This is a genomic window from Ornithinimicrobium cryptoxanthini (assembly GCF_023923205.1).
Lineage (GTDB): Bacteria > Actinomycetota > Actinomycetes > Actinomycetales > Dermatophilaceae > Ornithinicoccus > Ornithinicoccus cryptoxanthini.
In genome coordinates, this window is the sequence record NZ_CP099490.1 from 2,807,651 (window position 1) to 2,922,993 (window position 115,343).

A 115,343-nucleotide genomic window follows, 5' to 3' on the forward strand; every position below is an offset into this window, starting at 1 on the left:
GATCAGCGGCGTGCCGCCCTCGCGCAGCGTCACCACGGTGCCGGTGATCGATGCAGGGAGGCGATCGGCATACTCGGCGATGACGCCGCGCCACTGGTGTGCCATGGGAGACCCTTTCGAGGTATGCCGCGGGGCCCGGTCGGTGGGCACCCGCACGTGAGACTACTAAGCCTGAGCAGGTGCCGGTGAACCGTGGCCCTGCGGTTGTGAGGGGGCCCGCTTCGGGGAAGGGTGGGCAGGGACATCCCCAACCAACCCCGGAGGCTTTCATGTGGCGCTCACTCATCCGCATCGCACCGTTGGCGATGGCCGGCTTCCAGTGGTGGAAGCGCCGCCAGGCCAAGCAGAACCGCCAGCAGTCCGCGCGACCCCCGCAGGTGCCTGAGGACCGGCTGCCCTGACCGCTGCGGCTGGACCGACTCCGGCTGGTTCGGCACCCACCCCAGCAAAGCAACGGCGCCCACCCCCTCAGCGGGGCGGGCGCCGCTGCGTTGGCAGGCTCACTCAGGGTGACTGATCACTCGCGGGGCACATCTCCGCTCCACGCACCAGTCTCAGTGCCTCGCGACTCGATGAACTCCTTGAATCGCTTGGCATCCCCCTTGACGCGCCGGTCGTCCACGCCCAGGGCCGCGCCAGCGCTCTCCAGCACGCCCTGCGGATCCCAGTCCATCTGGATGGTGACGCGCGTCGAACTATCGTCGAGCTTGTGGAAGGTCACCACGCCGGCCTGCTGCAGGTCGCCACCCACAGTTGTCCAGGCGATCCGCTCCTCCGGGTGCTGCTCGCTGATCTCCGTGTCGAACTCCCGTGTCGCCCCCGCCACCTCCACCTTCCAGTGGTTGCGGGTGTCGCTGACCTGCGTCACGGATTCGACACCCTCCATGAACTGCGGGAATGTCTCGAACTGTGTCCACTGGTCATATGCCACGCGGATCGGGACGTCGACGTCCACGGTCTCGGTGATCTGGCTCATGACAAACCTCCTGTTGGGGATGCGTTCCCCTCTAGGCAACACCGGCTCCGGCGACCGTGCCAGCCGAGGCCGCACCCGCTGTCCGTCCCAGGTCAGTCGGGCAGCTGGTAGGCGGTCGGCGGCGCGTCCTCGAGGCTGAGGTCGGCTGCACGGCCCTCGCCGGGCACCGCAGCCCGGAAGCCGTCCGGGGAGGCCGCCCGCCGCGCGATCTCGCCGCGCAGTCCGGCCAGGACGAGGTCGCCCAGTGTGTCCCCGTCACGAGCCGCGACGTCCATGGCCTGACAGGCGAGGGCGTCGGGGATGTCGATGGTGGTCTTCACCCCCTCACGGTAGCGTCTGGGTGTTCTCCGGCCCAGGTCGCGCGAGCAGGCGCACCAGGTCGCCGGCCAGCTCCCGGAAAGCACGGCCCCGGTGACTGATCGCGTGCTTCTCCTCGGGCGCGTGCTCGGCCAGGGTGCGCCCGTCGGGCATCACCAGCAGCGGGTCATAACCGAAGCCGCCACTGCCGCGCGGCTCGTGCGCCAGGGTGCCGCGCACGCTGCCCTCGCGCACTACCGTCTCCAGTCCAGGGACCGACAGCGCTGCGGCACAGACGAAACCGGCCCCTCGGTGCTCGTCCGGCACGTCACCGAGCTGGGCCATGAGCAGGGCGTTGTTGGCCCGGTCCTTGCCGTCACCGTTCACGCCGGACCAGCGGGCGGAGAAGACGCCCGGGCTCCCGCCCAGCACGTCGACGGCGAGACCGGAGTCGTCGGCGAGCGCGGGCAACCCCGTGGCGGCGCTCACCGCCTCGGCCTTGAGCGTGGCATTGGCGGCGAAGGTCACCCCGGACTCGACGACATCCTCCACATCAGGGAAGTCCGTCACGCTCACCAGGGTGCGGCCGGTCTGCTCCAGCACGTCCGCGAGGATCGTGCGCAGCTCCTGGACCTTGTGCGCGTTGCGCGTCGCCAGGACGATCCGTCGCTCGCTCGTCACATCAGCAGCGGGTGGCCCAGGCGTGCTGTCTGCGGCCCCTGCCCCACTCACCACGTCGGCGGCCCCTGGTCGATGTCTGCGCCGACCTCGCGCGGGTCAGCCCCGCCGATGTCGTCACCGCCGAAGGCCGCGGACTGTCGTGCGGTCAGCTCGGTGCACCCCTCGGCGGCCAGGTCGAGCATCGCGTCCAGCAGCTCCTTGTCAAACGGCACGCCCTCGGCCGTGCCCTGCACCTCGATGAACCGCCCGTCGCCGGTCATCACGACGTTCATGTCGGTGTCGGCGGTGGAGTCCTCCACATAGTCCAGGTCGAGCACCGGCTCACCGTTGACGACGCCGACGCTGACGGCGGCGACCTCCCCTGTGATCGGCTCTGCACCTTCCTTGATCAACCCCAGCGAGCGCCCCTTCTCGACCGCGTCGACGAGCGCGACATAGGCACCTGTGATCGCCGCGGTGCGGGTGCCCCCGTCGGCCTGGAGCACGTCGCAGTCCAGGTGGATGGTGTTCTCCCCCAGCGCGGACAGGTCGATGACCGCCCGCAGGCTTCGTCCGATCAGGCGGGAGATCTCGTGGGTGCGCCCGCCGATCCGCCCCTTGACCGACTCGCGGTCGCTGCGCGTGTGCGTGGCGCGCGGCAGCATCGCATACTCCGCTGTCGCCCAACCCAGTCCGCTCCCCTTGCGCCAGCGCGGCACGCCTGCGGTGAACGAGGCCACGCACAGCACTCGCGTCCTGCCGAACTCGATGAGCACACTGCCCTCGGCGTGGTCCAGCCACCCGCGCGTGATCCGCACCTCGCGGAGCTCGTCGCTCTGGCGTCCATCGTGGCGGGGTCCACCCGCTGCGTTCGTCATGGCACCCAGCGTAGAGGTCTGGGCCTGCACCGGACCGGGCGGGAAGCAGGACGTTACCCGCGGGTTACCCCTAGCCGACCCGCACTGGCCGCTGCTACGGTCGCCTGATCGGAGGGAGGCCAGGCAGGGACAGGGATCCAGCCCCGAGTCTCACTCCACAACTCTCAGCACAGCCCGCATCATGACGCGGCGGTCACGCCCGTCAAGGACAGAGGACCTGATGTCCCCGTCGGATCGCGCGCCCACGGCAGGGGGGCGCAGCCAGACCCCGATGACCCTCGCGCGCGCACAGCGTCTCGCCGGCGTGACGCTGGACAACGCCGACCTGACCCAGCTGATCACACTCGTCCAGACCGCGCCGTGGATCGCCAAGGTCGGTCCGGCCAAGAAGCTCAAGCCCGGTGAGCTCACCCGCGGCCTGATGCACATCCCGCAGGGCGAGGCCCAGACGGCGCTGCGCGGCGTGGTCCGGCTCGTCGCCGACCTGCCCCGCGACAGCACGCCCGTCGTCGTCTGGCAGGACCGCGGCAGCGAGCTCGAGATCGACACCGCTGCCACCAGCCTGAGCTGCCGGGTCGGGGTCGTGACCGTCGGCGTCGCCGTGAGCTGTGACCAGTTGTCCGAGCAGGCGGTGATCGAGGTCCCCCTCGGCGTCGGCACGGCCGAACGTCCGACGGGCCTGGTCATGTCTGCCCTGACCCACCTCGCCGGGCCGTCCGTCGTCGTCGACCGGTGGGCCGACGCCATCACCGCCTTTGCCTGGGAGTGCGTCGTCGAGACGGCCCGCCGGCTCTGTGAGCTGGCCGGCGCGGACGCCGGCGGACGTCCACTGACCCCCGGTGCCATCGGTGCGGAAAGCAAGGCCCTGATCATCCAGCCGATGTCACCACACAGGGCCCGGTGACCTGAATGACGGTCGCCGAGTCGGATCTCGAGTCCTTCGCCCAGCTCACCCGGGCGCTCGGCATCACCACCAGCAGCGGCGGCGCAAACGCGGAGTGGTTCCAGGACCCCGTGGGCGGCACCACTGAGAACCCCACCGGCCTCAAGACGATCCTGGCCAACGACGACCAGCGCGAGGCGCTCGTCCAGTTCGTTGACGAGGTCCTTGGTCCGCCGGAGGCCGACCAACGGGAGGAGACCACCTGGCTGCCGCTCTTCCGCAACCCCGACCCCGAGCTGACCATCTATGCCGTGCTCACCCCGGTCACCGGCGCAGTCCAGGTCGGCATCGGTGTCGCCCACTCCAGCGGGGACCTCAGCCCCCGCGTCACCACGCGACTCCACGCCCCGCTCTTCCGCGTGCCCCGAGACACCGCGACCCTGCCGAGCGACAGCGCCACGAGTCTGCCCAGCTGGCTGCTGCTCGGCCGCGAGGCAGGACGGGTGGCCATCGAGGTCGACGCCACCTTCACCGACGACGCGCCCACCCCCGGCGAGGCATTCCTGCGCGGCCTGCGCGCGGGCATCGAGGTGCCCACCGACGGCGTGAGCGACGTCGGGTTCACCCTCACCCTGCGGGACCTGCAGATCCCCGGAACCACCGCACCCTCCAGCCCGACCCTTGACCTCGACAGCCTCGACGACCTGGGCGAGGACGTCTTCACCTTCGCCGTCGGCCTGCTCCGCAGCCAGCTCGCCGCGCTGGACACCAACGATGCCGGTCTGCGGATCGCCGCCGCCCTCAGTGGGCTGCTCGGGCTGCGGGACATCCCCAACGTGCCAGCTTTCCCTCTCGCTGACCTGCCACAGCGTGGGGTCGCCGCGATCACCGACTGGATCTCCGGGATCCTGGCCGACAACGACGCGCTCGACGCCTGGCTCGGCCAGCTAGCCCTCCTCACCGGCGGCAGCGCACGCCCCGCCGACGACGCCGTCGCGTTCTCGATCGGCGACGCCGACCTGCTGCTCGGGATGCGAGTCACCCCTGGGGCGGACGGTCACCTGGTCCTCATCCCGTGGCTCCGACTCGACCTCGAGGCCTCACCCGGAGCCGTCGTCGCCGTCAGCGCCGACCTGTTCCGGGCCGAGACCGCGACCGGCGCCGTCGTCGCGCTGCCCGCCCTCGACCTCTCTGCGGTGTTCGGCGCGGAGGCTCCAGCCCCCAAGCTCCTCGCCACCGGACCCGTGCGCATCCGTTCCGTGCGGGTGGGCGTGGGCATCGACGAGCAGCGCCACCCGACGCCTCGGCTCACCCTGCACGACGTCGACCTCGCGGCCGGCACCTCCAACGCCACCCACCACGACGTCCTCGACCTCTCCTCCCCCGATGCCGCGCTCGCCGCCGTCGACGACGTGGTGGCCGACCTGCTCACCAACCTCCTCGACGACCTCGGTCCGGCCGGGGCACTGCTTGCCACCGCGCTCGGCACCGACCCGCCCACCGGGGTCGACCCGGTCTCGGTCCCCGCCCTGCTCGCCGACCCGCTCACCGCGATGGCCGCCTACTGGCGCGAGGTGCTGGCCGCCCCGGCGGCTGCCAGGGAGCTGCTCTCGGACCTCGCTCACCTACTCCTCGGCACCCCGACCAGCATTACCGGTGACGGGACGGCCGAGGACCCGTGGCTGCTGCCCCTGCACCCGAGCGTGGCCGTGGCGCTCGCCGTGAGGTATGTCGAGAACGTCCTGACCGTGTCCGTCTCGGCACGGCCCACCCACACCCTGACCGACACCGCGCTGGGTGACGTCGCGGTCTCCGCCTCCGTGGTCACGGACCTGCTGCGGGTCGATCTCGACACCGGGTCAGCCGCGTTCGTCACCGGGTTCAGCGGCGGCGTGCAGGTCGCGCCCGTCGGTCCCGACCCGCTCCATCTCCCTCTGATGGTCGCCGACCTCGATGTCGCAGCCGTCGGGCTGGAGGTCACGTGGACCCCAGCGGCCGGGCTGCTCCTCACCCCGAGCGGCGACGTCTCACTCACCTGGTCAGACGTTGCGGGGCCGACCACGCTGCCGCTGCCGATGCCCGTCCGCGCACCGGACGGCACCCTGACGCTCACCAGCGACTGGGACGGTGTCGAGCTGGCGCTGGGGCGGCTGCTCCTGGCCCCCGAGCTCAGCGCGATCCACCCGTTCGTGCACCTCCTCGGGTGGGCGGGCACCGGTCCCCGCCTCACGATCAGCGCCCTGCTCGACGACCCAGTCGCCGCCCTGGAGGACTGGGCGGCCGACCTGGCGCTGGAGTGCACGCACCTGCACACCACCCTGAGCGCGATCGCCACCCTGTTCTCCGCCGGGCAGGCGTCTGTCCCCTTCGGCCTGGGCCGCCGCGGTGCGCCCTATCGGGCTCCGGTCGGCGGGCACCCCTCGCTGCCCGGGCTCGCGGTCTGGACCGAGCCGCCGTGCCCGCGCCCGAGCGAGTGGGGTGGCACCAGCGGCTTCGAGCCCGGCCCCGACCCGAGCGGCGCCGGCTTCGTCGCCGCGCTCGAGACCGTGGCCCGGGACCTGCCCGAGCTCGCCGACCTGCTGACCGCCCGACCCTCCCTGGACAGCGGCCTTGACGCGCTCATCACCCGGTCCAGCGGGACCGACGGTCTGGTCGCCGCCGGCTCTGGGCTGCCCGATGGGGTCACCTCTGCCGTGCTGGCCGGCTATGGCCACGCGGAAGCGCGCGCGGCGAGCGTCCTCGACCTGCTGCCCTGGACCGGCATGGGACCGGCTCCGGCAGACCGCGTGCACCTCACGACAGACCTCGGCTGGTGGCAGGGGCACCCGGAGTCCCAGCGGATCGACGCCACCGGCGGCACCGTGCCAGCGCTGCCCACCGTCGCGTCCGGCCCGTGGTTCGTCCTCGTCCCGGCCGTGACGGCCTCTGGCCCTGGCACAGATGGCATTGCGGCACAAGCAGACCGGATCGCCGAGGTGCTCCGCGAACGCACCGGTGCGGTCACCCTCGTGGCCCACGGTGGCCCGGGGGCAGCCGCCCTGCGCGCGGCTGCACGGCCGGCGCTCACCGCCGTCGTCGGCGCCGTCGCCACGGTCGGGAGTCCGTGGACCGCGGTCCCGACGGCAACCTTTGTCGGGCACGGCGGCAACGCTCTCACCTTCCTCAACGCCCTCGCCGGCAGCGATCTGCCCGAGCTCCCCGACGACCAGCTCGCCCACTTCAGCGGTCCACTCCAGCGATCGTTCGGGCTGCTGCGTCGGCTACGGCAGGAGCGCCTCGTGGCCGACCTGCCCAACGCCGCGGCCGAGGTCATCCGGCCTGGTCTCACGGTCCATGCCATCACCGGCTCGCTCACCACGTCCGATGTCGTGGAGCAGCTCGGTGCCCTGATGGCGCAGGCCGTGGACGAGCGGATCGGGTCCAGCACGGCACCCGAACCGGTCGAGCAGCTGCACGCCGGCCTCGGCCTGCCTGCTGTCGACGTCGCCGTCGGTCCGATCAGTCTCGGCGTGCGCGCCGACCTCTCCCTGCTGTCGGTCCAGCGCGCGGACCCACGGGTGCGCTCAGAGCGCGTCCTCACCACCGCGATCCGTCTCGCGGTCACCGACGGGTGGCTCCTGGGTGGGCCGGGGGCGACCCAGCGAGACCTCGAGGTGCGCTGGGTGGAGATCGCCCTGCGCGACCCACTCGACGGCTCCGAGCCGACCTGTGAGCTCGTCCTGCACGAGGCGCACGCCTACACCGCCTCCCGCGAGCGCTGGGTGGTGCGCGCCGACGGCCTCGACCCCGAGGCGACGCTGGCGCTGCCCGAGGTCAAGCTCATCCTCAGCGCCGTCGCCACCCGGATCCACGCCGAGGCACCCTCCCTCTCGGCGCTGCTCACCGACTACGGCCTCTTCCGCGAGGGCGGACTCGACCCGACGGGGCTGGACCGCCTGCTCTTCGACACGAGGGCGTTCCTGAGCACGCCGCTGCAGCTCGACCCCGCCACTGTCGTCGGCCACCTGTGCACGGTGCTCGGCACACCAGTGGGGCCGACCCCGACCACCCTGCGCCTCGGCTCCGCCGACGCGAGCGTCGACATCGACCTGGCGACAGGCACGGTCAGCGCCGCGGCGACCGTCGAGGTCCCCGGGGCGGCGGCGGTCACGGCCAGCGTCACGGTGCCGGCACGCGAGCTGACCGGTGGGAGCGGCCTCGGCGGTGCGACGAACGGCACCGGCACGAGCGCCCAGCTCAGCATTGGTTCGCTCGAGCCACACGACGGCGTGCGGCTCGACGCCGAGCTGGGACCGGCCGGTCCCTCAGTCACCCTCACGATCCCCGGGGCGTCCGGACCACGGACCGTGCCCGTCTATCCCACGCTCATCGTCGCCGACGTCACTGAGGCGCTCCTCGCCTTCAGCCCCGCCGTCTTCTGCCAGGCCCTGCTCAACGGGCTGCGCGGCGCACTGTCGCGAGCCAGGGCCGCCGTCCTGGACGAGGTCCTGACCCAGCTGGGCCTGCTCGACCCCGTGCTGGACCGGCTCGGCGTGCCGGTCGCGGTGCTCATCGACCCCATCGGCTATCTGCGCCGGCGTCCTGACCCGCTCGGGACGGCCCTGAGCATCCTGGAGGCGCTCGCAGACCTCGTCGTCCCGGGTCGCACCGGGTCCGGCTGGCCGATCACCGACGAGGTCAGGCTCTCCTATGCGCTGGTGGCCGGCCGCCTCGAGCTGCTCGTCGAGGTGGACCTGGACACCACGGTCGACACCGCCGCGGTCGACCTCACCCTGGCCGGCGGCCTGCGCATCGACACGTCGGGCAAGGTCCACGCGCTCGCCACCGCATCCGGCAGCGTCGATGGCTATGGTCTCGCGCTGCGGGTCGGGACGTCCACGACAGCCCCCGTCGCCCTGGACCTGACCCGCCCGGGTCCGGCCAGCGCACTAGCCATCTATCCCGTCGGGCCGGGCCTGGGTGGGGGCCTCGAGATCGCCGGCGCAGCAGCCCAGGCCGCGGTTGTCGTCGCCCTCAACGAGCTCATCGCCCGCCGCGGGACCGGGGACTCGAGCATCCAGCAGGTCGGCACCGTGGCCGACCACCTGGCCCTCGGTCTGGGTCTGGTCGCCGACCCGGCCGGCACAGACCATGCCCTCGCCCCGGCGCAGGTCTCGGCCTTCGCGGCCGACCCGGGAGCACGCCTGCTCGCGCGGCTACCCGACCTCACGGCGCACCTGCTCGCGAGCATCGCGACCGCCCTCGGCTCAGACGAGATCACCGCGACGCCGGTCGGGACGGCGACCCGCATCGCCTACGGGACCACGGCCTACCTCGAGCTCGACGGGCCGACGCGACAGGTCCGCCTCGGTGCCACGGTTGACCTCGACGGGGCCGGCGTCCTGGAGATCACGCAGATCTGCATCGGCGCCGCCGGGGTCAGCGTCGAGATCAGCGTCGGGCCGGTCACCGTGGATCTCGGGTCCGTGCTGCTCTTCCCCCTCGTGACCATCCGCGCAGGGGTGGGCAGCGGCAGCTTCGATCGCATGGTCGGGGTGGGTCTGGCGACCAGCGCGACAGGCACCGAGAGCGTCGAGGTCCGCTGGGTCCTCGACGCCACCCCGCCTCAGATCGTGGCGGTGTCCTCTGGCGCACCGATCACCGACCCGGCCACGATCGCCACCCGCGCGCTCGGACTGGCCGTCAACATCGCGTCCGGCGTGCTCGCCGAGCAGCTCGCGTCGGTGCTCACCACCGAGGTGACCGCCAGGCTCCAGGACGTCGTGTTCACCGGCGGGTCGGCCGCCATCGATCCCGGTCTCGTCGAGGCGCTCATCCACCCCGAAACGCTTTTGGACCGGCTCTACACGCTGGTGTGGAACTGCGCAACTGTCGGGACCCCGGTCTCGGTCAAGATCGAGGACACGCTCGAGATCGGCCTGACGGCCGTCGCGACCACCGATGACCGACAGCACCTCGGCCTGCGACTCAGCCTGCCCGACGGCGAGGAGCTCACCCTCGTCGAGGGGTCCCTCACCGTCGCGCTGGAGTGCAACTCGCGCTGGATCGTGCCGGAGGTGCAGCCGGGACTGTCGATCCTCCTCCTCGAGGGAACCGCCACCTCGCTCCAGCTGGTGCCCGGCGTCATCGTCGGCGGTCTCGGCGTGCGCTTCACCGCGAGCGGACAGCCGTTGCTGGACCTCGGCTCGGTCTCCCTCGACGGCATCGCGGTGCGGGTCTATGGCGAGGCGAGCGCCGCCGGCGTCGGCGGAGGCGCCCAGCTCGTCCTCGAAGGGCTGTCCGTCGCGCCCGGTGGCGGTGGCGGGACCAACCCGGTGGCCAACGGCATCATGAACGACGTCGGTGCCGCGAGCGAGAGCGCCCGACCCACCTTCTCGCCCTCCCTCGCGGTCCAGAAGCCACCGGGTCAGGACCTCGCCATCTCGCTGCGGGCCGGGGACCCGCCCGGGCCGTGGTGGGTCGTGATCGAGCGTCAGCTCGGTCCGTTGTATGTCGACCGCATCGGTTTCGACTCGGTCGAGAACAACGGCCAGGTCACCAAGATCAGCCTGCTCTTCACCGGCCAGCTCGACCTCTTCGGGCTCACCGCGGCAGTCGACGAGCTGGCTCTGTCCTGGGAGGGCGGCGACGTGCTCGCCATCTCGAGCTGGTCCGTCGACCTGATGGGGCTGGCCGTCAGTGCCGACATGGCCGGCGTCAGTCTCTCTGGCGGCCTGCTCAAGATCAAACAGGGCTCAAGCACGTCCTACGTGGGCATGCTGGTCGGCCGCTTCGCGGCATACGGCCTGTCGGTCTTTGGTGGCTTCACCCACGATGGCGAGCACGCCTCGTTCTTCGTCTTCGGCGGTGTCAACGGCCCTATCGGCGGACCACCGGCGTTCTTCCTCACCGGCATCGCCGGCGGCCTCGGCATCAACCGCGGCCTGCGGGTGCCGGACGACCTCTCCCAGTTCGGCAGCTATCCGTTCATCGCCGCTCTCAACCCCGCCGCGCCGCAGCGTGAACCGATGGAGGCGCTGCACGAGCTGAGCCACTACTTCCCGCACCAGGTGGGCAACTTCTGGTTCGCCGGCGGGATCTCGTTCACCTCCTTCGCCCTGATCGACGGCATCGCCGTGGTGGCGGTCTCCTTCGGCAGCAGCGGGCTCGACATCAACCTCTTCGGTCTCGCGCGGATGGCCCTGCCCCGGCCGGGTGCCGCCCTGGTGTCGATCGAGCTGGCGATCGTGGTCCGCTTCTCGCTGAGCGACGGCGTGTTCATGATCCGTGCCCAGCTCACGGACAACTCGTGGCTGCTCTATCCCGAGATCCGCCTCACCGGTGGCTTCGCCTTCGCGATCTGGTGGAAAGGGCCACTGGCCGGGCAGTTCGTGCTCACGATGGGCGGCTACCACCCGACCTTCCACGTCGAGGGCTATCCCGACGTGCCCCGCCTCGGGCTGGTCTGGCGGATCAGCGACTCCCTCGTCATCAAGGGCGAGTCCTACTTCGCGCTCACCTCCGAGGCGCTGATGGCAGGTCAGTCCGTCGAGGCCAGCCTTGACCTCGGCTGGGTCTGGGCCAAGGTCACCTTCAGCGCCGACGGCATCGTCTACTTCGACCCGTTCTCCTTCGATGTGAAGGTCCGGGCCAGCATCTCCGCAGGCATCCACATCGACCTCTGGCTCACCACGCTCAGCCTGAGCATCACGATCAGTGCCGAGATCCACGTCTGGGGGCCGGACTTCGCGGGCAAGGTCACCTTCGAGATCGGGCCGGCGACGGTGCCGATCCGGTTTGGCAGCAACCGCCGAGTCGAGCCCGAGACCCTCGCCTGGGTGCCTTTCGTCGAAAAATACCTCGAGCGCGGCAGTGGCAACACAGCCCGGGCACTGAGCGCAATCACGGGCCGCGGCACGCTGCCCACGTCGACCAAGGGTGAGACCGGGGCGCCGAGCGCCGACGGTTCGGCCACGCTGCCCTACCGCGTGTTTGCCGAGTTCGAGATCACCTTCACGTCCTCCATCCCAGCCACGGCACTGACCATCGGCACTGCTTCCCCGCTGCCGGTCGCCCCCACCCTCGCCGGGTCGACGACGTCCTTGGGCCTGGCACCCATGGGGCTACGAGATCTCACCCCGACCCTCAGAATCCGCCTTGAGCGCAAGACGGGAAGCGGTGGCTGGACCGCCCACGACAGCAAGCTCGGCCCCCTCGCAGCCGGTCTCAACGGCAACGGGCCGGCATCGTATGCGACCGAGTCGTTCCCGCTCGGAGTGTTCGGGGCCCCGCATGCCTCCGCGTCAAACACCAGGCTGCCGAACCACGAGGTCGTCGTCGCCGCCCACCAGGTGACCCTCGTCGCCGGCATCATCGCGTCGACCCCTGGTCCGCCGATGGACTACTACAAGGTCGAGTGCAAGCAACGACCGCTGCCCCTGCAGGCAACCCGCACCTCCCGCGCGTCGATGGTCAACCTCGGCCGGACGCTGGAGGCCCCCCTGCCGGTCAACGCCAGCGAGGCGCTCACCCAAGCCCAGACCATTCTCTTTGAGCACGGGCACGAGCAGCACAGCGCGGTGGCTAGGGCATCCTTCGCCGCGGACCGGTCCGCGCCGCCGATGTTTGGCACTCTCACCGACGGGCTCGTCGCCGACAACGGTGCCGACGGCGAGCGATCCAGGCTCCCTGTCGCCGCGACCCCGAAGCGCAAGCCGCGCCGGCCGATCGTCGTGGGCCTCCTCGAGTCCGGCGACCTGGCCGTCCGTCGCCCGGCCGGCACGACGGTCGCGGACGGTCGGCTCAAGCGTCGTCCGGCACCGAGCACCGTCTCGGTGCAGAGCCGACTGTCCACGCGGCTCCCGATCGCGCTCACCCGGTCCAGCCCCTCGGTGACCAGGGCTGGGGCAACCCTGGCTGCGACGACCTTTGTGCCACGCACCACCGCGGCGTCCACCGGACACGTCAGCACCGGGAGCCGCCTCGCGGCGCCCGACCTGCAGGGTCTCGTCACGGGCCTGGGGCCCGGCGCCGGCCTCGTGCCGCGGGCCGAACGGGCCCGACGGCTCAGCCGCGCCGCCTCCTCGCGCAACGCCGAGCTGGCCCAGTCCATCGCCGGTGGCGACGTCATCATCCTCGAGTCGCTCGACGCACGCTATGACGGCGACCCCGACCGGCGCCCCCACCTCACCATCGCCGGGACGGCACGCGTCCTGGCCCTGACCGGACGCTCGATCGTTACCGATGTCGAGGTCGACGCGCGGCGCGCGGACCAGTCCGTCCCCGTGCCATCTGGGGCGACGCTGATCGCCGTCCACGCCGGTGGCGACATCGACCCCGAGCTCGGCTTCGCTGGCTGGCACGACGGGTCGCGGATCGCGCGCGTCGGCGGCCGCGTCGGGCTGGCCGCGGGCTGTGCCCTCAGCGTCGACGGCCTCGCGGCGCAGGAGGGTCAGGGGGCCGCCTGGCAGCCGGCCCACACGCTGACCGGCGGTGCGCGAGAGGTCCTCACCCGGTTCACCCGCCCCGTGCGCACGGTGGCGATCGCACTGACCCGTTCCGGCGGGAGCAGCCCGGACGACACGGTGCCGGCCGACGTGCCGCCAGAGACAGACCTGAGGCTGTCCGGCGCGACGGTCGCCGGCGACGACGGCGTCGACCGGCCACCGATCCTCGTCGCCCTCGGCGGGGTCAGTGTCCTGGTCTATCCCGTGGTGCCGGACGAGCAGACGTCCGGCGTCGGTGTGACGGTGACCAACGGACCTGCCTGGTCACTCGTCGGCGTCGTTGGCGCGGACGACACCCCCGAAGACCTCGCGGCACAGATCGCCGAGGCCGGCCTCCCAGGCGTGATCTCCCGGGTCATCGCAGTCGAGGGCCAGGTCGCCGTGGGCTGGCTGGATGCGAGGAGGACGCCATGACGCTTCCCGAGGGCCACTTCCGCCTGTACCCGTCGATGAGGCCACACCTGACGGCCGGCTCCTACCGGTTCCGCACGAGCCAGACCATGGAGGCCAAGGAGGTCGGTGGCGCCACCCGAGACAGCGGCCAGCTGCCGGTGGACGACCTCAGGACCTACGTCGAGGTGACCTCGCCGCGCTACCAGCTCCCGCCGGACCAGATCCTGTCGACCTTTCCACCGGCCGGGTCGCAGGGCGCCTTCGGCTCACGCCTGCCGCAGATCGTCATCAAACGACGCACCCTGCCCTGGGAGAGGGACGTCGCGCCGGGCACCTCAGCCAAGACTCCGTGGCTGGCGCTCGTCGTCATCGCCGAAGGTGAGGCGACACTGGAGCTCAACAAGTCGGTAGCCGAGTGTGTGACACCCGGCATCACGCTGCCGGGTGCGGCCGACGTCTCCACCGGCAACTACCTCGCCGTCCGACGCTCCGTCATCAACTCCGTCCTGCCCACGCGCAAGGACGTGCCCCTCCTCGCCCACGTGCGCGAGGTCGACATCAGTGACACCGAGCTGATGATGGGGGACGATGACGGGGTCGTCGCGGTCGTCGTGGCCAACCGGCTCCCCCTCGCCGCCCGTGGCACAGACGGGCGCAAGGCACCCGTGAAGTACCTCGCCGCGCTGATCAGCCTGGAGGGTCAGCTCGACTCGCTCCTGCCAGAGGCACCACCCCCGGATTCATGGACCTCCGACCTGATCACCGTGCTGCAGGTCGCGCACGCACCAGCGGTGATGGACCAGGTGATCATGCACGGAGGCGTCAACCCGGCCGGCCCGATCGACGTCGTCGGCGGGCTCACCGGGCTGTCCCTGGCGCTCGACCCCGGCGGTCAGGTCCAACCCCGCGCGGTGGCTCACGCCCAGTCCTATGAACAGGCGATCCTGGCCCCCGATGCCACGACCACGGCCTACTCCGGCAGCGGCGGGTGGCCCACCGACCACATCCTCGACTCCGCCACCGTGTCCCAGGTCATGGCCACGGACTTCGCCCACCACGACGTGGGCGCTCTGATCGACCCGATGTTCCGCTACCCCGTCCTCGCCCACTGGAGCTTCACGTCGGTGGGTGACACCACCTTCGAGTCCCTCATGACCAACCTCGACTCGGGCCTGGTCGGCACGCCCTCCACGGGACCCGCGCCCGAGGGACGCCAACCGCTGACGGTCGTCGAGACCGGTCACGTCGAGCTCCCGCACCGCACCCGGCACGGCGACCTGACCACGTCCTGGTATCGCGGCCCGCTCAGCCCGCACCCCACCGACACCACGGCACCACGCCTCCCGCTGGCCCACGCGTCCGACCAACTGCGCATCGTCGTGCCCGACGGTCGCGAGGATCTCTCTCTGGCGACCGCCTTCGAGATCGGGCGGCTCATGGCGCTGGCCCATCCATCGTTCGTCGACGCGCTGCTGCGGTGGCGCCAACACCGCTTTCAGCTGGCCCGCGGACGCTCGGTGCTGCAGGCGACGGTCGACCTGGGTCTCGACCTCGACCTCCTCGCCACCCTGCGGGATCTGCCCCACGAGCTCGGCCTGTTCATCACCAGGCCGATCGTCGCCGACCCGATGGAGATCATCGGTCCGCCCCTCGATCTGCAGCCCGCCGGCACCGACATGCGGGTCCTCGAGGAGCTGTCGCTGACCGCGACGCTGCCCGAGGCACTCGCGACCGGACTCGCGGTCGACGCGGACCTCAGCCTGAGCCCCGGGGTGGTGCTCGAGGTCGTCAAGGGGCAGGACGTCTGGCAGGTGAGCGACCTCGGCACCCGCGTGACCAACGGACTCATCTCCGAGGCTCTGCACGGCGTCCTGGACGCCTCGGTCACCAAGTTCGCGGCGAGCACCCTCGGAGCCGAGGTCGTGCACGACTGGATCGGGGGCGGGGTCGCCTGGGGCGGCTTCGACCTCGACCTCATCGACACGCAGCTGCTCGACCTCGGCGAAGTGATGGTGGGCCGGGTCGGGCGCGGCGGTCGCGTGATCGGCCCGCAGGACATCCGGCCGCGCGACGCACTCGATGACCTCACCGACACCAGAACCTCCGACACCGACCTCACCGACGCAGGGCCCTCTGGCACCGACCTCAGGCGCTCACCCACCCGATCGGGAGACGAGTCATGATCAAGGCCCAGGTCTTCTATGCGCAGATGCCATTGCAGTATGCCGGCACAGCCGCGGCCGCCACCATCGTCGACCAGGACGACGCGGAGAGCTCCGTCCCGGCCGACGTGCGCAGCTGGCTCGGCCGGCTCCGCCTCCTCGAGGGGGTCCCCTTCGCCAACCTCATCGCCGACGCCGAGCTGCTCCCACCGGAGTCGATCCGCTGGTTCTATCTCGACCGCCGGTGGACCGACGCGCTGGTCCAGGGTGCGCTGAGCGTCGGCACGGTCAACTCCGACGACCGGGTCCAGCTCACCAACGCCTACCCGGCCATCCGGGAGGAGCTCGACACCGAGGAGCGCAACGCCCGGCGCCGAGCAGGTTCGGAGCGCTTCGGTGGCCAAGTGGACGCCATCAGCGGGTTCGTGATGCGCTCACAGGTCATCGCGGGCTATCCGGGCATGCACGTGCGTGCCTTTGCGATGGAGCCGGACGGGGCCGTCGACGCGCAGTTCACCGAGGACGAGCCCGAGCGGATGCGGCTGCTGCGTCTGGAGCGTCTGGCCCCGGCCGTGCTGTTCTGTCTCTTTGACGGGATCCCGTCGGTCGTGCACATGGAGGAGCCGCGCCAGGGCGTGCAGTTCGGGTTCGACGCCTCCGGGCCCCCTGGGCAGATCAGCGCCTCCCTGCCACCACGTTCGGCGGAGTCGGGTGACGATCTCGAGGGGGTGCACCCGGTCGAGGTGCCGTTCCGGTCCGGAGACCGGACCAGCGGTGTCGTCGACATCCAGCGGCTGGAGGACCGCCTGCGCGGTCCAGCCACGGGCGGCAACGAGATGGACAGCGCGGAGTATGCCCTCCAGCTGGTGCGCTACCCCTTCCGGCAGGTGTGGGGCGAGACCCGACGCACCCCGATCGCCTCGGTCTTCACCCCGGTGGTGCCCTACGAGGTGCTGGCCCAGCACTTCCTCACCTTCGGGGGGCAGTAGCGATGGCCAGGTACGTCAGCAGCGAGATCCTCTCGGTCACGGCCTACTCCAAGCGGTGGGCCTACCTGGCCACGACAGGCACCGACCTGCCCACCCTGGCGACCTGGGACAAGGAGCTGAACCGCGAGCGACGGGTGCTCGTGCCCGTCGATGTGCAGGCCTTCGTGGCTACCGCGGACGGTGAACAGGTCACACCCGTGGGCGGGGTCCTGAAGGACCCGGAGCCGTTTGCCGACCTGACCTCCCTGAGCGCCGGGGTCCACCTGCACTGGGCGCTGCCGGACAGTCTGCTCAGCGGGCGCGCCGCTGAAGACTCGACGCTGCCCGACTTCCCCCGCCTGCCCGACCGCTGGGTCGTGGTCCGGACCCTCTCGCGGCAGGGTGAGTCGACGGTCCACCAGCGTGGCTGGGTGATCGACGCGGCAACCGCGGGGGTCGCTCCGCTCGAGTCGTATGCCGGGGGCACAGTCGCCAGCACCGGCACCGTGGTCGGTGGGGGCACCACGGGCACAGGCCCAACCAGCGAGCCTGAGGTCCTCGACCCGCTCGACGCCGCCGCGCGCCGGTCACTGCTCTGGACGGGGACGTATGCCGGAGCGCAGGGCCGCTTCACCTTCCACGATGACCTCGGGGACCTGGCCGCCGTCCGCGAGGCGGGCACCCTGCTCTCGTCCAGGGCCTGCTATCTGGTCGCAGGGTGGTATGCCGCCGACGACGTGGACCCGCTCAACGGCATCGGCTGGCAGCACACGCTGGAGGAGGTCACTTCGGGCCTCGGCTGGATTGTGACCCGGGACGGCCCCGACAGTGACGAGGAGGGCGTTGACCCGGCCACCCGGCGCGCCGAGTCCCGGGCCGGGCAGAAAGCCCCCACCGAGGGGACGATTGAGACGGTCACCTCCACCGGCGTGCAGGTGCTCCACCACGAAGGTCTTGCGCCCTCCGGCCTGGTGCAGGTGGGGCGCGTCGCCAAGACCGTCTTCGGGCGCCGCGCGCCGTCCTATCGCACCCTGCTGCACGGGGCGGTCCTGGGGGTGCCCGTCGACGGCACGGTCTCGGGTCGCGACCACCGCCCAGCAAGCTCGTCCGTCACCGGAGCCATCGGCCTCGACCTGGATGACGTCGCCGCAGCCCTGGCCGCCGAAGGGCTCTCGTCGTCGACCTCGTCACGGAGTGCGGCCGAGCATCTGATGGCCGCCTTCACCTCGGGTCTGCTGGCCCGCATCGGCTCACCCGACGGCCTGTTCGACCTCGACGAGCACGAGCACACCGAGACCTTCGGTTCCGTGCCCGGACCACCACTGCCCGGCCTGAAACCTGACCGGCTGCGCGCTGAGGACGCCCTGCCGACAAACCCGCTCACCGTGGGCCGCAAGGGACGAGGCGCCCGCCAGGTGGCGAAGTCACCCAGGATCGCCTTCACGGGCGGGGTAAGGGGGCTGCGGGGCAAGGAGCAGCGCGACGAGGAGCGGCGGGACCAGGAGCAGCGGGAGCGGAAGCCGCAGCCCCCACCCTCCAAGGGGTCGGTGATCAACAGGGGTGCCAGCGAGGACCCGGCCTCGCGGGAGGTCATCAAGGCGGCGCCGCGCATCTTCCGTCCGGCGGCTCCCCTGCTCGGGCTGCGCGGCGTGCGACCCGGCGGTCGGCACCACCACGACGGCTCGCACGACGCCAGCGAACGACTGGTCTGCCGCCGTCCTGGTGACATCGTCACCGCCCTCACCGGCATCGTCGAGGGTCAACATGTGCTGCCCACCCTCGGTAGCGGCGCGGTGCCGAACGAGGTCCTGCCGCTCGCCCGGGAGATGGTGCTGCTCAACGGTTATGACGCCACCTGGCTCGCCTCGGTCGGCGACCAGCGGGTGGCCGCCGAGAAGGCGGTCAAGGTCCGTCTTGCGGGCGAGCTGCTGCGGCTCTATGGCACCGACGCGACCTATGACGGGACGGGCGTCTCAGCCCTGACGAAGGCCGCGACTGGCACTCGGCCCCGGGCGAGCGGCTCGCCGGTCTGGGAGTCGCACCAGGCGCGCAGGGACCCGGTCCGTGCCCAGCTCGCCTCCGCCCTGAGCGCCCACTCACTGCTCGATGGCATGGCGCCGTCGCCGGTGGCGCTGACCACCTGGGCCCAGCCGTGGTGTCCGCTGTTCGTCGAGTGGGAGGTCCTGCTCGAGGGACGCGACGACCTGGACGGCTGGCAGCTGGGCCCGACGGACCTGGAGCCCGCCCCGGCACCGCAGGGCGCAGCCCCGCAGAGCGCCACGGTCACCCGCGTCCTGCGGGGCCGCGCCCCCCTCAACACCGGCGTCGGCAAGAAGCTGGCAGAGTCGATTGGCGACTGGCTCAAGGATGAGGAGAAGCGGGATGAGCAGCCCGGCGCCTCGCAGCTGAGCGACCCCGACGAGAAGGCGCTCGCGGAGCTTGCCACGATGCTCGGCCCGCTCGGGGTGGCCAGCGCCTCGCTCGACGGGGTGCGCGAGCAGCTGCTCGGCATCGCCTATCGCGGCTTCGTCGTCCGCCAGAAGTCCGCGCCGGACGAGGACGGCCTCCCGGAGGCGTCGGAGCGGGCAGTCCCCCTGTTCGGCGGCACCCTCACCGTCACCGACCTGCGCCTGGTCGACACCTTCGGGCGGGTGCTGCCGGTCGACGTCACGGATCTGGCGACGACCTCGGCCCTGGAGGTGCCGGGTGCGGGCTCGAGCATCCAGGTCACCCCCCGGCTCCAGCACGGGGCACGGTGGCTGTTCCGGCTCGTGGACCCAGCACACCCGATCACCGCGGACCCGGTCACGGCCACCGAGGCCTGGGTCGACCAGGTGCGCCCAGACCTGAGCGTGAACCCGATCAGCGGGTTCCTGCTCCCCGACCACATCGACGAGGCGTGCGAGGTCTTCGACCGGGACGGGCACCCGCTGGGACAGATCGGCCACGACGGGGTCACCAACGCCGTCCTCTGGGAGCCAGCCCCGGGCAGGCCGGTCCCGCCGAGCGCCGGACCGCTGGACCCCTCCACCCCGGCCCACGCCCAGCTGGCCGGCCGCCTCGCCGCCGGGCTGGTGCAGGCTGACATCGAGGCCCGCACCGAGGCAGGGTCGACCGAGCGTGAGCACACGGCGCTGTCGGCCTTCCTCGGCGTGATCGACTCCACGCTGTGGAGCGTCGACACCTATGCCGCGCTCGGCTCCCCGACGATCGCCGGCCTGGTCGGTCGCCCCCTCGCGATCGTGCGTGCGACGCTGCGGCTCGATGCTCCCAGCGACCTCGGTGAGGTGAAGGTCACCGCCCCCGGCGGACCCGGTGAGCGCCGCGCCGCCTTCGAGGCCCTGCGCCGGCACCGCTTCCCGGTGCGGCTGGGCGAGCTAGGACGCTCCGACGACGCGACGATCGGGTTCTTCGTCGATGACGACTACTCGCGCTTCCACGTGGTCGACAAGGTCGTCGCCCAGGTGGCCCGCGAGAGCCGCCGACACCGAGGCCACCTCGGCCTGCTCGGGGCAACGGTCACCCCCGAGGTCTCCCCGATCGAGCATCCCTACATCCACCCGGAGGACACCCTGCTCGTCGCGATCGGGCAGGTGGTGCGCCTGACGATCGTGATGGTGCCGGGTGGGCGGGTGCACCTCACCTCGGGCATCCTGCCCCGCAAGGCGCTCGGTCTCGCCGACGAGTGGGTCACGCCCGGACTGAGCCGGCTCAGCCCCTCGATGCGGGTGGGGCCACTCCTCGTGGACCCGGCCGAGATCAAGCTCCCTCTCGTCGCCAGCCTCGGACCCGACCAGGTCTTCACGCGCCGGACGGGACCACTGACCTGGCGTGACGACCCCATCGTCGCGGCGACCGCGGCGGCCTACCTGCCGCGACTGCCGCACGAGGCGCAGGAGGGCTGGATCCGCGTCACCCCTGAGCCCACCGAGGAGTGAGGACATGCCGCGACCACCTGCCCCCACACCCGCGACTGAGCGGGCTGCCGCCCGGGTCGTGAAGCGAGGACGCTCCCGGGACCGCACGGCATACAACGCCGTCCGGGAGGGCGGTGTCGCCCCGCTGGCGCTGCACGCCGCCCTCGAGCACCACCTCGACGAGCGACCGGCTCGTGGTCCGGCTGCCCGGGCGGAGGCAGGCAGCAACACCGGCCGGTGGGTGCCGATCGGGCCGTCGGTCATCCGCCGCGGCCAGGCGGTGGACCGGCCGCACGTCGTGGGACGCATCCGCGACCTCGCGGTGTCCGAGGACGGCGAGCGGGCCTATGCCGCGAGCGCCAAGGGCGGGCTGTGGCACACCGACGACGCCGGGGCGACCTGGGCTCCGATCGGGACCTGGGCCGGGGGCAACCGGCGGGCCGGGGGCAACACCTCCGTCTTCGTGTGCGGGTCCCTGCTCGTCGACTTCGGCCCGTCGCGGATCAATGACTTCGTCATGGTGGGCACCGGTGAGCTGTCGCCCGGCAGCACCAGCAGCGGGGCGGGACGCGTCGGCGGTGTCGGCGTCCTCACCGCACTGGGACCGGCGTTCTTCGACGACAGCGACAACCCGTGGGAGCCGGACACTGGCATCGACCTGCTCGAGGGGGAAGGCATCTTCCGTCTGGCGCGTCGCCCCGGCCGCACTTCTGGGACCGTTGCCCCGGCGACCCGCGACGAGGTGCTCGCAGCGACGAGCGACGGGCTGTTCCTCGGGGTCCGGCGCACGCTCCCGGCGGCCGTGGCAAACCCACCGTTCCCCGCGCTCGAGGAGCGCGACGGCTTCGAATGGTCACGGGTCGCCGGAATCGCGGCCGGCACCCAGGTCACCGACGTGGTGTGGATCGAGACGGCCGGAGGAACGCGCATCATCGTGCTCGTCGACGGCCAGGGCCTCGAGCTCTCCGACGACGACGGGGCGTCTTTCACACCGGTGCCGACCATGCACCGCCCCGGGGTGCCGGTCGAGGGTCGGTGCTCGATCAGCATCGCCGAGGACAACAGGGCCTATGTGCTCTACGGACACGTCGCGCGCCCGGCCGTGCGGCGCATCCCGGACCTGACCGCCGCCGTCCCGACCGCCACCCGACTCACCCGCGTGCCGAGGGTCTGGGACTCTGCCGCGGCGCGGGACTATGACCAGGCCATCGCCGCGGAGGCCTTTGACGGCACGGACCGGATCTATCTCGGCGGCAACACGGTGCAGCCGCGGCCCAGCGCGCAGTGGTCGGCGTCCTTGTGGGCGATGGATGTCGTGGACGGCGCTCTCCGGCCTCGGCCCGGGGTCTCCGACCGCGGCGCACCACCGGCTGCGGGTGCCGACCGGGCTGGGCTGGTGGGCAACAACGTCCATGCTGACGTCCACGCCATCGCCCTGCCGGGCCCCGCGTCCACCCCGCGGCCCGTGTGGGTTGCCTGCGACGGCGGGGTCTATGTCTCGACGGAGAACGGCCGGGTCAACTCGTTCGCGGCGGTCAACAGCGGCCTGTCGGTGAGCGAGACCGGCTTCCTGGACCACCACCCGGTCGCCTCGCACTTCGTGGCGACCGGCCTGCAGGACAACGGCACCGCCGTGCGCACGGGGGACACCGTGTGGGAGGTCATCCACGTCGGCGACGGCGGCGGCCTCGCTTTTGCCCCTACCGCACCGGATGTCCTTGCCGCGCAATACATCTATGGCTACTGGCGGAGCACGCACGTGAGCTTCCGAGACCCGCTCACCAACACGCAGCACAGGCCGAGCGAAGCGATCACCAACCACCCCGAAAACAGCCATACGCGCGCGGAGTTCTATGCCAACTGCGCGGTCGTGCGCCGTCCCGGGGCGGCTCCGGCCCCGGACACCAGCCGGCTCGCGCTCGGCACCGACCGGGTCTATGTCGCCGACAACATCGCCTCCGGCAGTCCCACCCAGTGGGTCATCCTGCCCGTGGTGCCCGCCACCGAGCCGGCCGGGACGACAAGGGTGGCGCGCAACCCCCACGCGGCGTCCAACAAGCCGCCCGCCACGTTCGGGACCGTGCCCGGCGGGGCGTTCGGCCGCGTCGTCTCACTGGCCTGGATCGCCCCCGACGAGCTCGTCGTCATCTATGCGCACGGCATCCTGCGCCAGACCGAGGTCAGCGCGGGACGGTGGAGCACCGAGTGGCTGCTGGACCCGGGCTCTCCCCCGGCCAGCCTGCCGGTGGGGGTCGACCTCACCGAGATCGCCGCAGTCCCAGGATCCAGGGACTTCTATGTCACCACCACCGGAGACCTCAACGCAGCCACCCCGGACACCGCCTACTTCTTCAACGCCACCACGGGGACCTTCCACGCGACAGGCCTGCGCACCGAGCTGGGGTCGGCGCCGCTGGGACCCCTGGACCCGGCCTACAGCGTGGCCGTCGACCCAGGTGCCACCGCCACGGTCTATGTCGGGACCGCCACGGGCGTATGGCGTGGGACCAGCACCGACGCGGCCGGCGGTCACGACTGGGACCACTTCGCCAACGGACTGCCGGAGGCGACCGTCCAGGACCTCTCGATCTGGACCGACCCCGCAGGTGGCGCAGGTCCGCGGCTCCTGCGTGCCGCCATACAGTCAAGGGGGGTGTGGGAGACCGACCTGGCGGCGGACACGCCAGTCGTGACCTATGTGCGCTGCCACAGCTTCGACGACCGTCGTGGGCCGCTGCCCGCCCAGGACCCGAGGGCCAGCGCGACGGCACTGTCCCCGGCCAGCAGTCCCGACATCGGCGTCCGCCCCGCGTGGCCGGTCCCAGCGGCTCCGCCCTTCCCACAGGTGCGGGTCGGTTCACCTAACAGGGCGCTGACGGAGGCCAATGCCGGCGTCTTCAACACCTGGACCTTCCAGACGGCGTTCCGATGGTGGTATCCCAGTGTGCGCGCCGACGGGCAGTGGACCGACGCCTTCCGCGACCTCATCCAGCGTGACCGGCAGGCCCGTGGGATGTCAGGCGGGCGCACGATCACCAGGGCGCTGTGGGAGGCCGTGGTCGGGAACACCCGGTTGAGGCTGGACAACCATCGCCTCGTGCGCTCCACCGACGCGGCCGACGACCTCGCGGTCTTCCGACCGCCGTGGCAGACCGCGCTCAGCCCAGACCTGCTGGCGACCGAGGTCGACATCATGGAGTGCATCGTCCCCACGACGGCGTTCGCAGGTCTGTGGAGCGTCCCGGCCCAGCCCAGCGTGGTGGAGGTGCTGCTCCACCACCGGGCCTCCGAGCCGACGACGGACCGCACGAGCTATGCGGGGCTGCTGTGGAAGGAGGTGACCGCTGCGAGCAACCCGCTGACCGAGCCCGCACAGGACTTCGTCGACTGGTGGGACGAGGCATCGGAGCTCTTCGGCGACACCACTGCTGCACCGCCCGGCTGGACGGTGGTGCGCACCTCTCCCCCGGCCTCGCGCAACGTCCTCGACATCGGACTCGACGCCCGGCTCCCGCGAGCCATGCCGATCCCGCTCGACCTGACCCCGCTGGCAGGCAAGCTGATCGTGCTCGCAGCCTTCTCCTCCTCGCTCGCGGACAACGGGCTGCAGCCTGCCCCTGGTGGCGCGGCCACCCTCACCGACCTCGTGCGCTCGTGGCCGCACGTCGCGGTCCGGCTGGTGCAGGTCGTCTGAGGGGGTCAGGCGCGGAAGGTGACCACCTCGGGCTCGATGTGGCGCCGGCTTGAGCCACCCTGGAGGCTGAAGCCGGAGGCGATCCAGCTCGTGGAGCGCCGGATGTGTCGCCGCACGGTGAGGTAGTCACCCCAGGACTGGTCCGGCGGGCTGTGCGTCGAGGCGGCCACCGGGGTTGTCCGCCACTGGGCCGCCGTCTCGTCCCACGTGCCGACCGTGAAGGTCGGGAAGGCGGTCGGCCCGCCAAAGACGGCCGCGAGCCCGACGGCACCACGCCGGTGCGGCGCGGAGGCCGGATAGGCCCAGGCGCCCTGCTCGCTCCACAGGTCTGGCTCGTGGACCAGCTCGAGCGACTCCTCGTCGAGCACCACGCCCCGGATGAACGGGTGCGGCCGCCCGGCGGCTCGTCCCGCCGCCCAGAGGAACCCGAGCTGACCGCCCGCGCGCCAGGCACCGGTGATGCGGTCATCCTGGCGGAGCAGCCAGTTGGTCCCGTCCGGACAGGCCGAGGTGTAGTCCCGGTCGTTCCAGGCGGTCACCGGCACGTCCCAGCTGGTCACGTCGTCGTCCGCGTCGTCCCAGCGGTGCAGTCGCAGCTGACGGCGGTGCGCGACGGTCCCGGCGAACCACATCGTGGACTCCGCACCGGCCGTGAAGCGCAGCGAACCCACGCTCGTCGTCGACCAGTGCCGCCGGTCGACGGGCTGGGCGCGGGAGAGCTGCGCCAGCGGATAGCGGACCACGACGGCCCGCGTCCACCTGTTGCCGGCAAAGAGGTTGAGGCTGACCCACAGGTGGTCGTCGCTCACCGCGAGGTCGGGATAGTCGAACCACTGCCCGGACCAGGACGACGACAGGTCCGTCGGTCGCAGATCCCACCACTGCCACGGGCCGAGACCGCCGGTGCGGCTCACGGCTAGTCGCACGATGTTTTCCCCGCTGGAGTTCTCGGAGTACTGCAGCAGCCAGATCCACAGTCGGACCTTCGGCACATAGAGCACCAGCTGGTCGCAGCAGAACCCGGCGCCGGTGGCGGGGAAGAGCGTGAACGGGTCGAGGTGCTGCCAGGTGCGGCCAGCGTCCGGGCTCCACGAGGCATACCAGTTGCCGGTGACCAGGATCGCCCTGGTCGAGTGCGCGACGCTGGGCTCGTTGATCGTGGAGGTGCGGGTGCCGGTCGCCAGGTCGTTCAGCCGGAGGGACTCGGTGATGGAGACCATGTCGACACCGCTCAGCCGTGGTCGCGTGAGTCGGGGTCGGCAGGTCCAGGTTCCGTGGGGGGCGGCGCCGTCTCTGCCGGAGCATCGGGATCGGGTGGGGGCGAACCCGGTCTCGGCCCAGTCCGTTTGCGCCGAGTGCTCTTGCGCGCGTCCCGCTCGTCGAGCTCCTCCTGCGTGGGGATGTCCGACGCGTCGGGGACGGTGAGCACGGTGTCGCCCGGCAGCCGCACTGCGTCGGCGCTGTCCCCGATGCCGACGGGCAGTGCCATGCCGCTCAGGTCCTCGACGTCGAGGTGATCTTCGGGGATGACATGGACGACCTCGGCCGGCGGGGGCGCGTCGGGCCGCCGCTCCGTGTCGTCGGGAGCCTCGTCAGCAGCTCGCCGTCGGACGCGTGGCTCGGGAACCGCGGCTCCGGACGGTTCACTAGTGCCGCTGCGAGACCGGCTCCGGCGACCCTTGGGTCTGGATCGTGCTGCCATGTGACTGCCTTCCTGAGGAGTGAGATGAGGTCTAGGTGAAAGCGAGGCGCACGACATACCCACTGAGGACGCCCCAGAACAGCACGGTGTAGCCGCGCTCCCCCAGCCGGCTGTTGATCCGGCGGCCGAGCCAGGTCGAACCCGCCATCACCGGGATGGCGAACAGTGCAAGGCGGAACTGGTCACCGGCCAGCAGGCCGCCGTTGGCATAGACACCGACCTTGGTCGCGTCGCCGAAGAGTGAGACGAGCGACGCGGCACCGACGAGGTGCATGCGATCGAGCCGCAGGGCGCGCAGCGCGATCCCCTTCAGCGGCCCTGACGAGCCGGAGAACCCGGACGTCAGACCCGAGCCGAGGGCCGGGACGACCGCCCCGATCTTGAGGATGCGGTGGTGCCCACGCAGCTCGATGAGGAAGGTGAGCACGATGACGGCGATGACCGCGCCCGCCACCACGCTCTCGGGCGCGTGGACCAGGGCCCGGGCACCGATGAAGGACCCGACCACCGTCGCCACCACCACCCCGAGCACCGCCACCCAGGGCACCGTGCGCCGATAGGCGATGACCTTGGCGACGTTGTTGCCCGCGAGCATGAGCGCAGCCAGGGCAACCCCTTCCTTGGTCCCCAGGAGCAGGGCATAGGCGGGCACCAGGACCAGCGAGCCGCCGAGTCCGGCCGATGCCGAGACGACGAAGGCAAGGACGGTGGCCACGAGGGTGAGCGTCAGCACGACCGGATCCAAGATTCCTCCCAGGGCTCACTCTTCCGCTGCCGGGGGGTCGCGTCAATGGCTGTCGGCCGATGATGGTCACCAGGCGAGCAGTTCGAGATACTGACCAGTGACCTGCACCTGGAGGGAGCCGAGCATGCCGAAGCCACGCCAGATCATCCTGGACTGCGACCCGGGTCACGACGACGCCGTGGCCATGATGCTCGCGCTGGGCAACCCGACGATCGAGTTGCTCGGCATCACCACGGTCGGCGGCAACCAGACGCTGGAGAAGGTCACCCGCAACGCGCAGAGCGTGCTGGTGATGTGCGGCCGAGACGACGTGCCGGTCCATCCCGGCTCGGGTCGACCACTGGTCCGCCGGATCGAGGTTGCGGATGACATCCACGGCGAGTCCGGCCTGGACGGTGTCGACCTGCCCACCCCGACCCGGCCCGCTGAGGACAGTCACGCGGTGGCATTCATCATCGACACCGTCCTGGCCGCGCCGACCGGCACGATCACGCTGGTGGCGACCGGTCCGCTGACCAACCTGGCCCTGGCAGCACGGCTGGAGCCGCGCATCGTCGAGCGGGTCCGCGAGGTCGTGGTCATGGGCGGCGGCTATCACGTGGGCAACTGGACCCCGGTCGCGGAGTTCAACATCTGGGTCGACCCTGAGGCCGCCGCCATCGTCTTCGTCGAGACGTGGCCGCTGACCATGGTTGGTCTGGACGTGACGCACCAGGCGCTGGCGACCGCCGAGGTCGAGGAGCAGGTGCGCGCGACCGACTCGCCGCTGGGTGAGTTCTTCATCGGGCTGATGGCGTTCTTCCGCACGACCTATCGGGAGCACCAGGGCTTCACCGATCCGCCGGTGCACGATGCCTGCACCATCGCCTATCTCATCGACCCGGCGATCGTGCAGACGAGGAAGGTGCCCCTGACGGTGGAGCTGCGCGGTGAGCACACAGTCGGTATGACGGTCGCAGACTTCCGCAGCCCCGCCGCCGCGGACTGTCGTCACCAGGTCGCGACACACTTGGATCACGCCGGCTTCTGGGGGATGGTCGTTGAGGCGATCACGACCCTGAGTGCAGAGACGACTCATGCTCGCGAGCCGAAGAGCCACATCGAGACCATCTCGGCCGCGCACCTCAAGGGAGACTGATGAGTCCCCGGTTGCTGGTCATCGGGTCGAGCAATGTCGACCTGTTCGCGACGGTGCCGCGTCACCCCTTCCCCGGCGAGACCCTGCTGGGCACCGGTGGCGCACGCGCCGCCGGTGGCAAGGGGGCGAACCAGGCACTGGCCGCGGCGCTGCAGGGCGCGAACGTGCAGTTCGTCGGTGCCGTCGGTGACGACGCTGACGCGGAGCTGGCGCTGGCGGGGATGCGAGCGGCCGGAGTCGATCTCGACCGCGTCGTCACCGTGTCGGGGGCTCCGACCGGACTGGCGATCATCACCGTCTCGCAGGATGGGGAGAACACCATCGTGGTCATCCCCGGCGCCAACGCCCAGGTCAGCGCTGAGCAGGCCGTCGGCGCCGTCGAGCGCATGGGCTCGGATGACATCCTGCTCATGCAGGGCGAGCTCCCCCCGAAGTCGACCGAGGCCGCGGTCCGCGCAGCCGGCGCTGCTGGTCTGCGCGTGGTGCTCAACGTGGCGCCCTGGTTGGCACTGGAGCACGACGTGCTGACGGCGGCTGATCCACTGGTGCTCAACGAGCACGAGGCGCAGTTGGCGGTGGCCGAGTTCGGGCTGGCGCCCGAGGACGGCGGTCCAATGGCGATGGCTCGCGCCCTGCGGATGGCCGGGGCACCGTCAGTGGTCATCACTCTCGGCGCGGAGGGAGCAGTGGTCGCCAGCGCCGAACCCGCCTCCCAGGTGTCCGGCTCTCGCGCCCCGGTGTCCGGCTCTCGCGTCACCCGGCTGCCCAGCCCTCGTGTCACCGCGGTCGACAGCACCGGCGCGGGGGACGCCTTCACCGGCGCGCTGGCCGCGCGGCTGCTCGAGGGCGACGACCTGCAGGATGCCGCCGCCCACGCGGTCCGAGTCGGCGCCTATGCCGTGCAGCGCCGTGGTGCGCAGCCCTCCTATCCGCGCGCTGGTCAGGAACTACCCGGCACCTTCGCCTAGGCCCCCGCGACACGGTCGCCGTCCCTGCCACCGCGGCCACGACACCGTCGTCCCGGCCGCCCGCGGCGAGGCTGGTAGGCAATGATCTGCTGCCGCCGGTGGGTCGTGTGCGCTCAGCCGCCTGCGCTATCATCGCTAAATGGCGATGACAGCGAGCAACTCGGGTGGAACGGAAAGAGGCTTTGAGGGTGGGGGCCTCGACGTCGCTGCGGCTCTCTTCCACGGTCTGTCGGACCCGTCGCGGTTGGCGATCCTGCAGCACCTGACGTTGGGCGAGCACAAGGTGCGGGACCTGACGGAGCACCTGGGGCTGGCGCAGTCCACGGTGAGTGCGCACCTCGCGTGCCTGCGGGACTGCGGCCTGGTGGTCTCGCGCCCGGAAGGTCGTGCCTCGATGTTCTCGCTGACCAGCGCCCCGGGGCTGCTCAGCGTGCTGGACGCGGCGGAGCGGTTGCTCGCAACGTCGGGGTACGCAGTGGCGTTGTGCCCGAACTATGGCGTGGGGACCGAGGGGAACCCGGCCCCGGAGGAGCTGCGCACGCACGCCGGGCAGGAGCCGGTGGCGTGAGCGGGTCGGAGAAGCCGCAGCGGGAGGTGGCGATGGACGCGTGCGGGTGCGAGATCCCTGCTGGTCCACCGGCTCGAGCAGGAGAGGTCGAGGAGCCGGCGACGGAGTTGTGGCAGGTGCGGGAGGTCCAGCTGGGTCTTCTCTCGGGTGCGCTGCTGCTGGCCGGATTCCTGGCGGGGCTCGCCGGATGGGACACCGTCGGTCTCGTGCTCGCCGCGGCGGCTCTGCTCGTGGGTGGCTCGACGTTCGTGCCGGGCGCGCTGCGCCGCCTGGCGCGGGGCAAGCTGGGTGTGGGCCTGCTGATGACGATCGGCGCGGTCGGGGCGACCCTGTTGGGACAGGTGGAGGAGGCCGCCGCGCTGGCGTTCCTGTTCTCCCTGAGCGAGGGCCTGGAGGAGTACTCCCTGGCCCGCACGCGGCATGGCCTACGCGCCCTGCTGGACCTGGTGCCCCAAGAGGCGACCGTGCTCCGCGGCGGCCGGGAGCTCGTGGTCGACCCCGCACAGCTGGTGCTGGGCGACGTCATGGTCGTCCGGCCGGGAGAGCGGCTGGCCACCGACGGGACCGTGCGGGCCGGCCGCAGCGCTCTGGACACCTCGGCCATCACCGGTGAGTCCATGCCGGTGGAGACCGGGCCCGGCCAGGACGTCTTCGCCGGGTCGATCAACGGCACCGGGGCGCTGGAGGTAGAGGTCACCTCCACCGCGCAGGACAACTCCCTCGCCCGGATCGTGCACGTGGTGGAGGCCGAGCAGTCCCGCCGCGGCGCCACCCAGCGGCTGGCCGACCGAATCGCCGGCCCCCTGGTGCCAGGCATCCTGATCGCCGCAGCGCTGACCGTTCTTCTCGGCGCGCTGCTGGGTGACCCGTCGGTGTGGGTGCACCGGGCCCTGGTGATGGTGGTCGCGGCCTCCCCGTGCGCGCTGGCGATCTCGGTGCCGGTCACCACGGTCGCCTCGATCGGGGCCGCCAGCCGCCGCGGGATCCTGGTCAAGGGTGGCGCCGCGATGGAGGCCCTCGGCAAGGTGCGCACCGTCGCCCTGGACAAGACCGGCACCCTGACCCGCAACCAGCCGGTCGTGATCGACGTCGCTCCCGCCGCCGGCACCGACCGGGAACAGGTTCTGGCCTGGGCGGCCGCGCTCGAGGCGCGCAGCGAGCACCCTCTCGCGACGGCCATCCTGGCCGCCAGCGGTGCGGTGCCTGCCGCGCAGGACGTCGAGGCCGTCATCGGGGCCGGACTGGTCGGGACCGTGGACGGTGCCCGGGTCCGGCTGGGCAAACCCGACTGGGTCGACCCCGCTGCCCTCTCCGAGGATGTGGCGGCGATGCAGCAGGCGGGCGCGACCGCGGTCGTCGTCGAGGTGGACGGCCACGTCGTCGGTGCGATAGGTGTGCGGGACGAGCTGCGGCCCGAGGCGGTCGAGGTCATCGCCGGCTTCCGTGACCGCGGCTACACCGTGGCCATGCTCACCGGCGACAACCACGCCACCGCCGCGGCGCTGGCCGCCGAGGCCGGGATCGAGCAGGTGCACGCCGGCCTGCGCCCCGAGGACAAGTCCACGGTCGTCACCGGGCTGCGTGGCCACGGCGCGACCGCGATGGTCGGCGACGGCGTCAACGACGCGCCCGCACTGGCGACAGCCGACGTCGGCGTCGCGATGGGTGCCATGGGCACCGACGTGGCGATCGAGACCGCCGACGTGGCCCTGATGGGCGATGACCTCCGGCTGCTGCCGTTCGCATTCGACCACGCCCGCCGCACCCGGGCGATCATGCTGCAGAACGTCGCGCTGTCCCTGGTCCTGATCGCAGTCCTGATCCCGCTGGCACTGCTCGGCATCCTCGGCCTGGCAGCCGTGGTCCTGATCCACGAGGTGGCCGAGGTCCTCGTCATCGCCAACGGCGTCCGCGCCGGACGCGCCAAGAACCTGCCCACCCTGGCAGCATCGCCGACAGATCCCGCCCGTCTGGAAGGAGCGAGAGCATGAGCGCAGGTCACGACCACGGCGCCGCCAGCAGCCACCGGGGCCGGCTGGCCGTCGCCTTCGCGATCACCGCGACCATCCTGGTCGCAGAGATCATCGGAGCCGTGTGGACCGGCTCCCTCGCGCTCCTGGTCGACGCGGGACACATGCTCACCGACGCCGCCGGTCTGCTCATGGCCCTGGTCGCCGCGTCACTGGCACTGCGCCCACCCACCCCCGCCCGGACCTGGGGGTTCCGCCGTGCCGAGGTCCTCGCCGCCGGCGCCCAGGCCACCGTGCTCCTCGGGGTCGGGATCTACGCCCTCGTCGAGGGCATCCGGCGGCTCTACGAGCCGCACGAGGTCAGCTCAACCGGGCTGCTCCTCTTCGGCATCGTCGGCCTGGCCGGCAACATCGCCGCGATGCTGGTCCTCAGCAGCGGGAGGACCGCGAACCTGAACATGCGCGCCGCGTTCCTGGAGGTCGTCAACGACGCCCTCGGGTCGGTGGCCGTCATCGTCAGCGCCATCGTCATCGCCACCACCGGGTGGGTCCGCGTCGACGCCCTCGCCGGCATGCTCATCGCCGCCCTGATCGTGCCCCGCGCAATCACGATTCTGCGCGAGGCCGGGCAGATCCTGCTCGAGTCCACGCCCAAGGGTCTGGATCTGGGCGAGGTCCGCGCCCATCTCCTCGCCGTCCCGCACGTCCAGGACGTGCACGACCTGCACGCCTCCACCATCGCCACCGGCCTGCCCGTGCTGACCGCCCACGTCGTCCTCGACGACGAATGCGTCTCCGACGGCCACGCCGCGGAGATGCTCGCCCAGATCCAGGACTGCGTCGCCGCCCACTTCACCGTCAGCGTCGAGCACTCCACCATCCAGCTCGAACCTCCCGGTCACGCACAGCGCGAGCACGCCGCTCATGCATAGGCAGCCCCCTGCTCGGTGGACACGAGCCCCTATAGGCATCGGCTGGCGAGGGCGTCACTCGAACGAAGCGAGTCGGTGAGCGGGGTGGAATGGCTTGCCCTCGCACTTTTCGCTCTCTACGCCCTGGTCGGGTTCGGCATCCGGACCGCGGTGCAGATCCGCCGAACAGGCGATAGTGGGTTTCGGGGCCTCAGCGGGTCACTCGGAAGCGCCGAGTGGTGGACCGGGCTGCTCTTCGCCACGGCCCTCGTCGCTAGCGTTGTCGCACCGATCGCCAGCCTGCTCGGACTGTCGACCATCTCAGCGCTTGAGCACGGCTGGGTCCACACAGCTGGCGCGGCCCTCGCGACCCTGGGCATCGTCGGCACATTCATCACCCAGCTGGACATGGGCGACAACTGGCGTGTCGGTGTCGATGAGGACGAGCGCACCGAGCTCGTCATCAGCGGTTCGTTCGCCATGGTCCGCAACCCGATCTTCACCGCGATGCTCGTGACCGGAGCCGGAATCGCCCTTGTGGTTCCCAACGGCATCGCACTTGGCAGTTGGGTTCTCCTTCTGCTGGCGGTCCAACTCCAGGTTCGGGTCGTAGAGGAGCCATATCTGCGCCGCCACCACGACGAGTCGTATCAGCGCTACGTGGCGAGAGTCGGTCGCTTCCTCCCCGGCGTCGGGACGTTGAGATAGCCGGAGTTTTCCATAGCTCAAGGTGGGCTGGGTGCCTCATAGCCGCGCTCCGAGTAGTCGAGGGTGGCGCCGGGCAAGATGTTGGCTGCGGCGTCGCTGACGATCAGCCAGGCACCGTCTCGCCGCGCCTGGCACGAGAGGCGGTGGCAGGCTGGGGCGGACGTCAGGAGGCGCAGGCATGACCGGCACCCCAGCCACTCGTGCGCTCCGAACCACGGGGACCAACACGGTCAGCGTCACGCTAGGACGCGTGGGCGGTGGACTACTCGCCGCGCTGTTCGGGCTGGTCGGTCGCGCCCGGGGCACCCGGGCCCTGCACCCGGTCGGCGTGTGCGGTGCGGGCGCTCTGCACGTGGTCCCCGGACCCCCGAGCGGTGTCGCGCTCCTCGACTCTCCCGGTCCGCACGACTGCCGAGTGCGCTGGTCGCGGGCCGCCGGACGGCGGCACGGCCGCGACGTGGAGGGGATGGCCGTGCGCGTGACGGGTGCGGCCGCCGGCGATGTGCTGTTCGCCTCCACCGGCACCGGCGTGGTCACCCGCCACATGCTGACTGCTCGTGCCCCGCACCGGCACGGTTCGCTCACTACGCTGCTACCGCTGTCCACCGCCCGGGGCAGCCTCCTGCTGCGCCTGGATCCGGTGCCTGCCGAGGGGGACCCGCCCACGGCATACCGGCTGCTCATCGCCGCTCCGGGCCTCCCCTGGCACGAACGCGGCACGCTGGAGATCAGGTGGGCAAGCCATGACTGCACCCGCCGTCATGACCCTGTGGGGCAACCCCTGGAGGGCACCTGGACGCCGCCGATCTGGAGCAGACTTCGTGACCCGTCCTACGCCGCTGCCCAACAGGTCCCGGCCGCCCGACACAAGCCCGCGGGCGCGCTCCCGGAAGTGACCTGACGACGTCGGCTCGGGATGGCCACAACTCTCAGTCCGCGTGCCCCTGTGCGAGATAGGCCAGGCGGCTCAGCGTCTCGACGTTGCGGGCCTTGATGGGCAGATCGACGACGGGCCGAGGCAGCAGCGCGAACGGGCCGCTCGACGGCGTCTCGGTCATGGTGACCGTGCAGCCGCCGGCAACTGCCTCCACGTCCAGGGTGACGGTCGCCTCGCCCACGGGCCACAGGCGGGCCTGTAGGACAGCCCGCCTCGGGGGATCCCACTCAAGCAGGCTCGTCGAGTCGTCGAGGAGAGCGGGCCAGACCCCCACCGAGTGATGGATCTTGGCACCCACACCTGGCCACTCGTCGTCCACCGCGCGCATGCGGGAAGCACCAACAACCCACACCGGGAAGAGCCAACCGTTCGCGAGCACGTCAAAGACGGACTCCGGGGAGGCGGCGATGTCGATCCTGTTGACTGCCATGGTTGCTCCTTATCGGGTTGCACGGTTGAGCAGAGGTCGTGTTCGCCCGTGCCAGCGTGACGACCGCAGCCAGACCGCGTGGTCCAGCCTCCACGACGACTTCACCGCTCGGCCACGGTGTTGAGTATCGCATCGGGACAGCGCCACTGTCGGGGTGAAAGCGATGGTCGTCGAGGCCGGCTGAGAAGCCCGCAGTGGTCCACCAGCGACATGAGCGCTCCCCCACCGCTGCCCTAGGCTGCAAGGCAGTCCGCTCATCCCCTGGAGGCCCCGTGGCCAGCGCCCGTCCTGTTCTCGTGCTCGTCAACGACTCCTCCGGCTCGGCCGAGCAGGAGCGCGTCGAGGAGGTGTGCCGTGCGCTGGCGAGACACAGCGCGTCGGCGACCGAGGTCCGGGCTTCCGCCTCGGACCAGGAGTATGCCGCGGTCGTCGCCTCCGCAGAAGGCCGAGACGTCGTGGTCGTGGGCGGCGACGGCTCCGTGCACCGGCTCTTGCAGGAGCTGACGAACCAGCAGCTGCTGGACCGCGTCGGCGCCGTCGGTCTGGTGCCGATGGGCACTGGCAACGATCTGGCCCGCGACGCGGGCGTGCCGCTGGACTGGCGGGAGGCCGTCGATGTGGCGGTCTCCGGGAGACCTGCCCGGCGCAGCCTGCTCGTCGACGAGGGCGGCGACGTGGTCGTCAACGTCGTCCACTGCGGGGTCGCTGCCGAGGCGACGGCCCACGCCGCCGAGGTCAAGGGGCTGCTCGGCAGGACGGCATACCTCTGGGGTGCCGTGCGCACGGGACTGACCATGAAGGGGTGGCACTTGCGCGTCGTCGTCGACGGTCGCACCGTCGTGGACGGCTCGGACAAGGTGCTGATGGTCAGCGCCGCGCTCGGGTCGTCGGTGGGCGGCGGCACGCTGATCGCGCCGCAGGCGCGGGACGACGACGGGCTGGTGGACGTCCTCGTGGCGTGCGGCACCTCACCCTGGACGAGGGTCGGGTTCGCGCGCGACCTCCGGCACGCCCGGCACGTCGAGCGGGACGACGTCATCGCCGCTCGTGGACGACAGGTGCTCGTGGAGGCGTCCAGCGCGCGTGACAACTTCCGGGTCAACGCAGACGGCGACGTCTCGGACGACCGTTCGAGTGAGCGGCGGTGGGAGCTGCTCGAAGGCGTCTGGCGGCTGCGCGTCCCACGCTGACCTCGGCAATGCCTACGTGATGAGCAGGTTGTGGGGTGACCAGAGACGCTGCCCTCAGCGCAGGGAGCCGGGCATCGCCGACCGGACGATCTCACGCATCGGCACCGTCGCCTCCAGCTGCGAGAGCACTGCCAGCCCGCCCAACCAGACCCGCTGGATCAAGACATACTGCGGCGGCAGGTTGAGCGTCAGCCCCACGCGGAAGCCCTCGGTCCGAGGATCCTGCAGGTCGGCGAACATCTCCCGCATCCAGTCGCGACTGAAGGTGAACTCCTCTGCCTGCAGCGGCCCCAGGAACCGGTCGACGAACGCGCGGACCGCCTCGGCGTCCACCGCCACCGAACCGCGCACGAAACCCTCGTCGCGCAGCACCTCGACCAGCTCCTCGGCGTCGCCGTGGGCGGCAGCACCGAGCACCCGGCTCAGCCCGTCGGGCAAGCCGTCCGGGAGCCGGTTGACTGCGCCGTAGTCGAGCACCCCGAGGCGGCCGTCGGCCAGCAGCAGGAAGTTGCCCGGGTGCGGGTCGGCGTGCAGCAGGCCGGCCCGCTGCGGGGCCTCTAACAGCAGACGCAGGTATGCCGCGGCGGCCCGGTCGCGGTCGGCCTGCGGCGCGCGGTCGATCAGGGTGGACAGCGGCACGCCGTCAAGCCACTCGGAGACCAGCACGCGCTGGCCTGACCTGACCACACCGGGGACGGCGTAGGTGGGGTCGTTGGCATAGAACTGACCAAACTGTTCCTGCGCGTCGGCCTCTAACCGGTAGTCGACCTCCTCGCGGAGGCGTCGGCGCAGCTCGGCCAGGATCGGCGCCAGGTCCAGACCGGGGACCAGCCCAGCGCTGACCCGGGCAAACCTGCTCAGGGCGGTGAGGTCGGCCATCAGCGCCTTCTCGGCCCCGGGGTACTGCACCTTGACCGCCACCGGGCGACCATCGCGCCATACGGCCCGGTGCACCTGGCCGATGGAGGCCGCGGCCGCGGCCGACTCGTCGAAAGAGGCAAACAGCGAGCGCCAGTCCTCGCCGAGCTCCTCCCCCAGCACCCGCCCGACCGCGTCACCGGACATCGCGGGCGCAGCGGACTGCAGGCGGGTCAGGCTCTCGCGGTAGGGCATGACTTGGTCTGGTGGCAGCGCCGACTCCATCAGGGAGAGGAACTGACCCACCTTCATCGCCCCGCCCTTGAGGCCGCCGAGCACCTCGAACAGCTGACGGGCGGAGTCGGCCTGGCGCTGGGCGAGCACGTCCTCAGCGGACTGACCCGACAGTCGACGGCCCACGCCACGGACAGCGCGGGCCGCGACACCCAGGGGGAGGGTCGAGAGCCGGGCGGCGCGGGCAAGACCGGCTTGGGGCGGCTCAGTCATGGCGCCGTCCTCTCACTCGCTCTGGATCCTGGGTGTCTCCGTCACGATAACCACTGATGGGTCGGACACTCACACCCGGCGCGCTGCCGCGCTCCCGCGTCGCGTGGTGCAACACTGGTCTGCTAAGGACAACGATGGGCGACGACCCCACAAGACGGGCAGAGTGCGCAGTGGACGAAGCAGGGGAGCCGCGAGAGGCGCGGCGAGCAGACGAGCGCGGGGGCCTGGCTGGACTCGCTCTCCCGGGCTTCCTCCTGGCCTCGTTGCTGCTGATGGAGCTTGTCCTGCGGGCCAAGACCGACCTGCCGTTCTTTGGCATCGGGGTGCTCTATGCCGCCCTCTTCGCCGGCGCCGCAGCGCTCCTGGCGCACCTGGTCGCCGGCTTCGTCACCGGCGTGACCCGCGACGTCGTGATCGCGGGGTTCTTGGCGGGCAGCGCCGCGCTGTTCATCACCCAGTTCATCTACTACGACATCTTCAAGACTTTCTACACCGTCTTCTCCGCTCGGCGCGCCGGCCAGGCCGCCGAGTTCGGTGGCAACGTGCTCGGCAAGGCCGTCGACCACGCCGGGTGGCTGCTCCTCCTGGCGGCACCGCTGGTGATCTTCCTGGTGATCAGGACCAGCCGACGCGAGCGGCCGGCCACGTGGCGGCAGCGGGCTGTCCCGGCCGGACTGATGATCGTCCTCGTCGTGGGAGCGCTAGCCGGGATCAGTCTCGGCGACCGCGGGCAGAACAGCGCCTATGACATGTACTACCGCGACTACCACCCCGTCGCATCGGTCGACCAGCTCGGCCTCCTCACGAGCATGCGACTGGACCTGCAGCGCACCATGTTTGGGTTTGAACGGGAGCTGGCACCGCCCCCCGTGGTGGCGCCCCAACCTGACCCACCCGACCACAGCGAGGGACCGTCGACGCAGTCCCCCGACTCCACGGGCCACCCGGACGGCCCCCGCCAGACTGACTCCCCTGACGCCCCGCCCGCGCCCGTCGAGCAGAACGTCATGGACATCGACTTCGAGCAACTCATGGCCTCCGCGGACAGCGACAAGCTCAGGAACACGCACCAGTACTTCGGATCCCGCGAACCGACCGACCAGAACGACCACACCGGCCGCTTCGAGGACTACAACCTCATCTTCATCACCGCCGAGGCCTACTCCCACTACGCCGTGGACCCGGCTCTGACTCCCACGCTCCACAAGATGACGCACGAGGGCTTGCACTTCACCGACTTCTACAACCCGGTCTGGGGTGTCAGCACCTCGGACGGGGAGTATGCCGCCACGACCGGCCTCATCCCCAAGAGCGGCGTCTGGAGCATGGCTGAGTCTGGGAGCAACTCCATGCCGCTGGCCATGGGCAACCAGCTCAGGCGGCTCAGTTATGCGACCTTCGCCTATCACAACCACACCTACGACTACTACTCCCGCGACATCTCCCACCCCAACCTGGGCTACGACTACAAGGGCGTCGGCAACGGCCTGGAGGTGGCACGCACCTGGCCCGAGTCGGACGTCGAGATGATCGACGTGACGATGCCCGAGGTCCTTCAGGACGAGCCGTTCCACGCCTACTACATGACCGTCAGCGGGCACCTCGAGTACAACTTCGGCGGCAACTTCATCGCCGCCAAGAACCGAGACCTGGTCGCGGACCTGCCGTACTCGGAGGCAGGGAAGGCCTACCTGGCCACGCAGATCGAGCTGGACCGGGCCATGGAGCTCCTGCTGGAGCGGCTGGAGGAGGCCGGGGTTGCGGACCGGACCCTCATCGTCCTGAGCGCCGACCACTACCCCTATGGCCTGAGCGAGGACGAGATCGACGACCTGGCCGGGCATGAGGTGGAGAGCAACTTCGAGCTCCACAAGAGCAGCCTGATCATCTATGCCAACGGCATGGAGCCCGAGACGATCGACGAGCCGGTCTCGAGCATGGACATCATCCCGACCATCTCCAACCTGATGGGGCTGGAGTTCGACTCCCGCCTGCTCATGGGCCGGGACGTCTTCTCTGGCAGCGATCCGCTGGTGATCTTCAACAACCGCAGCTTCATCACCGACCAGGGGCGCTACAACGCACTCACCCGAGAGTTCGCGCCCGAGCCGGGAGCGACGCCGCCCGACGACTACCGCCAGGCGATCTCGGACGAGATCGACCGCCGGTTCTACTACTCGACCGTGATCCTCGACGAGGACTACTACGACCTCGTCCTTGACCGATAGCTCCTTCACTCCCGCCCAGTCTGACAATCCCGTTGCTTCCGCGGCGGCCGGGCCCGACCATGGGAGACGTGAGTGACACCGTCTATCCGCTGCAGACCCCCCGACTCGTGCTGCGCATGCTGCGCCAGGACGACATCGGCATCCTCACGGCATACCGCAACGACCCGCAGGTCGCGGCGCTGCAGGACTGGGACCTGCCCTATCCGCGCGAGCGGGCCGAGCGGTTGGTCGCGGCCCACGCCGACCGCGACGACATCGCCGTCGGCACCGGCACCCAGCTCGCCATCGACCTGGACGGCCAGCTGATCGGCGACATCTTTGTCGGCGTGGACGAGCACTGTGGCCTAGCGGAGATCGGCTACACGCTCACCCGCGACAACCAGGGCAAGGGGTATGCCGTGGAGGCGGTGAGCGCTGTCGTCGACGACCTCATCGACCGGCTGGGGGTGCACCGCCTGGTGGCCGAACTGTCTCCGGACAACGACGCCTCTGCGCGACTGCTCGAACGCCTCGGCATGTCGTTCGAGTACTTCGCCGCGAAGTCCTTCTGGTGGCGTGGTGCCTGGGACGACAACACCTACTACTCCATGACCGCCGAGCAGCGGCGGGCCTGGCGCGTGCGCCCCCGGAGTGCGCCGGAGCAGGTCCGCCTCGTCGAGCTCACCCACGCCAACGTCTGGGACTATCGCAGGCTGCGCACGCACCGCACCCAGGAGCGGTTCGTCGCCACCATGGACCAGTCCTTCACCGACGCGTTGTTCCCCGAACCCGAGCAGGGTCACCCCGTGGTGCCGGCGCTGCGGGGCATCGAGGCCGACGGGGAGCCCGCCGGCTTCCTGATGTGGGCCGACGCTGTCAACGAGGGCACCCCCGACCCCTATCTCTGGCGCTTCCTGATCGACCGGCAGCACCAGGGGCGTGGCATCGGCGGGCGTGCCCTCGAGCTCTGGGCGGACGACCTGCGGGCGGCCGGGCACACCGCGATCGAGACCAGCTGGGTGCAGGGCCACGGTGGGCCCAAACCGTTCTATCTGCGGGCCGGCTTCGTGCTCACCGGTGAGATGGACGATGGAGAAGCCGTCGCACGCCTGAGTCTCTGAGCGTCGGCTGGCGAGGTCCACGGGACGGTTCGGACGGGCCCGCCCACCGCAGGTCTAGTCCGACCACTCAAGATAGAGCTGCGTCTGCGTCGTGGCCGAGACCTCCTTGCCGTCGCCGCGCGTGGTCATCACCTGGACCACGACTGAGGTCCGGCCCACGTGCAGTGGGCGTCCCTCAGCGATCACGGTGTCCCCGATCCGAGCAGCACGGAAGAAGTTGGTCTTGGCCTCGAGCGTGACGTTGGTCGTGCCCGGAGGACAGTTCGCAAACGCGATCGTCCCGGCACAGTGGTCGACCAGCGACATCAGGGCCCCGCCGTGCAGCACACCGTTGCGGTTGGCGAACTGCGGGGAGACCGTCATGCGATAGACCGCGCGGGACGGCTCCGCGACGATCTCCTCGATCCCGAGCAGCTGGGAGAAGGCAGTCGGTGGGTGCACGTCACTGGCAGGGTCCATGAGCGCTGACACTAGTCCGTCAGCGCGCCACTGCCGGCGCCGGTCGCTTCGTGCTCGTCAGGGCAGCCCTGAGGTAGGGCTCAGCCCCACGCCAGGTAGGCCGCGAGCAGCAGCACCAGCCCACCACCCACCAGCAGCGCCACGGCGAGCAGGAGTCCCGCTCGGTCCTCGGGCGGCGGGGACTGCGGCGTCACGGCGGCTGATGCGGGCTGCGCGGCCGCCTCCGGCCCATCCGGACCCCACCCGGTCGGCAGCTCCGGCACCTGGTCGAAGATCTCGATTTCGCCCACCACGTCAGCGGGATCACCGCCCACCAGCCCGGTCAACGCTAGCCCCTGCCGTGCCCGCGCCGCAGTCGGCGTGCGCCGGGCCGGGTCGAACTCTCCCAGCCCTCGGATCACCTCGGCCAGCCCCTCGGGCACGGCCACGCCAGCCAGCGCGTCCAGGGGCCGGGAGAGGGAAGGGCGCGTCCCGGTGACCATCTCCACGGCGACCATGCCCGCGGCATACAGATCGGCACGGGGGTCGGGCTCCCAGCCGGGCTGGTGACACTCGGGGGCGAGATAGCCCCGGGTGCCCAGCGTCACCGGCCCATGGGTCAGCCGTGGCTCATCCACCGCGGTCGCGACGCCGAAGTCGCTCAGCCGCAGGTGCGGCCTCGCCGCGCCGGTGGCGTCCAGCAGCAGGTTCGCCGGCTTGACGTCCCGGTGGACCACGCCCTGCCCGTGGATCTGATCGAGGGCCTCCAACAACTGGTCCAGCAGCGTCGCGGCCAGTCGAGGAGGCAGCGGTCCGAAGTCGCCGATGAGGGTCGCCATCGAGCCACCGCGCACGATCGGCATCGTGAACAGCACCTTGGCGTCCTCCCCCGCCCACCCCAGCGGGGTCAGCACGTGGGGGTGCTCGATGCGCACGGTCTGCTCCCGGATGAAGCGCAGCAGGGACGCCGCATCAACCTGCCGCAGCACCTTGGCCGCCAGGTAGCGCTGCCCGCGCGGGTCCCAGACGCGCCACACGACACCGGCCCCACCCTCGCCGAGGGGGTCGACCAGCTCATAGCGTCCGGCGAAGATGTCACCCACGACAGACCACCCTAGTGACCTCGCGGACTCACTCGATCCACGCCATAGCAGAAGGACGGGTGCCAGCACAATGGGTAGAACTACCCATTGTGACCTGAGGCACACACGAGTGGGATACATAGCACACGCGCCTGCAATTCAACCGTGACGTCTTGAGCAGCAGGCAAGGCTACTGGGGGCGCGCGCCGTGAAGGATTCGTACACAGACATGGGGTTGGGAACATGATCGTTTTCGCAGGAACTCTAGCGATCGCTCTTATCGCATTCATCGCATGGGGGGTGCGCAGACGCCAGTGGCGCAAACCCGTGGCCGTCCTTGGCGGGGCGGCGCTCGCAATCTCCCTGGTGCCGGCCAGCGCCGCCACCTTTGTGAGCGCGGAGGACTCGAACTTCGCACCGATGGCCACCGACGAGGACCCGGCCTTCCGGCTGATCCCCTCCGACCTGGAGTTCATCCTCAAGCAGATCGAGATCTCCGAGGCACACGCCTACGCCATGGAGACTAACGATCAGACCTACTCGCTGCTCTGCACCGACAACCAGGACACCTCCAACAAGTGCGTGCGCTCTCCGATGCTCCCCCACGGCCTGCGCACGGTCGACGGCTCCTTCAACAACCTCGAGTTCGACACGGCCACCGGCAAGTCCAACGAGCTCATGCCCCGACTGCTGCCGATCCGCTGGCGCGAAGGTGAGACGGCACCCCCGGGCGCACCGACAGCCGGTGACACCTCGATGTGCGAGGACCCCGCAGGCACCTGTTACGAGCAGTACGACGGCCTTGTCTACGATTCCCAGCCGCGGGTCATCAGCAACCTGATCGTGGACAACACCACCAACAACCCGACGGTCGCCGAGGCGGCCGCCAACAACCCCGACTCCGTGATCGACCCGGTGACCGGGGAGCTCTACCTGCCGAACATGACGGCCGACGAGGCGCTCTCGCCGCCGGTCAACATGTGGTTCGTCTTCTTCGGGCAGTTCTTTGACCACGGCCTCGACCTGGTCGACAAGAGCCCGACCGACTCCATCATCGTGCCCCTGAGCCCGGACGACCCGCTCTTCAATCCGGCGACGCCCCACCTCAACTTCATGGCGATGAGCCGCGCCACGAACCAGCCCGGCCTGGACGGAGTTCTCGGCACGGCCGACGACGTCCGTCAGCACCAGAACCGCACGACGCCGTGGGTGGACCAGAACCAGACCTACACCTCGCACCCGGCACACCAGGTCTTCATCCGCGAATACATCTCGACCCCGAGCGGGCCGAAGGCAACTGGCCGCCTGCTCAACGGCCCCAACGGTGGCCTCGCCACCTGGGACGCTGTGCAGGAGCAGGCGCTGACCGTCCTGGGCATCAACCTCGTCGACGAGAGCGTCCTCAACGTCCCGCAGGTCTACGTGGACCTCTACGGCCAGTTCATCCCGGGACCGGACCGCGGCTTCCCCCAGCTCATTACGCCCGGTGGCTCGGTTGAGGCCGGCACCGGCGAGGGCCAGGTCCTGCTCTCGACTGACGCGATCCCACTCAGCCAGTCGTTCCTGGACGACATTGCCCACGGTGCGACGCCGGCTGACCCGATCGATGACCCCTCGTGCACAGAGGCGGAATGCCCGCAGATTCCCGGCTATGACAACGTCCTGCTGGGCGAGCACTTCATCACCGGTGATGGTCGTGGCAACGAGAACATCGGCCTGTCCACCGTCCACCACGTCTTCCACGCCGAGCACAACCGGCTCGTGGACCACATCACCTCCATTCTCGACGCGAACCCGGACCTGAAGGCCGCGTTCGAGAGCAGCGGCGAGGCTGACGACTGGACCTACAACGAGCGCATCTTCCAGGCGGCCCGCTTCACCAACGAGATGCAGTATCAGCACCTCGTCTTCGAGGAGTTCGCCCGCACGGTCCAGCCGGCGATCGACGTCGTGGTCTTCAACGAGAACGCCTACGACAGCACCATCGACGCCTCCATCAAGGCAGAGTTCGCGCACGTGGTCTATCGGTTCGGTCACTCGATGTTGACCGAGGACATCAGGCGGGAAGGGTTCGGGTCCGAGTCGGCCCTCTTGCTCGACGGCTTCCTCAACCCGCGGGCCTATCACTGCGCAGTCCCACTCGTGCCTGGTCCGACCGAGGCAGATCCGCAGGTGTGCCCCTCCGGCAGCGTGCTGGACCCAGAGCAGGCCGCGGGCGCGATCGTGAACGGCACGACCAACCAGGTCGCGAACCAGGTCGACGAGCTGGTCACCAGCACGCTCCGCAACAACCTGCTGGGGCTCCCGCTCGACCTGCCGACGATCAACATCATGCGCGGGCGCGACGCCGGCGTCCCCGGGTTGCAGCAGGCCCGCCGCACCTTCTACGAGGACACCGGCAGCGCAAACCTGGAGCCCTACTCCAGCTGGCGGGACTTCGGGTTGTCGCTGAAGAACGGCGAGAACTTCGGGCGCGGTCCCAGCACCACCTCGCTGGTCAACTTCGTCGCTGCCTACGGTCAGCACCCGACCGTGCTGGACGCAACCACTCTTAACGGCAAGCGTGCTGCGGCCGAGGCACTGGTCAACGGCATCTCGACGGTCCAGATCGTTGAGCGCATCGCTGGTGCCAACCGTTTTGCCACCGCGGCAGCGATCAGTGCTGACAGCTTCACCACTGCCAACACGGTCTATGTGGCTAGCGGAGCCAACTACCCCGACGCCCTGGCCGGCGGTCCTGCGGCTGCCGTCGAGGGTGGCCCGGTCCTGCTGCTCGGGCAGAACTCCATCCCGCTACCGACCCTGCAGGAGATCGTGCGCCTGCAGCCGCAGCGCATCGTCGTGCTGGGCGGCACGACGGCGATCAGTGAGCAGGTCTTCAACTCCCTGGAGACCTACGCACCGACCGTCGAGCGTCGCGCCGGAGCCAACCGCTACGAGACGGCGGCCCTGGTCACGCAGAACGCTTTCACCAGTGCCAACCGCGTCTACATCGCCAGTGGCGCCAACTACGCTGACGCACTCGGTGGCGCGGCGGCTGCCGCAGCCAACGGTTCGCCGCTGTTGCTGGTGTACCCGAACTCCGTGCCGACGGAGACCTCGGCCGAGCTTGCCCGACTCAGCCCGAGCGAGATCGTCGTGCTGGGTGGCGAGTCGGCGATCAGCCCGGCTGTGGTGACAGCGCTCGAGACGGTGGCCCCCGTCACCCGTCTCGGAGGCATCAACCGCTATCAGACCAGCGAGCTGGTCAGCCAGCACTTTGCCACCCCTGGCGGCACGGTGTATATCGCCACCGGCGCCAGCTACCCGGATGCCCTCGCGGCCTCGTCACCGGCGGGCCTGAGCAACGCTCCGATCCTGCTGGTGCCGCCCACCGGGCTCACCGCGAGCCTGGAGGCAGAGCTGCTGCGCCTGGCGCCTAACCGCATCGTGGTGCTCGGTGGGGTGTCAACCATCCCCGACAGCACCATGGTCGACATCCAGGCACTGTTCCCGGCAGCAGAAGGTCCCGCCGACCGCGAGGCTTTCATGAACAGCACAGGGACGACCTGGGGCAACGCAGCAGGAGGCATCAGCACCACCGGCCTGGAGGACGTCGACTTCTGGGTCGGCGGTCTGGCCGAGTCGCTGGATCCGTTTGGCGGCATGCTCGGCAGCACGTTCAACCACGTGTTCGAGCAGCAGCTGGAGGACCTCCAGTTCGGTGACCGGTTCTACTACCTGTTCCGCAACCAGGGCAACCAGCTCTTCTCCGCCCTGGAAGCGAACTCGTTCTCGAACCTCATCCAGCGCAACACGGATGCCTCGCTGCTCCCAGCAGACATCTTTATCTCGCACTCCCCCTACCTCGACCTGGAGAACCTGCCTGACCCGCTCCCGGAGGGTCTCAGCCTGACGCCCAACGGCACCTACCGCTGGGACGGCGACGAGCACATCGAGATCCATGGCAACCGGACTCTTGGCGATCGCATCCGCGGTGGTCAGGGTGACGACTCACTGTGGGGTTACGGCGGCGACGACATCATCGAGGGAGGCTCTGGCAACGACACCATCCAGGGCGGTCCTGGCAGGGACATCCTCACCGACTCCTTCGGTGATGACAACATCAAGGGCGGTGACGGCAACGACGCGATCGACGGCGGGCCGGGCATCGACCTCCTGCTCGGCCAGGCCGGGTCGGACTTCGTCACCAAGACGTCCGACAACTCTGGCGCGGCCACCGCTTTCCTCGGGACCGGCAACGACTTCTTCCTCGGAGGCACCGGTCGGGACAACCCGCTCGGCAACGAGGGAGACGACTGGCTGGAGGGCGGCTCGCACGCCGACCTGCTGATGGGTGACAACGCACAGCAGTTCCAGGACGACGTGGACGGTGGAGACGATGTCCTCATCGGTGGACCCGGTTCCGACGACCATGACGCCGAGGGCGGAGATGACATCATGGTCGCGTCCTCCGGCGGCACCGACAGATACCACGGAATGTTCGGCTTCGACTACGTCACCTACTACGGGACGAGCGGCGGTGTCGATGCGGACCTGAACTTCAACCTGTTGCAGCCGCCAGACGTCACCGCGATCCGCGACCGCTTCACGCACGTGGAGGCCCTGTCCGGCGGCTCTGGCGACGACGTCATCCGTGGACTGGGTGTGGCACCCGACGACCTGGCTGCCGACGAGGTCAACATGGCGACCCGTGAGGGCTTCGCCAAGATCGACGGCTTGACCGAGCTGCTCAACCCCGGTCACGAGCAGGACTACACGCTGCGCTTCCTGGCGGACAACCCGCTGCGTCAGGACAACGACGGCGTCTCGACCCTGCTGTTCGGCGGCCCCGGCAGCGACGTCATGGAGGGTCGCTTCGGCGACGACTTCATCGATGGCGACGCCATGCTGCGGGTGCAGCTTGAGCACAACGGCACCCGCTACGACAGCCTGTCCCAACTCAAGGCTGGTGTGTTCGCTGGGAACATCGACCCCGGTGATATCTCGATCGTTCGCGAGATCGTGATTGTCCCGGACGATGAGGGCGTCCTCGACACGGCCGTCTACGCCGACCCCTTCCTCAACGCGGAGGGTGTGGCGAACTACGAGATCAACCAGCTGCCAGACGGCTACTGGGAGATCGTGCACGTCGGTGGCCCCGAGTTCGAGGAGTCCGAGGGTGCAGACATCTTGCGCAACATCGAGATGCTGCAGTTCGGCGACGGCGGGTGCTTCGAGCTCTCGGCCGCACTGACGCCGTGCGCGTCGATGGGCACCATCGCCTTCACCGGCACCATCGACCCGCCGACCGAGAACGAGCAGATCACTGCGACGGTCACCTTTGAGGACGCCGAAGGCAACCCCACGGTCACCAGCCCGCAGAGCATCCGCTTCAGCTGGCAGGCCGGCGAGGTCGGCGAGGCCTGGGACCCGTCCCCCACCGAGGGTGGACCGATCACCCGCGTTGCTGGTACCAACACCTGGCAGCAGTCCTTCACGCCGGGTGACGGTGACGCAGGAGCCATCCTGAGGGTCGTGGTGACCTTCCTGGATGACAACGGCCAGCTGCGGCAGGTGGTCTCTGGCGTGGTCGGCGGACCGGACAACCTGGCGGTCGTCAACATCAACGACGACCCAGAGGGTCTGACCCTGTCGACGATGACCCCCCGGGTTGGGCAGTCGGTCCTGCCCAGTGGGTTCATCGACCCTGACGGGCTTGAGGAGGCGGTGGACGCCGGGATGACCTACGAGTGGCAGACCTCGTCCACGGCCGACTTCAGCGACGACGTGCGGACCGTGGCCACCAAGGAGGTGCCTACCACCAACCAGATTGGCTACACGGTCGAGGCCTCGGAGGTGAATCGCCACCTTAGGGTCGTGGTCTTCTACACGGACGACCAGGGCACGGAAGAGGTGTATCCGTCAGACGCAACCTCACCGATCGTGCCGGCAGAAACCGGATGACGGCTAGATCCTGACCACAACGTCGGCCCCGGCACACTGCCGGGGCCGACGTTGTCTGTCCCTGGCACCCCGCCGCGTGCCAGGATGAGTCATGTCCAGCACAGCCACGACGGCCTACCGAGCAGCTCGTGACCAGCTCCTCTCCCTCCAGGGTGACCCCGACCGAGCGCGAGAGGAGTTCTCTTATCCCGACGTGGGCCCGGTGTGGAACTGGGCCGTGGACTGGTTCGACGCGTTCGCCCGCGGCAACGACCGGCCCGGGCTGATCGTCGTCGAGGAGGACGGCAGCGAGCAGACCCTGACCTTCGACCAGATCGCCCAGCGCTCCGACCAGGTGGCGGCGTTCCTGACGGCGCAGGGCGTCACCCGCGGCGACAGCGTCATCGTCATGCTCGGCAACCAGGTCGAGCTGTGGGACACGATGCTCGGCATCATGAAGGTCGGCGCCGTGATCATGCCGACCACGACCGCCGTCGGACCGGCCGACCTGCGTGACCGCATCGAGCGCGGCCAGGCCGCAGCGGTCGTGGCCAACGCCGCCGACACCGCCAAGTTCGCGGACGTCCCCGGCGACTACCTCAGGGTGAGCGTCCGGGAGGCGGACGGGTGGACCGACCTGCACTCGGCATACGGCCTCGAGGTGGGCGTCCTTGAGCACCCCGGCACGGGTCCGGACGACCGACTCCTGCTCTATTTCACCTCCGGCACCACCAGCCGCCCCAAGCTGGTCGAGCACACGCAGGCGTCCTATCCGATCGGGCACCTGTCGACGATGGCCTGGCTCGGGGTCCGTCCCGGGGATGTGCACCTCAACATCTCCTCGCCGGGCTGGGCCAAGCACGCGTGGTCCTGCTTCTTTGCGCCGTGGATCGCCGAGGCGACGATTCTGGTCTACAACTACGCGAGGTTCGATGCCGGCGCCCTGCTCAAGGTGCTGCGGTCCTATCGCGTCACCACGTTCTGTGCGCCACCCACCGTGTGGCGCATGCTGATCAACGCCGACCTGTCCGGCGGGCCGGGGGCGGTGCGGGAGGTGATCGGGGCCGGCGAGCCGCTCAACCCCGAGGTCATCTCGCAGGTGCAGCGGCAGTGGGGGCTGACCCTGCGCGACGGCTACGGACAGACCGAGACGACCGCCCAGGTCGGCAACATGCCGGGCGAGGCGGTCAAGCTCGGCTCGATGGGCAAGCCGCTGCCGGGTATGCCGTGCGTCCTGCTCGACGTCGAGACCGGGACCCTGGTCGAGGGTGCCGGTGAGGGCGAGCTGTGCCTGGACCTGTCCGCCAGCCCGGTCGCGCTGATGACCGGCTATCAGGGTGACGACGCACGCAACGCCGAGGCGATGGCCGACGGCTTCTATCACACGGGTGACGTCGCCTCGCGTGACGCGCACGGCACGATCACCTATGTCGGGCGCACGGATGATGTCTTCAAGGCCAGCGACTACAAGATCAGTCCCTTCGAGCTGGAGTCGGTGCTGATCGAGCACGAGGCGGTTGCGGAGGCGGCCGTCGTCCCGGCACCCGATGAGGTGCGCCTGGCGGTCCCCAAGGCCTACATTGCCCTCTCCCCCGGGCACGAGCCCACCCGGGAGACCGCGTTCTCGATCTTCAAGCACTGTCGCGCGCAGCTCGCCCCCTGGCAGCGGGTGCGCCGCATCGAGTTCTATGAGCTGCCCAAGACGATCAGCGGCAAGATCCGCCGCGTCGAGCTGCGCACCCGCGAGCAGGAGCTGGCCACCGAGGCCTCGACGCCCGGGACGACCGGGCACGTCGGTCAGGAGTTCCGCGACTCCGACTTCCCCGAGCTGCGGCAGGGCTGACCTGCGGCGGGACTGAGCTGGTGGCGCCTAGCGCGCGTGCGAGTGGTATTCCTCGTTCGGGATGAAGCCCAGCGCCGTGGAGACGCGGTTGGTCATGTTGAACATGCCGATGACCTGCCCGACCTCCATGATCTGGTGGTCGTCCATGCCGACATCACGAAGCGGCTCCAGGTCCTCACGGGTGACCTCGTCCGGCGCCCGGGTGAGGAGCTCGGCATACTCAGCGATGGCCGCCTCCCTCGGTGCGAGGTCCGCCTGACGCCAGTTCACCGACACCAGGTCTGCGGTGACCGGGTCTCCGGTGAACTGCCGCAGCGCTGCTCCGTGGGAGATCGCGCAGTAGGTGCACCGGTTGAGGCCGCTGACCACGACGGCGATCAGCTCGCGCTCGGCGTTGGTCAGGTGCCCCTCCTTGTTGACCAGGAGGTTGAAGTAGTTCCACCAGGCCAGGAACTGGTCGCCGTTGACGGCCTGCGCGCGGAAGACGTTGGGCACGAAGCCGAACGCCTGCTCCGACTTGTCCCACAGGCGCGTCACGCCCTCGGGCACGTCGTCACGCTCGGGCACGCGCAGGTAGGAGATCTCGGGGGTCTGCTCAGTCATGACCGCACGCTATCGGGTTGTCACCGTCCCGTGCGGGCAGCTTCAGGTCCGCTCACCGAGGCAGGCGACCCCGGCATCGCGGCACGCCGCCATCAGACGCCGGTCGCGTGTCCACAGCCGTGCGCCACTGACGAGCGCGACGGCCCCCAACAGGTGCCCATCCACCGCGCTGAGGCCTCGTCCCCAAAGCCGTCGGCCGCTCACCAGCGTCAGCAGTTCAGCATGACCCAGCACAGGGAACTGATGGAGGCTCTCCAGGAGGGCCAGGACCACATCGCGCTGCGCGATCGACCCCAGCGCCAGCTCCTCCACCACCGCCGGATGGCAGCCCACGGCATCCTGGTCGAGAAGTCTGACGAGGTCGGGCTGGGACGTGTGCAGGTGGTCGATCCAGATCGAGGTGTCGACCAGGATCACGCAGTCCCCTCGCGCCGTCGGGGTGCGGCTGTCGCCGACGGGTCCGAACCACCCAGTGCAGCGAGCCTCTTGGCGGACTCCACCCGGATCAGTGTCCTCAGGCCATCACGCAGCAGTGCCGCCCGTTCGCTCACACCTGTCAGCTCGCTCGCCCGGGCGAACAGCTCGTCGTCGATATTGACTGTCGTTCTCATCGAGGCCTCCTCAGAGCATCAGTATTAGCATCATATGATGTCTAGGCGAGGCTGTCATGCGCGCTAGAGTCTGGGACCCGGCTCAACTCCCCTCGACCGTGACGTCCACCGTGTGCCAGCCGCTCGCGCCGTCCGGGGCGGGGTTGGCCAGCTCGTCGGTCTGCACCTCCCCAGTGCCGTCCGTGGCCCGCACGCTCACGGCATACTCCCCCGGCTCGGCCTGCCACGTGAGCATCCACTGGCGCCAGGAGTCAATCGTCGGCTCAGCAGCGAGCTGCGCCTCCTGCCAGTCGCCGTCGCCGATGCGGACCTCGACCTTGTCAATGCCCCGGTGCTGCGCCCACGCGACGCCGGCGATGACGACCTCACCGGCGTTGACGGACTCGCCGCGGGGCACGTCGATGCGTGAGGCGGTCTTGATCGGTCCGAGCGCCGACCAGCCGCGCGGGGTCCAGTAGCCCTCATCCTGGTCGAAGCGCGTCACCTTGAGCTCGGTGACCCACTTGGTCGCCGAGACATAGCCATAGAGCCCCGGCACCACCAGGCGCACCGGGAAGCCGTGCTCGGGCAGCAGCGGCTCACCGTTCTGCGCGACCGCGATCAGCGCGTTGCGGTCGTCGGTCATCGCCTCCAGCGGCGTGCCCGCGGTGAAGCCGTCGACGCTGGTCGACAGCACCATGTCCGCGCCGTCCTGGAGCCCTGCCCGGGCCAGCACCTCGCGCACCGGCAGGCCGGTCCACACCCCGTTGCCGGCCAGGTTGCCGCCGACATAGTTCGACACGCAGGTGAGCGTGACCAGCGCCTCGACGAGGTCAGCGTCCAGGAGGTCCTGGAAGGTGAGCTCGAGCTCCCGGTCGACCATGCCGGTGACCCGCAGCCGCCAGGTCTGCGGGTCGACCTGAGGGACGGTGACGGCGGTGTCGATCCGATAGAACTCGTCGTTGGGCGTGACGTAGGGCGTCTGCCCCGCGACCCCCTGCGAGGCGCCTGCGGGCACCTGCACCGGGTCCGAGACCCGCAGCGTCCCGAACTTGGCCCGGGCGGCCTCGACGACCTCGCCGGCCCTGCTGAGCGTGCGGCCGGCCACGATGCCGAGCGCGCCAACGACGGTCAGTCCGCCACCCCACAGCAGCACCGAGCGACGGCTGGCCTGCCCGGAGCCCATGGTCTGGTCGTGGTCGACCGCGGCCTCGGCCACGCGGAGCCTGCCCCACAACCGGTCCAGCGTCCACAGCCCGACGAGCGTGCCGATCACCGTCGGCGCGACGTCGATGACTGCCGCATCCGGGCGGCTCAGCACCGCAGCCACTCCGACCAGCCCCACGAGCGCAAACAGTCCCAACCCCCACGTCGGCCACCCATTTTTAGGGAGGTTTTGCTGGTCGCCCACGCCTTTTTGGGGAGGTTTTGCAGGTCCGCCGAGCGCGCCAATCGCAGCGCACACCGCGCTCAGCACGATCGCCATGCCGACAAACAGGGCGAGCTTGTCTTGGGTGCCGAAGGTCGCGATCGCGAAGTCCTTGAGCCAGGCCGGTGTCCGGTCGATGAAGGCGCCCGCCACCGCGACCAGCGGTGAAGCATTGCCAGACCCCATGCCCCCGCGCATCATCAGCGCAGCACCGATCTCGGCCACGGCGAGCGTCAGAGTCCCTGCCGCGATCCCTGCCACGGCGCCGCCCATGCGTGTGCTCATCCCGGCATCCTCGCAGCCCCACCTGGGAGTTCGGTCACAGCGGCGGCAGTCGCGGCCGCACGGATCCGGACCGTGCGACACACTGCATGTATGGAGCTGCCCGCCACGCTCGTCATGTCTCCGGGCGAGACGCTGACCTTCGAGCTGCCCGGCCTCGGGGGTGCCGGCTACCTGTGGTTCGTCGAGGTCTCCGACACACAGCCGGAGGCTGGCTCGCCGTCGCTGGGGGCCGAGCTCGGTGAGGTCGTGGACGCCGTGCTCGCCCGCAGCGCCCCGGGACTACTGGGCTCAGCCGAGCACCCGCAGGTCGGCCGCGGACTCCCCGAGACGCTGCGCCTCACCGCACAGACCCCCGGGACCGCAGCGGTCAGGATGATCCAGCGCCGCCCGTGGGAGGACGGTCCGCCGCGGGACGAGCGGCATCTGGAAGTGGTGGTTGTGGCGGCAACCACCCCCGTGGAGGCCGACACCGACAGCACCCTGGACGAACTCCCCGGGCAGGAGGACACTCAGCATTAGGGAGGGCCGTCGGGTCCGCCCGACCAGTGCCACACGAACGGGGAGGCAGCCATGGCGTTGACCATCGGACCGGAGGACGTGCGCCAGGCACTCGGTGCCTCGGAGGGCGGCTGGCAGGTCAAGCGGCTCTCCGCCGCCACGCAGCTCCAGGTCCTCGACCCGGTTCACCGGCTGGGTTACGTGCCCGGGCCTGGGGCCCCCACCCTGGAGGAGTCCGAGTCCGTCGCCGCACGGCATGCCAAGTCTGCGGCCGCCTCCGCGGACTGGGCCGGCGCACCGACCAAGGTCGACTGGCGTGCCCGCAACGGTGGCAACTACGTCACCGGCATCCGTGACCAGGCGGGCTGCGGGTCGTGCGTGGCATTCGGTGTCGTCGCCGCGGTCGAGTCGATGGTCCGCATCGGCGGCGGCAACCCGAACCTCAAGCCGAACCTGTCCGAGGCGCAGTTGTTCTTCTGCTATGGCCCGCAAACCTATGCGGGCACCTGTCCCGAGGGCGGTTGGTGGCCGGAACCCGCCCTCGATGCGATGAGGGCTGGGCTGACCGACGAGTCGCGCTACCCCTACAGCGACGCGGACCAGCCGTGCGCCGTGCCGTCCGACTGGCGCCACAAGGTCACCCGGATCACCGGTTGGCAAGTGCTCTCGAGCCCTGCGGCGATCAAGGCACACCTGGCGTCGGTGGGACCAGTGGTCGCCTGCTTCACGGTCTACGAGGACTTCTATTTCTATGGCAGTGGCGTCTATCACCGCGTCACCGGCGACCTGATCGGCGGACACTGCATCTGCGTCGTCGGGTATGACGACGGGCAGCGTTGCTGGATCGTCAAGAACTCCTGGGGCGGGTCGTGGGGCGAGAGCGGGTTCGTGCGGTTCGCCTATGGCAACTGCGGCATCGACGACATGATGTGGGCTATTGACCAGGCCGTCGTGACCACGCTGAAGCCGTGGCCGACGGTAAAGCGTGGCGCCAGGGGCGACTCCGTCCGCTCTCTGCAGCATCTCCTGCGGGCGCGCGGGCAGACGCCGAGCGTCGACGGGGACTTCGGGGCGGGGACCGAGAAGGCCGTCCGGGCGCACCAGAAGGTCCGGAACCTGACGATTGACGGTGTGGTCGGTCCGCGGACCTGGGGCGTCCTGGTGGTCACCGTGCGCCGGGGATCCCGCGGGGAGGCGGTCAAGGCGGTGCAGGCCCAGCTCAAGGTCAGGGGTGTGCCGATCGTCGTCGACGGTGCCTTCGGTGCCGCGACCCAACGCGCGGTGAAGGACTTCCAGACGTCCGTCGGCGCCGAGCCGGACGGCGTGGTCGGCGCGTTCAGCTGGCAGGCACTCGTGAGTGGGATGAAGTGACGAGAACCACGAGGTCAGCACCTGCTTCTTATAGCTCGTAGGTGCGCCCTGGCTCGGCGAGCTCCACCTCACCGGGCCAGACCTCGGCAGCCTGCGCGCGGCATACCTCCGGGTCGTTCCAGGATGGCAGGTGGGTCAGCATCAACCGCTGCACCCCACCCGCCGCGAGGGCAGCCTCGGCCGCGCGCCGGCCGGTGAGGTGGATGCCACGGGCGCGGTCCCGCCCCTCGACAAAGGCACTGTCGGCCAGCACCAGCTCGGCGTCGGCCATCAGCGGCGACAGCCCCGGGCCGCTGTCGGTGTCGCCGGTGTAGGCGATGGTCACCCCGCCCGCCTCGACGCGATAGCCATAGGCCTCCACCGGGTGGGTCACCTCGATCGGCACCAGCCGGAACGGCCCGACGGTGAACTCGCGCCGATCGCGGACCGTGACGAAGGTGAAGACGTCGGTGACGTCAGTCGCCTGCTCGACACCGTGCGCCCGCGCGATCCGCTCGGCGGTGCCATCGGGGCCATAGACGCGCAGGCGCCGCCGGGACCTGCCCGTGGGCGAGTGGCTGCGCATCACGTGCAGGCCGGTGAGGTCCAGGCAGTGGTCGGGGTGCAGGTGCGACAGGACGACGGCGTCGAGGGCGAGGGGGTCCGTATGCCGCTGCAACGGTCCGAGGGCACCGCTGCCCAGGTCGAGGAGCAGGCGCCAGGTGCGGTCCTTGTGCTCGGTCTCCAGCAGATAGCAGGACGCGGGGCTGTCCGGCCCGGCGAAAGAGCCGGAGCAGCCGACCACGGTCAGGCGCAGGGTCACTCGCCGGCCCTCCCCACATAGGCTCGGCCGACGTGCTCGACCTCGGGCCCGAGAAAGCGTCGGGCCAGGGGGGTGAAGTCGTGCGGGTCGCCGGTGGTGAGGAACTGGTGGGTCGGCGCTCCCTGGGACTCCGGTCGCAGCGTGTCGGTGTCGGTCAGCACGCGATAGAGGTCGGCCGCGGTCGCGTCGGCGGAGGAGACCAGGGTGACGCTCTCGCCCAGGACGTACTGCAGCGCCGACCACAGCAGCGGGTAGTGCGTGCAGCCCAGGATCAGGGTGTCGATGTCGGCCTCGATGAGCGGGGCGAGATAGTCCCGGGCGGTGGCGAGCACCTCCGGGCCGCTGGTGACGCCCGCCTCGACGAACTCGACGAACCGCGGGCACGGCTGGCTGATGACCTGCACGTCGGGCGGAGCCGCCGCGAACGCGTCGAGATAGGCCCGGCTCTGGTGGGTCGCCTCGGTGGAGATCACCCCGACCCGGCCGTTGTGGGTCGCGGCCATCGAGCGACGCACGGCCGGACGGATCACCTCGACGACCGGCACGGCATACCTCTCCCTGGCATCGGCCAGCATCGCGGCCGAGGCGGAGTTGCAGGCGATGACCAAGGCCTTCACCCCGTGGTCGACGAGGCGGTCCAGGCACTCGAGGGCATGGCTGCGCACCTCGGCGATCGGCCGCGGACCATAGGGAGCACGGGCGGTGTCCCCGAGATAGAGCACCGACTCGTGGGGCATCTGGTCCATGATCGCCCGGGCGACGGTGAGACCACCAAAGCCCGAGTCGAAGACACCTACCGGAGAATCCTGCACCTGCAAAGGTTAAGGCTCGGCGCGGACAAACGGGTTGCTCATGGCGCCGATGCCCTCGACCTCGACCTCCACGCGCTGCCCCGGCTCGACCAGTCCGACTCCCGCCGGGGTGCCGGTGAGGAGCACGTCGCCAGGCAACAGCGTGAACGCCTGCGAGGCGACCTCGATGATCCGGCCGACGCCGTGGACCATGTCGGCGGTGCTGCCGTCCTGCCGCACCTCGCCGTCCACGCGGCTGATCACGCGCAGGTCCGTGATGTCCAGGTCGGTCTCGATCCACGGGCCCAGCGGACAGAAGGTGTCCATCCCCTTGGCCCGGCTCCACTGGCCGTCGCTTCGCTGCAGGTCGCGGGCGGTGACGTCGTTGGCGACGGTGTAGCCGAAGATCACGCTGGCTGCGTCCTCGGCCCTGACGTCCTTGCACATCCGGCCGATCACGACGGCAAGCTCGGCCTCGTAGCTGACCTCGCTGGTCAGGGCCGGCATCACAACCGGGTCGTCCGGGCCCACGACGGCGGTGTTGGGGATGAAGAACATGCCCGGCACCTCGGCGACGCTGCCACCCATCTCCTTGGCGTGGTCGGCGTAGTTCTTCTGCACTGCCACGATTTTGGACCGCGGGATGACCGGGGCGAGCAGCCGCACCTCGTCGACGTTGTGGGTCTGCCCGGTGAGCTCGATCTTGGTGTAGAGCGGGTCGCCGGTGATCGAGACGATCCGCCGGCCCTCCCCGTCGACCAGTCCGAACTCGGGATCGTCACCAGTGGTGAACCGACAGATGCGCATGGGCACAAGGGTATGCCGTGTGCCCACCCCCGTGCTGCGCGGCGCTGCTGCGCGGGGCCACCAACCGGATCATCCCGCGAGGCCGAGGAAGACGACCAAGGCGCGGTTGAGACGCACCATGTCGTCATCCGTCAGGCGGCCCACCCGGTCACGCAAGCCGGTCCGGGGCATCGTCATCAGCTTGTCGATCATCAGTGTGGACGGTTGGTCAAGACCGTTCGTCTCCGTCGGGTCTATCGCGAGACGTGTCAGCGGAGCTTCCACAGGGTTGGTCGTGAGCGGACAGACGGTCACCGAAGCAGTAGCGTCAAAGCGGTCATCCTGGATGACCACGACGGGCCGCGGCTTGCCTGTGTAGGGGCCGCGAGCGGCAGCCGTGAAGATCTCTCCGCGCCTCACTCCGGCTCGTCCCACTCCCAGGAGATGGCGTCGACGAACGCTTGGTCCTCGGACTCCAGCTCGCTGGAGGCAATCGCCGCGGACTGCCGATGAGCTTCGGCCGCGAACTCCGGCGCCCTGACGTCCGGCACCCAGATCTGAACAGGTCGAAGCCCCTGCTCTCGCAGCTTCTCCCGATGTCGACGCACGCGCTCCCTCGTGGAACCCATACCGATACGTTACATGAAACCCTTGTGAGGATCAACGGCTCGGATGTGCGATCGTGGAGCATCCCGGCAGCGCAGCGACCGAGCCACGGACAGAGCCGCTCCCCTCTCCTGAGAGAATGGACCGCGTGACTGTCTCTTCCCCTCCCCAGCGCACCGACGTCCTCGTCGTGGGCGCCGGCCCGGCCGGCTCGGCCGCCGCGGCCTGGGCCGCCCGCACTGGCCTTGACGTGGTGCTCGCCGACGCGGCGACCTTCCCCCGGGACAAGACGTGCGGCGACGGCCTGACCCCGCGGGCGATCGCCGAGCTGGAGCTGCTCGGGCTGGGCGACTGGCTCAGCACGCACCCGCGCAGTCGGGGCCTGCGAGCGCACGGTTTCGGACAGACCCTGCACCTGGAGTGGAGCGAGGGTCGGGGCCGGAAGGCCGCCGGCAACCTCCCGGCATACGGCTCGGCCGTGGCACGCACCGAGCTGGACGACCACCTGCGCACGGTAGCCCTGAAGTCCGGGGCGCTCGGCGTCGACGGTGCGCGCGCGATCTCGGTGCGGCAGGAGGCCGGGCGGGTGCGCGGCGTGACGTTCAAGGGGGCCGAGGGCACCTTCGAGATCGAGTGCGACCGGCTGGTCGTGGCCGACGGGGTCCGCTCGCCGGTGGGCAAGATGCTGGGCCGGGAGTGGCACCGCGACACGGTCTATGCCGTGGCGGCGCGGTCCTATGTCGACTCCGAGCGCAGCGACGACGAGTGGATCAGCTCGCACCTGGAGCTGCGTGACGACAGTGGCTCGATCGTCTCGGGCTATGGCTGGATCTTCCCGCTCGGCGGCGGTCAGGTGAACCTCGGTGTGGGCACGCTGGCGACGGCCAAGCGTCCGGCCGAGGTGCAGCTGCGCCCGCTGATGAAGCTCTATGCCGACCAGCGTCGTGCCGACTTCGGCGTCAGCGGCGAGCTGCGGATGCCGACCTCGGCGCTGCTGCCGATGGGTGGAGCGGTCTCGGGCGTGGCCGGGCCCAACTGGATGCTGATCGGTGATGCGGCGGCCTGCGTGAACCCGCTCAACGGCGAGGGCATCGACTATGGCCTGGAGACCGGGCGGCTGGCCGCGCAGTTGCTGACCGAGGAGTCCGACCTCTCCGCGGCCTGGCCGGCGCTGCTGACCGACCACTACGGCGAGGCATTCTCGATCTCGCGCCGGCTGGCTGGGCTGGTGACGGTGCCGTGGGTGCTGCCCAAGCTCGGGCCGATCGGCATGCGCTCGCCGTGGATGATGCGCCTGGCGCTGCGCTGGATGGGCAACCTGATCACCGAGGAGGACCGCGACGCCGCCGCCCGCCTCTGGCGGCTCGCCGGCAAGGGTTCGCAGCGCCTCGACGCCCGCCCGCCCTTCGCCTAGCTGTGGCGTGGTTCGGAGGCCCCGGGCCTGTCGGAGGCGACGTCCTGGGCATAGATGTCCAGGCAGGCCCGGAGCGTGACCGCGAGCGTGCCGAACAGCAGGTGGTCCAGCCCGTCGTCGTCGCTCATCCTCCTGGCCTGGGTCAGCACCCGATCGATGCCCTCTTCAGCCGAGTCCACGATCGCCTCGTCGGTGCCGACACTCCCCCAGTCCTCCATGACGTCAGCTGATCGGCTCAGCATGACGGCCGCCGCACGACGCAGCGCCGCCCCCTCTTCGCGTTCCGCCGGTGCCGAGACTGCAAGCACCGCATTGACCCCAGCCAGCGCGGCGGCGCAACGACCGATTGCCTGGGCGCGTTCGAGGTCAACCAGGCCGTGCCCACGCCGCCACGGATTGCCCCGCCGCGCCTCGTGCCCCTCCGCGACCGCCCAGCGCAGATGAGACTGCGCCAACACGAGCTCGCGCGCGTTGACGGTGATCACCTCGTCCGCACGCTGGCGGCGGTCGTCACTGGCGGGCTCGGTCAGGAACTCGGCATAGTTGCGCATCTGGCTCGGCAGCAGGTCCAGCATCCGCGACGTAGCCCGGTCCAGGTCGTGGCTCCCAAGCGGGGCCAGCAGCACGAGATTGACGATCACGCCGACCACTGCGCCCAGGGGCACCTGGACCAGATAGCCCAGCGCCATCGGCTCCGGATCCGGACCTCCGGTGGCAAGGACAAACAGGCCGGCCAGCGGCGCCCACGTGCGTTGCTCGCCAAAGATCGGCAGGGCACCGAGCAGGGTGCCCAGCAGGATGGTGAGGGCGACCGTCAACCAGTTGGTCCAGGCGACCTCCTGGACAGCCAGCGCCACCGCAAGCCCGACAGAAACCGCGCCCAGGACGCGCAACGACTCCTTGAGCGACTCCACGACGACCAGGCCCACGACGGTGAAGGCGCCGAGCGCGGCGTAGTAGTTGTAGTCAGCGACCGGGGACGGCAGCAGGGACCCGAGATAGAACGCCGCACCCGCGGCCACGGCGGCCTTGACTGCCACCACCGCCACGGACCGGCTTCTCGAGAACCACCGCATCCATCGACACTATGACTGCCAGACCGAGCCCTCGCGGTGAAGCGTCCCCGCGCATCGGCATACGCTCAGAGCATGACTGAGCAACCCAGCCCGATGCCCGACTCCGCGCGCGAGGTCCCGGACGGCGCCGACCTGGGCCGGTCCCGGGGCACCGACTTCTTCGGTCTCGACGACCTGCTCACCACCACCGAGCGCGAGCTGCGCGACGGGGTGCGCACCTGGTGCGACGAGGAGGTCGTGCCGCGGGCGGCGCAGTTCTGGGAGGCAGCCGAGTTCCCGCGTGATCTGGTGCCGGGGTATGCCGCCACGCGGGTCGCCGGCGCAGCCATCGAGGGCTATGGCTGCGCCGGGGTCTCGCCGCTGGCCGAGGGGATGATGTGCGCAGAGCTGGCGCGTGGGGACGGCTCGATCGCCACCCTCAACGCGGTGCACTCCGGGCTCGCGATGACCTCGGTGCACGAGCTGGGCTCGGACGAGCAGCGTGAGCGCTGGCTCCCTGCCATGGCACGGGTCGAGCTGCTCGGTGCGGTCGCGCTGACCGAACCGACCCACGGTTCGGACGTGGTCAGCCTGGAGACAACCGCGCGCCGCGACGGAGACCACTGGGTGCTCGACGGTGCCAAGCGGTGGATCGGCAACGGCTCGGTGTGTGACCTGGCCGTCGTCTGGGCGCGGGACGAGTCCGGTGACGTCGGCGGCTTCGTCGTCGAGGCGCCCCAGGAGGCCGACGGTTGGGACGCTGAGGTCATCACCGGCAAGATCAGCAACCGCGGTGTGTGGCAGGCACATATCCGGCTCGACGGGGTGCGGGTGCCGGCGGACAACCGGCTCGCAGAGGCCCGGACCTTTGCCGACACCAACCGCGTGCTGATGCGCTCCCGGCAGACGGTCGCCTGGGAGGCACTCGGGCACGCGGTCGGCGCCTATGAGGGTGCCTTGACCTATGCCCTGCGCCGTGAGCAGTTCGGCCGGCCACTGGCCAAGAACCAGCTGATCCAGGACGCCCTGGCCACGATGGTCACGCTGATCACCTCGATGCAGCTGATGTGCACCCGGATGTCCCAATTGCAGGAGCGCGGCGAGTGCACCCTGGAGCAGGCGGCGATGGCTAAGCTGCACTGCACCGTCAGCGCACGCGAGGTCGTTGCCCTGGCCCGGGACATGCTGGGCGGCAACGGGATCCTGCTCGACCACCACGTTGGGCGGCACTTCGCCGACCTGGAGGCGGTCTACACCTATGAGGGCAGCCGCACCGTCCAGTCGCTGCTGGTCGGCCGCGCTGTCACCGGCATGAGCGCCTTCACCTGACCTAGTTTGGCGTGGCCGTAGGCACCGCGGGTGGCACCGTGATCGACATGACGCAGTTCTTCATGCCTTTCGGCCGCACATAGGTGAAGCCAAGTCGCTCATAAAGCCGGCGCGTGCCGTTGTAGAGGAACGAGGACGACAACTTCTTGGTCTGCTCCGTCAGGTCGTGCGGATAGGCCTCGACCACGCCACCCCCATCCTTGGCAATCAGCTCTAGCGCGCCCTTGATCGCGGTCTCGGTCACGCCCTTGCGGCGGTACCTCTTGTCGACGAAGACGCAGGTGATCCGGTAGTCCGGGTCACCCACCTTCTCGGCGTCATACTGCTTGCGGTGGTGGATGTTGGGCAACTCAGACGGGGTGCCGAACTCCGCCCAGGCGATCGCCTCGTCGCCGTCCATGACCAGCGCGGCGTGCGCGATGCCACCCTCGACGCACTGCCGCTTCATCTGCCGGCTGCCCTCGGCGCCCGGGGCGCGATCGTGACGCTCAGGATGGAACCAGGTGCACCAGCAGCCCCCGAAGATCCCGTTGTGGCGCACGACCATGGCATCGAACGCCGGCCACGTCTCGACGGTGAGTGGTCGCACCTCGAGGATCGCGTCGACAGCTGCGTCAGTGCTCATGGTTCGAGCGTAGAACGGATCCCGGACAGTCGCCGTCCGCATGTCGACAGATTTCACGACTGCCCGCCGTATGCCGTGCGCCCCCGGAGCACGCTGACACTGGCCCGCGCGGCTGACATCTGCGCCAGGGGCCGGTAGCGTCGCAAGGGACCACGAAGGGCGGACCCATCATGCAGCTAAACAACCCGCATGCAGGGGTGCTCACCGTCTGGTCCGACGTCTCGTGCCCCTGGGCGACTCTCGCGCTGCACACGTTGCACCAGGTGGCAGCCGAGCGCGGAGTTCGCCTGACGATCGATCACCGCGTCTTCCCGCTGGAGCTTCTGAACCGCCAGCCCGGGTCGCGGCCGGAGCATGACGAGGAGATCGCGACCATCACCGCCGTGCGCGCCGACCTCCGCTGGTCCCCCTGGGAGGCGGACGACTGGACCTTCCCGGCCACGACCCTGCCTGCCCTCGCCGCCGTCCAGGCCGCCAAGCAGCAAGGGCTCGAGGCTGCAGACGCGCTCGACACCGCGCTGCGTCGTGCGTTCTTCGTCGACCAGCGGTGCATCGCCCTGATCCCGGTGATCGAGGACATCGCCCGCGACTGTGCCGAGGTCGATGCCGACACGCTGCTCGAGGGGCTGCGCTCGGGCGCCGGCCAGGCTGCCGTCTTCGCCGACCTCGAGGTCGCCCGATCGGGCCAGATCCAGGGCAGTCCGCACGTGTGGACCTCCGAGGGGCCGTTCGCGGCGAACCCAGGGGTCGAGGACGTCGCTGACTTCACCGACTATGACTTCACCTGGGTCGATCAGTTGTTGTGACACCGACCTGCCAAGAGAGAAGCGACGACCGAGGAGACACATCATGAGCAAGGGCTTCGCCGTCGGCGACCACGTGCGCTGGAACTCCGAGGCCGGGCACGTCACCGGCGTCATCACCAAGAAGCACACCAGCGACACCGAATACAAGGGGCACACGCGGCGCTGCTCGCCACAGGACCCGCAATACGAGATCAAGAGCGACAAGACCGACCACGTCGCGATGCACAAGGGCGACGCACTGCACAAGATCGACTGATCCGTCTCTGGCGCACTGTCGGTGCCCCTCGGCATACTGCATCCCATGACGTATGACGAGGGGCTGGCCGAGCGGATCCGTCACGTTCTCGCGGACGAACCAGGGGTGAGCGAGAAGAAGATGTTTGGCGGACTCAGCTTCCTGGTGAACGGCAACATGGCGGTCGCGGCGGGCGATGACGGGGCCCTGATGTTCCGGCGCGATCCTGATCGGGAGGACCCGGTGGGTGAGCACATCCGGCCCCAGGTCATGGGCGAGCGCGTGATGTCGGGCTGGTTGCACGTCGACGCCGAGGGGGTGGAGAGCGACGAACAGCTGCGCGAGATCGTGGAGCGCGGGGTGAGTTTCGCAAGGACGCTCCCGCCGAAGTAGGTCAGTCGAGCGAGGCGATCAGGCGCTGCACCGTGCGCACGCTGGGCCCGGCCAGGTGCGGCGCTGTGTCGCGGTAGTAGGTCATCCCGCTGATCGCCGGCGCGAGGGCGAAGCCGCGCGCCCGGCGATAGGCCGCCTCGTCGAGCCCGACCTCTTGGCGATAGAGGTCGGACACCGGCTCCGGGACGTAGCCCCACATCGCATTGAGCTCGATGGCCGGGTCGCCGCGCCCAGCGGTCCCCCAGTCGATCACCGCGGTCAGGTCACCGTCGCGGACCAGCAGGTTGCCCTCGTGGAGGTCACCGTGGAACCACACCGGGTTGCCCGCGAAGACGGGTGCGGCCAGCGCGTCGGCCCACACCGCGAGGGCCGCGTCGCGGGAGACGAGTGCGGGGTCGGCGCGCGCGACCCACTCCCGCACCCACTCATCCTGGGCCGCGAGCGGCCCGCCGCGACCACTCGTCACCACCGGCGCGCCCAACCCCGGCACCGCGCGGCAGGCCCGCACGAACGCTCCGAGGGAGGTCGCCCACTCCTCGAGGTCGATCGATGCAGCCGTCGGCTGCGCACCCTCGATCCAGGGCACGACCGTCCAGTGCCAGGGATAGCCCTCCCCCGGTTCACCCAGCGCCACCGGCGCGGGGACGGTCAGCGGCAGGTGCGGCGCGACCTGCGGCAGCCAGGTGTGCTCCCACAGCGCCGAGTCCGCCGCCCAGTGGATGCGAGGCAGGCGCACCAGCAGCTCCTCGCCGAGCCGGAACAGCTGGTTGTCGGTCCCGCCCGGCGGCAGGCGCAGCAACGGCAGGCCCGCCCACTGCGGGAACTGGTGGTCGACGAGGCGCCGGACGACACGGTCCTCGACGCTCACCTCGTCGGCGTGCAGGCTGCCCATGCCCGCCAGGTTAGGTCGGTCGCTGCCTCCGCCGCCACGCGGTTTCCGTGCGGACAGGTGACCTTCTGCTCCACGGGGCCCACGGCATACCCTGGTGAACCGTGACGACCCAGGTGCTGCCCGCGAGCGACTGGCGCTCGCGTGCCGAGGAGCACGAGGCGGCCGTCGATGCGCTGACCGCGGCCCGCCTCGAGCGCCGCACGGACGGGCGCAAGCACCCGGTCGAGGACTTCCTGTTCGAGTACTACCACCACCGCCCCGGACAGCTGCGCCGCTGGCACCCGGGCGCCGAGGTCGCGCTCGAGGGCGCGGCAGAGCGGGCGGACTGGCCGTTCTATGCGTATGCCGAGGGCCGGGCACGCGTCGACGTCGCCTCGTTCGTCGCCAAGCGGGAGTCGGTGCTGCTCTTCGTGCGGGCACTGCTGACCTCGACGCTGTCCCGTCCGGGCCGGTTCGGCTGCTTCGGCCTGCACGAGTGGGCGATGGTCTATCGCGCTGATGACGAGGCGATCCGCCACGGTGGCTGGCCGCTGCGGCTGGGCCCGGACGGCACCAACGAGGTCGTCGAGCAGGCCACGATCACCTGCTCACACTTTGACGCCTACCGGTTCTTCACCCCGGACGCGGCACATCTGAACACGCTGGCGCCCACCCGCGAGCAGCAGGTCGCGATGGAGCAGCCGGGGTGCCTGCACGCAGGCATGGATGTCTACAAGTGGTGCTTCAAGCTGTCGCCACTGGTGCCGAGCGACCTGACCCTGGACGCCTTCCGGCTGGCCCGCGAGATCCGCGAGCTCGACATGCGGGCCGCGCCCTACGACCTGACCGAGCTCGGCTACGAACCGGTCCGCATCGAGACCCCCGAGGGTCGGGCGGAGTATGCCGCCGCCCAACGTCGCTTCAGCGAGCGCTCCAACGACCTGCGCCGCCGGCTCCTGGACATCCTCGCCGGGAGCTAGTCCAACAACCACTCCGCCGGGTCAACGGAGGTCAGCCCCGGGACTCCCGTGAAATCACGGTCAGTCGTGACGAGGTGGTCAAAGCCAGCCACGGTTGCGGTCGCTGCGTGGACGGCGTCCCGTCCCCCCAGGTCCGACCCTTCCAGCAGGGTGAGCATCGCGTCGAGCACCTGCTCATCAAAGGGGTGGAGCACGAGACCGCGCCGCAGCAGGGCGGCCTCGTGGAGCACCTGACGACGCGGGCGGGCACGCAGGCGGTGAGAGGTGAACTCCTGCAGCGCTGCGACGCTCACATGGATCTCCACACTCTGTGCCTGGCACCGGCTCAGGAACAGGCGGCACCCCTCGCGCAACGGGTGCGGTCCACCCTGGGCAAGGAGCAGGACGGAGGTGTCGACAAAGACCGTGCTCACGGGCCGCCCTTGCGATCGAGGTGGTCCTCGAACTCGCCCTGGAGTGCAGCAACGACGTCCTCCGGCTGCCCGTCCTCGTCCGGCCCCAGGGCCAGGAACTCGCCGAGCGCAGCAGCCCGTCGAGTCTGCGCCTCAGCCTGCTCGAAGCGGACGTCGATCGCCTCCCGGATCACCGAGGCCACGCTCCGCCCGGAGCGTGTGGCTTCCTGCGACACCAGCGCATAGCGCTCCGCATCCAGGAGGAGCTGCAGCCGCTTCTCCATCACCGACATGCCCTGAGCATACACATACATGTGTATGCCGCGGCGACAGTGGGACGCCACCGCGTCGCTCGTGGGGTGGAGCCCGGGTGCCCGGCCTCGACCCCCCCTGCCCCACAGAGCCTCGTAGCATCTGCTCATGAGCAGCCGATTCCTCGACCTGGCCGACCCGACCTTCGACGTGACAGGCCCCGAGGTGATCGGCGCCCGCGAGGAGTCCTGGTGGGCGCGCACCAGCTATGGGCACGCCGTCCTGCGCCACGCCGAGGTGACCGCACTGCTCAAGGACCGCCGCTTCCGGCAGGGCAACGCCAGGTGGCCGTCCCAGAACGGCATCCACTCCGGCATGTTCAGCGACTGGTGGCACAAGGTGCTGCTCTCGCTCGAGGGTGAGGACCACCTGCGGATGCGCCGCCTGCTCAACCCCGCCTTCAAGCAGGGTGTCATCTCAGCGATGGTGCCGTCTTTCACCCAGCTGGCCCACGAGCTCGTCGACGGGTTCAGCGAGCGCGGTTCGGTGGAGTTCATCAAGGAGTTCGCCGAGCCCTATGCCTCACGCATCCTGTGCCGCCTCGTCGGGCTGCCCGAGAGCGAGTGGGAGCAGGTCGCGCACTGGGCCGACGACCTGGGCAAGAGCTTCGGCGTGCGGGTCAAGGAGGACCTGCCGCGGATCGAGACCGCACTGGAGGGGCTCTATGGCTACTGCGACGACGTGGTCCGCGACCGCACCGCACACCCGCGCGACGACCTGGTCTCGGACCTGGTGCGCCACCAGCAGGAGGGCAAGCTCTCCCCCGAGGAGCTGTCGGTCGCGCTGGTGTTCCTGATCTTCGCCGGCATGGAGACCACGCGCAACCAGCTGGGCCTGGCCCTGCAGACCCTCTTTGCCCACCCCGGCCAGTGGGAGCTGCTGGCCGCAGATCCCGACCTCGGGCGCAACACCGTCGAGGAGGTCATGCGGGTGAACCCGACGGTCACCTGGATCACGCGGGAGGCCCTTGAGGACGTCGTGCTGGGCGACGAGCTGCAGCTGAGCGCCGGCGACATCGTCCAGGTCCTCTCCCACAGCGCCGGCACCGACCCCCGCGCCCAACCGGACCCGACCTTCGACATCACGGTCGAGCACCCGATGCACATGGGTTTCGGCGGCGGCGTGCACCACTGCCTCGGCCACTGGGTCGCCCGGATGGACATGGCCGTCGCCCTGCCGATCCTCGCCGCGCGGATGCCCGATGCGCGCGCCGACGGCCCCGGCAACTGGCTGCCCATGTCGGGCAACACCGGCGCGATCAGCTTCCCGATCGCCTTCACGCCGACACCGCGGCTCGGTCCTCAGTGACGTGGGATGACTTGGGGTTTGACGTGGTTGCGGCCCCCTCCCCCGATGACCAGCTGGCCGTCCTGCACGACCTGCGACCTCGTATGTCGGTGCTCGAGTTCGTCTTCCACCACGGCGACACGGGGCACTCGTTGGCGGCGGCGCTGAGCGGTCTTGGCCCCGAGCGCACCGTGGGCGTGGGACCCCGACCCGGCTATCAGCGCGCCGACCCGAAGGCCGTGCTGCACCGCTATGCCTATGACCGCTCGATCATCGCTGCGCTGCGCGACATCGGCGGGCTCTTCACGCTGGTGACCAGCCCACGGGGCGACCGCGTGGAGTGGACCGAGCTGGGCGACGTCGACCTCGCGATCTACGACCGCTCCGGCAGGCTGTTCCTCTACACCGTCACCCACGAGGGGCTCATCTTCGTCCGCTAGGCGACCGGGCACACCGGCTGGCGCAGCACGGTCCGCATCCGCTCGGGCGCGACCCGGCGAGGGTCACTCAGATAGATCTCGTGGTGCGGTCCGTTGAAGGTCAGCCCGCGCGCCGGCATGACCTCGTGGTGCAGCCGGGCCAGCACCGGTCCCTCGTCGTCAAAGCTGCCGAGGTGCATAATCTGCAGGCAGTCGCCCTCCTCCAGCACGACGTGCCGGACCTGATCGACCGGCAGCTCCGGCTTCTTGCCGGCCGCAACCGCGAGACCCTGCGCGACGTCCTCGGCGCTCACGACGTCCGGGAGCGGGATCAGCATCGTCCAGTCCCACTCGCCCTTGCGGCGGTCGGCAAAGGAGGTGGGGTCGCTGCTGGTCCACAACCCCTCCAGCGGACCGACCACGAAGTCCTCCCCCGAACGTGCCCGCAGGGCGGACTTCACGGCATACCCGCTGGCATAGAGAGCGGACACCGCCGCGGCATAGTCCGGTGACGTGTTGGGGTCGCCGTGCCCGTCGAGCGCCAGGTAGTCGCGCGGCGGGACCTCCACCTCGGTGAAGTCTGCGGAGCCGGGCTGATAGAGCGCCTTGAGATCCTTCTTGAGATCGATCTTCACGGCGACTCAGACCAATTGGTGCATCCAGCCGTGCGTGTCCTCGACGCGGCCATACTGGATGTCCAGCAGCGCGTTGCGCAGGTCGCCCGCAAGCTCGCCGCCGCCCATGGTGACCTCGCCGCCACGCCACTTGAGCGTGCCGACAGGGACGATCACCGCCGCGGTGCCGCACGCGAAGACCTCGACCAGGTCGCCGCTCTGAGCGTCGGCGCGCCACTCGTCGATGGAGTACTTCCGCTCGATGACCTCATGGCCGCGCTCGCGGGCCAGCTCGATCAGCGAGTTGCGCGTGACGCCCTCGAGGATCGTGCCGCTCAGCTCGGGCGTGACGATCGAGCCGTCGCGATAGGCGAAGAACAGGTTCATCCCGCCCAGCTCCTCGACCCACTTCTTCTCGATCGCGTCGAGGAAGGCCACCTGGTCACAGCCGTTGTCGATGCCCTCGGCCTGCGCGGCCAGCGACGCGGCATAGTTGCCGCCACACTTGGCGGTGCCGGTGCCCCCGGGGGCCGCACGTGCGAACTCCTCGGACAGCCAGATGTTGACCGGCTTCAGACCACCGGGGAAATAGACGCCGGCCGGTGAGGCGATCACGCAGAAGAGCGCCCGGTTGGCCGGCCGCACCCCCAGTGCCTGCTCGGTGGCGATCATGAACGGGCGCAGATAGAGGCTGACCTCGCCCAGCTCCTGACCCGGCACCCAGCGCTGGTCCACCTCGACCAGGGCGCGCAGCGACTCCAGGAACAGGTCCTCGGGCAGCTCCGGCAGCGCCAGCCGACGGGCCGAACGGGCAAACCGGTCTGCGTTCTGCTCAGGACGGAACGTCCAGACCGACCCGTCGGCGTGCCGGTAGGCCTTCATCCCCTCGAAGATCTCCTGGCCGTAGTGGAAGACCGACGCCGCCGGCTCCAGCGGGATCGGGCCGTAGGCCGTTATGCGCGGATGGGCCCAGCCGCCGTCCTTGCTCCAGTCGACCAACGCCATGTGGTCGGTGAACTTCGCCCCGAAGGCCGGGTTGGCCAGGAGCTCGGCGACCTGCTCGTCGGTGGCCGGGTCGGGCCGCTGCTCGACGGTGAAGGTCGGTGCGGTCTGGGTGGTCATGCATCCTCCTGAGCCGGCGTCGTTGCGCAGTTCCAAAACGTGTTGCAGGGTCCCAAACTACCCGTTCAGCGGATCCAGCTCATCAGCCCCCGCACCCGTCGGCCGACCTGGTCGATCTGGTGGGTTGCGCGCGCCACGGCACGCCGGCTCGACAGCTCGGCGGCCTCCCGGTCGGCGACCTGCTCGGTGCCGAAGCCGAGCACCCACGCGGCGTCGATGCGCTCCTTGAGCTCGTGCAGCGTGACCAGGTAGGCGACCTCCTCGGCGGTCCCCCGCGCCACCAGGGTGTCGAACCCGTCCTGCACCAGGTGCTGCACGGCCTCGTGGACTGCCGTGTCGGCATACCGGCTCGCCTCGGTCAGCTCCTCGGCGGAGGTGACCAGTGCGCCGGACCGCAGGGCGCCCAGGGCCTGGCTGTATGCCGTGAGCACGGGCCAGGCGACCCCGCTCGGGTCGGCCTCGACCGCGACCAGGCAGGGGACGCCGCGGCCGTCGAGGTATTCACCGCGCAGCCGTTCCGGTCCCCCGATCGCCTGCAGGACCACCAGGTCCACTCCGGGCGGCACGGTCAGGCCGTCGCGGTGCACCGGCTCGCCGCCGGTGACCAGCACCAGGTCGCCCGGCTCGAGGCCTGCGTCCAGGAGGGTGGGCACGCCGGCCAGATCGTGAGAGTCGTCGGTGGGCAGCACGACGATGTCCGCCTGGGTGACTGCGGCCGCCGCCTCGACGACGAGCAGCCCCTCGACCTCGGCGCGTGCCGCGGCCCGACTGTCCGCGGGCACGCCGATGCGCACGTCAACTCCGCTGTCGCGCAGGTTGAGGGCGTGGCCGGAGGCGATCGGTCCGAAGCCGAGCACCGCCACCTGCCGGTCCTGCAGGAGGCTCAGGTCGGCCGAGTTTGGGTCGAGCAACTTCGCCTGCCGGTCGGTGGGCCCCTCGCTCGTGGCGTGCGATCCCTGGCTCACGCCCCCTCCTGCCGCCACCGGTGCACGCCGACCAGCCTGGCGGACTCCGCGTCCAGGTCGGCCCAGGGCCCGTCCCACTCCAGCACGGCGCCAACCCCTGTGGGCATTCCCTCGCGCAGGGTCGCCAGCGAGCTGGCGTCAGAGTCTGACTCGTCGGCGAGTCCGACTGCCAGAGAAGGGATCCCGGGAGCGTGCCCGACCACCATCACGGTGCGCACGTCCTCCGGCGCCTCGCGCACGACCTCGAGGATCTCGTCGGGATAGGCGTTGTAGATCCGGCGGTCGCTCCACACCTCGACGTCGCGCAGCTGGCCGCCCTCGGCCATCTGTTGCCAGGTCTGTTGCGCGCGGGTGGCGGTGGAGCAGAGCACCAGGTGGGGCACCAACCCGTGCTCGACGATCCACGCTCCCCCTGCGCGGGCGTCACCCTCGCCCCGTGGGAGGAGCTCGCGGTCATGGTCGACCTTGCCGGGCACCTGCTCGGTCTTCGCGTGCCGCACCAGGATGAGGGTTCGGGTCCCAGTGTTCATCACCGCTCCTGACCTGTGGCGACGACGTGGTCGATGTGTCCGCTGCGGACCAAGGTCCTGATCTGCTCGGCGGCATAGGCCGCACCCCGCGGGGGGAAGGCGGTGCTGCTGCCGCCGCGGTGCGGCGTGATCAGGACGCCCGGTGTGCTCCACAGTGGGTGCCCCTCCGGCAGCGGCTCGGGGTCGGTGACGTCGAGGGCCGCGCGCAACCGCCCCGACGCGCACTGAGCCTGCAGCGCGTCCGTGTCGACCAGAGCACCGCGCCCCACGTTGACGACCAGGGCGTCGTCGGGCAGCAACCGGAGCTGCGGAGCGCTGAGCAGCCCTCGTGTGCTCGGCAGCAGCGGCACCGCCAGGACGATGATGTCGCAGTCCGGGAGGAGCACTGACAGGTCGTCGACGGGGTGGACCCTGTCGACATACTCATCGCCGTCGCGGGCCTGGCTGGCCACGGCGGTGACGGCGGCCTCGCAGGCCAGCAGACGAGCGGCCAGGGCCCGGCCGATCCCGCCATAGCCGACGATCAGCACCCGTGAGTCGGCGAGGGAGCGCGTGACCTGCTGCTTCCCCCAGTGCCCGGCGTCCTGCGCACGCACGGAGGCGGGGATGTCGCGCTGGGCGGCGAGCATCAGGGTCAGGGCCATCTCGGAGGTGGCCGAGTCGTGCACGCCGACGGCGTTGGCCAGGGGGACCCCTGGCGGCAGGTGAGGCGTGACGTGTTCATAGCCAGCAGTCAGGGTGATCACACCGCGCAGCGAGCCCAGCTCATCGAGGCGCTTGACGCGAGGTGCGTTGAACTGCGGGACCACGACGAGCTCGAGGTCATCCCGCGGTGGCGCCTCTCGCATGTCCCAGGTGACGACCTCGGCGCCCTCGATGGGCTCCATGAGGTCTGCCAGGAAGCTCGGCACGCTGATGACAGGCACGAACCCACGCTAACCGACGGGTCGGGGTCGCGCGTGCGGTCCGTGGGGCAGGCTCATCCCCGGCCTCGCCGCGCACTCGCGCTCACCGGCCTGCCCGTGACAGGCTGCCACCATGGCGACCGTGACCCGCCGACCTCCCACCGTCCTGCTGGCAGCCATCGCCGTGGGGTCGATGGTCGGCGCGTGCAGCAGCGATGTCGACCGGACTCCCGCGACTCCTGCGGCGGCCACCGCCGGTGAGACCCCGACAAGGGGCACCATGACCAACGATGGCTCGCAGACGGACACTCCTGACCAGACGCCGACGACGGCGGAAGCGGTCCAGGTGGTCGCCACCGGCTTCGAGGTGCCGTGGGGGCTGGTCGCCCTCGACGACGGGAGCCTGCTGGTCGGTGAGCGTGACACCGCCGAGGTCTTCCACGTCGTGCCGGGAGCCGACCCTGAGCGCGTCACCATCGTGCCCGGGGTCAGCCCTGGAGGTGAGGGGGGTCTGCTCGGCCTGGCGGTGCCGGCGGACTCGTCCTGGCACGAGGGTGAGCCGGGTGAGTTCTTCGCCTATGCCACGACCGACACCGACAACCGCGTGCTGCGCGTGGAGCCGGGCGTGGTCACCGGGGACGGCCGGGAGGAACCCTCGGTGGAGGTCGTCCTCGAGGGCATCCCCAAGGCGGGCAACCACAACGGCGGGCGCATCGAGTTCGGCCCGGACGGCCATCTCTATGTCACCACTGGCGACGCCTCCGACGGCGCCCAGGCCCAGGACGGCCAGTCGCTCGCCGGCAAGATCCTGCGGATCACGCCTAGCGGGGAGCCCGCGCCGGACAACCCTGACCCCTCCTCACCGATCTGGTCGCTGGGGCACCGCAACGTGCAGGGGCTGGACTGGGACCAGGCAGGGCGGCTGTGGGCCAGCGAGTTCGGGCAGAACGCTCTCGACGAGCTCAACCTGATCCATCCCGGCGACAACTTCGGCTGGCCGCAGTTCGAGGGCCCGGGCGGGGAGCCCGCCTTCAGCGACCCGGTCATCAGCTGGCCGACCTCCGAGGCCTCACCGTCCGGGCTCGCGGTCGGCCGGGACGGCAGTGTGTATGTCGCGGCGCTGCGTGGTCAGTCGCTCTGGCGGGTGCCGGTGCAGGACCGCGGCACCGGCACGGACCGGGCGTCGGTGACGGTGGGCGAGCCGGAGCGTTTGCTCGAGGGTGAGTTTGGCCGGCTGCGCAGCGTGGTCAGCGGCGTCGACGGGAAGCTGTGGGTGCTGACCAGCAACACCTTCCGCGGCGACCCGGCCGAGGAGGACGACCGGCTGCTGCTGATCCCGGATCCCGCTGCCCTGGCCCCCTCGACACAGGTCGCCCCCGCCGGCTGAGGTGCCACCGCCTGCGCGGCGTAGGTTGGTGGTGCCTGAGTGGACCCCACCGGGTCCCCTGACCCCGAGGGAGTATGCCGATGCCCGCCCCTGGTGCCCAGCCCACCCCGGATGCCCTGCCAAGTCCTGGTGTCCTTCTCACCGACGAGTTGCTCGGGCGGATCCGCGACCGCGCCGCCCAGGTCGACCGCGACAACGGCTTCCCGCACGAGGACCTGGCCGACCTTGCCGAGGTCGGCTATCTGCGGGCGATGGTGCCGACCGAGTTCGGCGGCCTGGGGCTGACGCTTGAGCAGCTGACCCGCGAGCAGATGCGGCTGGCCGGTGCCGCACCTGCGACGGCGCTCTCGATCAATATGCACCACGTGTGGATGGGGGTCGCCCGGGTGGTGCACGCGACCGGCGACGAGTCGATGGACTGGGTGTTCGCCGACGCGGCGGCCGGAGAGGTGTTCGGCTTCGGGATCTCCGAGGCCGGCAACGACCTGGTGCTCTTCGGCTCCCGCACCGAGGCCCGTCCCGACGGCTCAGGCGGCTTCAGCTTCCACGGCACCAAGATCTTCACCTCCCTGGCACCGGCCTGGACGCGGCTGGGCACCTTTGGCACGGACAGCACCGGTGAGGAGCCGATGTCTGTCTTTGGCTTCATCACCCGCGACGGTGGTGGCTTCGAGATCAAGGACGACTGGGACACCATGGGCATGCGCGGCAGCCAGTCCCGCACGACCATCCTCTCCGGGGCGCATGCCCCGGCGGACCGGGTGGTCCGTCGGATCCCGCCGGGGCCGACGGCCGACCCGTTCGTCTTCGGGATCTTCGCCAGCTTCGAGCTGCTCCTGGCCTCGGTCTACACCGGCATCGCCCAGCGAGCCCTGGACCTCGCCGTCGCGACCGTCCAGAAGCGCACCTCGATGAAGAACAAGGGTGCGCCGTATGCCCATGACCCAGACATCCGGTGGCGCCTGGCCGACGCGGCGATCGAGCTGGACGCCATTCACCCGCAGATCGCCGCGCTGGCCCACGACGTCGACGCCGGGGTGGACCGCGGCGCGATGTGGATGCCGCAGCTGTCGGCCGTGAAGTCCCGTGCGACCGAGACCGCACTGTCGGTGGTGACGAAGGCCATCCGGGCCAGTGGCGGGTCCTCCTACTTCACCGGCAACGAGCTGTCGCGGCTCTATCGTGACGTGCTGGCCGGGATCTTCCACCCCAGCGACGACGAGTCGGTGCACGGCGCCTGGGCGAACGCGCTCCTCGGACCGGTCCCTGAGTCATGACAAATTTGATAGCGGTTTCGTAGGCCCGACCCGCATTTTGATAGCGGTTTCGTAGGCGCGATCCGCATTTTGATAGCGGTTTTTGTGGGCTGCCCACGGCCCTGACTCAGTTTTTTGGCGCAGCTCAGCGTCCGCCGGTGGTGACTGCCTCGAGATCCGGGTCGCACTCATCGACAGCGGCCTCGTCGCAGAGCACGACACTCATCATCTCGACGGCGCTGCCCGCGTCGGACTCGACGCGCAGCCCGGTCGCGGTCCCGACCGTCTGTCCCTCCACCAACGCCAACTCCAGCACGACATAGGACACCTCCGTGTCGTCCGGGGCGTTGCCTGTCTCGTCGAAGTCTGCGCACCGCCCGTGGATCTGCCCGTCCGCCCGGCCCGGCAGATCAGTGCCCAACGGTCCTTCCCCGGACCCGAAACGGTCTTCGGTGACAGGCTGGGTGACCACGACAAAGTCGACGATCTCGATCCCCCGGACCTCTTCGAACTCCACGCCCGAGACCTCGGCCGGGTCGTCACCCTCGACGCACCACAGGGCGGTCCCGATCTGCACGCTCTCGCCGTCCCCGAGGCTCATCCCGCCGCCCCAGCCGCCGTCCGCCGCCAACGCCGTGATGCCGGACGAGCCGCACCCCACCAGCGCCAGCGACAGAACAGCCGCGCCGGCAAGGGTCGTGGCGGTGTCAAAACCGCTACGAAAACGTGGGTGCGACCAACAAAACCTGGACAAAATTAGGTGAGTTTTCGCACAATGAGCTCGCGGGCCTTGGCCGCGTCGGCCTGACCGCGCATCTCCTTCATCACCTGCCCGATGAGGGCACCGGCAGCCTGGACCTTGCCGTCCCGCACCTTCTGTGCGACATCGGGGTTGGCCTCGATCACCTGGTCCACGGCGGCCTCGAGGGCGCCGTCGTCCTGGACCAGCTCCAGTCCGAGGGCGTCGGCGACCTGCGTCGGACCACCCTCACCGGCCAGCACGCCCTCCATGACCTGGCGGGCCATCGAGTCATTGAGCCGCCCGTCGCGCACCAGCCCGTCCAGCTCTGCGATGTGCGCCGTGGTCACGCCGAGCTCGGTCACCGCCGTGCCTGCCTCGTTGGCGCGACGGGCCAGGTCACCGGTCCACCACTTGCGGGCAGCAGCCGGCGTCGCCCCTGCCGCGACGGTCTCCTCGATGACCTCGACCGCACCGGCGTTGAGCACGTCGCGCATCTCCAGGTCCGAGAAGCCCCAGTCGCCCTGCAGCCGCTTGCGTCGCTCGGCCGGAGGCTCCGGCAGGGTCGCGCGCAGCTCCTCGACCCGCTCCCGCGTCGGCGCGACCGGCACCAGGTCCGGCTCGGGGAAGTAGCGGTAGTCGTCAGCATCGGACTTCGGCCGCCCAGACGTGGTGACGCCGGTGTCCTCGTGCCAGTGCCGGGTCTCCTGCAGGATGCTCTCCCCGGAGTCGAGCACCGCCGCGTGCCGGCACATCTCATAGCGCACGGCCCGCTCGACCGAGCGCAACGAGTTGACGTTCTTGGTCTCGGTGCGGGTGCCCAGCGGCACGGCCAGCTGCTCCGCCGACGTCGCGTCTTCACCAGCCTTGGGGCGCAGCGAGACGTTAGCGTCGCAGCGCACGTTGCCCTGCTCCATCTTGACCTCGGACACCGCGAGCGCCTTGAGCAGGTCGCGCAGCGCGGACACATAGGCACGCGCCACCTCGGGCGCCCGCTCCCCCGCGCCCGTGATCGGCTTGGTGACGATCTCGATCAGTGGGATGCCGGCGCGGTTGAAGTCGACCAGCGAGTAGTCCGCACCGTGGATCCGGCCCGTGGCACCACCGATGTGCGTCGACTTGCCGGTGTCCTCCTCCATGTGGGCACGCTCGATCTCGACCCGGAAGACGGTCCCGTCATCGAGGTCCACGTCCAGGTAGCCCTCGAAGGCGATCGGCTCGTCATACTGGCTGGTCTGGAAGTTCTTGGGCATGTCGGGATAGAAGTAGTTCTTGCGCGCGAACCGGCACCAGTCCGCGATCTGGCAGTTCAGCGCCAGGCCGATGCGGATCGCCGACTCCACCGCAGTCGCATTGACGACCGGCAGCGCACCGGGCAGCCCCAGGCACACCGGGCAGGTCTGGCTGTTGGGCTCGGCCCCGAAGCCGGTGGCGCACCCGCAGAACATCTTGGTCGCGGTGTTCAGCTCGACGTGGACCTCCAGGCCCAGGACCGGGTCATACCTGGTCAGGAGCTCGTCATAGTCGACGACAGCATCGACGGTGTGGGTGCTCATCGCGCCTCCTCGCTCGTGGCCGGCCCGGTGCGATTTCCGGAGGTGACCCCTGTAGTCACTTCTGGGGCCCGGTCCAGGACGCTGCCCGACCCGCCCCACTGCTGAGCCAGCAAGGCCTCGAGGGCGCCACCCACGGCATACATCCGCTGGTCCTGGGTCGCCGGGGCGAGGATCTGTATGCCGACGGGCAGGCCGTCCTCGTCCGTCACGCCGCTGGGCAGGGACAGTCCGGGGATCCCGGCGAGGTTGGCGGGGATGGTGGCGATGTCGTTGAGGTACATCGCCATCGGGTCCTCCAGCTTGTCCCCTATCCGGAACGCCGTGGTCGGCGCCGTGGGGCTGATCAGCACGTCAGCCTGCTCGAACGCCGCCTCGAAGTCGCGCGCGATCAGCGTGCGGACCTTCTGCGCCTGGCCGTAGTAGGCGTCGTAGTAGCCCGAGGACAACGCATAGGTGCCCAGGATGATGCGGCGCTTGACCTCGTCGCCGAAGCCGGCGTCGCGACTGGCACCCATGACCTGCTCGGCGCTCGGCGACTCCACGCCCTCGGGGCTGACCCGCAGGCCATAACGCATCGCGTCGAAGCGGGCCAGGTTGGAGGAGGCCTCGCTCGGCAGGATCAGGTAGTAGGCAGCCATCGCGTAGTCGAAGTGCGGGCAGGAGACCTCGACGATCTCGGCGCCGGCCTGGCGCAGCAGCTCGACCGACTCGTCGAAGCGGGCCTGGACACCGGCCTGGTAGCCATCACCGGTCAGCTCGGTGACTATGCCGACGCGCAGCCCGGTCAGGTCCCGGTTGGCGGCGGCCTCGACGACGGCCGGGACCGGGGCATCGATGCTGGTCGAGTCCATCGGGTCGTGGCCACCGATGACCTCATGCAGCAGCGCGGCGTCGGTGACGGTGCGGGCGCACGGGCCGATCTGGTCCAGGCTCGAGGCGAGCGCGATGATGCCGTAGCGCGAGACGCCGCCATAGGTCGGCTTGGCCCCGACCGAACCGGTCACGGCCGCCGGTTGGCGGATCGAGCCGCCAGTGTCGGAGCCGATGGCCAGCGGCGCCAGGAACGCAGCGACCGCCGCCGCGCTGCCACCTCCGGAGCCGCCGGGGATCCGGTCCAGGTCCCACGGGTTGCGGGTCGGCCCATAGGCGGAGTGCTCGGTGGAGGAGCCCATCGCAAACTCGTCCATGTTGGTCTTGCCGAGGATCGGCAGGCCGGCCTCCTTGAGGCGGGTGACGATCGTGGCGTCATAGGGCGGGACCCAGCCCTGGAGCGTCCTGGAGCCGGCCGTGGTCGGGATGCCCTGCGTGCAGGCGATGTCCTTGACCGCGATCGGGACCCCGGCGAGGCGGGGCAGGGTCTCTCCAGCCGCGCGACGTGCGTCGACGTCGGCAGCGGTGGCCAGCGCGCCCTCGGCGTCCACCTGCAGGAAGGCGTTGAGCACCGGGTTGAGCGCGCTGATGCGGTCTAGGTGGGCCTGGGTCAGCTCCACAGAGGTGAAGTCGGCGGCCGCCAGGCCGTCGGCCATCTGCGCGGCGGTGAGGCGGGTGAGCTCGGTGACTGTCGACATACGGGCGCTCACTCCTCGTCCAGGATGCGGGGGACGCTGAACCGCTGCTGCGCGGCCTCGGGGGCGCCGGACAGCGCCTGCTCCGCGGTCAGGCTCGGGCGCACCTCGTCGGCGCGGGTCACGTTGGTCAGCGGCAGGGGGTGGCTCATCGGCGGCACGTCCTGCGCGGCGACCTCATTGATCTGACCGACCCAGCCGACGATCTGGTCGAGCTGACCGGCCAGCCGGTCGAGCTCCTCATCGGTGAGCTGGATCCGGGCCAGCATGGCGACGTGCGCGACATCGTCGCGGGACAAAGCGGACATGGGGTCAGTCTAGGTTCCCAATCCGCGCCTTCCGAACGCGCTGCCCCGCTGAACCTAGGCCTCCTGTCCGAACCTGAGCACGCTTGTCTGCCCTGTGGGAGCGCTATAACTATCGCACCGCCGTATTATCCGTGCCCAGGTGGGGACGTCGCGGCAGGATGCGGCCCAGGTAGTCAGCCACTCAGCCGCTCGCGGAGCAGCGTGGCCAGGACGACGGCCTGGTTGTGCTCCTCGTCCTTGGCCCCGAACAGCAGCACCACCCGCTGGTAGCCGCGCACCTCGTGGAGCAGCTCGTCTAACGCGTCCGACCCGTCCAGCTCCTGGCGATAGCGCTGGGCGAACTCGTCAAACTTTTCGGGGTCGTGCCCGAACCACGTGCGCAGCTCCGTGGACGGGCCGACCTCCTTGAGCCAGGTGACGTCCAGGTCGCCCTTGGCGATCCCGCGCGGCCAGACCCGATCGACCAGGATCGAGTGCCAGCCACCCGGTGCACCGGCATACACCCGTTGTGTCTTGATCTCGGTCATGCCAGTGTCTCCAGCCTCTCCCGAACGGTGCTGGCGGAAGGGTTGGTGTGGGCTGTGCCGTCGATGACCACCGTGGGCACCGTCTCGTTGCCGTCGTTGACGCTGCGCACGAACGCCGCGGCGTCGTCGTCCTGCCAGATGTTCACCCAGAGAGCCTTGGCACCCAGGTCGCCGAGCGACGCCTTGAGCCTCATGCAGTAGCCGCAGCCCGGACGCCAGTAGACGACCACCGAGCGATCTTCCTCAGACATGCCGCTGACCTCCTCGTGTCGCAGACTCCTGCCACCTTGCCACGGACTGACCCACCACGAGACGTGCGCGCCCGGGCTGCGGGCGAATCAGCCGTCAGAGGGAGATCCCGCACACATCCTGCGACCGAGACGAAGGCAGGTGTATGTCGAGGCGTCCGGCACCTACCCGCTGGGTAGCAGTCGTGCATAGACGACGGTGTTGTCCTGGTAGTGGCCGACCCCTGCGTCCCAGGCTCCGGCGCAGGTGATCAGCCGAAGCTCCGCGCCCTCGGTGTCACCGTAGACGGCCGCGGTGGGGAAGGCGTCCTTGGGGTACTGCTCGGTCAGGTAGACCTCGAAAACGGCTGGAGAGCCGTCGGTGCCGTCGACGACGACCTGGTCGCCGACGCGCAGCTCGGCCAGCCTGAAGAAGACCGATGGCACCCCGCCGCGCCCGTTGACGTGCCCCAGGAGCACCGCGGGACCGTCCTGGCCCGGACGCGGTGAACCGTCGAACCAGGCAGCCTGGTCATAAAGCGGTCCGCGTGCGGGGACCTCGAGAGTGCCGTCGGCATTCAGGCCGAGGGGATTTACTAGGGACTTCACATCGATGGTGGGAATGGACAGCGTGGTGGGGCGTGCGACCTCGCCGTTGACCCCGTCGGGCGACGAGGTGCCCAGGGGTGCGGTCGGCGCAGCCGCCTTGGCCCCGGCTGGAGGGGCTGAGGCCGACGCGAGGACTTCGACCGCGGAACGGCCCAACGACGGCGCGGGTAGAGCCGGGGTAGCACCGTCAGCAACAAAGGCAGCCCGCTGCGCAGAAGGCTCGGACAGCGGCGTGCCCAGCGCCAGGTCCGGAGTCTGAACGCCATCGTCGAGTGCGACCGCCAGCGAGCTGAGCCCCAGCGCCAGCAGAAGCCCGCAGGCCGCACGCACCACGAGGTGCCTGCGGCCTGCGGTCATCCGGTGACGACCCTCGGTCAGCCGGTGACGGCCTTCGTCTGTCGGAGGACGCACGTCAGCCAGAGTTCGACGTCTTGCGTGGACGGGTCATGACCAGCCCGCCGAGGCCGAGCACCGAAGCGAGGAGGCCGGCCGTCAGGAGCAAGCCGTTCGCTCCTTCGCTCGGGCTTCCGCCAGTCTGTACCCCGCCACTCGGCAAGGGACTGATCTGCCCGTTCTGAGGACTTGTCGGCTCGGTCGGGGTCGGACCAGGCTCAGTCGGAGCAGGCTCGGTCGGGGTCGGACCAGGCTCAGTCGGAGCAGGCTCGGTCGGGGTCGGACCAGGCTCAGTCGGAGCAGGCTCGGTCGGGGTCGGACCAGGCTCAGTCGGAGCAGGCTCGGTCGGGGTCGGACCAGGCTCAGTCGGAGCAGGCTCGGTCGGAGTCGGACCAGGCTCAGTCGGAGCAGGCTCGGTCGGAGTCGGACCAGGCTCAGTCGGAGTCGGAGCAGGCTCGGTCGGAGTCGGACCAGGCTCAGTCGGAGCAGGCTCGGTCGGAGTCGGACCAGGCTCAGTCGGAGCAGGCTCGGTCGGAGTCGGACCAGGCTCAGTCGGAGCAGGCTCGGTCGGAGTCGGACCAGGCTCAGTCGGAGCAGGCTCAGTCGGAGCAGGCTCAGTCGGAGTCGGAGCAGGCTCGGTCGGGGTCGGAGCGTCGTCGCAGGCTGGCACGTTGATGGTGTTCGTGTCCAAGGTGACTGCGGCACTGCGGGCCAGGAGTCGTCCCTGGACCGTTGCCCCGGTATTGGCGGTAATCGACGTCATCGCCATGACGGTGCCGGCGAAGGCAGTTCCAGTGCCAATGGTGGCCGAACTGCCCACCTGCCAATAAACGTCACAGGCGTCTGCACCGTTGATAAAGATGATGGAACTGCTCGAGCCGGTGATGAGCGTTGAGGATGCCTGGAAGATGAAAACGGGATCCGGCTCGTTTGCTCCGTCCAAGGTCAATTGACCGTTAAGCGCTAAAGTGGCGCCGGTGTAGACCCCGGGCACGAGCGTCTGTCCAGCGAGGTCTGCGGTGACAGTGACGTCCGTCGCGCGCCCTGCGGCATCGTTGTAAGCCGTGGCGAGATCGTTCTTGGCGACGTTCGCGACGGCGTCGGCCGCGTGAACCTCTCCGTTGATCTGACCCGGAGGGAAGCCGGTGATCGCGGTGCCGGGACTCACTCCGAGGTCTCCGTTGATCACGGAAGGACCGGTGTTGGTCACGGTGGAGCCGGCCAGCACGGCGTAACTGGTGGCGGTCCCAAGGCCCACTCGGTCCACGGCCTCGGCTGGGCCGATCATTGCGACCGTGAGCACGAGGGTCAGTCCTAGGCCGAGAACTGCGGCGAAGAGTTTACGAGTGAGGTAGAAGGGTCGAGGAGGTAGGGCGGAATGAGCTGACATAGATGATCCCCAAATTGGGCACAGCGAACGGCTGTGACTGGAATGAGATCAAGATAAAGGAAGCCCACCCAAAATCAGACTAACCTCTGAGGAACGTTAAGTCAAACGGGGCTAGTGATTCGCGTCTTAAATTCGTGTGATAAGTCGTAGAATGCACTATGGCGCGATCAGGACGCTCGAAGCCCGCCCTTGTGCTGAACGAGCAGGAGCGTGATCAGCTCCAGCGGTGGGCCAGGAGCCGGAAGTCCTCGCGGGCGCTGGCGTTACGTTCCCGCATCGTGCTCGGGTGCGCTGCGGGAGCAGATAACAAGAGCGTGGCCGCGGAACTGGGCTGCTCGGCAGCCACGGTCGGCAAGTGGCGGTCCCGGTTCGTGAAGTCACGCCTGGACGGCCTCAGCGATGAGGAGAGGCCCGGCCGTCCGCCGAGAATCACCGCCGAGCAGGTCGAGGAGGCGGTGGCGGCTACTTTGGAGTCCACGCCAGCCAACGCGACGCACTGGTCACGGGCGAAGATGGCCGAACGGACCGGGCTGTCCAAGTCCTCGATCGGGCGGATCTGGAAGGCCTTCGAACTCAAGCCGCACCGCACGGACGGGTTCAAGTTGTCCAACGACCCGCTGTTCGTGGAGAAGGTGTACGACATCGTCGGTCTCTACCTGCACCCGCCGGAGAACGCGGTCGTGCTCAGCGTCGATAAGAAGAGCCAGTTGCAGGCCCTGGCCACGTCCCAGCCAGCGTCCCCGATGATGCCCGGGATGTCTGAGAGACGCACCCACGACCACGTCCGGCAGGGCACCACCAGCCTGTTCGCCGCGCTGAACGTGGCCGACGACACCGTGATCGCCTCCACCCACCGCCGCCATCGGACGAGCGATTTCAAGAAGTTCCTGGCCAAGATCGAGGACCAGGTCCCTGCCCACCTGGATGTGCACGTGGTCTGCGACAGCCACGGCACCCACAAGCACCCGAGCATCAAGAAGTGGTTGGAGTCCCACCCACGGTTCACGACGCACGTCACCCCGACCTACTCCTCCTGGGTCAACCAGGTCGAGCGACTTTTCGCCCAAGTCACCCGCGAACTGCTGCAACGCTCAGATTTCCGGTCCGTCCAAGCACTGGAGAAGGATCTCCGCGGCTGGGGACGCACCTGGAACGAGAACCCCAAGCCGTTCGTCTGGACCAAGACCGCAGACGAGATCCTCGCCTCACTCGGCAGGCTCCCTCCACGAACTACCGGCGCGGGACACTAGCCTGGCTGGATGGCTCAGCCACCGACCCTCCTGACCGTCGGGCACGGCACGCTCGACCAGCACAAGCTCGGTGACCTGCTGGTCGGCGCCGAGGTGCAGCGGCTCGTCGACGTCCGTCGGTTCCCCGGCAGCCGCCACAACCCCGACTCCCGCCGGGAGGCACTGGAGCAGTGGCTACCCGGACGCGGCATCGACTATCACTGGGAGGAGCGTCTCGGTGGGCGACGCCGGCTGGACCCTGAGCAGGAGGCGGCCAGCCCTGACCGGTGGTGGCGGGTCGCGCAGTTCCGGGCCTATGCCGCCGGCACCCGCACACCCGAGTTTGCCGACGCGATGAGCGACCTGCTGACGACTGCTGCTGAGCGGCGCACGGTGATCATGTGCAGCGAGGCGGTGTGGTGGCGCTGTCACCGGCGGATCGTCGCCGACGTGGCCACGCTGCAGCACGGCGTCAGCGTGCAGCACCTGATGCACGACGGACGACTCACGGACCACCCGGTGAGCGAGGGCGCGCAACTGACCCAGGAGGCCACAGTCGTTTGGGACGGGTGAGGGCGCCGGCGACTCACGAATCGGTATGGCGAGTGGCAGGCAGGCGGATCGTCACGGTCGACCGGTGCAGCGGCAAGATCCGCACGCCTAACGCAGTGACGCGCAGTGCCGATCCGCCGCGCTCACGCGTGCGGCGTGGTGCCCCCGCGTCGGTCGTGGAGATCCTTGTAGGCGACCGCCAGGGCGACCAGGATGACGCCGGCGATCAGGGCGAAGCCGAGCGCGGTCGCGGTCGACCAGCTGGAGACCTGCAGCGCGGCGAAGACCGCGGCGGTGATGACGGCGATGCCGATCGAGGTGCCCATCCGCTGACCTGTCTGCATGATCGCACCGGAGCTGCCGGCATACCGCAACGGCACCTCAGCGAGGGTGAGGGTCTGGTTCGGGCTGATCACCGTGCCCTGGGCGACCCCGATCAAGGACAGGGTGAGCAGCAGCCACCAGACGCTCAGCCCCACGGCCTCGTGGAGGAAGACCACCGCGGCACTCAGGCCGAGCCCGATCAGCGCGAGATAGAGCCCGCCGATGACGAGTCGTCGTCCGAGCCGCAACACCCGCCTCCCGGCCCAGTTGGCGGCGAGGGCGGACAGCACGGCCGACGGCAGTCCCACCATGCCGGCCTCGAGCGCGGAGCGGCCGGCGCCCTGCTGCATATAGAGCGCGACGAGCACCCAGATGCTGGTCATGCCGAGGAAGTACAGCCCCACGATGAGCGTGCCGTTGCTGAAGCTGCGGGTGCGAAAGATGCTCAGGTCCACCATCGGGCTGCGGCCGCTGGCCTTGTAATAGCGCTCCCAGCGCACCCACACCCAGACCATCAGCACCCCGACCGGGAGCAGCAGCCAGGTCATCGCCGAGGACCGGGCCTCCATGAACGGCCACAGGATCGCCAGGACGGCCACGCCCAGGAGCAGCGCACCTATCGGGTCCAGCGAGCGCACGGTGCGCAGCAGCGAGCCGGCGAGGGCGCTGCGTTGGGTCAACGGCTTCGGGAACCAGAGGAGTGCCAGGACGATGGTGAGGATCCCGATCGGCACGTTCACCAGGAAGGTGAGCCGCCAGCCCAGGTCAGGCCCGCCGACGTCGATGAGCAACCCGCCGAGCACCGGCCCGATCGCCACGGACACACCCACAGTGCTGCCGAAGTAGCCGAACGCGCGGCCGCGCTCAGCACCGCGGAAGTATTGCTGGATCATGCCGACGCCCTGGGGGTTCAGCAGCCCGGAGCCGACCCCCTGGGCGAAGCGGGCGACGATCAGCCAGTCGGCGGTCGGCGCGAAGCTGGCGGCGACCGAGGAGAGGGTGAAGATCAGCACGCCGACCAGGAAGATGCCGCCGCGACCCATCACGTCGCCCGCACGGCCCGCGGCCACGAGCACCACACCAAAGGTCAGCGCATAGCCGGACAGCACCCACTGCAGGTCCGACTCGGTGGCGTCCACACCTTCCTGGATCGCGGGGAGCGCGACATTGACGATGCTCACCGAGATCAATGACATGAAGATCGCCGCGAGCAGCACCAGCAAAATCCGCCAGCGAGCGGGGTCGGGGACATAGTCCACGTGGCCCGGCTCGACGTGCGTGCGCACCGACAACTCCCCTCACCACCAGATGTCAGCGCTGACCTGCGCTGATGAAACTCCTTGAGACCGGAAGGCCCCTCACAGTATGACGAAGCGCACCTGCTCCGCGACGGTCCGGTCAGTCCGGTGAACCGGTCTCCAGCAGCCGCCGGAAGCCAGCCTCGTCCAGGATCGGCACGCCCAGCTCCTCGGCCTTGTCGGCCTTGGAGCCGGCGTTCTCGCCCACGACGACATAGTCGGTCTTCTTGCTCACCGAGCCGGCTGCCTTGCCTCCGCGCGAGACGATCGCCTCCTTGGACTCGTCTCGGCTGAAGCCCTCCAGGGAGCCGGTGACCACCACAGTCAGCCCCTCCAGGTTGCGGATCACCGACTCATCACGCTCGTCGGCCATCCGGACCCCGTCGGCTGCCCACTCCTCCACGATCGCGCGGTGCCAGTCCACCTCAAACCAGTCGACGACCGACTGGGCGATGATCCCGCCGACACCCTCCGTGGCCGCCAGCTGCTCGACCCCCGCCTCGCGGATGGCGTCCATCGAGCCGAACTCGGTCGCCAGGGCGCGCGCCGCGGTCGGCCCGACGTGCCGGATCGACAGCGACACCAGCACCCGCCACAACGGCTGGCTCTTGGCCTGCTCCAGGTTGGCCACCAGCTTCGTGCCGTTCGCCGAGAGCACCCGCCCGTCCACCACCGACTCAGGCGGGTCCGTCTTCTTGGCGGCGCGGGTGTAGAGCGGCACGCGCGCGATGTCCTCGGCAGTCAGGCGGAACAGGGTCGACTCGTTGTTGATCACGCCGGCGTCCAGCAGGGCGTTGACTCCCTCCCCACCGAGCGCCTCGATGTCGAAGGCGCCGCGCCCGGCCAGACTGAACAACCGCTCGCGCAGCTGGGCCGGGCAGCTCTGCGCATTGGGGCAGCGGATGTCCTTGTCGCCCTCCTTCTGCTCGGCCAGCGTGGTGCCGCACGAGGGGCAGTTCGTCGGCATCACGAACGCCACCTCGCTCCCGTCGCGCAGCTCAGCGACCGGACCGACGATCTCCGGGATCACGTCGCCGGCCTTCCTCAGCACCACCGTGTCACCGATCAGCACGCCCTTGCGCTCCACCTCATAGCCGTTGTGCAACGTCGCCTGCTCGACGGTCGACCCGGCCACCTTCACCGGCTCCATCACGCCGTATGGCGTCACGCGCCCCGTGCGCCCCACGTTGACCCTGATGTCGAGCAGCTTGGTGGTGACCTCCTCGGGCGGATACTTGTAGGCGATCGCCCACCGCGGCGCGCGCGAGGTTGAGCCGAGCCGGCGCTGCACGCTGACCTCGTCGACCTTGACGACGATCCCGTCAAGCTCGTGCTCGGCAGCGTCGTGGCGGTGATCGCCGTAGTAGGTGATGAACTCCTCCACGTCGGCGAGGTCGTCCACGACCTTGGCCCGGGCAGACACCGGGAAGCCCCAGGCGCCGAGCAGCTCGTAGGCCTGCGACTGCCGTGTCATCTCGAACCCGGTGCGCGCGCCGATGCCGTGCACCAGCATCCGCAGACCGCGCGAGGCGGTCACCCGAGGGTCCTTCTGCCGCAACGACCCTGCCGCGGTGTTGCGCGGGTTGGCAAACGGCGCCTTGCCCGCCTCGACCAGGGAGGCGTTGAGCTCCTCGAAGGCCGTGACCGGGAAGTAGACCTCGCCGCGCACCTCCAGCAGGTCCGGGATCGGCACCGCAGCACCCTCTTGGTCCTCCGGCGCGACCAGCGTGTGCGGGATCCCCTGGATCGTGCGCACGTTGAGGGTGACGTCCTCACCGGTGCGGCCATCGCCGCGGGTCGCCGCGCGCACCAGGCGCCCCTTCTCATAGAGCAGGTTGACCGCGAGACCGTCGATCTTGAGCTCGCACAGGTAGTGCACGTCGACGCCCCCGGCCTCGCGCTCGACGCGGTCCGCCCAGGCCGACACCTCCTCGATGGAGAAGGCGTTGTCCAGACTGAGCATCCGCTCGACGTGATCGACCGCCGCAAACTCCGTCGAGAAGGACCCGCCGACCAGCTGGGTCGGTGACTCCGGCACCCGCAGCTCGGGCCACTCCTCCTCGATCGCCTCCAGACGCCTGAGCAGCACGTCGAACTCACCGTCGCTGATCGTCGGGGCATCCTTGACGTAGTAGGCGAACTGGTGCTCCCTGATCTGCTCGGCCAGCTCGGTCCACTCGTGCCGGACGTCCTCCGGTGCTGTCTCGCTCACTCCCCCATCTTGTCGCACGCCGCCGACATCGCCGTCCGCCGGGCACCGCGGCCCACGGCTTCGGCGCGACGACCCGCAGACTGGGTCCTACCGTCGTGTGATGGTCACCAAGGACGAGTCCGAGCGCGGTTCTACCGAGCAGCTCGCGGAGGCCGCTTCGTCGGTCGCCCAGGGCGCTGCCAAGGTCGCGAAGGGGGTCGCAGACACCGTCCGCGACGCGGTCGGCGGCATCACGATCCCCGGCGCACCGGGCAGCGAACCACCCACCGTGCAGGAACCGACCGAGCCGCGCGAGCCCCTGCCCCCCAAGCCGGACCAGCGCGCCCCGCGGCCGGGTTCGGCCACCGGGAAGGACCTTCCCTCGGCACCCGATGACATCCGTTCACAGGCCGATGCCCACCTGACCACGGCGCAGGGCATGCGGCTCGCGGAGACCGACCACTCGCTGACGGCCGGCCCCCGCGGTCCGGTGCTGCTGCAGGACCACCACCTGCGCGAGAAGCTCATGCACTTCGACCACGAGCGCATCCCCGAGCGCGTGGTCCACGCCCGCGGCACCGGCGCGCACGGCCGCTTCCGCTCCTACGGCACCGCCGGCAACATCACCCGGGCGGCGTTCCTCAACGGCGAGACCGAGACGCCGGTCTTCGTGCGCTTCTCCACCGTCGTCGGCTTCCGGGGCTCCGCCGACACTGTGCGGGACACCCGCGGCTTCGCGGTGAAGTTCTACACCTCCGAGGGCAACTTCGACCTCGTCAGCAACAACATCCCGGTGTTCTTCATCCAGGACGCCATCAAGTTCCCCGACGTCGTGCACGCGGTCAAGCCCGAACCGGCCCGGGAGATCCCGCAGGCGCAGAGCGCCCACGACACGTTCTGGGACTTCGTGTCCCTGCACACCGAGGCTCAGCACCACACCATGTGGAACATGTCCGGGCGCGGCATCCCCTACTCCTTCCGCACCCTGGAGGGCTTCGGGGTCCACACCTTCCGGATGGTCGCCGCCGACGGGAGCACCACCCTGGTGAAGTTCTTCTGGAAGCCCGTGCTCGGCGCGCACTCCCTCGTGTGGGAGGAGGCACAGCTGATCAACGGGGTCGACCCCGACTTCCACCGCAGGGACTTGTATGACGCGATCGAGGCCGGGGCCCACCCCGAGTGGGAGCTGGGGGTCCAGACCTTCCCCGACACCGAGGACCAGACCTTCGAGGGCATCGACCTGCTCGACCCGACCAAGCTCGTCCCCGAGGAGCTGGCTCCGGTGCAGCGGATCGGCAGGCTCACCCTGGACGCCGCGCCGACCAACTTCTTCGCCGAGGTCGAGCAGGTCGCCTTCCACCCTGGCCACCTGGTGCCCGGCATCGACGTCACCAACGACCCGCTGCTGCAGGGGCGGCTGTTCTCCTACCTGGACACGCAGCTGACCCGCCTGGGCGGGCCGAACTTCCCGCAGATCCCGGTCAACCGCCCGCACGTGCCGGTCAACGACATGTTCCGCGACGGGTTCCACCAGCACGCCGTCCACACCGGCAACGCTCCCTACAAGCCCAACACCGTCGACGGCGGGTGCCCGTTCACGGTCGGTGCCGGGGGCGGCGGGTATGTCGAGGTGCCCGAGCGCGTCGACGGCGCCAAGGAGCGCCGCGCCCCTGCCTCCTTCGCAGACCACTTCACCCAGCCGCGACTGTTCTGGATGAGCATGTCCCCGGTCGAGCAGCAGCAGATCGTGGACGCCTACACCTTTGAGCTGGGCAAGTGCTACGAGCAGGTCATCAAGGAGCGGCAGCTGGTCTGCCTGGCCAACATCGACCCGGTGCTGTGCCAGAAGGTCGCCCAGGGACTGGGCCTGCCCGTCCCGGAGCCGACCATCCCCCCAGTCGAGGTGCAGCCCAGCCCGGCGCTGTCCCAGATCGGCGGGACCTGGCCGGTCGACGGCCGCCGGATAGGCATCATCGCGGACGAGGCCTCCGACTTGGAGGGCGTGCGCGAGCTGCGTCAGGCCGTCCACGCGGCCGGCATGACTCCGCTGGTCATCGCACCGCACGGCGGCATGCTGGGGCAGGAGTCCGGCGACCCGTTCCCCGTGCAGCGCTCGTTCGTCACCGCACGCTCGGTCGAGTTCGACGCCGTGCTGGTGGCCGGCGCCCCGGCACCGGCACCACCGACCACGCCGGCGTCCGACGCCAAGGCCTCGGGCGGTGACGCGCTCACCGAGGCGACCGAGGCGGTGGTGGACCCGCGAGTCACCCTGCTCCTCACCGAGATGTTCCGGCACGCCAAGGCCATCGGTGCCTGGGGAGACGGCGCATCGACGCTCGTCCAGGCGGGCGTGGAGGGCTCAGGCGTGGTCGTGGCGGACTCCGCGACAGCGGCCCTCAGCCAGGTGCAGGAGCTGCTGGGGGCCCACCGGGTGTGGGACCGCTTCCCGCCCGCCGACGCTATGCAGGGCGGTCGCCCTTAACGCGAGCGCTCAGCGTAGATCCCAGGTGCGCGATCGGCGCCGTCGTGCAACCGTGGGACACCTGAGAGCGTCTGGGGAGTGAGGGCACACACCGTTAGGGACGCGTCCCACGCGACGGGGGCCAGGGACCCCGCACGAGGAGGAACTATGCGCACGCAGCACACAGCCCGGGGACGGCTCCGCGGAGCGGGACGGATCACAAGGGGAGCCCTGCCGGTGGCCGCACTCGTCCTGCTGGCCGCCTGCGGGAGCGAAAGCGAGCCCGATGTCGGGGCGCCGCCCGCTTCGACGCAGCCGACGGACTCCGAGCCGACCACCGACACCGCCGAGAAGACCGACAAGGTCGCCACCAACGACGACGACCAGGTCACGGCGACCCCACAGCCAACCACCGTGGAGCCCACCACCGAGTCCTCCCCGGAACCCACCACGGAGTCCTCCGCTGAGCCGCCGGAGGAGGGTGCCGGGGAGCCCGCCAGCCAGGGGCTCGCGGTCGCGCAGAGCTATGCCGAGCTGCTCATCGACGGTGCGATGGACGAGGCCTACGCCATGCTGAGCCCCGAGTCCATGGCCTACTTCCCCGACGTGTCGGTCTTCGAGGAGAACGGCGTCGCCGGGCTGGCCGAGGACCTCGGCGGTGCCTCCGGTGAGCCACAGTGGGCGATCCGCTCGGCCTACGAGGAGACCCACGACTCGGCACAGGTGGTGAGTGTGTGGGGCGAGGGTGGCGACGGTGAGCCGTTCGCGCACTCATGGGCGGTGCGCAAGCTCGACGGGATGAGCTGGGTGATCGACCAGGACATCACCTCGTCCGCGGGTGAGCCCCGCTTGAACTGGCTCAACCCAGGCATCCAGGAGGGCGTCGAGTGGTGGGTGGTCAACCCGGACTCCCCGATCAGCTTCGCGCTGCTCAAGTCGTCCGGCCCCAACGTCGCCGTGACCGCGAGCATCGACGACGGCGACGAGGTCTCACAGCAGCTGACCGAGCGCCCGACCGGAGGCGCGGTGATGTTTGACCTGTCCGACAGCGCCCTGTCCGACGGGCTGCATGTGGTGACCGCGAGCTGGGTCGCCGAGGACGAGCCGTTCGTGCACACGAGCGCCACCCCGGCCGCCAACCCCGCGTCCTGATTGGCGGGACGCCAGCACCTCGTGGTCAGCGGTGGCGCCCGGCCGTCGCGGCTGGCCTGCCCTGTCGGCGTGGGGTCCAACCGATCAGGACCGAGGCGACCAGCACCACCACACCCCCCAGGAGCACGACCGGTCCGAGTCGCTCGCCGAGCACCAGCACGCCGAGCAGGACCGACACCACGGTGATCGGATAGGTCACGCTGGTCGCCACCGTCGGTCCGGCTGCGCGCACGACGTCGAACTGCAGCCACTGCGCCAGACCCGTCCCGACGACGCCGAGGGCGATCACGGACACCAACGGCACGAGCCAGTCCGTGCCGTGCAGCGACCACGGGGTGGCGATGTCGTCACCCGTGCCGAGCCACCACCACAGCACCAGCACGACCGGCATCTGGGCCGTGGCCACCAGGACCTGCGCCGTGGGCATCGACAACCCGCCCGGGTCCACCCCGCGCAGGAACCGCCGGACATAGGTCCAACCCACGCCATAGCTCGCCGACGCGGTCAGCACCATCGCGAAGCCGAGCGGGTCGGGGCCGCGCTCGACCGACCAGGGCTGGAAGATCAGCAGCACGCCGAGGAAGCCGACGGCGACACCCAGCATCCGCCGCCGCCCCACCGGCTCCGCGCGCAGCAGGACCATCGAGCACAGGACCGTCGCGACCGGCGTGACCGCGTTGGACAGACCGGCGATCGAGGAGTCGACCCGCTGCTCCCCCACCGCAAACAGGGTCCAGGGGATGGTGCACAGCAGCGTGCCGGTGACCAGCAGGTGCCCCCACGTCCCCAGTCCACGGGGCAGCCGCCCCCTCGTCAGCCGCAGCAGGAGCAACAGCACGGCGACCCCGCAGAACACCCGCAGGGTCGCCACCTGCACGCCGGACATGGCTTCGACGCCGACCTTCATCAGCAGATAGCTGGAGCCCCAGATCAGGGCGATCGCGGCATACTTGCCCTGCCACGGCACGCTCACCCCGCTGCTGCCTCGGCCAGGGCCTGTGCTGCATCCACGCTGGCCCGGGTGATGCCGCGAGCCGACTCCGGACTGGCGCCGGCCAGCCCGCAGGCGGGGGTGATACCGACGTCGGCGAGCGTGGCGGGGTTCAGCCCCAGCTCGCTCCAGCGGGTGGTGAGCGCGTCCCGCGCCTGCTCGTATGCCGTGGGCCGGGTGGTCCCCAGCGCGCCGGCCCAGAAGTTGGTTCCTGCCTCGACAGCGGTCGCGACCGCATCCCAGGAGGCGGTGCTCAGCGTGGCGCAGTCGAGGGAGATGGCGTCGGGTCCCGCGCCGCGCAGCAGGTCCACGGGCGGTGCGTCACCGCAGCAGTGGATCGCCGTGGCGGCCCCGGCGCCGCGCGCAGCGTCGATGACGGTCCCGAGGACGTGCTCGGCCTGGCTCAGGTCCGGGGTCGGGAGCACGCGGAAGCCGGAGTCGGACCTGATGTGACCTAGCAGGACGCTGGGCAGCGTGGGTTCGTCGAGCTGCAAGGTCAGCTGCGCACCCGGCACGAGGCGGGCGACATCGGCGAGGTGGGTGCGCACGCCCTCCGCCAGCGACTCCGCGAGGTCGCGGGTGGCTCCGGCGTCGGAGAGCACGCGGTCCCCCAGCGGCAGCCAGAGCGCGGCGGCCAGCGTCCACGGCCCCGCGAGCTGCAGCTTCAGCGGCCCGGTCCACCCGTCATACGCCTCGGCCAGCTCGTCCAGGTCCTGCCGCCACCAGGAGGAGGTCCGCTCGGCGTCACGTCCTGGCCGGTCGACGAGGCGCCATCCCTGGGGCTGCAGGTCGACGGGCAGGTCGACGAGCACTGCGGTGGTCCGACCGATCAGGTCCGTGCCGGGGCCACGGGCCGGGAGCTCGGGGAGATAGGGCATCGTCGTCACCCCCTCGGGAGCCTCGGCCAGCAGGTCGCGCACCACGCGCAGAGCTTCCCGGATGTCAGTCCCGGGCCACGAGCCGATCCCTGTTGCGAGCACCATGGGGACAGTGTGCACCACCCAATTTTCCGAGTGGTTTTGCATGCCCTCCACGTATTTTGAGGGAGGTTTTGTCGGCCCGCCCCGGGAATGCCGCCGCCACCCGGTGCGTTCCGTCGAGCCCGACCCGAGGAGCCCCCGTGCCAGTCCCGTCCCTGCCATCACTGACCGCCCAGCACGCTCACCTGACCAGCCTCGGCCTGGAGGTCCCCCCACTGCCCAACGGCCTCACCGGAGAGCTGCTGGTGCTGCACCCCCGGCATACGCCAGCGGCAGTGCTGGCCACGTTGCTCCGCCTCGGTGACAACCCAGGGTTCGTGGTGGAGGACCTGACCGACCTGGCCGAGTTCGGCCCGGCGCCGGGCGTGGAGGTGCCCGACGCGGACCTCTATGCCGTGCACGCACCGGAGCGCGGCGATGAGTTCGCCAACCTCAGCCCCGACGAGGTCGACCCACAGCTGCGCGCCCGCGGGCGGGACCTGATGACGGTGAGCGAGGGGCTGGCCTGGGCGCTGCAGGTCCCTGAGGTCATCGAGCGCAACACGTGCTTCATGACGACCGGGTCACGCAAGGCGGGCTCCCGCCCGGGTCGCCTTGATGCCCGCGTCCCCGCCCTGTGGATCAGCAACGGCACCGGTCGCGACGGCCGCTCCCGCAAGGGAGCGCCCAAGGTCGGCTGGTGCTGGGCGGGCAACCGGCACACCTGGCTCGGGATCGCCTCGGTGGGCGGCCGCACGGCATCGCCGACGGTCTCCGACCGGACCTGACTGCCGCGTCCACCTGACTGCCGCAGTCGCGGACTGTGTCACCAGGCTCCCCGCGTGCCTACTCCCCCGGTCGCACGATCCCCGACTCGTAGGCCGCCACAACAACCTGGACCCGGTCCCGGAGGCCGAGCTTGGCCAGCACCCGGGCCACGTGGGTCTTGACCGTCTGGACGCTGACGAAGAGCTCCGCGGCGATCTCGGAGTTGGAGCGTCCCCGCGCCACCAGCACCATCACCTCCTGCTCCCGCTCGGTCAGCTGGCCATAGCCGGGCGGCGGACCGGCCTGGCCGGCCCGCGTGAAGTCCTCGATCAGTCGCCTCGTGATCGAGGGCGCCAACAGCTCGTCGCCGCGGGCTGCGGCGCGCACCCCGGCGACGATCTGGTCCCTGGGTTGGTCCTTGAGCAGGAAGCCGCTGGCGCCGGCCACGAGTGCGTCATACACCAGCTGTGAGCGGTCGAAGGAGGTCAGGATCAGCACCCGGGTCCCGGGCAGGGTGCCCACGATCCGTCGGGTAGCGGTGATCCCGTCCATCTCGGGCATCTGGATGTCCATCAGCACGACGTCCGGTGTGAGTGCATGAGCGGCATCGACTGCCCGTATGCCGTCGCTCGCCTCCCCGACCACCTCCAGGTCGGCCTCGGCAGCGAGGATCATCCGCAGCCCGGTGCGGACCAGTTCCTGGTCGTCGACCAGCAGCACGGTCGTCATGGGGCCAGCGCCGCACCGGACAGTCCCCGCGCCACCGAGCCTGCTCTGGGTGCGCGAGCGGGTGAGGGGATCGTGGCGGCGATCCGGAACCCACCCGTCGCGACGGGACCGAACTCCAGCTCCCCACCGCGTTCGCGGACCAGACCGGCGAGGCCGGCCAGACCGGCCCCCGCACCAAGACCGGACCAGGCGGCGTCTCCGTCCGCAGCGTCGTGAGTTGGCCCGTGGGCGGTCCCTGGCCCGCTGTCGACCACCTCGACACGCACGCCGTTCGCAGCCGGACTGACCACGGCGTGGACGCGCGCACCGGGAGCGTGACGGCCAGCATTGACCAGGGCCTCTCGCAGGACCCGGTGCGCCAGCGCCGTGTCAACGTTGTCGAGCTCCGCCGGATCCGGGGTGACGAGGTGCAGCGTGAGACCCAGTCGGTGCGCCAGCAGCCGCAGCGCCGGCGTCTTGAGGCCGTCGCCAGGCTCCAGGGTGTGCAGACCACGGCGCAGCTCGGTCATCCCGCTGCGCGCGGCGTCAGCGATGGTGGCCAGGGCGTCCGGGGCCATGGCAGTGCAGTTGTGCTGGGCCGCACCAGCATTGAGGCAGACCACGCTCAGGGTGTGCGCCACCGAGTCGTGCAGGTCGCGCGCGATCAGCTGCCGCTGCCGCGCCACCGCCACCCGCACGTCGGTGTCGCGGAGCCGTTCCAGCTGGAGCACCACCTGCCGCATCTGCTCCGCACGCGAGGACCAGGAGGCGGCCGTCATGCCCGCACCCACCGCGAGCGCGGACCAGATCATGGTCGGCACAAGGCCTTCCGGGGCACTGGCTTCCGGCGGGCTGGCGATGGCGAGGACCACGAGCCCGAGCCACATCACCGCGACGCCCACCGCACGCCACCACCCGTGCGCCCAGGAGCCCACGGCATACGCCGCCACCAGGAGCAGCGCGATCGGCGCCACCATCGCGGGGAGCGGGGTCAGCACAGTGCTGGATGCCGTGCCGACAGCGAACATCCCGGCGAGCGCGACCACAGGGGACTGCCGACGCACCAGCAGGGGGCTGGCCACCGCGAGGGCGAGCAGGACGTTGGCCCACGCCGGGCCGCGGGAGGCGCTGCTGACCACGGACTCGACGGAGATTGCCACGCCCAGGCCGACGACCAGCAGGACGTCGGTCCGGTCCGGCGCAGGCTCGGCCTGGCGGGTCCGGCGGAGCGGATCGGTGCGGCCGGCCTCGTCGGCAACCGCGCGAGCAGCGCCGTCGTCGACAGCGCCGCCGTCCTCGGCGACCGGCGACGCAGGTTCCTCACGCAGCACGCCGAGAGCCTCCCGCAGGTCGTCCAGGCCGGCACGCGCGGTCTCCTCGATCTGCGCGAGGACGTCACGGACCGACACGTTCTCCTGGTCCCGAGCCCCCTCGGCGCGCAGGGCGATCGCGCCCATCCGCTCGGCGAGTCCGTGGTGCACCGCGAGCTCGATGCGGTGCTGCTCGTAGAGGCGGACCACGGCGATCTCGTCCCGACGCTGCTCGACGAGCTGCTCGGACAGGGCAGCGAGCTCGCGCACCTGGCGGATGCGCCCCACCAGAGCCGCACCCAGCAGCGCGGGCGCACCGACGAGGATCAGGAAGAAGGCGAAGTCGTCGACGACCGCGAACTCGTCCCCGAAGTGGCGCTGGTTGGCCCACGTGAGGGCGGTCGCGACGGTCAGCACGCCCGTCGCCGCGATCGCGTGATGGGTCCAGGCACCGAGCAGGCAGCCGGCAACGACGGCGGCCAGCAGCACCAGCAGGCTGTCTACGACTCCCCCCGAACCCACCGCTCCGTCAAGGACGGCCGCCACGGTGACCGCGCCCGCCAGCCCCACGGAGGACCACCTCCGCAGCGGGGTCGGGCGTGCGTCTCGGGCCACCTTCTGAGATTAGAGCCAGACAGATCATCCGGCATCCCTCCGCAGAGTGACGCCCCGACACCTGCTGCGGAGTCAGCCTTGACCCATGACTACCTCACGCATAGCCCTCATTGCCGCCGCGACGAGTCTCGTCGCCTGGATCGCCAAGGCCACGGCCGTCGCCGCCGCCGGAGGACCGGGTCGCACCTCGTGGGAGGACACACTCTTCTTTGTCGGTCTTGCCACCCAGCTGATCGCCTTCGTCGCTGTCGTGCTGTCTCTCACCGGATCTCGACCGGTCGTGGTGCGCCTTGGCGCGCTCCTCGGCGGGGCCGTCCTCGTCTTCGGTCTCGTCACCGTCCTCCAGCTCGTCATCGAGCGGGTGCAGCCCGCGGACGCCTCGTGGGTCTGGGGCGAGATCAACCTCTGGGTCGTCGCATCCCTCCTCCTGGGTCTGGCGGTCCTGGCACACCAACGAGCCACCTCGCACACCGTCCCGGCAGCACCTCTCCATCACCAGCCGGCCTGACGCGTCATGGGTGAGAGTGTTGCTCCTGCGGAGAACGCGTCATGCTGGGGCGATGGATCTCCGCCCTGCCCAGGACCCCGCGCCGACCTCGCCTCGGTCGCCCACGCCACCACCGGAGCTCCGGCGGCTGTTCAACAAGGCGGGCCAGCTGGTCTCGATGCCGGTCAAGCCCCAGCTGCGACTCGACCTGCTGACCTGGATCGGGAGCACGCTGCCGGCCGACCGCGAGCTGACCGAGACCGAGATCAACGCGCACCTGCGGGCCATCGACGACGACGTCGCGATGCTGCGCAGATACCTCGTCGACCACGGGCTCGTGGAGCGTCCGGTCCCCGGCACCTACCGGGTGAGCACCGACCCGGTCCACCGCAACTGAGCCAGCAACCTCACTGGGCCAGCAACCTGACTGCGCCGGCCCTCCGAGAGCCAAGCCCCGGCATACTCACCGTCGCCGGCTCGTGCCGGTGGAGGAGATGGTCGCCGACCCGACCACGCGAGTGCCGTCATACAGCACCACCGACTGGCCGGGCGCGACACCGCGGATCCGACGCTCCAGCCGCACCTGCACCTGATCGCCGTGCGCCCACGCCGTCGCCGGCACCTCCTCGCCGTGCGCGCGCACCTGGGCACCGACCGACACGACGCCCTCGGGCGCGGGGCCGCACCAGCGCGCGTGGTCACCGGTGATCTCGTCGACCCCGAGCAGCTCGGCGGTCCCGACGACCACGGTGTTGCTGGCTGGCCGGGTCTCGACAACATAACGCGGAGCACCGTCAGCGGCCGGCGCCCTCAGACCGAGGCCCTTGCGCTGACCGACGGTGAAGCCATAAGAGCCCCGGTGCTCTCCCAGCACGGTCCCGTCGGTGCCGACAATCTCGCCGGGCTGCTCCCCCAGCCGCTTCTCGAGCCAGCCACGGGTGTCGCCGTCGGCGATGAAGCAGATGTCGTGGCTGTCCGGCTTCTTGGCGATCGAGAAGCCGCGGGCCGCCGCCTCGGCGCGGATGTCCGGCTTGGTCGTGTCGCCCAGCGGGAAGAAGGACCGGGCCAGCTGGTCGGCGTCGAGCACGCCCAGCACATAGGACTGGTCCTTGGCCATGTCGACGGCGCGGTGCAGCTCACGGCGGGTGCCCTCGCCCTCGGGCACCTCGACGATCTGCGCGTAGTGGCCGGTGGCGACGGCGTCGAAACCCAGGGCCAGGGCCTTGTCCAGCAGTGCGGCGAACTTGATCTTCTCGTTGCAGCGCAGGCAGGGGTTGGGGGTGCGGCCGGCGGCATACTCCGCGATGAAGTCCTCGACCACGTCTTCGCGGAAGCGCTGCGCCATGTCCCAGACATAGAAGGGGATGCCAAGCCGGTCGGCGACGCGTCGGGCATCACCGGCGTCCTCGATGGTGCAGCAGCCGCGGGCACTCTCGCGCAGGGTCGCGGCGGACTGGGACAGGGCCAGGTGGACGCCGACCACCTCATGGCCCGCGTCGAGCATGCGGGCGGCGGCAACCGCGGAGTCGACCCCACCGCTCATGGCGGCAACGACCCTCATGAGCTCTTCCGGGTCGCACCCCGCGCCCGGCGCGCGCGGTCGATGGCGCCCGGCAGGGCTTCGAGGAGGGCGTCGACGTCGGCGTCGCTGGAGGTGCGGCCCAGGGTCAGTCGCAGGGAGCCGCGTGCCTCCGGCTCGTCCACGCCCATCGCCATCAGCACGTGGCTGGGCTGGGGCACGCCCGCCTGGCAGGCGGAGCCGGTCGAGCACTGCACGCCCGCGGCGTCCAGGAGATAGAGGAGGGAGTCGCCGTCACAGTCCGGCACGCGCAGGTGCGCATTGGCCGGCAGGCGGCGGATGCCATCACCTGGCTCCCACGGTCCGCTCACCTGGATGGTCGGGTCGAGGTCGAGTGCCCCCTGGATGATGCGGTCGCGCAGGTGGATCATCGTCTTGGCGTGGATCTCCTGCTCAGCGACTGCCCTGCGCACGGCGACCGCGAGGCCGGCGATCGCGGGGGTGTCGAGGGTGCCGCTGCGCAGCTGGCGCTCCTGCCCACCACCGTGGGTCAGTGGCACCGGGTTCTGGTCGCGACCGGCGATGAGGAGGCCGACGCCCATCGGGCCGCCGATCTTGTGGCCGGTGACCGTGACCAGGTCGGCGTCGACCTCGCCGAGGGGCAGCGCCACCTGGCCGAGCGCCTGGACCGCGTCGCTGTGGAAGGTCACGCCGTGCTCGCGGGCCAGGGCAGCCAGCTCGGCGATCGGCTGCACCGTGCCGACCTCGTTGTTGGCCCACATCACGCTGACCAACGCGGTGTCGGACGCGTGCTCCTGCAGGGCGGCCTCGAGCGTCTCGGGGCGGACCACGCCGGTGGCGTCTGGCTCCAGATAGGTGACCTGGGCCCCGTGCTCGGTGACGAGGTGTTCCACCGGGTCGAGCACGGCGTGGTGCTCGATGCCGCTGACGATCAGCCGGGTGCGCCCCGTGCCGGTCTCGTGGTGGTGGAACCAGGTGCCCTTGACAGACATGTTGTCGGACTCAGTGCCACCAGAGGTAAAGATCACCTCGGACGGGCGCACCCCCAGGTCGGCCGCGATCGACTCCCGCGACTCCTCGACGACGCGCCGTGCGGTGCGCCCGGCCCCGTGGAGCGAGCTGGCGTTGCCGAGCCGGCCCATCTGCTCCACCACCGCGTCGATGACCTCGGGCAGGGTCGAGGTCGTCGCGGCATGGTCGAGGTAGACGGGGGAATCAGGCACCAGACCATCATCCCACCGGGCCCATAACCCACCAATTCTTGGGTTAGGTCGGATCGGTCTCGGAATCGGCTCCAGCGTGCAGGTGCACGCCCTAGCCGACGACACGCCGACGCAGACCGGCCCCAGCGTTCAGGTGAACGCTGGGGTCGGTCTGGATCGGGTGGTGCGTGCTGGATCGGGTGGTGCGTGCTGGATCGGCGGCGCTGGGTCAGGCCTTGCGGGCCTGGACGTCCGCGGTCGCCTGCGGCAGGACGTTGAACAGGTCGCCGACCACGCCGAAGTCCACGAGCTCGAAGATCGGGGCCTCGGGGTCCTTGTTGACCGCGATGATCGTCTTGGAGGTCTGCATGCCGGCGCGGTGCTGGATCGCACCGGAGATGCCGGCCGCGACATACAGCTGCGGGGAGACCGAGGCACCGGTCTGGCCGACCTGGCTGGAGTGGGGATACCAGCCGGCGTCCACCGCCGCACGCGAGGCGCCGACAGCCGCCCCGAGCGAGTCGGCGAACTGCTCGACCGGCCCGAAGTCACCGGCGGTGCCACGACCACCAGAGACGACGATCGCGGCCTCGGTCAGCTGCGGGCGGCCGGACTGTGCCTTCTCCTTGCGCTCCACGATCTTGGCGGCGGTGGCCTGGTCGGACAGCGCCACGGTGACGGTCTCGTCAGTGGCGGCAGCCGGGGCCTCCTGCACCGGGATCGAGTTGGGCTTGACGGTCACGATCGGGGAACCCTTGGTCACCGAGCTGGTCACCGTGTAGTTGCCGGCAAACACCGACTGCACCGTGCGCACGCCACCGCCGTCACCGGGCTGGACGTCGACGGCGTCGACGATGAGGCCCGACTCGGTCTTGATAGCCAGGCGACCGGCGATCTCCTTGCCCTCGGACGAGGACGGCAGGAGCACCGCGGCCGGGCTGGCCTGCGCCACCAGCTGGGCCAGCACCTCTGCGGTCGGGGCCACCAGGTGATCGGTGACGGCCTGGTCGTCGATGCGATAGACCTTCGCCGCGCCATACTTCGCCAGGGTCTCCTGGGCCGCCTCGAAACCGGCACCTACGAAGACGGCCGACGGCTCACCCAGGCGGGCGGCAGCGGTCAGCATCTCAGCGGTGGTCTTGCGGACATCTCCGTCGACGTGGTCGACCAGAACGAGCACTTCAGCCATGATCTTCTCCTTCTTCCGGTCGGGTCAGACGAACTTGCGGGAGGCCAGGAACTCAGCCAGGGCCTTGCCGCCCTCGCCCTCGTCGGTGACGACCTCGCCCTTGCTGCGCGGCGGGCGCGCCTCGACCGAGTCGACGGTGCTCCACGCGGCGGCCAGACCCACCTGGGCCGGGTCGATGCCCAGGTCAGCCAGACCCCAGGTCTCCACCGGCTTCTTCTTCGCCGCCATGATCCCCTTGAAGGAGGGGTAGCGCGGCTCGTTGATCTGGTCGGTCACCGACACCACGGCCGGCAGCGTCGCCTCGACGGTCTCACTCGCGGTGTCACCATCGCGGCGGATGCGGGCGGTGCCACCTTCGACAGTCAGCTCGGAGGCGAACGTCACCTGCGGCAGACCCAGCCGCTCGGCCAGCATCGCCGGCACCACGCTCATCGACCCGTCGGTGGAGGCCAGACCCGTGATCACCAGGTCCACCGGCGTCTCGCCACCCAGCTTCTTGATCGCCTCGGCCAGCACCAGGGAGCTCGCCACGGCGTCGGAGCCGGCGATCGCGTCGTCCAGCACGTGGACACCCTTGTCGGCACCCATCTGCAGGGACTTCTTGATCGCAGCCACTGCGTCGTCCGGACCCATGGTCACGACCGTGACCTCGCCGCCGTCACCGGCCTCGTTCAACGCCAGGGCCGCCTCAACGGCATACTCATCAAGCTCGGAGAGCAGACCATCGACCGCGTCGCGGTCGGTGGTGTGATCCGGCTCGAAGGAGCGCTCGGACTGGGCATCCGGCACATACTTCACACAGACGACGATGTTCACGCTTGATCCTCATCGTTGGGGGCGGGTTCCTCCTGCCATCTTCGCACCTCGCCGCGGTGGCGTGGCAACCGCCCAGCAGGTGAGATTGCTGACACCGGTCACACCATCGTGCGGAAGACGGCGTCCATCCCGATCATGATCAGGGCCAGGATGGGGAACAGGAAGGCGGTGAACCAGCCCAGTGCCGTCGGGCTGTCAGTCCCGCCGGCTCGTGGGTCCCGCACCGGGTCGTCCTCGGAGAGGTCTCTCCACGGCAGGACCACGGACAGCGCCAGCAGGACCAGACCGGCCACGAAGGGGCCGACCCAGCCCAGCTCCAGCACGGGATCGCGCAACAGGGCCTGCGGGATGATCAGCACGATGAGCAGCGCGAAGGCTGCTGCCGACGACGTCGCCGGGTGCCGCACGAACCAGCGCAGCACTGGAGTCGGCCACCAGAACACGGCTGCGGCGAGTGTTGCGACGATGACCGCGGCCACGAGGTCACCCGCCGTGACGGTGAAAGCGGCCCCCTCGATCCAGGCGTCGACGGCGCGGGGCACCAGGAGCAGGGCGAGCAGTCCGCAGGCGATCCCTGCCACGGTCCGCGCAGCCAGGCGGGTCGGCTCACCTGTGTCACCGACCAACGACCGGGAGTATGCCGCGGGGTCACCGAAGGCCTCCTCGGCACTCTCCCCCGACTCACCACAGTGGGCGTCCACCGTGGCTAGCGCGTCCCCGATCTGGGCTCCGGTGCGCTCAGCCAGGCGCTGCTCGGCGATGAACCGGTCCCGCCAACCCTGGTCGACGTGCGGGGTGGGGGTCTTGCTCTCGACGTTCATGATCGTGTCTCCTTGCGGCACGTGCCGACGTTCAGGCGAGGGAGTGGACCAGCCAGGCCAGGCCCAGCATGAGAAGGGTGAAGGCCGGCACTGTGAGGGTGCTCAGCACCCGGCCGGCGGCTCGGACAGGTGCGCTCTCCCCGGGGGCGAGCACCGTGTCGCCCTGCCCGTGGTCCAGCCAGTTGAGCACGGCGTCCAGCACCAGCAACGTCGCCCCGGCTGCCAGAAGGACCGCCCCCGGCACCTGCACCAGGACGCCGGTCAGCAGGAGCAGGGCAACGACCGTGGCGCCTGTGACAAGGACCACGGCGACCGCGGTCAGCCACACGCGCTCCACGATCATCCTCAGCACTGCGTCCGCGTTGGCCAGGAACAACGCCAGGACGGCCAGGAGGAGGGCACCACTGACCACCAGGCCGACGGTGATCGTCGCCGGCTCGCCAGCCAGCCAGGGACCAAAGGCATAGACCGTGGTCAGCATGCCGATAACGCCGAGCACCGAGGCGACGACGGTCCGCGGTGTGATCGCGTCATCCACGGCGCTGCTGCTCTCCGCGAGCTCAGCGGCATACGCCCTCGCGTCCCCAAACGCCTCCAGCGCGCTCTCGCCGGAGTCGACCAGGTGCGACTCGATCGTCACCAGGGCGTCGCCGATCTGCGTGCCAGGCACACCGAGCAGGCGCTGCTCCAGGACGAAGTCGTTGGCCCAGGACCGGTCGGCGCTGGGCGCCAGGTCGGCCGGGTCACGATGCACAGCACTCGGGCGCTGCGGCGTGGTGGGCTCGTGTGTGGCTCTCATCGGGTGGCCCCCTCGGGTGCGAGCGCGCTGTCGGTCAGGGCGCGGGTGATGCTGGTGAACTCGGCCCAGTCGGCCGCCTGTCGGTGCGCCTCGGCCTGTCCGGCCGGGGTGAGCTGATAGAACTTGCGGCCCGGGCCGCCCTCGCCCGGTCGCCACTCGACCTCGACGTGGCCGGCCTCCTCGAGGCGGCCGAGCAGCGGATAGAGCGTGCCGCCCTTGATAGTGCCCAGCCCCGCGTCGGCGAGGCGCGAGGCAATGGCATAGCCATAGGTCGGGCCGTCGCACAGGATCCGCAGGGTGCAGACGCTCAGCACGCCGCGCAGCCACTCGCTGGGCCAGTCCTGCTCTGCATTCATGACTAGATGATGTCACTGACTAGTCAGACGCGTCAACTAGTAGCGTGTCGCGGCTAATTCGATGGGTTTGTGTGGTCGGCTGTTCTGGTTGATACTCGACCAGGAGGAGTCACTGTCATGCCCAGGTCGAAGGAACACGTCGTCACGTTGACCGCTGCTGAGCGGAGGCGGTTGACCAAGGTGGTGACCAGCGGGAGTAACCCGGCGCGGATGATCGCCCGGGCCAGGATCCTGCTGGAGTTGGATGAGAGCGTTGGTCCGGCCTCGGACCGGGCCGTGGTGGCCGAGCGGGTCGGGGTCAGCGAGGGCACGGTGTACCTGGTCGCCAAGCGGTTCACCGAATCCGCCGGGGATGTCAAGAAGGTGATCACTCGGCGCAAGCGGGAGACGCCTCCGGTGGCGCCGAAGGTGACCGGGGATGTGGAGGCCAGGGTGATCGCCCTGGCCTGCACCAGAGCTCCGCAGGGATATGAGAGGTGGTCGCTGCGGCTGCTGGAGAAACACGTGGTGCTCACCGACGGGCTTCCGCCGCTGGATCACTCCACGATCGGACGGGTCCTGAAAAAGGGGGGCTTCGTCCTCACCTGAAGAAGTGCTGGACGATCCCGCCAAAGGCTAACGGGGAGTTCGTGGCCCGCATGGAGGACGTCCTGGAGGTCTACCACCGTCCTTACGACCCGAACGTACCGGCCGTCTGTATGGATGAGAAGCCCTACCCGCTCCACGGCCACGCCCGCGAGCCCGTCCCCGCCGCGCCTGGCCGTGACCGCAAGGAAGATTCCGAGTACGTGCGCCACGGCACCTGCTCCATCTTCGTCTGGGCCGAACCCCTCGCCGGCCGGCGCCGGGTCATCGCCCGGCCTCGGCGGACCCGGATCGACTGGGCGAACGAGATCGACCAGCTGCTGACCTTCGACTACCCCGACGCCGAGCGCGTCGTGCTGGTGATGGACAACCTGAACACCCACACCCTGGGCTCGCTGTACGAGGCCTTCGACCCTGTCAAGGCCCGCGCCCTGGCCGAACGCCTGGAAATCCACTACACACCCAGGCACGGCTCCTGGCTCAACATCGCCGAAATCGAACTCTCCCGCCTCACCCGCCAGTGCCTGGACCGACGCATCGAGGACCTCGAGCTCCTCAACGCCGAGCTCGCCGCCTGGCAGGACGCCACCAACGAAGACCAACGCCAGGTCCACTGGCAGTTCACCACGGGCGACGCCCGCATCAAGCTTCGTCATCTATACCCAGGCATTTAGACGCGACGGTCTACTAGGGCTCGCCGAGATGTCCTGGCTGGACGGCTACGGCGAGGAGGTTCTGGCCTTCCGTGTTGGTGAGACGACGGTCCTGGCCAACCTGGGCAGTGACCCGGTCGAGGCTGCCCACGGGCCTTGAGGTGCTGCTGGCCACCGTGCCAGTGCGGCACATCCTGCCCCCCGACGCGACGGTCTGGCTCGGCTAGCTCGCCGACACGGGTGTACCTCGACATGGGAAGAGCGCCCGCGCTCACCAATCGATACTTACCGGACACCAGCGCTGGACCTCATCCAGTTGCGTGTCTTGGAAGGCGATTTCGTAGGGGTGCCAGATCGGCAATGGGTGGTCCATCAGGGTTTCAACAAAGGTGGCCCTGCTGGGCGGGTCCTCGACCTCGATCCCGCGCCCAGTCACGCACTCAGCCACCTCGAGCAATTCGTCGTATAAGTCGCCAGCCATCTCCTCGGTGATCGTGGGTCCTTCCGAGGGAAAGCCGTGCAGATCGCGGCACTTCTCCACGGATTCAAAGTAAGCTTCCTCCTGCCCCTTCAGAAGTTTCACTTCGTATCCCGTTGCTTCAATGCTGACGTCCCAGCCGTCCTCCTCCATGCAACGTCCCATCTTGGTGGCGTACTCGAGGGGATCGGGCAGATCAGCCGCCACCGAAGGCGCTTTGGAGGCGACATCTTCATCGATGTCCGATGAATCCGGTCCGGGCTCGGGCGTCCCGGTCGAACTATTCGGCGTGTCCGGCTTCATCTGCGAATTCCCGTCCCCGGAACAGGCCCCGAGGAGAACCACAAGCGTCACGCAGACCAGCAGGACCGCCCGGCCACTCCCCTTGCCACCGAGGCACTGCCCAGGCTGTGAAGATTCGCTGCCCAGTCGACGGATACCGTCCAAAGACATGTTCTACGGCTGGCTAAACTGCGTAGTGGGCCGCGGCAGGCGTGGCCAAAGAAATGGCCAACATGACGCCCGCAGTCAAGATCCCAAACCCACGCATGAGAACCCCAAACATGTTGCGCCTCCTTCCCGAGGGTCCCGTACCCTTGACGAGACTCCGGCGCGCTCAGGACGCTAACACCACCTCAAGGGACCGTCAACCCTTCGACGAGACTCACGAAAACTGCCCGCGAAACGCTCTCCGTGCCTCACGTAGGAATGCCCGCGAAACGGTGAGCATGTTTGGGTATGAGGAGTGAGTTGTCGATGACGTCTCGTGCCGAGGTCACTACGAAGTACGCCAAGGCGTACAGGAGATGCGACTGCCTCATCGTGAAGCTCAACCCAGGCTCACAGGTCGCGGATGTCAGTCACGCCTTGGGCGTTCGCGGCCGACGGGTCATGGAGCGGAAACCGACGATCGAGCAATGCCATCAAGGTCTGCACCAGACGACCATCTCGGTCGTCCACATCCCTGAAATTGAGTTGGTCTTGGCCAAGTGCCCTAGCCGGAATCTCGAATAAGTTGAGAACGGCGTGGGCCCTGTCTCGGGCCTCTTCCAGTTCCGAAATTCGCACCGCCCGGACCGAGTCAAGCGCCTCGGCGGTCATCAGTGTGTCATCAGGATTCACGCGCAGTAGTCACTTGCCTGGGACAGGGAACTGCCGGTGACTCTCCCCGAAGTGGACTGGGCTCCCGTCACGAACGTCACCGTCATGATTCTCCTCAATCATCCGCCCAGCGCGCTAAGGACGCCGCCAGAGTAGCCAGTGTGCGGTGGTGGTGCACCCTGGACGATGACTGCTGATGCTGAACTGACAGCCGTTCAAAGGCCCCTCAACTTGCTGTGAACTTCGCCTTGCCGGGACCGTCCTGGACGAACGAGGTCATCCCGATCTCGCGGTCCTTGGTGGCAAAGACACCCGCAAAGAGCATCGCCTCGATGGCCAGCCCGGTGTCCAGATCGGTCTCGATGCCGCGGTCCACGGCCTCCTTGGCCGCCCGCAGGGCGTAGGCCGGACCGCCGACGTAACGCTTCGCGCGGGCCAGCGCCGCGGCATACACCTGGTCTGGCTCGACCACCTCGTCGACCAGACCGATCGCGAGCGCCTCGTCCGCATCCACCATCCGGCCGCTGAAGATCAGGTCCTTGGCCTTGGCCGGACCGACCAGCCGGGGCAGCCGCTGCGAGCCGCCCGCACCCGGGATGACGCCGAGCAGGATCTCGGGCTGGCCCATCTTGGCGTCGCTGCCGACGATGCGGAAGTCAGCGCACAGCGCCAGCTCGCAGCCGGCGCCCAGCGCATAGCCGGTGATCGCGGCGATGGTCGGCTTGGGGATGTGCGCGACCGCCTTGAAGCACTCCTGGATCACGGCGGCCCGGTCGACCATGTCCGTGTAGGACATCGTCTGCATCTCCTTGATGTCCGCACCGGCGGCGAAGACCTTCTCGCCGCCATAGATGATGACCGCGCGCACCTCGGCGTCAGCGGTGACGATCTTGGCCGCCTCACCGAGCGCGTCCTGCACGGCGATGTCGAGCGGGTTCATCTTGGGCCGGTCGACCCGGATCGTGGCGATGCCGTCCTCGATCTCGACCCGGACGTGCTCGGTCGACGTGGCCACCGTGCGCGCCTCGCTCATGCCCCGGGGCCTTCGCCGTCGGTGGGACGGGGGCGGCGCATGCCCTCGGAGAGCCACGGGCCGACCTTCGGGGCGTCCTCGCCCTTGGAGGTGTCGGCGCCGGCCACGATGTCCTGGTGCTCGCTGCCCTCGGCGGCGCCGCCGGCGGCGATGTCGGCGTCCCGCTTGGCCTTGGCGACCACGTTGCGGTGCCACAGCTGCACGGCCTGCAGGATCATGCTCACGGCCACCTGGAGCTTGACCTTCGGGTTCTCCTTGGGCGCGATGATCTGCTCCACGCTCAGGACCAGGTTGCCCGCGGCGATGCCGGCCTTGACCAGGTTGACCCCGAGGGTGATGTCGTTGCAGCCGTTGAGCCGGGTGAGCAGGTCGGCCGGGACCGAGTCAGCCACCTGCCACTGGCCATAGACGCGCAGGATGTCGACCTGGCCGCCAGTCAGGGAGCGGGCGAAGAGCTGCTGCTCCTGGGCGGTGAACTTCACGTCACCGTCCTTGTCGAGGTCGGGTTGCAGCTTGAGGTCCTGGAGCGCGTCGAGGACGCGGCCGCGCAGGGGGTGCTCCTCGGGCGGCGGCGGGAAGTTGGGCAGCGAAGTCGGGTCGGTCATGGCTCCACCGTAATCGAGTTTGTAGGCTCCCCACCATGCCCGTCCCCCGACGCAGACCTGATGTGCCCCCGCCCCTGGGGGTCACCGTCCACAACGGAGCGGCCGACGTGTCGGTGCTGGCGGCCCACGCCGACCTGGTCGAGCTGTGCCTGTTTGACGAGGACGGCACCGAACGGCGCGTCCCCCTGTCCCGCCGGGCGTACGGCGTGTGGTGGGACGTCGTGGCCGACGTCCGACCCGGCCAGCGCTATGGCTTCCGCGTGCACGGGCCGTGGGCACCGCAGGACGGGCAGCGGCACAACCCGGCCAAGCTGCTGCTGGACCCCTATGCCGGCGCGATCGACGGGACGGTCACCTGGGGGCCGGAGGTCTTCGGGCACGTGGTCGACGACAGCTGGGTCGGCGACGGGGAGACCCGCGACGACCGGGACAGCGCCTCGTTCGTGCCGAGGTCGGTGGTCGTGGACCACTCGCGCTTCGACTGGACCGGTGACCTCGTGTCGGCCACACCGTGGACCGGGTCGGTCGTCTATGAGGCTCACGTGCGCGGCCTGACCATGCGTCACCCCGGCCTGCCCGAGGAGATCCGGGGGACGTATGCCGCACTGGGCCACCCCGTCATACTCGAGCATCTGACGGGGTTGGGGGTGACCACGCTCGAGCTGCTGCCGATCCATGCGTTCACCCACGAGCCGCACCTGGTCCGCAACGGGCTGACGAACTACTGGGGCTACAACACGATGGGCTTCTTTGCTCCGCACGCCGGGTATGCCGCGGCGTGCGACCCGCAGGGCGTGGTCGACGAGGTGAAGGGCGCGGTCAAGGCGCTGCACGGGGCTGGCATCGAGGTCGTCCTGGACGTCGTCTACAACCACACCTGCGAGCAGGGCAGCCGCGACGGTGCGACGCTGTCGTGGCGGGGCCTGGACAACGCGACCTACTATCGCCTGGACGAGCGCGGGCACGACATCGACGTCACCGGCTGCGGCAACACGGTGGACCTGCGCCAGCCGCTGGTCGCCAAGATGGTGCTCGACTCGCTGCGGCACTGGGTGACCGAGTTCCACATCGACGGCTTCCGGTTCGACCTGGCGCCGGCGCTGGCACGGGGGCGCGACGACGCCTATGACCCCGACCACGCCTTCCACGTGGCACTGCGCACCGACCCCGTGCTCTCTCGCGTGATGCTGATCGCCGAGCCGTGGGACGTGGGCGTGCACGGTTGGCGCACAGGGCAGTTCCCGCCGCCCTTCGCCGAGTGGAACGACCGGTTCCGCGACACCGTGCGCACGTTCTGGCTGCCGGACACCGCCCGTGCCCTCGCCGGTGAGACCGGACACGGCGCCCGGGAGCTGGCGACCCGATTTGCCGGGTCGGCCGACCTCTATCAGGCCGACGACCGTGGCCCGATCGCGTCGGTCAACTTCGTCACGGCCCACGACGGGTTCACGCTGGCTGACACCACGGCATACGAGCGCAAGCACAACGAGGCCAACCTGGAGGGCAACCGGGACGGTCACGGCGACAACCGCAGCTGGAACCACGGGGTCGAGGGGCCGACCGACGACCCGGCGATCCTGGCCGCGCGGCGGCGCTCGGCGCGCAACCTGATGGCGACGACACTGTTGGCCACGGGTGTGCCGATGATCACTGCCGGCGACGAGCTGGGGCGGACCCAGGGCGGCAACAACAACGCCTACTGCCAGGACAACGAGATCAGCTGGCTGGACTGGGAGGCAGCCGATGCTGACCTGCTCGCGACCGTGACGCGCCTGCTGGAGCTGCGGCGGGCACACCCCGCGCTGCGCCCGCCGGAGTTCCAGACCTTTGACGCGGTGCCGGGGCGGGTGCGGCTGCGGTGGTTCGACACCGAGGGGCAGGTGCTGTCGGAGCAGCAGTGGACCGACCCGGGCCTGCGCACGCTGGTCGCCGTGCTGGACGACCGGGCGGTAGCCGAGGTGGCCGGTGCGCAGCCGGACTTCGTGATGATCGTGCTGAGCGGGGCGCTGGATGCCGTGACGGTGCGGCTGCCCGACGCCGATGTGGAGCGACCGTGGCAGGTGGAGTGGGACAGCAGCTGGGAGACCCCGCAGGGTCCGACCGAGGTCGGCGACGAGGTGCGGGTCGAAGCACACTCCGTAGTCGTGCTGGCCACCCCCCAATTTTCATAGGGGTTTCGTCGGTCTCCCCCGGCTTTTTGCAGGGGTTTCGTCGGTTTCCCCCGCGGCCTCCGCACCCTCGACGCGGTCCGGTGGCGGGCGCCTGTGGACAACGCAAGCGGGACCCCACCGTCGCGTGCCACGATCCGGGGATGGGCGAGAACGAACTGTTGCTTCGGCATACGGAGACCTGGGCGTCGGCGAAGAACCGGCCGCTGGACCGTGACCTGCTGGAGACGGCCATCAGGCTGTGGACCGGACACGGGGGACACGCGGCTCAGGAGTGGCCGGCCGGCTCGGCCGAGTCCCTCCTGCTGCAGCAGTGGCCGACCCAGGCGCACCTCACGGACGCGGAGGTCGGGGCGCTGGTGGAGAGCCTCGAGACCTTCTGGAGGTTCCTGCGCGCCACCGGCCGGATGCGGTCTGGCTCAGCCGAACCCAGGGCCCTCACCAAGGAGGCACGACGCGCTGCGCCGAAGATGATTGCCGCAGCTGCCGGACCCGAGCAGCACCGCCCGATGACCGTGGAGGAGGCGCTGGTGGAGTGGCCTGGGGACGTCGCCGAGTGGGAGGACGAGGAGGAATTCGAGTTCGAGGACGAGTTCGAGGACGAGTTCGCAGAGGATTACTTCGACGACTTCACGCGCGAGACGTGGGCGTTGCTGCCCGATGACCACGACGGGTGGGCGTCGGATCCGCCCGTGGAGGTTTCTGCGTGGGAGGCAAGGAAGTCTCCTCTCGTGCAGGAGTGTCTGCGTTTCGCCCGGTGGATCGGCGACGGCAAGCGCATCACCGGCGGAGTCCTGCGCCCCGCCCAGGTCCGGGAGGCGTCCGCCGAGTTCGACCTCGGTGACTGGGAACGGGAGTTTCTCGCACGTTCCCCGCATGCCGTGCCCGGCATCCTCGACTCCCCAGCCTTCGGTGACCGCGCCTCCGACGGCCGGCTCGGCGGCATCGACCACCTCGTGACCACTCGCGCGCTGCAGACCCTGTGGTTCGCCTGCACGTATGCCGGTCTCATCGAGGTCGAGTCCACGGTCGTGCGCGCAACACCCGACGCCGACCCACAGCACGAGCGGTCGCCCGACGACTGGGCGCGACTGGGCCACGTGTCCGCCGTGCTCGGCGTGGTGACGCGACACTTCCTGGAGCCTCTCGACCCTGTGCTGCGAGTGCTCCTCCCATTCCTGCGCGAGGGTGTCGACCGCGTCGAGGTGTCGGAAGTCCAGGACTGGTGGTGGGAGCACGACAAGAATCCGTGGACCTATCAGGGTCTGGGCATCTCGCAAGCCCGCACCGCGAGCGACCACCAGGTGGAGCGGCTCCTCTGGGCGGTCGGCGACACAGGGATCTGGCGACGCGAGCGGCAGACGCTTCACCGCACCGCCCTCGGGATGGATGTGGCAATGGACTTCGTGAACGACCTGTCCGGGCTCCTCGCAACGGGGTGACAGCACCTCCGGCGCCGAGCACCTAGAGACCAGCGTGCTCGGCGCAACGGTTGCCTCACGTCAGCAGCCAACCCTGCCCACAAAGCACGGTGGGCGCCCCTCAGACCCAGCTGATCGTCATACGGCCTCTCGCCCTGGCAGGGTCCACGAGTCGAGACGCTTGTCGCGGGCCTTCGCCCGTTCGTAGCCCTCGCGGAGCAGCGCCTGCATGCGGTCGCTGTCCTTCTTCCAGATCTCGACGACCGTCACATTCATCGCCTTGAACCGCTCACGACGGGCCTTGTCCTCCTCGGGGGCCAGGTCCCGGCGGTGCCAGAACCCTTGATACTCCGCGGCCAGGCCGCTGTCGTTGTCGAACAGGTCCGTTCGCCCGACGAAGTCGTGATACCGGTCATGCACTGACGGGTTGACCAGCGGCGACGGCAGACCCGCGTCGAGCCAGGCATGGCGCATCGTGCTCTCCGGGACCGACTCTGCTCGGTCGCTCACGAGCGGCACCATGTCGCGGACCGCGCCGAGCCCGTGCAGGCCGCCGAGCGGATCAAGGAAGGTCGCAAACAATGCCGGCTCGATCAGCCCGAACCTCGCTGACAGGTCGAGCATGGCCAAGCGCCGAGGATCGGTCCGGGTCCAACGCGCCAGGTCCAGCGCCGTCCGGGGGCCGTTCGTGACACGAATGCCATCGATGACGACCTGCTGCTCGCCGGGGATCCGCGACCTCCGGGGCCGCAGTCCCCTGGTGTCGTAGGTCCCGGCACTCTCCGGCACGCACAGATCGACCGGCCGCAGCTTGGTCCCGTCCACGGTCCCGTCGAGGAAGCTGTCGGGCACGCCGTGGACGACGGCTGCCGCCCACCCTGCCAGCACCGAGCCTGTCGGCGCCTTCTCCCACGCGGCGTGAACCCGGACAAGCCTGGCGTCTTGTGGCTCATCCCCGAGGACGCGCAGACCCGTCATACCGTCGACCCGTGGCAACTGGTCGACCCGGTGCCGGGTCATGCCGTCTGCCAGCAACTCCCCCGTCCGCCTGACCTGGAAGGTCATGTGCCCCACCTCCTGGGCCACAGACTGCGGGGAGGTATGCCGGCACGCCAGTCCTTCTGCCAGCCCTGTTGAGGACGAGGGTCACCTGGGACAGGCTGTGGACGGGACCAACGAAACCCCTATCAAAACCCGGGGCGGACCAACGAAACCCCTATCAAAATGGGTTGGTGACCAGACCCAGCTCGGCGTCGCTCGCCAGCAGCGGGTGCGCGGGCAGCACCCGCACGGTCCAGCCGAGGCTGCCGGTGCGCGAGAGCTCGAGCTCACCGTCAAAGCGGTGCTTCCCGCCGTCATAGGAGTCCACGTGCTGCAGGACGCTCAGCTCGACGTCGGTCAGCTCGTCAGTCTCCGACGCCCGGCCGAACGCGACCTGGACGGTGACGTCCTGCGGCGCGAGGTCGCCGAGCGCGACATAGGCATGCACCCGCACGGACTCCCCGACCTGCGGAGTGTCGCTGACGCCCTCGGCGTCCAGGTGCTCGACCCGCACGGACGGCCAGCCGGCCCGGATCCGCTCGACCGACGCGGCCAGGTCGCGAGCACCGGCGTGGTCGTTCTCGCTCACGGCCCAGCCGGCCCGGGCGGCCGGCAGATAGAGGTTCTGCGTGTAGTCCTGCACCATCCGGTCGGCCATCACCTTCGGGCCGAGCGTGCCCAGCGTGTGGGTGATCATCTCGAGCCAGCGCGTGGGTAGCCCCGCCTCGTCCGTGTCATAGAAGGTCGGGACGACGTTGTTCTCCAGCAGGTCATAGAGCGCCGACGCCTCCAGCTCGTCGCGCCGGTCGTCGTCGACCCCGTCGGCGGTCGGGATCGCCCAGCCGTTCTCGCCGTCGAACCACTCGTCCCACCAGCCGTCCAGGATGGAGAGGTTGAGCGCGCCGTTGAGGGCGGCCTTCATGCCGGACGTGCCGCACGCCTCGAAGGGCCGCAGCGGGTTGTTCAGCCAGACGTCACACCCGGGATAGAGCCGCTGCGCCATCGCGATGTCGTAGTTGGGCAGGAAGACGATCCGGTGCCGCAGCTTCGGGTCGTCGGTGAAGCGGACCATCTCTTGGATCAGCCGCTTGCCGGTGTCGTCGGCCGGGTGCGCCTTGCCCGCGATCACCAGCTGCACCGGACGCTCCTCGTCGAGCAGGATCTTGGCCAGGCGCTCCGGGTCACGCAGCATCAGGGTCAGGCGCTTGTATGTCGGCACTCGCCTCGCGAAGCCGATCGTCAGGATGTCGGGGTCGAGGACGTCCTCGATCCAGCCCAGCTCGGCAGAGGTCGACCCGCGGGCGCGCATGGACTTGCGCAGCCGGTCCCTGGTCTCGGCCACCAGCTGCTCGCGCAGCTCGCGCTTGGTCGCCCAGATGCGGTCGGTGGGCACCTCGTCGACGTGCCCCCACGGCCCACCGGAGCCCAGGACGTCGCCGTTGATGAACTCCGAGGCCAGGTCGAACACCTTGCGGTCCACCCAGGTGCCGGCGTGGACGCCGTTGGTGATCGAGCCGATCGGCACCTCAGCCTGGTCAAAGCCCGGCCACAGCCCCTTGAACATGCCGCGGCTCACCTCGCCGTGCAGCTGGGAGACGCCGTTGGCTCGCTGCCCGAGACGCAGTCCCATCACGGCCATGTTGAAGACGTTGGCGTCGCCACCCTCATAGTTCTCCGCCCCCAGCTGGAGCAGGCGGGACAGCGCCACGCCGGGCAGCTGGGCAGAGCCACCGAAGTGCTGGGCCATCTGGTTGACACCAAACCGGTCGATTCCCGCGGGCACCGGCGTGTGCGTGGTGAAGACCGTGGAGGCCCGCACCGTGCGCAGCGCCTCGTCGAAGGACAGGCCCGCAGACTGGGTGAGCTCGCTGATCCGCTCCAGGCCCTGGAACCCGGCATGACCCTCGTTCATGTGATAGACGTCCGGCTCCGGGGCCCCCGTCAGGCGCGACCAGAGCCGCAGCGCGCGCACGCCGCCGATGCCGAGCAGCATCTCCTGCTGGAGCCGCTGGTCGCCACCCCCGCCATACAGCCGGTCGGTGAGGTCCCGCTTGCTCGCGTCGTTGGTCTCGACGTCGGAGTCGAGCAGCAGCAGCGGCACGCGACCCACCTGCGCCCGCCACACATACGCGTCGAGCCGCGACCCGCCAGGCATCGCCAGCGAGATCACCGACGGGGTGCCGTCCGGCTCGCGCAGCAGCGCCAGCGGCAGGTCGTCGGGGTCGAGCACCGGATAGGACTCCTGCTGCCAGCCCTCGGCGTTGAGCCGCTGCCGGAAGTAGCCGCTCTTGTAGAACAGCCCGATGCCCACGATCGGCACACCCAGGTCGGAGGCGCTCTTGAGGTGGTCACCGGCCAGGATCCCCAGGCCGCCGGAGTACTGCGGCAGCGCTGCGGTCAGCCCGAACTCCGGTGAGAAGTAGGCGTAGGCGCTGCCGAACGCCTCGGTGCTGTCCTGTGCGGCACGCTGGTACCACCGGTCCTGCGTGAGATAGCGGTCCAGCCCGGCACCGGCCTCCTGGACGCGCTGCACGAACTCCGCGTCGCCGGCCAGGCGCTCCAGCTCGGCCGGTGAGAGCAGGCTGAGCATGGTCAGCGGCTCGCGGCGGCACAGCTGCCACTTCTGCGGGTCGATGCTCTCAAAGAGGTCGAGCGTCGGCGGGTGCCAGGACCACCTCAGGTTGAGCGCGAGCTGGTGCAGCGGGGCGAGTGTCTCAGGGAGGACTGTGCGAACGTGCAGTCTGCGGATGGCCTTCACGAGGCATAGCGTATGTCGTGCGCTCACCTCCTCATGCACCCCCCGTGGACAACGGTGCCGGTCGCCTGTCGGTGGGGGACGAGGCGTCTCTCGTGCACTCCTCCGCCGGGACAGGTAGCGTCGTTCTCGTGACCGAGACAGCATCCAGCGGCCCGACCCACTCCGTCCTCGAGCTCGTGGGGCAGCACCCCATCGGGCG

The 115,343-nt window shown here is 69.9% G+C and carries 101 protein-coding genes (2 of these 101 running past the window's edge); 43 read left to right on the top strand and 58 right to left on the bottom strand.

What is annotated here, in order from left to right:
* Positions 1-105: the beginning of a threonine synthase gene (gene thrC / locus NF557_RS12985; RefSeq protein ID WP_252619946.1), read on the bottom strand. Its footprint begins 969 nt before the window's first position; only the first 105 of its 1,074 coding nucleotides appear in the window; its start codon is at positions 103-105; its stop codon lies off the left edge, out of view.
* 164 nt (positions 106-269) lie between these two features.
* On the opposite strand from thrC, the gene NF557_RS17610 reads away from it, so the two are divergent.
* Entirely contained in the window at positions 270-401 is a 132-nt protein-coding gene (locus NF557_RS17610; RefSeq protein WP_256841176.1) for a hypothetical protein, read from the top strand.
* 116 nt (positions 402-517) lie between these two features.
* On the opposite strand, the gene NF557_RS12990 is transcribed toward NF557_RS17610, so the two are convergent.
* The 4 genes from NF557_RS12990 to rph all read right to left on the bottom strand — a co-directional run bounded on the left by NF557_RS12990 (position 518) and on the right by rph (position 2,811).
* Positions 518-976 carry an SRPBCC family protein gene (locus tag NF557_RS12990; protein WP_252619947.1) on the bottom strand — a complete coding sequence of 153 codons (459 nt, stop codon included), beginning with the start codon at positions 974-976 and terminating at the stop codon, positions 518-520.
* A gap of 92 nt (positions 977-1,068) precedes the next feature.
* Complete coding sequence (locus NF557_RS12995) at positions 1,069-1,296, bottom strand: hypothetical protein (RefSeq protein ID WP_252619948.1); 228 nt, start codon at positions 1,294-1,296, stop codon at positions 1,069-1,071.
* Positions 1,297-1,300: 4 nt separating this feature from the next.
* Entirely contained in the window at positions 1,301-1,954 is a 654-nt protein-coding gene (gene rdgB, locus NF557_RS13000; RefSeq protein ID WP_252619949.1) for an RdgB/HAM1 family non-canonical purine NTP pyrophosphatase, read from the bottom strand.
* Positions 1,955-2,001: 47 nt separating this feature from the next.
* Positions 2,002-2,811 carry a ribonuclease PH gene (rph, locus tag NF557_RS13005; protein ID WP_252619950.1) on the bottom strand — a complete coding sequence of 270 codons (810 nt, stop codon included), beginning with the start codon at positions 2,809-2,811 and terminating at the stop codon, positions 2,002-2,004.
* A gap of 271 nt (positions 2,812-3,082) precedes the next feature.
* Between rph and NF557_RS13010 the strand changes: the two genes are divergently transcribed.
* Genes NF557_RS13010 through NF557_RS13035 form a run of 6 tightly spaced genes read left to right on the top strand, consistent with a single transcriptional unit; the run spans position 3,083 to position 24,313 of the window.
* Entirely contained in the window at positions 3,083-3,715 is a 633-nt protein-coding gene (locus tag NF557_RS13010; RefSeq protein WP_252619951.1) for a hypothetical protein, read from the top strand.
* 5 nt (positions 3,716-3,720) lie between these two features.
* Positions 3,721-13,593: a DUF6603 domain-containing protein gene (locus NF557_RS13015; RefSeq protein WP_252619952.1), complete on the top strand. Its 9,873-nt coding sequence runs from the start codon at positions 3,721-3,723 to the stop codon at positions 13,591-13,593.
* The gene (locus NF557_RS13020; RefSeq protein ID WP_252619953.1) at positions 13,590-15,755 is read left to right on the top strand and encodes a hypothetical protein; all 2,166 of its coding nucleotides are present in this window, start codon (positions 13,590-13,592) and stop codon (positions 15,753-15,755) included. Before NF557_RS13015 ends, NF557_RS13020 begins: the two co-directional genes overlap by 4 nt.
* Entirely contained in the window at positions 15,752-16,723 is a 972-nt protein-coding gene (locus NF557_RS13025) for a hypothetical protein (RefSeq protein WP_252619954.1), read from the top strand. The genes NF557_RS13020 and NF557_RS13025 overlap by 4 nt, the downstream gene beginning before the upstream one ends.
* A 2-nt stretch (positions 16,724-16,725) precedes the next feature.
* Positions 16,726-20,640: a hypothetical protein gene (locus NF557_RS13030; RefSeq protein WP_252619955.1), complete on the top strand. Its 3,915-nt coding sequence runs from the start codon at positions 16,726-16,728 to the stop codon at positions 20,638-20,640.
* A 4-nt stretch (positions 20,641-20,644) separates the two neighbouring features.
* The gene (locus NF557_RS13035) at positions 20,645-24,313 is read left to right on the top strand and encodes a beta propeller repeat protein (RefSeq protein ID WP_252619956.1); all 3,669 of its coding nucleotides are present in this window, start codon (positions 20,645-20,647) and stop codon (positions 24,311-24,313) included.
* A 5-nt stretch (positions 24,314-24,318) separates the two neighbouring features.
* On the opposite strand, the gene NF557_RS13040 is transcribed toward NF557_RS13035, so the two are convergent.
* The 3 genes from NF557_RS13040 to NF557_RS13050 are packed head-to-tail and all read right to left on the bottom strand — an operon-like array spanning position 24,319 to position 26,748.
* Complete coding sequence (locus tag NF557_RS13040; RefSeq protein WP_252619957.1) at positions 24,319-25,533, bottom strand: hypothetical protein; 1,215 nt, start codon at positions 25,531-25,533, stop codon at positions 24,319-24,321.
* 11 nt (positions 25,534-25,544) lie between these two features.
* The gene (locus tag NF557_RS13045; protein WP_252619958.1) at positions 25,545-26,015 is read right to left on the bottom strand and encodes a hypothetical protein; all 471 of its coding nucleotides are present in this window, start codon (positions 26,013-26,015) and stop codon (positions 25,545-25,547) included.
* A gap of 31 nt (positions 26,016-26,046) precedes the next feature.
* Positions 26,047-26,748, bottom strand: a complete 702-nt coding sequence (locus tag NF557_RS13050; RefSeq protein ID WP_252619959.1) for a sulfite exporter TauE/SafE family protein — start codon at positions 26,746-26,748, stop codon at positions 26,047-26,049.
* 136 nt (positions 26,749-26,884) lie between these two features.
* On the opposite strand from NF557_RS13050, the gene uriH reads away from it, so the two are divergent.
* From uriH to NF557_RS13085, 7 genes are all read left to right on the top strand, one after another.
* Positions 26,885-27,898, top strand: a complete 1,014-nt coding sequence (gene uriH, locus NF557_RS13055) for a uridine-preferring nucleoside hydrolase UriH (protein ID WP_252619960.1) — start codon at positions 26,885-26,887, stop codon at positions 27,896-27,898.
* Positions 27,898-28,866, top strand: coding sequence for a ribokinase (locus NF557_RS13060; protein WP_252619961.1), 969 nt, complete (start codon positions 27,898-27,900; stop codon positions 28,864-28,866). Before uriH ends, NF557_RS13060 begins: the two co-directional genes overlap by 1 nt.
* Positions 28,867-29,011: 145 nt before the next feature.
* Positions 29,012-29,434 (top strand): ArsR/SmtB family transcription factor, encoded by a 423-nt coding sequence (locus NF557_RS13065; RefSeq protein ID WP_252624183.1) that lies wholly within the window; start codon positions 29,012-29,014, stop codon positions 29,432-29,434.
* A gap of 32 nt (positions 29,435-29,466) precedes the next feature.
* Positions 29,467-31,425, top strand: coding sequence for a heavy metal translocating P-type ATPase (locus tag NF557_RS13070; protein WP_252624184.1), 1,959 nt, complete (start codon positions 29,467-29,469; stop codon positions 31,423-31,425).
* On the top strand, positions 31,422-32,336 hold the full coding sequence (locus NF557_RS13075; RefSeq protein WP_252619962.1) for a cation diffusion facilitator family transporter: 915 nt from the start codon (positions 31,422-31,424) through the stop codon (positions 32,334-32,336). Before NF557_RS13070 ends, NF557_RS13075 begins: the two co-directional genes overlap by 4 nt.
* 15 nt (positions 32,337-32,351) lie before the next feature.
* Positions 32,352-33,023, top strand: a complete 672-nt coding sequence (locus tag NF557_RS13080; RefSeq protein WP_252619963.1) for a methyltransferase family protein — start codon at positions 32,352-32,354, stop codon at positions 33,021-33,023.
* Positions 33,024-33,201: 178 nt separating this feature from the next.
* A complete protein-coding gene (locus NF557_RS13085; RefSeq protein ID WP_252619964.1) occupies positions 33,202-33,924 on the top strand; it encodes a catalase family protein in 723 nt (240 codons plus the stop codon).
* Positions 33,925-33,952: 28 nt separating this feature from the next.
* Here the strand turns inward: NF557_RS13085 and NF557_RS13090 are convergent, their stop codons facing one another.
* Positions 33,953-34,390, bottom strand: a complete 438-nt coding sequence (locus NF557_RS13090; protein ID WP_252619965.1) for an SRPBCC family protein — start codon at positions 34,388-34,390, stop codon at positions 33,953-33,955.
* 272 nt (positions 34,391-34,662) lie between these two features.
* Here NF557_RS13090 and NF557_RS13095 point away from each other — a divergent pair, with 272 nt between their 5' ends.
* Complete coding sequence (locus tag NF557_RS13095; protein ID WP_252619966.1) at positions 34,663-35,580, top strand: diacylglycerol/lipid kinase family protein; 918 nt, start codon at positions 34,663-34,665, stop codon at positions 35,578-35,580.
* 54 nt (positions 35,581-35,634) lie between these two features.
* Here the strand turns inward: NF557_RS13095 and NF557_RS13100 are convergent, their stop codons facing one another.
* Positions 35,635-36,945: an ABC1 kinase family protein gene (locus tag NF557_RS13100; protein WP_252619967.1), complete on the bottom strand. Its 1,311-nt coding sequence runs from the start codon at positions 36,943-36,945 to the stop codon at positions 35,635-35,637.
* 170 nt (positions 36,946-37,115) lie between these two features.
* On the opposite strand from NF557_RS13100, the gene NF557_RS13105 reads away from it, so the two are divergent.
* Together NF557_RS13105 and NF557_RS13110 are read left to right on the top strand one after the other, a co-directional pair.
* On the top strand, positions 37,116-39,173 hold the full coding sequence (locus NF557_RS13105) for an LTA synthase family protein (RefSeq protein ID WP_252619968.1): 2,058 nt from the start codon (positions 37,116-37,118) through the stop codon (positions 39,171-39,173).
* A 68-nt stretch (positions 39,174-39,241) separates the two neighbouring features.
* On the top strand, positions 39,242-40,273 hold the full coding sequence (locus NF557_RS13110; protein WP_252619969.1) for a GNAT family N-acetyltransferase: 1,032 nt from the start codon (positions 39,242-39,244) through the stop codon (positions 40,271-40,273).
* 54 nt (positions 40,274-40,327) lie between these two features.
* On the opposite strand, the gene NF557_RS13115 is transcribed toward NF557_RS13110, so the two are convergent.
* Both NF557_RS13115 and NF557_RS13120 read right to left on the bottom strand, forming a co-directional pair.
* Positions 40,328-40,732 (bottom strand): PaaI family thioesterase, encoded by a 405-nt coding sequence (locus NF557_RS13115; RefSeq protein WP_252619970.1) that lies wholly within the window; start codon positions 40,730-40,732, stop codon positions 40,328-40,330.
* An 80-nt stretch (positions 40,733-40,812) separates the two neighbouring features.
* On the bottom strand, positions 40,813-41,814 hold the full coding sequence (locus NF557_RS13120; protein ID WP_252619971.1) for a serine/threonine-protein kinase: 1,002 nt from the start codon (positions 41,812-41,814) through the stop codon (positions 40,813-40,815).
* Positions 41,815-42,120: 306 nt separating this feature from the next.
* On the opposite strand from NF557_RS13120, the gene NF557_RS13125 reads away from it, so the two are divergent.
* Together NF557_RS13125 and NF557_RS13130 are read left to right on the top strand one after the other, a co-directional pair.
* Positions 42,121-47,739 (top strand): peroxidase family protein, encoded by a 5,619-nt coding sequence (locus tag NF557_RS13125; RefSeq protein WP_252619972.1) that lies wholly within the window; start codon positions 42,121-42,123, stop codon positions 47,737-47,739.
* A gap of 91 nt (positions 47,740-47,830) precedes the next feature.
* Complete coding sequence (locus NF557_RS13130) at positions 47,831-49,561, top strand: AMP-binding protein (protein ID WP_252619973.1); 1,731 nt, start codon at positions 47,831-47,833, stop codon at positions 49,559-49,561.
* 27 nt (positions 49,562-49,588) lie between these two features.
* Here NF557_RS13130 and NF557_RS13135 read toward each other — a convergent pair whose 3' ends face one another.
* The 4 genes from NF557_RS13135 to NF557_RS13150 all read right to left on the bottom strand — a co-directional run bounded on the left by NF557_RS13135 (position 49,589) and on the right by NF557_RS13150 (position 52,468).
* A complete protein-coding gene (locus tag NF557_RS13135; protein WP_252619974.1) occupies positions 49,589-50,164 on the bottom strand; it encodes a peroxidase-related enzyme in 576 nt (191 codons plus the stop codon).
* A 42-nt stretch (positions 50,165-50,206) separates the two neighbouring features.
* Positions 50,207-50,581, bottom strand: a complete 375-nt coding sequence (locus NF557_RS13140) for a type II toxin-antitoxin system VapC family toxin (protein WP_252619975.1) — start codon at positions 50,579-50,581, stop codon at positions 50,207-50,209.
* Entirely contained in the window at positions 50,578-50,775 is a 198-nt protein-coding gene (locus NF557_RS13145) for a type II toxin-antitoxin system VapB family antitoxin (protein WP_252619976.1), read from the bottom strand. Before NF557_RS13145 ends, NF557_RS13140 begins: the two co-directional genes overlap by 4 nt.
* 82 nt (positions 50,776-50,857) lie before the next feature.
* Complete coding sequence (locus NF557_RS13150; RefSeq protein WP_252619977.1) at positions 50,858-52,468, bottom strand: molybdopterin-dependent oxidoreductase; 1,611 nt, start codon at positions 52,466-52,468, stop codon at positions 50,858-50,860.
* A gap of 90 nt (positions 52,469-52,558) precedes the next feature.
* On the opposite strand from NF557_RS13150, the gene NF557_RS13155 reads away from it, so the two are divergent.
* Together NF557_RS13155 and NF557_RS13160 are read left to right on the top strand one after the other, a co-directional pair.
* The gene (locus NF557_RS13155; RefSeq protein ID WP_252619978.1) at positions 52,559-52,987 is read left to right on the top strand and encodes a protease inhibitor I42 family protein; all 429 of its coding nucleotides are present in this window, start codon (positions 52,559-52,561) and stop codon (positions 52,985-52,987) included.
* 51 nt (positions 52,988-53,038) lie between these two features.
* Complete coding sequence (locus NF557_RS13160; protein WP_252619979.1) at positions 53,039-54,337, top strand: C1 family peptidase; 1,299 nt, start codon at positions 53,039-53,041, stop codon at positions 54,335-54,337.
* 28 nt (positions 54,338-54,365) lie between these two features.
* On the opposite strand, the gene NF557_RS13165 is transcribed toward NF557_RS13160, so the two are convergent.
* The 5 genes from NF557_RS13165 to NF557_RS13185 form a co-directional block, all read right to left on the bottom strand.
* Positions 54,366-55,139 (bottom strand): MBL fold metallo-hydrolase, encoded by a 774-nt coding sequence (locus tag NF557_RS13165; protein WP_342454485.1) that lies wholly within the window; start codon positions 55,137-55,139, stop codon positions 54,366-54,368.
* The gene (gene murI / locus NF557_RS13170; RefSeq protein WP_252619980.1) at positions 55,136-55,951 is read right to left on the bottom strand and encodes a glutamate racemase; all 816 of its coding nucleotides are present in this window, start codon (positions 55,949-55,951) and stop codon (positions 55,136-55,138) included. The genes NF557_RS13165 and murI overlap by 4 nt, the downstream gene beginning before the upstream one ends.
* 9 nt (positions 55,952-55,960) lie before the next feature.
* Positions 55,961-56,737: a fumarylacetoacetate hydrolase family protein gene (locus NF557_RS13175; RefSeq protein ID WP_252619981.1), complete on the bottom strand. Its 777-nt coding sequence runs from the start codon at positions 56,735-56,737 to the stop codon at positions 55,961-55,963.
* A gap of 69 nt (positions 56,738-56,806) precedes the next feature.
* Positions 56,807-57,151, bottom strand: a complete 345-nt coding sequence (locus tag NF557_RS13180; protein WP_342454486.1) for a type II toxin-antitoxin system PemK/MazF family toxin — start codon at positions 57,149-57,151, stop codon at positions 56,807-56,809.
* A complete protein-coding gene (locus NF557_RS13185) occupies positions 57,133-57,345 on the bottom strand; it encodes an antitoxin MazE family protein (protein ID WP_252619983.1) in 213 nt (70 codons plus the stop codon). Before NF557_RS13185 ends, NF557_RS13180 begins: the two co-directional genes overlap by 19 nt.
* Positions 57,346-57,470: 125 nt before the next feature.
* On the opposite strand from NF557_RS13185, the gene NF557_RS13190 reads away from it, so the two are divergent.
* Positions 57,471-58,736: a geranylgeranyl reductase family protein gene (locus tag NF557_RS13190; RefSeq protein ID WP_415913461.1), complete on the top strand. Its 1,266-nt coding sequence runs from the start codon at positions 57,471-57,473 to the stop codon at positions 58,734-58,736.
* Here the strand turns inward: NF557_RS13190 and NF557_RS13195 are convergent.
* On the bottom strand, positions 58,733-59,785 hold the full coding sequence (locus tag NF557_RS13195; protein WP_252619985.1) for an aromatic acid exporter family protein: 1,053 nt from the start codon (positions 59,783-59,785) through the stop codon (positions 58,733-58,735). The two genes, NF557_RS13190 and NF557_RS13195, sit on opposite strands and share 4 nt — an antisense overlap.
* A gap of 99 nt (positions 59,786-59,884) precedes the next feature.
* On the opposite strand from NF557_RS13195, the gene NF557_RS13200 reads away from it, so the two are divergent.
* Positions 59,885-61,120 carry an acyl-CoA dehydrogenase family protein gene (locus NF557_RS13200; protein WP_252619986.1) on the top strand — a complete coding sequence of 412 codons (1,236 nt, stop codon included), beginning with the start codon at positions 59,885-59,887 and terminating at the stop codon, positions 61,118-61,120.
* 1 nt (position 61,121) lies between these two features.
* Here NF557_RS13200 and NF557_RS13205 read toward each other — a convergent pair whose 3' ends face one another.
* Positions 61,122-61,745, bottom strand: a complete 624-nt coding sequence (locus NF557_RS13205) for a GNAT family N-acetyltransferase (RefSeq protein ID WP_252619987.1) — start codon at positions 61,743-61,745, stop codon at positions 61,122-61,124.
* Positions 61,746-61,915: 170 nt separating this feature from the next.
* On the opposite strand from NF557_RS13205, the gene NF557_RS13210 reads away from it, so the two are divergent.
* From NF557_RS13210 to NF557_RS13220, 3 genes are read left to right on the top strand one after another with little or no spacing between them, the layout of a single operon-like run.
* Complete coding sequence (locus tag NF557_RS13210; RefSeq protein WP_252619988.1) at positions 61,916-62,551, top strand: DsbA family oxidoreductase; 636 nt, start codon at positions 61,916-61,918, stop codon at positions 62,549-62,551.
* Between the two features lie 43 nt (positions 62,552-62,594).
* Entirely contained in the window at positions 62,595-62,807 is a 213-nt protein-coding gene (locus NF557_RS13215) for a hypervirulence associated TUDOR domain-containing protein (RefSeq protein ID WP_252619989.1), read from the top strand.
* Positions 62,808-62,852: 45 nt separating this feature from the next.
* Positions 62,853-63,179: a TfoX/Sxy family protein gene (locus NF557_RS13220; RefSeq protein WP_252619990.1), complete on the top strand. Its 327-nt coding sequence runs from the start codon at positions 62,853-62,855 to the stop codon at positions 63,177-63,179.
* A gap of 1 nt (position 63,180) precedes the next feature.
* Here NF557_RS13220 and NF557_RS13225 read toward each other — a convergent pair whose 3' ends face one another.
* Entirely contained in the window at positions 63,181-64,071 is an 891-nt protein-coding gene (locus NF557_RS13225; protein WP_252619991.1) for an aminoglycoside phosphotransferase family protein, read from the bottom strand.
* Between the two features lie 101 nt (positions 64,072-64,172).
* Between NF557_RS13225 and NF557_RS13230 the strand changes: the two genes are divergently transcribed.
* Positions 64,173-65,030, top strand: a complete 858-nt coding sequence (locus NF557_RS13230; RefSeq protein ID WP_252619992.1) for a 3-methyladenine DNA glycosylase — start codon at positions 64,173-64,175, stop codon at positions 65,028-65,030.
* Here the strand turns inward: NF557_RS13230 and NF557_RS13235 are convergent.
* Both NF557_RS13235 and NF557_RS13240 read right to left on the bottom strand, forming a co-directional pair.
* Positions 65,027-65,443: a type II toxin-antitoxin system VapC family toxin gene (locus NF557_RS13235; RefSeq protein ID WP_252619993.1), complete on the bottom strand. Its 417-nt coding sequence runs from the start codon at positions 65,441-65,443 to the stop codon at positions 65,027-65,029. The genes NF557_RS13230 and NF557_RS13235 overlap by 4 nt on opposite strands.
* Complete coding sequence (locus tag NF557_RS13240; RefSeq protein ID WP_252619994.1) at positions 65,440-65,715, bottom strand: hypothetical protein; 276 nt, start codon at positions 65,713-65,715, stop codon at positions 65,440-65,442. Before NF557_RS13240 ends, NF557_RS13235 begins: the two co-directional genes overlap by 4 nt.
* Positions 65,716-65,842: 127 nt before the next feature.
* On the opposite strand from NF557_RS13240, the gene NF557_RS13245 reads away from it, so the two are divergent.
* Both NF557_RS13245 and NF557_RS13250 read left to right on the top strand, forming a co-directional pair.
* The gene (locus NF557_RS13245; protein WP_252619995.1) at positions 65,843-67,042 is read left to right on the top strand and encodes a cytochrome P450; all 1,200 of its coding nucleotides are present in this window, start codon (positions 65,843-65,845) and stop codon (positions 67,040-67,042) included.
* 23 nt (positions 67,043-67,065) lie between these two features.
* Positions 67,066-67,461: a hypothetical protein gene (locus NF557_RS13250; RefSeq protein WP_252619996.1), complete on the top strand. Its 396-nt coding sequence runs from the start codon at positions 67,066-67,068 to the stop codon at positions 67,459-67,461.
* Here NF557_RS13250 and NF557_RS13255 read toward each other — a convergent pair.
* The 5 genes from NF557_RS13255 to NF557_RS13275 form a co-directional block, all read right to left on the bottom strand.
* The gene (locus NF557_RS13255) at positions 67,458-68,075 is read right to left on the bottom strand and encodes a GyrI-like domain-containing protein (RefSeq protein ID WP_252619997.1); all 618 of its coding nucleotides are present in this window, start codon (positions 68,073-68,075) and stop codon (positions 67,458-67,460) included. The genes NF557_RS13250 and NF557_RS13255 overlap by 4 nt on opposite strands.
* Positions 68,076-68,081: 6 nt before the next feature.
* On the bottom strand, positions 68,082-69,176 hold the full coding sequence (locus NF557_RS13260) for a branched-chain amino acid aminotransferase (RefSeq protein WP_252619998.1): 1,095 nt from the start codon (positions 69,174-69,176) through the stop codon (positions 68,082-68,084).
* Between the two features lie 65 nt (positions 69,177-69,241).
* Positions 69,242-70,141, bottom strand: coding sequence for a ketol-acid reductoisomerase (locus NF557_RS13265; protein WP_252619999.1), 900 nt, complete (start codon positions 70,139-70,141; stop codon positions 69,242-69,244).
* Complete coding sequence (locus NF557_RS13270; RefSeq protein WP_252620000.1) at positions 70,138-70,671, bottom strand: SixA phosphatase family protein; 534 nt, start codon at positions 70,669-70,671, stop codon at positions 70,138-70,140. Before NF557_RS13270 ends, NF557_RS13265 begins: the two co-directional genes overlap by 4 nt.
* Positions 70,671-71,597: a 2-hydroxyacid dehydrogenase gene (locus NF557_RS13275; protein WP_252620001.1), complete on the bottom strand. Its 927-nt coding sequence runs from the start codon at positions 71,595-71,597 to the stop codon at positions 70,671-70,673. The genes NF557_RS13270 and NF557_RS13275 overlap by 1 nt, the downstream gene beginning before the upstream one ends.
* A gap of 112 nt (positions 71,598-71,709) precedes the next feature.
* On the opposite strand from NF557_RS13275, the gene NF557_RS13280 reads away from it, so the two are divergent.
* Complete coding sequence (locus tag NF557_RS13280; RefSeq protein WP_252620002.1) at positions 71,710-72,963, top strand: PQQ-dependent sugar dehydrogenase; 1,254 nt, start codon at positions 71,710-71,712, stop codon at positions 72,961-72,963.
* Positions 72,964-73,043: 80 nt separating this feature from the next.
* Positions 73,044-74,240: an acyl-CoA dehydrogenase family protein gene (locus tag NF557_RS13285; protein ID WP_252620003.1), complete on the top strand. Its 1,197-nt coding sequence runs from the start codon at positions 73,044-73,046 to the stop codon at positions 74,238-74,240.
* Between the two features lie 124 nt (positions 74,241-74,364).
* On the opposite strand, the gene NF557_RS13290 is transcribed toward NF557_RS13285, so the two are convergent.
* The 8 genes from NF557_RS13290 to NF557_RS13325 all read right to left on the bottom strand — a co-directional run bounded on the left by NF557_RS13290 (position 74,365) and on the right by NF557_RS13325 (position 81,533).
* A complete protein-coding gene (locus NF557_RS13290; RefSeq protein ID WP_252620004.1) occupies positions 74,365-74,820 on the bottom strand; it encodes a hypothetical protein in 456 nt (151 codons plus the stop codon).
* A gap of 155 nt (positions 74,821-74,975) precedes the next feature.
* The gene (gene gatB / locus NF557_RS13295) at positions 74,976-76,514 is read right to left on the bottom strand and encodes an Asp-tRNA(Asn)/Glu-tRNA(Gln) amidotransferase subunit GatB (protein WP_252620005.1); all 1,539 of its coding nucleotides are present in this window, start codon (positions 76,512-76,514) and stop codon (positions 74,976-74,978) included.
* Complete coding sequence (gene gatA / locus NF557_RS13300; protein WP_252620006.1) at positions 76,511-78,082, bottom strand: Asp-tRNA(Asn)/Glu-tRNA(Gln) amidotransferase subunit GatA; 1,572 nt, start codon at positions 78,080-78,082, stop codon at positions 76,511-76,513. The genes gatB and gatA overlap by 4 nt, the downstream gene beginning before the upstream one ends.
* An 8-nt stretch (positions 78,083-78,090) precedes the next feature.
* Complete coding sequence (gene gatC, locus NF557_RS13305) at positions 78,091-78,387, bottom strand: Asp-tRNA(Asn)/Glu-tRNA(Gln) amidotransferase subunit GatC (protein ID WP_252620007.1); 297 nt, start codon at positions 78,385-78,387, stop codon at positions 78,091-78,093.
* 173 nt (positions 78,388-78,560) lie between these two features.
* A complete protein-coding gene (locus NF557_RS13310; RefSeq protein ID WP_252620008.1) occupies positions 78,561-78,914 on the bottom strand; it encodes a DUF488 domain-containing protein in 354 nt (117 codons plus the stop codon).
* Positions 78,911-79,165, bottom strand: a complete 255-nt coding sequence (locus NF557_RS13315; protein ID WP_252620009.1) for a mycoredoxin — start codon at positions 79,163-79,165, stop codon at positions 78,911-78,913. The genes NF557_RS13310 and NF557_RS13315 overlap by 4 nt, the downstream gene beginning before the upstream one ends.
* A gap of 162 nt (positions 79,166-79,327) precedes the next feature.
* On the bottom strand, positions 79,328-80,161 hold the full coding sequence (locus tag NF557_RS13320) for a class F sortase (protein ID WP_252620010.1): 834 nt from the start codon (positions 80,159-80,161) through the stop codon (positions 79,328-79,330).
* A gap of 1 nt (position 80,162) precedes the next feature.
* Complete coding sequence (locus NF557_RS13325) at positions 80,163-81,533, bottom strand: ice-binding family protein (protein WP_342454487.1); 1,371 nt, start codon at positions 81,531-81,533, stop codon at positions 80,163-80,165.
* A 158-nt stretch (positions 81,534-81,691) separates the two neighbouring features.
* Between NF557_RS13325 and NF557_RS13330 the strand changes: the two genes are divergently transcribed.
* Positions 81,692-82,783, top strand: coding sequence for an IS630 family transposase (locus NF557_RS13330; RefSeq protein WP_252620011.1), 1,092 nt, complete (start codon positions 81,692-81,694; stop codon positions 82,781-82,783).
* A 9-nt stretch (positions 82,784-82,792) separates the two neighbouring features.
* Positions 82,793-83,335, top strand: coding sequence for a DUF488 domain-containing protein (locus NF557_RS13335; RefSeq protein WP_252620012.1), 543 nt, complete (start codon positions 82,793-82,795; stop codon positions 83,333-83,335).
* 122 nt (positions 83,336-83,457) lie between these two features.
* Here the strand turns inward: NF557_RS13335 and NF557_RS13340 are convergent, their stop codons facing one another.
* Positions 83,458-84,924: an MFS transporter gene (locus tag NF557_RS13340; RefSeq protein ID WP_252620013.1), complete on the bottom strand. Its 1,467-nt coding sequence runs from the start codon at positions 84,922-84,924 to the stop codon at positions 83,458-83,460.
* 112 nt (positions 84,925-85,036) lie between these two features.
* Positions 85,037-87,148 (bottom strand): NAD-dependent DNA ligase LigA, encoded by a 2,112-nt coding sequence (ligA, locus tag NF557_RS13345; protein ID WP_252620014.1) that lies wholly within the window; start codon positions 87,146-87,148, stop codon positions 85,037-85,039.
* Between the two features lie 100 nt (positions 87,149-87,248).
* Here ligA and NF557_RS13350 point away from each other — a divergent pair, with 100 nt between their 5' ends.
* Together NF557_RS13350 and NF557_RS13355 are read left to right on the top strand one after the other, a co-directional pair.
* The gene (locus NF557_RS13350; protein ID WP_252620015.1) at positions 87,249-89,609 is read left to right on the top strand and encodes a catalase; all 2,361 of its coding nucleotides are present in this window, start codon (positions 87,249-87,251) and stop codon (positions 89,607-89,609) included.
* A 147-nt stretch (positions 89,610-89,756) separates the two neighbouring features.
* Complete coding sequence (locus NF557_RS13355; RefSeq protein WP_252620016.1) at positions 89,757-90,740, top strand: hypothetical protein; 984 nt, start codon at positions 89,757-89,759, stop codon at positions 90,738-90,740.
* A gap of 25 nt (positions 90,741-90,765) precedes the next feature.
* On the opposite strand, the gene NF557_RS13360 is transcribed toward NF557_RS13355, so the two are convergent.
* Both NF557_RS13360 and NF557_RS13365 read right to left on the bottom strand, forming a co-directional pair.
* Positions 90,766-91,713: a DMT family transporter gene (locus NF557_RS13360; RefSeq protein WP_252620017.1), complete on the bottom strand. Its 948-nt coding sequence runs from the start codon at positions 91,711-91,713 to the stop codon at positions 90,766-90,768.
* Complete coding sequence (locus NF557_RS13365; protein WP_252620018.1) at positions 91,710-92,714, bottom strand: uroporphyrinogen decarboxylase/cobalamine-independent methonine synthase family protein; 1,005 nt, start codon at positions 92,712-92,714, stop codon at positions 91,710-91,712. Before NF557_RS13365 ends, NF557_RS13360 begins: the two co-directional genes overlap by 4 nt.
* A 137-nt stretch (positions 92,715-92,851) precedes the next feature.
* Here NF557_RS13365 and NF557_RS13370 point away from each other — a divergent pair, with 137 nt between their 5' ends.
* Positions 92,852-93,478, top strand: coding sequence for a DUF5701 family protein (locus tag NF557_RS13370; protein WP_252620019.1), 627 nt, complete (start codon positions 92,852-92,854; stop codon positions 93,476-93,478).
* Positions 93,479-93,536: 58 nt separating this feature from the next.
* Here the strand turns inward: NF557_RS13370 and NF557_RS13375 are convergent, their stop codons facing one another.
* Both NF557_RS13375 and NF557_RS13380 read right to left on the bottom strand, forming a co-directional pair.
* A complete protein-coding gene (locus tag NF557_RS13375; protein WP_252620020.1) occupies positions 93,537-94,187 on the bottom strand; it encodes a response regulator in 651 nt (216 codons plus the stop codon).
* Positions 94,184-96,091, bottom strand: coding sequence for a sensor histidine kinase (locus NF557_RS13380; RefSeq protein ID WP_252620021.1), 1,908 nt, complete (start codon positions 96,089-96,091; stop codon positions 94,184-94,186). Before NF557_RS13380 ends, NF557_RS13375 begins: the two co-directional genes overlap by 4 nt.
* A gap of 85 nt (positions 96,092-96,176) precedes the next feature.
* On the opposite strand from NF557_RS13380, the gene NF557_RS13385 reads away from it, so the two are divergent.
* Both NF557_RS13385 and NF557_RS13390 read left to right on the top strand, forming a co-directional pair.
* On the top strand, positions 96,177-96,599 hold the full coding sequence (locus tag NF557_RS13385; protein WP_252620022.1) for a hypothetical protein: 423 nt from the start codon (positions 96,177-96,179) through the stop codon (positions 96,597-96,599).
* Positions 96,600-96,651: 52 nt separating this feature from the next.
* Positions 96,652-96,975 carry a DUF2087 domain-containing protein gene (locus NF557_RS13390; protein WP_252620023.1) on the top strand — a complete coding sequence of 108 codons (324 nt, stop codon included), beginning with the start codon at positions 96,652-96,654 and terminating at the stop codon, positions 96,973-96,975.
* A gap of 66 nt (positions 96,976-97,041) precedes the next feature.
* Here the strand turns inward: NF557_RS13390 and mnmA are convergent, their stop codons facing one another.
* The 7 genes from mnmA to NF557_RS13425 form a co-directional block, all read right to left on the bottom strand.
* Positions 97,042-98,139 carry a tRNA 2-thiouridine(34) synthase MnmA gene (gene mnmA / locus NF557_RS13395; protein WP_252620024.1) on the bottom strand — a complete coding sequence of 366 codons (1,098 nt, stop codon included), beginning with the start codon at positions 98,137-98,139 and terminating at the stop codon, positions 97,042-97,044.
* Positions 98,136-99,341, bottom strand: coding sequence for a cysteine desulfurase family protein (locus NF557_RS13400; RefSeq protein WP_370584151.1), 1,206 nt, complete (start codon positions 99,339-99,341; stop codon positions 98,136-98,138). Before NF557_RS13400 ends, mnmA begins: the two co-directional genes overlap by 4 nt.
* A gap of 208 nt (positions 99,342-99,549) precedes the next feature.
* On the bottom strand, positions 99,550-100,509 hold the full coding sequence (locus tag NF557_RS13405) for an electron transfer flavoprotein subunit alpha/FixB family protein (RefSeq protein ID WP_252620025.1): 960 nt from the start codon (positions 100,507-100,509) through the stop codon (positions 99,550-99,552).
* Positions 100,510-100,533: 24 nt separating this feature from the next.
* Entirely contained in the window at positions 100,534-101,325 is a 792-nt protein-coding gene (locus tag NF557_RS13410; protein ID WP_252620026.1) for an electron transfer flavoprotein subunit beta/FixA family protein, read from the bottom strand.
* 98 nt (positions 101,326-101,423) lie between these two features.
* Entirely contained in the window at positions 101,424-102,146 is a 723-nt protein-coding gene (locus NF557_RS13415; protein WP_252620027.1) for a hypothetical protein, read from the bottom strand.
* Positions 102,147-102,177: 31 nt separating this feature from the next.
* Complete coding sequence (locus NF557_RS13420; protein WP_252620028.1) at positions 102,178-102,945, bottom strand: hypothetical protein; 768 nt, start codon at positions 102,943-102,945, stop codon at positions 102,178-102,180.
* Positions 102,942-103,301: a PadR family transcriptional regulator gene (locus tag NF557_RS13425; RefSeq protein WP_252620029.1), complete on the bottom strand. Its 360-nt coding sequence runs from the start codon at positions 103,299-103,301 to the stop codon at positions 102,942-102,944. The genes NF557_RS13420 and NF557_RS13425 overlap by 4 nt, the downstream gene beginning before the upstream one ends.
* A gap of 117 nt (positions 103,302-103,418) precedes the next feature.
* Between NF557_RS13425 and NF557_RS13430 the strand changes: the two genes are divergently transcribed.
* The gene (locus tag NF557_RS13430) at positions 103,419-103,889 is read left to right on the top strand and encodes a helix-turn-helix domain-containing protein (RefSeq protein WP_252620030.1); all 471 of its coding nucleotides are present in this window, start codon (positions 103,419-103,421) and stop codon (positions 103,887-103,889) included.
* Between the two features lie 41 nt (positions 103,890-103,930).
* On the top strand, positions 103,931-104,560 hold the full coding sequence (locus NF557_RS13435) for an IS630 family transposase (protein ID WP_252620031.1): 630 nt from the start codon (positions 103,931-103,933) through the stop codon (positions 104,558-104,560).
* Between the two features lie 250 nt (positions 104,561-104,810).
* Here the strand turns inward: NF557_RS13435 and NF557_RS13440 are convergent, their stop codons facing one another.
* The 4 genes from NF557_RS13440 to NF557_RS13455 form a co-directional block, all read right to left on the bottom strand.
* On the bottom strand, positions 104,811-105,320 hold the full coding sequence (locus NF557_RS13440) for a hypothetical protein (RefSeq protein ID WP_252620032.1): 510 nt from the start codon (positions 105,318-105,320) through the stop codon (positions 104,811-104,813).
* A gap of 537 nt (positions 105,321-105,857) precedes the next feature.
* Positions 105,858-106,118, bottom strand: a complete 261-nt coding sequence (locus tag NF557_RS13445) for a hypothetical protein (RefSeq protein WP_252620033.1) — start codon at positions 106,116-106,118, stop codon at positions 105,858-105,860.
* Positions 106,119-106,344: 226 nt separating this feature from the next.
* Positions 106,345-107,151, bottom strand: coding sequence for an enoyl-CoA hydratase/isomerase family protein (locus NF557_RS13450; RefSeq protein ID WP_252620034.1), 807 nt, complete (start codon positions 107,149-107,151; stop codon positions 106,345-106,347).
* On the bottom strand, positions 107,148-107,756 hold the full coding sequence (locus tag NF557_RS13455) for a hypothetical protein (protein ID WP_252620035.1): 609 nt from the start codon (positions 107,754-107,756) through the stop codon (positions 107,148-107,150). The genes NF557_RS13450 and NF557_RS13455 overlap by 4 nt, the downstream gene beginning before the upstream one ends.
* A 35-nt stretch (positions 107,757-107,791) precedes the next feature.
* Here NF557_RS13455 and glgX point away from each other — a divergent pair, with 35 nt between their 5' ends.
* Complete coding sequence (gene glgX / locus NF557_RS13460; protein ID WP_252620036.1) at positions 107,792-109,927, top strand: glycogen debranching protein GlgX; 2,136 nt, start codon at positions 107,792-107,794, stop codon at positions 109,925-109,927.
* 140 nt (positions 109,928-110,067) lie between these two features.
* A complete protein-coding gene (locus NF557_RS13465) occupies positions 110,068-111,366 on the top strand; it encodes a hypothetical protein (RefSeq protein WP_252620037.1) in 1,299 nt (432 codons plus the stop codon).
* Between the two features lie 117 nt (positions 111,367-111,483).
* On the opposite strand, the gene NF557_RS13470 is transcribed toward NF557_RS13465, so the two are convergent.
* Positions 111,484-112,410, bottom strand: coding sequence for a hypothetical protein (locus NF557_RS13470; protein ID WP_252620038.1), 927 nt, complete (start codon positions 112,408-112,410; stop codon positions 111,484-111,486).
* Between the two features lie 154 nt (positions 112,411-112,564).
* A complete protein-coding gene (gene glgP / locus NF557_RS13475; protein ID WP_252620039.1) occupies positions 112,565-115,144 on the bottom strand; it encodes an alpha-glucan family phosphorylase in 2,580 nt (859 codons plus the stop codon).
* A gap of 128 nt (positions 115,145-115,272) precedes the next feature.
* Between glgP and NF557_RS13480 the strand changes: the two genes are divergently transcribed.
* A protein-coding gene (locus NF557_RS13480) for an alpha-1,4-glucan--maltose-1-phosphate maltosyltransferase (RefSeq protein ID WP_252620040.1) crosses the window boundary here: on the top strand, positions 115,273-115,343 show its 5' end (the start). The gene runs 1,990 nt beyond the window's last position; the window shows 71 of its 2,061 coding nt (coding positions 1-71); its start codon is at positions 115,273-115,275; the stop codon falls past the right edge of the window.

Excerpts from the sequence above, each read along its gene's own strand:
- NF557_RS17610 (WP_256841176.1), top strand. The coding sequence starts at position 270 with ATGTGGCGCTCACTCATCCGCATCGCACCGTTGGCGATGGCCGGCTTC.
- NF557_RS12990 (WP_252619947.1), bottom strand. The coding sequence starts at position 976 with ATGAGCCAGATCACCGAGACCGTGGACGTCGACGTCCCGATCCGCGTG.
- rph (WP_252619950.1), bottom strand. The coding sequence starts at position 2,811 with ATGACGAACGCAGCGGGTGGACCCCGCCACGATGGACGCCAGAGCGAC.
- NF557_RS13010 (WP_252619951.1), top strand. The coding sequence starts at position 3,083 with ATGACCCTCGCGCGCGCACAGCGTCTCGCCGGCGTGACGCTGGACAAC.
- NF557_RS13015 (WP_252619952.1), top strand. The coding sequence starts at position 3,721 with ATGACGGTCGCCGAGTCGGATCTCGAGTCCTTCGCCCAGCTCACCCGG.
- NF557_RS13020 (WP_252619953.1), top strand. The coding sequence starts at position 13,590 with ATGACGCTTCCCGAGGGCCACTTCCGCCTGTACCCGTCGATGAGGCCA.
- NF557_RS13025 (WP_252619954.1), top strand. The coding sequence starts at position 15,752 with ATGATCAAGGCCCAGGTCTTCTATGCGCAGATGCCATTGCAGTATGCC.
- NF557_RS13030 (WP_252619955.1), top strand. The coding sequence starts at position 16,726 with ATGGCCAGGTACGTCAGCAGCGAGATCCTCTCGGTCACGGCCTACTCC.
- NF557_RS13035 (WP_252619956.1), top strand. The coding sequence starts at position 20,645 with ATGCCGCGACCACCTGCCCCCACACCCGCGACTGAGCGGGCTGCCGCC.
- NF557_RS13040 (WP_252619957.1), bottom strand. The coding sequence starts at position 25,533 with ATGGTCTCCATCACCGAGTCCCTCCGGCTGAACGACCTGGCGACCGGC.
- NF557_RS13045 (WP_252619958.1), bottom strand. The coding sequence starts at position 26,015 with ATGGCAGCACGATCCAGACCCAAGGGTCGCCGGAGCCGGTCTCGCAGC.
- uriH (WP_252619960.1), top strand. The coding sequence starts at position 26,885 with ATGCCGAAGCCACGCCAGATCATCCTGGACTGCGACCCGGGTCACGAC.
- NF557_RS13060 (WP_252619961.1), top strand. The coding sequence starts at position 27,898 with ATGAGTCCCCGGTTGCTGGTCATCGGGTCGAGCAATGTCGACCTGTTC.
- NF557_RS13065 (WP_252624183.1), top strand. The coding sequence starts at position 29,012 with ATGACAGCGAGCAACTCGGGTGGAACGGAAAGAGGCTTTGAGGGTGGG.
- NF557_RS13070 (WP_252624184.1), top strand. The coding sequence starts at position 29,467 with ATGGACGCGTGCGGGTGCGAGATCCCTGCTGGTCCACCGGCTCGAGCA.
- NF557_RS13075 (WP_252619962.1), top strand. The coding sequence starts at position 31,422 with ATGAGCGCAGGTCACGACCACGGCGCCGCCAGCAGCCACCGGGGCCGG.
- NF557_RS13085 (WP_252619964.1), top strand. The coding sequence starts at position 33,202 with ATGACCGGCACCCCAGCCACTCGTGCGCTCCGAACCACGGGGACCAAC.
- NF557_RS13090 (WP_252619965.1), bottom strand. The coding sequence starts at position 34,390 with ATGGCAGTCAACAGGATCGACATCGCCGCCTCCCCGGAGTCCGTCTTT.
- NF557_RS13100 (WP_252619967.1), bottom strand. The coding sequence starts at position 36,945 with ATGACTGAGCCGCCCCAAGCCGGTCTTGCCCGCGCCGCCCGGCTCTCG.
- NF557_RS13115 (WP_252619970.1), bottom strand. The coding sequence starts at position 40,732 with ATGGACCCTGCCAGTGACGTGCACCCACCGACTGCCTTCTCCCAGCTG.
- NF557_RS13130 (WP_252619973.1), top strand. The coding sequence starts at position 47,831 with ATGTCCAGCACAGCCACGACGGCCTACCGAGCAGCTCGTGACCAGCTC.
- NF557_RS13135 (WP_252619974.1), bottom strand. The coding sequence starts at position 50,164 with ATGACTGAGCAGACCCCCGAGATCTCCTACCTGCGCGTGCCCGAGCGT.
- NF557_RS13145 (WP_252619976.1), bottom strand. The coding sequence starts at position 50,775 with ATGAGAACGACAGTCAATATCGACGACGAGCTGTTCGCCCGGGCGAGC.
- NF557_RS13150 (WP_252619977.1), bottom strand. The coding sequence starts at position 52,468 with ATGAGCACACGCATGGGCGGCGCCGTGGCAGGGATCGCGGCAGGGACT.
- NF557_RS13155 (WP_252619978.1), top strand. The coding sequence starts at position 52,559 with ATGGAGCTGCCCGCCACGCTCGTCATGTCTCCGGGCGAGACGCTGACC.
- NF557_RS13160 (WP_252619979.1), top strand. The coding sequence starts at position 53,039 with ATGGCGTTGACCATCGGACCGGAGGACGTGCGCCAGGCACTCGGTGCC.
- NF557_RS13175 (WP_252619981.1), bottom strand. The coding sequence starts at position 56,737 with ATGCGCATCTGTCGGTTCACCACTGGTGACGATCCCGAGTTCGGACTG.
- NF557_RS13185 (WP_252619983.1), bottom strand. The coding sequence starts at position 57,345 with ATGGGTTCCACGAGGGAGCGCGTGCGTCGACATCGGGAGAAGCTGCGA.
- NF557_RS13200 (WP_252619986.1), top strand. The coding sequence starts at position 59,885 with ATGACTGAGCAACCCAGCCCGATGCCCGACTCCGCGCGCGAGGTCCCG.
- NF557_RS13205 (WP_252619987.1), bottom strand. The coding sequence starts at position 61,745 with ATGAGCACTGACGCAGCTGTCGACGCGATCCTCGAGGTGCGACCACTC.
- NF557_RS13210 (WP_252619988.1), top strand. The coding sequence starts at position 61,916 with ATGCAGCTAAACAACCCGCATGCAGGGGTGCTCACCGTCTGGTCCGAC.
- NF557_RS13215 (WP_252619989.1), top strand. The coding sequence starts at position 62,595 with ATGAGCAAGGGCTTCGCCGTCGGCGACCACGTGCGCTGGAACTCCGAG.
- NF557_RS13220 (WP_252619990.1), top strand. The coding sequence starts at position 62,853 with ATGACGTATGACGAGGGGCTGGCCGAGCGGATCCGTCACGTTCTCGCG.
- NF557_RS13225 (WP_252619991.1), bottom strand. The coding sequence starts at position 64,071 with ATGGGCAGCCTGCACGCCGACGAGGTGAGCGTCGAGGACCGTGTCGTC.
- NF557_RS13240 (WP_252619994.1), bottom strand. The coding sequence starts at position 65,715 with ATGTCGGTGATGGAGAAGCGGCTGCAGCTCCTCCTGGATGCGGAGCGC.
- NF557_RS13245 (WP_252619995.1), top strand. The coding sequence starts at position 65,843 with ATGAGCAGCCGATTCCTCGACCTGGCCGACCCGACCTTCGACGTGACA.
- NF557_RS13260 (WP_252619998.1), bottom strand. The coding sequence starts at position 69,176 with ATGACCACCCAGACCGCACCGACCTTCACCGTCGAGCAGCGGCCCGAC.
- NF557_RS13270 (WP_252620000.1), bottom strand. The coding sequence starts at position 70,671 with ATGAACACTGGGACCCGAACCCTCATCCTGGTGCGGCACGCGAAGACC.
- NF557_RS13280 (WP_252620002.1), top strand. The coding sequence starts at position 71,710 with ATGGCGACCGTGACCCGCCGACCTCCCACCGTCCTGCTGGCAGCCATC.
- NF557_RS13285 (WP_252620003.1), top strand. The coding sequence starts at position 73,044 with ATGCCCGCCCCTGGTGCCCAGCCCACCCCGGATGCCCTGCCAAGTCCT.
- NF557_RS13290 (WP_252620004.1), bottom strand. The coding sequence starts at position 74,820 with ATGAGCCTCGGGGACGGCGAGAGCGTGCAGATCGGGACCGCCCTGTGG.
- gatB (WP_252620005.1), bottom strand. The coding sequence starts at position 76,514 with ATGAGCACCCACACCGTCGATGCTGTCGTCGACTATGACGAGCTCCTG.
- gatA (WP_252620006.1), bottom strand. The coding sequence starts at position 78,082 with ATGTCGACAGTCACCGAGCTCACCCGCCTCACCGCCGCGCAGATGGCC.
- gatC (WP_252620007.1), bottom strand. The coding sequence starts at position 78,387 with ATGTCCGCTTTGTCCCGCGACGATGTCGCGCACGTCGCCATGCTGGCC.
- NF557_RS13310 (WP_252620008.1), bottom strand. The coding sequence starts at position 78,914 with ATGACCGAGATCAAGACACAACGGGTGTATGCCGGTGCACCGGGTGGC.
- NF557_RS13315 (WP_252620009.1), bottom strand. The coding sequence starts at position 79,165 with ATGTCTGAGGAAGATCGCTCGGTGGTCGTCTACTGGCGTCCGGGCTGC.
- NF557_RS13325 (WP_342454487.1), bottom strand. The coding sequence starts at position 81,533 with ATGTCAGCTCATTCCGCCCTACCTCCTCGACCCTTCTACCTCACTCGT.
- NF557_RS13330 (WP_252620011.1), top strand. The coding sequence starts at position 81,692 with ATGGCGCGATCAGGACGCTCGAAGCCCGCCCTTGTGCTGAACGAGCAG.
- NF557_RS13335 (WP_252620012.1), top strand. The coding sequence starts at position 82,793 with ATGGCTCAGCCACCGACCCTCCTGACCGTCGGGCACGGCACGCTCGAC.
- NF557_RS13350 (WP_252620015.1), top strand. The coding sequence starts at position 87,249 with ATGGTCACCAAGGACGAGTCCGAGCGCGGTTCTACCGAGCAGCTCGCG.
- NF557_RS13355 (WP_252620016.1), top strand. The coding sequence starts at position 89,757 with ATGCGCACGCAGCACACAGCCCGGGGACGGCTCCGCGGAGCGGGACGG.
- NF557_RS13365 (WP_252620018.1), bottom strand. The coding sequence starts at position 92,714 with ATGGTGCTCGCAACAGGGATCGGCTCGTGGCCCGGGACTGACATCCGG.
- NF557_RS13375 (WP_252620020.1), bottom strand. The coding sequence starts at position 94,187 with ATGACGACCGTGCTGCTGGTCGACGACCAGGAACTGGTCCGCACCGGG.
- NF557_RS13385 (WP_252620022.1), top strand. The coding sequence starts at position 96,177 with ATGACTACCTCACGCATAGCCCTCATTGCCGCCGCGACGAGTCTCGTC.
- NF557_RS13390 (WP_252620023.1), top strand. The coding sequence starts at position 96,652 with ATGGATCTCCGCCCTGCCCAGGACCCCGCGCCGACCTCGCCTCGGTCG.
- mnmA (WP_252620024.1), bottom strand. The coding sequence starts at position 98,139 with ATGAGGGTCGTTGCCGCCATGAGCGGTGGGGTCGACTCCGCGGTTGCC.
- NF557_RS13405 (WP_252620025.1), bottom strand. The coding sequence starts at position 100,509 with ATGGCTGAAGTGCTCGTTCTGGTCGACCACGTCGACGGAGATGTCCGC.
- NF557_RS13415 (WP_252620027.1), bottom strand. The coding sequence starts at position 102,146 with ATGAACGTCGAGAGCAAGACCCCCACCCCGCACGTCGACCAGGGTTGG.
- NF557_RS13420 (WP_252620028.1), bottom strand. The coding sequence starts at position 102,945 with ATGAGAGCCACACACGAGCCCACCACGCCGCAGCGCCCGAGTGCTGTG.
- NF557_RS13425 (WP_252620029.1), bottom strand. The coding sequence starts at position 103,301 with ATGAATGCAGAGCAGGACTGGCCCAGCGAGTGGCTGCGCGGCGTGCTG.
- NF557_RS13430 (WP_252620030.1), top strand. The coding sequence starts at position 103,419 with ATGCCCAGGTCGAAGGAACACGTCGTCACGTTGACCGCTGCTGAGCGG.
- NF557_RS13440 (WP_252620032.1), bottom strand. The coding sequence starts at position 105,320 with ATGAAGCCGGACACGCCGAATAGTTCGACCGGGACGCCCGAGCCCGGA.
- NF557_RS13445 (WP_252620033.1), bottom strand. The coding sequence starts at position 106,118 with ATGACCGCCGAGGCGCTTGACTCGGTCCGGGCGGTGCGAATTTCGGAA.
- NF557_RS13450 (WP_252620034.1), bottom strand. The coding sequence starts at position 107,151 with ATGAGCGAGGCGCGCACGGTGGCCACGTCGACCGAGCACGTCCGGGTC.
- NF557_RS13455 (WP_252620035.1), bottom strand. The coding sequence starts at position 107,756 with ATGACCGACCCGACTTCGCTGCCCAACTTCCCGCCGCCGCCCGAGGAG.
- glgX (WP_252620036.1), top strand. The coding sequence starts at position 107,792 with ATGCCCGTCCCCCGACGCAGACCTGATGTGCCCCCGCCCCTGGGGGTC.
- NF557_RS13465 (WP_252620037.1), top strand. The coding sequence starts at position 110,068 with ATGGGCGAGAACGAACTGTTGCTTCGGCATACGGAGACCTGGGCGTCG.
- NF557_RS13470 (WP_252620038.1), bottom strand. The coding sequence starts at position 112,410 with ATGACCTTCCAGGTCAGGCGGACGGGGGAGTTGCTGGCAGACGGCATG.